We start from the raw sequence: 114595 nt of genomic DNA, 5'->3' as shown, positions 1-114595 counted from the left end.
CAGGATCAGTCCGAAGACGGTGTTCGTGAACACCCCGGCCGCCGTGGCCGTCCGGTACGTGGCGAACCTCCGGAACCCGCTCACCGCGACGGCCATGTACAACCGTCCAGTCCCCATTCGCCGGCCCTCTCACCGTGACCGTGTCCGTCCGGACACGCCGCCGAAGCCTTTCCGGGCGGAAGCGCAGGAGCCTAGTACCGGCGCGGGGTGGTCTGCCACGCATTTTTCCCCTCGGAAGCGTGCCGGGACCGGGAACGGATCGCATGGTGCGAGAGTCTTCAATTGAGGGGCGCCACAGGCGTACGAGGTCATACAGGTCGTACCGGGATGTACGACGCGAAACAGGAGTCCGGCACCAACATGAGCGACGAGCCGAAGCGGCACGACAGCAGCCAGGGCGAGCCGCCCGGAGAGCCGGGCCCGGCCTCCGCGGCGACACCGGACCCGGGCGCGGCTCCCGCGACGGCGTCCGGGGAGCCGGGTACGGCCGCGACGGCGTCCGGCGAGCCGGGTACGGCCGCGACGGCGTCCGGCGAGCCGGGTACGGCTGCCGCCGCGGCGCCCGGCAAGAAGGCCGGGCGGCCCCGGCGCACCGGCTGGCGCCGGCTGATCCCGACCTGGCGGACGGTGCTCGGCACGTTCGTCATCGGCATCCTGCTGGTGGTCGGCCTCTTCGTGCTCGGCTACTACCTGGTCCAGATCCCGCCCGCGAACGCCGCGGCGACGAAACAGAGCAACGTCTACCTGTACGCGGACGGCAGCCAGCTCGCCCGCGACGGCGAGGTCAACCGGGAGAACGTCTCCCTCACGGAGATCTCCAAGGACGCCCAGCACGCGGTGCTCGCCGCCGAGGACCGCGACTTCTACACCGAGTCGGCCGTCGACCCGCAGGCCATGCTCCGCGCGGCCTGGAACACCGTCACGGGCAAAGGCAAGCAGTCCGGTTCGACCATCACCCAGCAGTACGTGAAGAACTACTACCTGGCGCAGGAGCAGACGGTCACCCGGAAGGTGAAGGAGTTCTTCATCTCCATCAAGCTGGACCGCGAGAAGAGCAAGGACGACATCCTCGAGGGCTACCTCAACACCAGCTACTTCGGCCGCAACGCCTACGGTATCCAGGCCGCCTCCCAGGCGTACTACGGAGTGGACGCGACGGACCTGACGGCCGAGCAGGGCGCCTACCTGGCGGCCCTGCTGAACGCGCCCAGCGAGTACGACGTCGTCGCGCACCCCGAGAACAAGTCCGCCGCCAAGGCCCGCTGGAACTACGTCCTGGACGGCATGGTCGACAAGAAGTGGATGACCGCCGCGGACCGCGCGGAGGCGAAGTTCCCGACGCCGAAGCAGGCCAAGGGCGCGGCCGGCATGTCCGGTCAGCGCGGCTACCTCGTGCAGGCCGTCCGCGACTACCTGACCGCCAACGAGATCATCGACGAGGACACCCTCGCCACCGGCGGCTACCGCATCACCACGACGCTCCAGAAGAAGAAGCAGGACGCCTTCGTCGAGGCCGTGGACGACCAGGTGATGGACAACCTCGACAAGAAGAACCGCAAGGTCGACAAGTACGTCCGCGCGGGCGGCGTCTCCATCGACCCGGACACCGGCAAGGTCGTCGCCATGTACGGCGGCATCGACTACACCAAGCAGTACGTCAACAACGCCACCCGCCGCGACTACCAGGTCGGCTCCACCTTCAAGCCGTTCGTGTTCACCTCGGCCGTGCAGAACGCCTCCGAGACCCAGGACGGCCGCCGGATCACCCCGAACACGGTGTACGACGGCACCGACAAGCGCCCGGTGCAGGGCTGGAGCGGCGACTACTACGCCCCCGAGAACGAGGACAACGTCTCCTACGGCCCGATCACCGTGCGCACCGCCACCGACAAGTCGGTGAACGCGGTGTACGCGCAGATGGCGGTGGACGTCGGCTCCGACAAGGTCAAGGAGACCGCCGTCGACCTCGGCATCCCCAAGAGCACCCCCGACCTGACCGCCAGTCCCTCGATCGCGCTCGGCCCGGCCACCGCCAGCGTCCTGGACATGGCGCAGGCGTACGCGACGCTCGCCAACCACGGCAGCCACGGCACGTACACCCTGGTCACGAAGATCACCAAGGACGGCGCCGACGACGTCGAGCTGCCGGATCGCCACGTGCAGCGGGCCGTCAGCCGGCAGGCCGCCGACACCACCACGGCCGTCCTCCAGAGCGTCGTCGAAGGCGGCACCGCCACCGCGGCACAGGCCGCCGGGCGCCCCGCCGCGGGCAAGACCGGCACCGCGGAGGAGGACCAGGCGGCCTGGTTCGCCGGCTACACGCCCGACCTCGCCACCGTGGTCGCCGTGATGGGCCAGGACCCGGAGTCCGGCACCCACGAGTCGCTGTACGGCGCGATGGGCCTTGCGCGCATCAACGGCGGCGGCGCCCCGGCGGAGATCTGGGCCCAGTACACCAAGACCGCGCTGGCGGGCTCCCCGGTGAAGGACTTCGACCTGGACCTCCAGTCGGGCGCGTCCGAGACCGAGGAGCCGTCGACCGGGCCGAGCGACGAAAGCACCGGCACCGGCGAGGACGACGGCGGCACCGAGACCCCGGGCGACACCCCCTCCACCGGCGACACCCCCTCCGACAGCGCTCCCCCGACGGGCGACGACTCCGGCGGCACGCCCACGACGGGCGGCACCGCGACGGACGGCGGCACGACCGACGGCGGCGGCACCACGAACGGCGGTACGGGCGACAACGGCAGCGGCGGCGGGATCGGCGGGGGCGGCACCACCCCGACCACGGGCGGCATGACCGACGGCGGCGCGGCGGACGGCGGCGTCACCGAGGGCACGGCGGCGGGTGCGCTGAACCGCCGCAGCTACAGCTACTGGGTGCCCTAGAGGCTTCGGGGCTCAGTGACCGGAGGTCGCCTTCAGCCCCACCACGGCCACCAGCAGCAGACAGATGAAGAAGATCCGGGCGGCGGTCACCGGCTCGCCGAGCACCACGATGCCGAGCACCGCCGCCCCGGCGGCCCCGATCCCGACCCAGACGCCGTAGGCGGTCCCGATCGGCAGGGTCCTGGCGGCGTACGACAGCAGCGCCATGCTCGCCACGATTCCGGCGGCGGTCAGCACGCTCGGCAGCGGACGCGTGAAGCCGTCCGTGTACTTCATCCCGATCGACCAGCCCACCTCGAGCAGTCCGGCGACGACCAGCAGAACCCAGGCCATGACAGGCACCTCCGTGTACGGAACAACAGGGGTGCGTCGTCTTTGCGGATCCCGGTACGGCGCGTCTCGTCGGGTGTCTCCAACGTAACACCGGGCACGGTGAAGGGGCTGGTGACCATGGTCACCAGCCCCTTCGCCGTACGTCCCGGCCGGTCTACAGATACAGGCCGGTGGTGTCCTCGGAGCCCTCGAAGCGGTCCGCGGCCACCGCGTGCAGGTCGCGCTCGCGCATCAGCACGTACGCGGTGCCGCGCACCTCCACCTCGGCGCGGTCCTCCGGGTCGTACAGCACCCGGTCGCCGGGCTCCACGGTCCGTACGTTCTGCCCGACCGCCACGACCTCGGCCCAGGCGAGACGCCGGCCCACGGCCGCGGTCGCGGGGATCAGGATGCCTCCGCCCGAGCGGCGCTCGCCCTCGGTCGTGTCCTGCCGCACCAGGACGCGGTCGTGCAGCATCCGGATGGGCAGCTTGTCGTGGTGGGTCTTCTCGCTCACACCCAGAACCTACCTGGCTCCGCCCGCCCCGCAATCCATCGGGGCGGCCACAGCACCGAGTCGGTCAGAGGTTCGAGTCAGCGCCGGCGGCGGCGCGGGGCCAGGGTGAGCAGGCCCACGACCCCGACGACGACCAGCGCGACCGGCACGATGCGCTCCAGGCGGGGCGCGCCGTCCTCCGTGACGAACTGGCCCTTCACCTCGCCGACGGCCCGGTTCACGCCGACGTAGGCGCGGCCGAGCGTGTGGTCGATGTTGGAGACGACCTTCGCCTTCGCGTCCCCGACGATCGTCTTCGGATGGACCCGCACGCCGATCTCGTCGAGCGTGTCGGCGAGGACCTCACGGCGGCGCTTGATGTCCGCCTCGATCTGCGCCGGAGTCCTGGTATCCGGCGTACTCGACGTATCCGACACCGCGCTGCCTCCGTGGTCGTTGCGACGTAACCGAAATCTCCGGTTCTTGTGTGACCGACAGTCTGTCAGCTCCGGGCCGAGCGCACCCCACGGCACCCCACTCGGGCGTGTGGGGCCCCGTTAGGCTCGAGACCTGTGTCCGACCCCCTGCCACGTGAGGTACCGATGAGCGAGCGACTCCAGACCGGCGACACCGCCCCCGCCTTCACCCTGCCGGACGCCGACGGCAACGAGGTGTCCCTGGCCGACCACAAGGGCCGCAAGGTCATCGTCTACTTCTACCCGGCAGCTCTTACCCCGGGCTGCACCAAGCAGGCGTGCGACTTCACGGACAACCTCGACGTGCTGGCCCAGGCCGGGTACGACGTCATCGGCGTCTCCCCCGACAAGCCGGAGAAGCTCGCCAGGTTCCGCGAGCAGGAGAGCCTGAAGGTCACGCTGGTCGGCGACCCGGAGAAGAAGGTCCTGGAGGCGTACGGCGCCTTCGGCGAGAAGAAGCTGTACGGCAAGACCGTCACCGGTGTCATCCGCTCCACGGTCGTCGTGGACGAGGAGGGCAAGGTCGAGCGCGCGCTGTACAACGTCAAGGCCACCGGCCACGTAGCCAAGATCATCAAGGATCTGGGCATCTGAATAGCCGGGGAGCCGGGGAGCCGGGGAGCCGGGGAGCCGGGGAGCCGGGGAGCCGGCGGGCGACCGGAACCCGCCGGAAGCTGTGACGAAAGTATCTTCCGGCGAAGACTTTCGTTTGCAGTCGCCATCGCGGAGCAAGTGATCCTCTGGGACTCTGTTCTTTGCGAGGCGAAAGGAACCCTCCATGGCGGCCACCGGGCCTGAACCCGTCGGGGTCGCTGCCGACCCCGAGGCAGTGAAACGTCACCGCGCGCTCTTCCGGGCGGTCAGGCGACGCCAGAACCCGCCCCTGAGACGCACCGACATCACCGTCACCGACGAGGCGGCGGTCAAGCGGGCGGTGAAGGCGGCCTCTCTCGGCAATGCCATGGAGTGGTTCGACTTCGGCATCTACAGCTATCTCGCTGTCACGATCGGACATGTCTTCTTCCCGTCCGGGAACGACACCGTCCAGCTCATCTCCTCGTTCGCGACCTTCGCGGTCTCCTTCCTGGTGCGGCCCATCGGCGGCATGGTGTTCGGGCCGATGGGCGACAAGATCGGCCGCAAGAAGGTGCTGGCCGTCACCATGATCATGATGGCGATCGGCACCTTCGCCATCGGCCTCATCCCGTCCTACGCCACGATCGGCTTCTGGGCGCCGGTCCTGCTGATCCTCTTCCGGCTGGTCCAGGGCTTCTCCACCGGCGGCGAGTACGGCGGCGCGTCCACCTTCATCGCCGAGTACGCGCCCGACAAGAAGCGCGGCTTCTTCGGCAGCTTCCTGGAGATGGGCACGCTCGCCGGGTACGTCGGCGCGGCGGGGCTCGTCACGATCCTGACCGCCGTCCTCGGCAGCGACGGCATGGAGTCCTGGGGCTGGCGGATCCCGTTCCTGGTCGCCGGGCCCATCGGCTTCGTCGGCCTCTACCTGCGGCTGAAGCTCGACGAGACGCCCGCGTTCCAGAAGCTGGACGACGACTCGCAGCATCGGGCGTCCGACGCCGCCACCGCCGTCGAGACGACCGCCAAGGGCGACCTCGCCAAGATCTTCCGGGACCACTGGCCGACGCTCATCCTCTGCGTCTGCCTGGTCGGCGCGTACAACATCACCGACTACATGCTGCTGTCGTACATGCCGACGTACCTGTCCGACGAGATGGACTACAGCGAGACGCACGGCCTGCTGATCCTGATCGCCACCATGGTCGTCCTCATGCTGATCATCAACCAGGTCGGCCGGCTCTCCGACCGCTACGGCCGCAAGCCGCTGCTGATGGCCGGCATGCTCGGCTTCTTCGTCCTCACCGCCCCGGCCTTCCTGCTGGTCCAGCAGGGCAGCCTGCTCGCGGTCTCGGCCGGCATGCTGCTGCTCGGCCTGTCCCTGGTCTGCCTGCTCGGCACCATGTCCGCGGCGCTGCCCGCGCTCTTCCCGACCCAGGTCCGCTACGGCTCCTTGTCGGTCGGCTACAACCTCTCGACCTCGATCTTCGGCGGCACCACGCCCCTGGTGATAACCGCCCTGATCAGCGCCACCGGCAGCGACATGATGCCCGCGTACTACTCGATGGCCGCGGCCCTCGTCGGCGTCATCGCGGTCGCCTGCATGAAGGAGACGGCCCAGCAGCCGCTGGCCGGCTCCCCACCGTCGGTCGCCAGCCGGGAGGAGGCGGCGGAGCTGGTGGAGAGCCAGGCCCCGAGCCCGCGCTTCTGACTCCCGCCCTCACCCGCCCCACGAAGGCCCGCCCGGACACCCTCCGGCGCGGGCCTTCCGCATACCGGGCGTGACTGTCCGAAGATCGGTTCGTTACTCCGTACGAGGCCGCGAACACGCGACCGGAAAAGGGGGAACCGTGGGGGCCAGTCCGTACACCGCAGAGCGACTGCGAGAAGCGGCCGCTGCGTCACGAACGCTGACGGAGGCGCTGGAGAGGCTGGGGGTGGATCCGAGGAGCTCGACGCGGGAATACGTCCGGGTGCGCATGAAGAGACTCGGAGTGGACACGTCCCATTTCGTACGCGAGGGCTCACGATGGACGATCGAGATTCTTGAGCCGGTAGTCGCCGAGGCGACGAGCGTCTATGAGGTTCTGCGGCGGCTCGGGCTCGATCCCGTGGGCGGTCACCACACCAACATCACCCGGCGCATCAGGGCGTACGGCCTCAGCACCTCGCACTTCACCCCGGTGGACCGTGCGGGGAACCAGCGATACGGCCGACGCCGCAGGACAGCCGGGGAAATCCTCGTTGAGGATCTCTCGGCGCAGGCCGTACGGACCCCCGGCAGCCGGCTCAAGAAAGCGATGAACGAGCTCGGCGTCGCGTCGCGGTGCGCCCTGTGCGGGATCGACCCGGTATGGCTCGGCGAACCGCTGCCGCTGGAGGTGGATCACATCGACGGCAACTGGCGGAACAACCGCATCGAGAATCTGCGCCTGCTCTGCCCCAACTGTCACTCGACCACGGACACCTATCGGGGCCGGGCCAAGCAGCACAAGCGGAGCGCGGCGCCGTGAGCGACACCCGGTACACCCGCCGCCGCTCCGGACTGCGGCCGCGTCCCTCCGGCGTCGCGCTTCGGGCGGCCGTCGCGGATTCGGTCTCGCTCGCCGAAGTGCTCCGCCGTCTCGATCGACCCAACAACGACTACCAGCGCCGAACCGTACGCCGATGGATCACCGAGGAGGGCATCACCACCGCGCATCTCCTGGGCCAGCGGCACGGCCGCGGAAAGCCCGGCACGAACCCCTCGCAACCGCCGGAAGCCGTCCTGGTCGAGCGCGACAGAAAAAGCCGGACTCCGACCAGACAACTTCGCCGCGCCCTGCGCGAGATCGGCACACCCGAGCAGTGCGCCCGGTGCGGGACCAGTGCGGTGTGGCGGGGCAAGCCGATGACGTTGGAGATCGATCACATCAACGGGGACTGGAGCGACAACCGGCGCGAGAATCTGCGCTTTCTCTGCCCCAATTGCCATGCCATCACCAGGACCTGGTGTCGTGGCGGTCGGCGACGACGCACGTGAGGGTTCCGGCCCAGGCGATCCGCGACGCCCAGTAGAGTAGGCGCAGCGCCACGGGCCCGTATCCCAGCTGGCCAAGAGGATGCCGGTTTAGATCCGGTATGTCGTGGGTTCGAGTCCCACCGGGCCCACGCTTCGAAGGGCGCCATCCGTGAAGATGGCGCCCTTCTTGCTGCTTCCTCAGCCCAGCAACTCCCGTACCACCGGTGCCAGCGCTCTGAACGCCTTGCCGCGGTGGCTGATCGCGTTCTTCTCCTCCGGGGACAGCTCCGCGCAGGTGCGTGCCTCGCCATCGGGCTGAAGGATCGGGTCGTAGCCGAAGCCGCCCGTGCCCGCGGGGGCGTGGCGGAGGGTGCCGTCGAGGCGGCCCTCCACAACACGCTCCCGGCCGTCCGGGAGGGCGAGCGCGGCGGCGCAGGCGAAGTGGGCGGCGCGGTGTTCGTCGGCGATGTCGCCGAGCTGGGCGAGGAGCAGGTTGAGGTTGCCCTGGTCGTCGCCGTGCCGGCCGGCCCAGCGGGCGGAGAAGATGCCGGGGGCGCCGCCGAGGACGTCGACGCAGAGCCCCGAGTCGTCGGCGACGGCGGGCAGTCCGGTGGCCTTGGCCAGGGCGTGCGCCTTGAGCAGGGCGTTCTCGGCGAAGGTGACGCCGGTTTCCTTGACGTCGGGGATGTCGGGGTAGGCGTCCGCGCCTACGAGGTCGTGGGTGAGTCCGGCGTCGGCGAGGATCGCCTTCAGCTCGGTGATCTTTCCGGCGTTGCGGGTGGCGAGGATCAGGCGGGTCATGCGCACCAGTATCCAGGGACGGTTGTCCAGGGGTGCGCATGACGTCCGCTCGCGCCGGGCCGCCCGTTACCGCGCACCGCCAGGCCGCCGGGCCGCCGGTCACCGCGCACCGCCCGGTCACCGTGTGCCTCCGGTTACGGCGTGCAGACCTTCGTCAGTTCGCCCGCCGCGTCGGTGACGGGGCTGATGTCCGGGGTCTCGTCGCCGTTCTGGATGGCGGTGCGGACGTTGTCCACGGCCTTGCCGAGGTCGTCCACGGCCTTGTTGACGTCGGCGTTGTCGGTCTTGTCGCCGATCTTGTCGAGGTTCTTCTCTATGGAGCTCAGGCTTTCGTCCGTCTGCGTCGGGTCGTCCGCCGCGTTCTCCACGGCCTGCTGGAGGTCGGTGACGCTGTCGGCTATGGCGTCGGCGGTCTGGACGCAGTCCAGGGCCTTGCCGACGGCGTCGCAGCCGACGGCCGCCGGTACGGCGACGAGTGCGGCGACGGCGGCGAATGCGGCGGTGCGGCGGCGATGACGCGCGGCCATGGAACGGTCCCTCCCCGTGGGCGAACAGCGGTCTGCGGGCGTACGGCTGGACCGTACGCCCGTACCTTCTAGAACGCTCGCGGCTACCGCGTGGTTGCCTCGAGGGCGGTGCGCTGGATCGCGGCGAGTTCGTCGCAGCCGGCGACGGCGAGGTCGAGCAGGGCGTTCAGTTCCTTGCGGTCGAAGGGCTCGGCCTCGGCGGTGCCCTGGACCTCGACGAAGCGGCCGTCGCCGGTGCAGACGACGTTCATGTCGGTCTCGGCCCTGACGTCTTCCTCGTAGCAGAGGTCGAGGAGGGGTACGCCGTCGACGATACCGACGGAGACCGCGGAGACCGTACCGGTGAGGGGCCGCCGGCCGGCCTTGACCAGCTTCTTGCCCTGGGCCCAGGCGACGGCGTCGGCGAGGGCGACGTACGCGCCGGTGATGGCGGCGGTGCGGGTGCCCCCGTCGGCCTGGAGGACGTCGCAGTCCAGCACGATGGTGTTCTCGCCGAGCGCCTTGTAGTCGATGACGGCGCGCAGCGAGCGGCCGATGAGGCGGCTGATCTCGTGGGTGCGGCCGCCGATCCGGCCGCGGACGGACTCGCGGTCGCCGCGGGTGTTGGTGGAGCGGGGCAGCATGGAGTACTCGGCGGTGACCCAGCCCTCTCCGCTGCCCTTGCGCCAGCGCGGGACGCCCTCGGTGACGGAGGCGGTGCAGAACACCTTGGTGTCACCGAAGGAGACGAGGACGGAGCCCTCGGCGTGCTTGCTCCAGCCGCGTTCGATGGTGACGGGGCGGAGCTGGTCGGGCGTGCGGCCGTCGATTCGATCCATGCGGACGAGCCTAGCCCCCCATGCGTGAGGGGCCGCTCCGGGTGACGGAAGCGGCCCCTCACGGGTGAGCGGCGGCGCGTGAGCGCGCCAAGGATCAGCTCACATCATGTCTTCGATGTCGGCGGCGATCGGGTCGGCGTCGGTGCCGATGACGACCTGGATGGCCGTGCCCATCTTGACGACGCCGTGGGCGCCGGCGGCCTTGAGGGCGGCCTCGTCGACCAGCGCGGGGTCCTTGACCTCGGTGCGGAGGCGGGTGATGCAGCCCTCGACCTCTTCGATGTTGTCGATGCCGCCGAGCCCGGCGACGATCTTCTCTGCCTTGCTGGCCATGTCGTTCTCCCTGATCCGAACCGCTTTGTCGCAGTAACCCACAGTTGGCCCATCTTCGCGAGCGGCCGGACCGTGTGTGCCGAATGATGACGATCACGCGGCCCCACTGCTCGTCGACTGGTCTACACCAGTTTTGGACGGCCGCCAAACCCGGTTCCGCTCGCACAGGTCGCCCGGAGGACGCCCATGAGTGCCGACAGCGCGGCCAGCACGGCCGGTTCCGTCCGCGCCCGTTGGAACAACCTGTTCCAGGGGTTGCAGAAGATGGGCCGCAGCCTCCAGCTTCCCATCGCCGTACTGCCGGCCGCGGGCATCCTCAACCGGCTCGGGCAGCCGGACGTGTTCGGGGACGAGGGGCTCGGCTGGACGAAGGTGTCCAAGGTGCTGATGGGGGCGGGCGGTGCGCTGCTCGACGGGTCGCTCGGGCTGCCGCTGCTGTTCTGCGTGGGTGTCGCCATCGGGATGGCGAAGAAGGCGGACGGGTCGACGGCGCTCGCGGCGGTCGTGGGCTTCCTCGTCTACTACACGGTGCTGCACCAGTTCCCGGAGGACTGCGGGGCAGGGGCCACGGCCCTGCCGAACATCGGCTGCCAGGCGGCGGACCACACCGTCGCGGCGTACACGTACCAGAATCCGGGTGTCTTCGGCGGCATCGTGATGGGGCTGACGGCCGCCTGGCTCTGGCAGCGGTTCCACCGGACGCGGCTGGTCGACTGGCTGGGGTTCTTCAACGGGCGGCGGCTCGTGCCGATCCTCATGGCGTTCGTGGCGATCGTGTTCGCCGCGCTGTGCCTGTGGGTGTGGCCGCCGATCGGGAACGCCCTGGAGAGCTTCAGCGACTGGCTGGTGAGCCTGGGCGCGTGGGGTGCGGGCGTGTTCGGCCTGGCCAACCGGGCGCTGCTGGTGATCGGGCTGCACCAGTTCCTGAACGTGCCGCTGTGGTTCCAGTTCGGCAGCTACACCAGGCCGGACGGCACGGTGGTGCACGGCGACATCAATATGTTCCTGGCCGGGGATCCGGACGCGGGCCTGTTCACCTCGGGCTTCTTCCCGATCATGATGTTCGCGCTGCCGGCCGCGTGCCTGGCGATGACGCACTGCGCGAAGCCGCACCGGCGCAAGGAGATCGGCGGTCTGATGCTGTCGGTGGCGCTGACGTCGTTCGTCACCGGCATCACCGAGCCGATCGAGTACTCCTTCGTCTTCATCGCGCCCGTCCTGTACGCCGTGCATGCCCTGCTCACCGGTGTCTCGATGGCGGTGACCTGGGCGCTGGGCGTGCACGACGGCTTCAGCTTCTCGGCGGGCCTGATCGACTACGTCATCAACTGGAACCTGGCGACCAGGCCGTGGGCGATCATCCCGATCGGCCTGTGTTTCGCCGTCGTCTACTACGCGGTGTTCCGGTTCGCGATCACGAGATTCGACCTCAGGACGCCCGGACGGGAGCCGGAGGACGAGGTCGAGGACATCACCAAGGCGTGACGCGCGAGCGTCCCCCGGCGGGGCTCCGACGAGCCCCACCGGCGGGGCTCTAACGAATCGGAATCGGCGATTCCTTATCTCACCTTCATCGTGCTACAACAGGTCTACACCACTGCGTGGTGTAGACCACCCCCGTGATGGAGGACGAGTAATGAGCACCGCCACCGCCTCGGCGGCCCCCGCGAAGAAGCGGGGATCGGGCCTGTTCCAGGGCTTGCAGAAGGTCGGCCGCAGCCTTCAGCTGCCGATCGCCGTGCTGCCGGCGGCGGGCATCATGGTCCGCCTCGGTCAGGACGACATCTTCGGCAAGGACGGCCTGGGCTGGGACAAGGTCGCCGCCGTGTTCAACAACGCGGGCAGCGCCCTGACCGGATCCCTGCCGATCCTGTTCTGCATCGGCGTGGCCATCGGCTTCGCCAAGAAGGCGGACGGCTCCACCGCGCTGGCCGCCGTGGTCGGCTTCCTCGTCTACAGCAAGGTACTCCAGGCCTTCCCCGTCACCGAGGCCCAGGTCAAGGCCGGCGAGGACATAGCTGCCACCTACAATGACCCCGGCGTGCTCGGCGGCATCATCATGGGCCTGCTGGCCGCCGTACTGTGGCAGCGCTTCCACCGCACCAGGCTGGTGGACTGGCTCGGCTTCTTCAACGGCCGCCGCCTCGTGCCGATCATCATGGCGTTCGTCGGCATCGTCGCGGGCGTCTTCTTCGGCCTCGTCTGGGAGCCCATCGGCGACGGCATCTCGAACTTCGGCGAGTGGATGACCGGCCTCGGCTCGGGCGGCGCGGCCCTGTTCGGCGGCGTGAACCGCGCGCTGATCCCGGTCGGCATGCACCAGTTCGTCAACACGGTGGCCTGGTTCCAGCTCGGTGACTTCACCAACTCCGCCGGTGACGTCGTGCACGGTGACATCACTCGCTTCCTGGCCGGTGACCCGTCCGCCGGTCTGTTCCAATCGGGCTTCTTCCCGATCATGATGTTCGGTCTGCCGGCCGCCGCCCTGGCCATGGCGCACACCGCCCGTCCGGAGCGCCGCAAGGCCGTCCTCGGCATGATGGTGTCCCTCGCCCTGACCTCGTTCGTCACCGGCGTCACCGAGCCCATCGAGTTCTCGTTCATGTTCATCGCGCCGCTGCTGTACGTGCTGCACGCCGTGCTGACCGCCGCGTCGATGGCGGTGACCTGGGGCCTGGGTGTGCACGACGGCTTCAACTTCTCGGCCGGTGCCATCGACTACGCGCTCAACTGGCACCTGGCGACCAAGCCCTGGCTGATCATCCCGATCGGCCTGGTCTTCGCGGTGATCTACTACGTGACGTTCCGCTTCGCGATCGTCAAGTTCGACCTGAAGACCCCGGGCCGCGAGCCCGAGGAGGAGGTCGAGGACCTCACCAAGGCGTGAGTCCCACGGCGCAGGACCACCAGCACCGAGGCCGAGGGCCCGGAACCCTCCCGGTTCCGGGCCCTCGGCCTGTCCGCGTACGGAGCCTGCGGACCTAGACCTGGTACGACACCCCGGGCATCGCCAGCTCCACCGCACCGGCGTACGCCGCCCGCGCGTCCGCCAGGTTGACCTGCGGGTCCGTCCAGGGCGGGATGTGGGTGAGGATCAGCCGGCGGGCGCCCGCGCGGGCCGCCGTCTCCCCCGCCTCGCGCCCGTTGAGGTGGAGGTCGGGGATGTTCTCCTTGCCGTCGGTGAACGCGGCCTCGCACAGGAACAGGTCGCTGTCCCGGGCCAGTTCGTCCAGCGACTCGCTCACTCCGGTGTCACCGGAGTACGTCAGCGTGCGGCCGCCGTGCTCGACGCGGATGCCGTACGCCTCGACGGGGTGGCGGACCTTCTCGGTGTGCACGGTGAACGGGCCGATCTGGTACGAGCCCGGCTTGACCGTGTGGAAGTCGAACACCTCGCTCATCGAGGAGGCGGTGGGGGTGTCCGCGTACGCGGTGGTCAGGCGCTGTTCCGTGCCCTCGGGTCCGTAGACGGGGATCGGATCGCAGCGGCCGCCGTCGTGGCGGTAGAAGCGCGCGACGAAGTACGCGCACATGTCGATGCAGTGGTCGGCGTGCAGATGGCTGAGGAAGATCGCGTCGAGGTCGTAGAGACCGCAGTGGCGCTGCAACTCGCCGAGGGCACCGTTGCCCATGTCGAGAAGCAGCCGGAAGCCGTCGGCCTCTACGAGGTAGCTCGAACAGGCCGATTCCGCGGACGGGAACGACCCCGAGCAGCCGACGACGGTGAGCTTCATAAGAGCTGGAACCTCCGCGCTGGCAGGAAAGCTGCACAAGGCAGAAACGGACGGGAACGGGGGTCGTGCGGTCCGTCGAGCGTAAGGCGCAAAAGGTCCGGTCGCTCCACCGCCAGGGGCCGTTGTGGGCGAACTCACCTGTGGTGTCACCGGTTCGGATGGACGTGGGGCGGGCGGGCCCCGGACACGGGGCGGTGACACACACGACCCGCCGGTACCGTCTTGGTATGGACACGTCGTGGTGGCTCGCCCTCGCGGCCGTCGTGCTGCTCGCGCTGGTCGCGTCGGTGGTCGACGGCTGGGGGCGCCGCGGGCACAGACCGCCGGGCCGCACCCGGCCGCTGGGCCGTCCGGGACCGCGCCGGCGCACGCCGCGGCCGCGGCCCGCCGAGATCTGGTGGGCGGACGTCCCCTTCGAGGACGGTCCCGGGACGAAGGACCGGCCCTGTCTGGTGCTGTCCGTGCGGGGCGGCCGGGCCACGGTCGCGAAGATCACCAGCAAGTTCCACGAGGAGCGGGCGGGCGTGATCCCGCTGCCGCCGGGCGCGGTGGGCGACGCGCGGGGCCGGCCCAGCTTCCTGGAGACGGACGAGCTGCGTGTCGTGCCCGTACGGGACTTCCGGCGGCGGGTGGGCGTCGTGGACCCGGCCCTCTGGGACCAGGTGCGCTACCTGGCCTAGTGACGGATACGACGGCGCACTCGCCGCCGTGACGGGTACGACGGCGCACTCGCCGCCGTGACGGGTACGACGGCGGCACTCGCCACCGTCGTACCCCCGGCTCCCGCCGAACGCGCCGGTGCTACGCCCAGAGCTGGCCGTGCAGGGTCTCGATGGCCTCTTCGGTGGTCGCGGCCGTGTAGACGCCGGTCGACAGGTACTTCCAGCCGCCGTCGGCGACGACGAAAACGATGTCGGCGCTCTCGCCCGCCTTGACCGCCTTGTTGCCCACGCCGATCGCGGCGTGCAGCGCCGCGCCCGTGGAGACGCCCGCGAAGATGCCCTCCTGCTGGAGCAGTTCACGGGTGCGGGTGACGGCGTCGGCCGAGCCGACGGAGAAGCGGGTGGTCAGGACCGAGGCGTCGTACAGCTCGGGCACGAAGCCCTCGTCCAGGTTGCGCAGGCCGTAGACCAGGTCGTCGTAGCGGGGCTCCGCGGCGACGATCCTGACGTCCGGCTTCTGCTCGCGCAGGTAGCGGCCGACGCCCATCAGGGTGCCGGTGGTCCCGAGGCCCGCGACGAAGTGGGTGACGGAGGGGAGGTCGGCGAGGATCTCCGGGCCGGTGGTCGCGTAGTGCGCGCCCGCGTTGTCCGGGTTGCCGTACTGGTAGAGCATCACCCAGTCCGGGTGCTCGGCCGAGAGCTCCTTGGCGACCCGCACGGCGGTGTTGGAGCCGCCGGCCGCCGGGGAGGAGATGATCTCGGCGCCCCACATGCCGAGCAGGTCGCGCCGCTCCTGCGAGGTGTTCTCGGGCATCACGCACACCATGCGGTAGCCCTTGAGCTTGGCGGCCATGGCCAGCGAGATGCCGGTGTTGCCCGAGGTCGGCTCCAGGATCGTGCAGCCGGGGGTGAGCCGGCCGTCCTTCTCCGCCTGCTCGATCATGTGCAGGGCGGGGCGGTCCTTGACCGAGCCGGTCGGATTGCGGTCCTCCAGCTTGGCCCAGATCCGCACGTCCTCGGACGGCGACAGCCGCGGCAGGCGCACCAGGGGGGTGTTGCCCACCGCGGCCAGCGGGGAGTCGTAGCGCATCCCGGATCAGGCCATTCCCGCCCGTCGCCCGGCCGCCACCCCGACCGGACGCGGCTCCGCCGCGGCTGAACCTCCTGCCACGGCCGGCAGGATCGTGACGTTGTCGCCGTCGTTCAGCTTGGAGTTGATGCCCTCGACGAAGCGGACGTCCTCGTCGTTGAGGTAGACGTTGACAAAGCGGCGCAGCTCGCCCCCGTCCACGATGCGTGCCTGGATGCCCGGGTGGCGGGTCTCAAGGTCGGCGAAGAGCTCGGCGAGGGTCTCCCCGTTGCCCTCGACGGCCTTCTGGCCGTCGGTGTAGGTGCGGAGGATGGTCGGGATGCGGACCTCGATGGCCATGATTGCGGGCTCCTGTCGGGAGGAAGTCAGAGTCGGACGGCGCGTGGCGGCGCGGGAACGCGTGGACGGTACGCGGTGGGACGCCGCGGCTCTACGGCCGTACGGCGGCAGGGGTCAGCACGGACAGAGGGCGCTGTTCAGCCTGCACAGGTCGACGTGCAGCCGCGCCACGAGCAGCGTGCCCGGCGTCTTCTCGCTCACGTCGTGGAAAACCATGCGCTCATCGTATCGATTCCCGGCCCTGGTCCCGGAATGCCGTCTCGTATGGTGGATGAATTCTGACCGCTATACGGAACCAGTCGTTATCGGCCGCGGAAACTCGGGGGATCAGTAGCTCTCCACCACCGTGACCTCCTCCTCCGTCACGACCCCGTCCACGATCCGGTAGGAGCGGAACTGGAAGGGGCCCGCGTCGTCGGTGTCGGCGGTGGAGACCAGCACGTAGTGGGCGCCGGGCTCGTTCGCGTACGAGATGTCGGTGCGCGAGGGGTAGGCCTCGGTCGCCGTGTGGGAGTGATAGATCACGACCGGTTCCTCGTCGCGGTCGTCCAGCTCGCGGTAGAGCTTGAGCAGATCGCCGGAGTCGAACTCGTAGAACGTGGGCGAGCGGGCGGCGTTCAGCATCGGGACGAAGCGCTCGGGGCGGTCGGTGCCCTCCGGGCCCGCGACGACGCCGCACGCCTCGTCGGGGTGGTCCTGGCGCGCGTGCGCGACGATCCGGTCCACCAGGTCCTGGGTGATGGTCAGCATGCCGGCCAGCATAAGCAGAAGGGCCGTCCCGTACCGAGGAGTGGTACGGGGCGGCCCGTATGCCGGACGCCGGGGCGGCGCCGGTGATCGCGCTAGCGCTTGAGGAAGGCCGCGCCCTGCGGGTTGCGGCTCCTGAGGACCAGGTAGGCGATGCCCAGCAGGAGCGCCCACAGGGGGGCGCAGTAGAGCGAGATGCGGGCGTCCTTGTCGATGCCCATGAAGACGATCACCATGGCGATGAAGGCCAGGGAGAAGATGCTGGCCCAGATGCCACCGGGGGCCCTGAAGGACGACTGGGGCAGCTCGCCGCGGTCGGCCTTGAGGCGGTAGCGGATCTGGCAGATCAGGATGACGATCCAGGCCCACATGCCGGAGATGGTGGCGAAGGAGACGACGTAGTTGAAGGCGTCGCCGGGCCACTGGTAGTTGATCCAGACGCCGACCATCATCAGCGCGGCCGAGACCGTGGTGCCGACCAGCGGGGTGCCGCTCTTGGTCAGCTTGGTGAAGAACTTGGGGCCCTGGCCGTTGAGCGCGAGGTCGCGCAGCATCCGGCCGGTGGAGTACATGCCGGAGTTGCAGGAGGACAGCGCCGCGGTCAGCACGACGAAGTTGACGATGCCCGCGCCGGCGGCGAGGCCCATCTTCTCGAAGGCCTCCACGAAGGGGCTGACGCCGGGCTGGAAGTTCGTCCACGGCACGACCGACAGGATCATGATCAGCGCGCCGACGTAGAAGACGGCGATGCGCCAGGGCACGGTGTTGATCGCCTTCGGCAGGACCGTCTTCGGGTCCTTGGACTCACCCGCGGTGACACCGACCAGCTCGACGGCGAGGAAGGCGAACATGACCATCTGGAGGGTCATCAGGGTGTTGCCGACGCCGTGCGGGAAGAAGCCGCCGTCGCTCCACAGATGGCTGACCGAGGCCGTGTCACCGGCGTCGGAGAAGCCCAGGGTGAGGATGCCGGCGCAGATCAGGATCATGCCGACGATCGCGGTGACCTTGACCATCGAGAACCAGAACTCGAGCTCGCCGAAGAGCTTCACCGAGATCAGGTTCACGCCGTACAGGATGACCGTGAAGACCAGCGCGGAGACCCACTGCGGGATGTCCCACCAGTACGTCATGTAGGTGGCGGCCGCGGTCACCTCGGTGATGCCGGTGACCACCCAGAAGAGCCAGTACGTCCAGCCGGTCACGAAGCCCGCGAAGGGGCCGATGAACTCGCGCGCGTACTCCGAGAAGGAGCCCGACACCGGGCGGTACATCAGCAGTTCGCCGAGCGCCCGCATGATGAAGAAGATCACCACGCCCGCGATCGCGTACGCGAGGATCAGACTGGGTCCGGCCTTGGCGATGCCCTTGCCCGCGCCGAGGAACAGGCCGGTGCCGATGGCGCCGCCGATGGCGATCATCTGGATCTGCCGGGCGCCGAGTCCGCGCTGGTAGCCCTCGCCGTCGTTCTCCGCCGCCGCGGTCTGCACGGCCCCATTGCCGTCGTAACTCTGGTCGACCTGCGGTGAGGTCATGGTGGTGCGCCTTTCTCCATGCCGATCCGTGCCGTCTCGTCGCGGCCTCGGATCGGGTCCCGATCCCCCCGGAAATGCTGGAGCTGTGCCTGGCCGGCGGTCCGCCGGCTCGGTGGCGCACCCGGTGCGACATGGATGGTGTCCCACCGGGCGGTCGTGAAGATTTATCACGGCCGTGACAATGATCCATCCGCTTGCACGTGACACATCACACAGACGAAGGTGGACAAAAGGCGAACCGCACCCCGAAGGGTGCGGTCGCGGTGACGCATTCGTTATTCGGAATTGAGCGTCCGCTGAGCGAACATCACGGCATCAGCGTCTCGACCAGGGTCTCCTGGAGTCCGCCCAGCCACAGATAGGCCAGCACCATCGGCTTGCGCGGGTCCTCGTCGGGGAGCCGGTAGAGCAGCTCGGTGTCCTCCTCGTCGACCAGGTCGAGCCGGGCGCCGATCGCGAGCCGCAGGTCGTTCAGGGCGCGCAGCCACTGCCCGGACTCCGCCGGGGACAGCTTGAGGACGGCGCCGCCGTCGCCGCCCGGGGTGAGCGCGTCCAGCGAGCGGATCACCGTCAGGGCGTTCTCGCGCTTGCCCGCGCGCAGGTCGTTCTCGGTGAAGCGGCGGAACTCGGCGGAGGACGAGCGCTGTTCGTCGGCCTGCTCGGGCGAGCCGGGGTCGTCGCCGGGGCCGCCGTAGGCGTCCGGGAAGAGACGCTGGAGCACCGGGTCGGTGGGCGGCTCGCTGGGCCCCTCGGCGAACAGCTCGGCGAGCGGGTCGTCGGGTGCGTCCTCGGCGGGTCCGGGACCGATGAGCTCCAGGAGCTGGACGGCGAGGGAGCGGATGATCGAGATCTCTACGTCGTCGAGGGCGACGGCCGCGCCGCCGCCCGGGAGCGGTTCGAAGTGTCCTGGCATCAGGTTGCGTCGCTACTTCCGGTCCTGCTGAAGGGTGGCCCACAGACCGTAGCCGTGCATGGCCTGGACATCGCGTTCCATCTCCTCGCGCGTCCCGCTGGAGACCACGGCCCGGCCCTTGTGGTGGACGTCCAGCATGAGCTTGGTGGCCTTGTCCTTGGAGTAGCCGAAGTACGTCTGGAAGACATACGTCACATAGCTCATGAGGTTGACCGGGTCGTTGTGGACGATCGTCACCCAAGGGACGTCGGGCTCGGGTACGGCGAAGACCTCCTCCGCCGACTCGGTCTTTTCGATCTCTAGGGGTGCGGGAGCCGTCACACCGACCATGCTGCCACCACGGAGGGGTACCCGGCCAAACGGACCCACAAATCGTCAGAGTGACGAGATGCGGGTACGATCCGGTGCCAAGCCGCAATCGTTCGTGAGGAGAGAGAGCAAGTGGACACAGCGGACCTCGGGCTGCCGGTGGACGTTCCCTCGACGGCACTCTTCACCGACCAGTACGAGCTGACCATGCTCCAGGCGGCCCTGGCGGGCGGTACGGCCGAGCGGCGCTCGGTCTTCGAGGTGTTCACCCGGCGGCTGCCGGACGGCCGGCGGTACGGCGTGGTGGCGGGCACCGGGCGGGTCCTGGACGCCGTCGAGAACTTCCGCTTCGACGCGGGCGTCCTGGGCTTCCTGCGGGCGAACAAGATCGTGGACGAGCCGACCCTCGAGTGGCTCGCCGGGTACCGCTTCGGCGGGGACATCTGGGGCTACCCCGAGGGCGAGGTGTACTTCCCGGGCTCGCCGGTGCTGCGGGTGGAGGGGTCCTTCGCGGAGTGCGTGCTCCTGGAGACCGTGATCCTGTCCATCCTCAACCACGACTCGGCGATCGCGGCGGCGGCGAGCCGGATGGCCGCCGCGGCGGGCGACCGGCCGCTGATCGAGATGGGCGCCCGGCGCACCCACGAGCTGGCCGCGGTGGCCGCCTCGCGCGCCGCGTACATCGGCGGCTTCGCGACCACCTCCGACCTGGCCGCGGGTTTCCGCTACGGCATCCCGACCGTGGGCACCTCCGCGCACGCCTTCACGCTGCTGCACGACCGGGAGCGCGATGCCTTCCGGGCCCAGGTCGACTCCCTCGGCCGGGGCACGACGCTGCTGGTGGACACGTACGACGTGGCCGAGGCGGTCCGCGCGGCGGTCGAGGTCGCCGGGCCCGAGCTGGGCGCGGTGCGCATCGACTCCGGCGACCTGCTGCTGGTCGCGCACCGGGTGCGGCAGCAGCTCGACGAGCTGGGCGCGACCGAGACGAAGATCGTGGTCACCTCCGATCTGGACGAGTACGCGATCGCCTCGCTGGCGGCGGCGCCGGTCGACGCGTACGGCGTCGGCACCCAGCTCGTGACCGGCTCGGGGCACCCGACCTCGTCGATGGTCTACAAGCTGGTCGCGCGGGCCGGGTCCGCCGACCCGAAGGCCCCGCTGGAGCCGGTCGCCAAGAAGTCCTCCGGCGGCAAGATGTCCGTGGGCGGCCGCAAGTGGGCGGCGCGGCGGCTGGACGAGTACGGCATCGCGGAGGCCGAGGTGATCGGCACCGGGGCGGTGCCGCCGGAGCTCGCCGAGCGCCGGCTCCTGGTCGAGTTGGTCAAGGGCGGCCAGGTCATAGCCCGCGAGTCCCTGGACGTCGTCCGCGACCGGCACGCCGCCGCCCGCGCGAGCCTGCCGCTGTCCGCCACCCAGCTCTCCCGCGGCGAACCGGTCCTGCCGACCGAGTACGTCTGAGAGCCTGTGTCATCTCCCCGGCCCGGGCGCCGGTCCGGCCACACGAGTGTGCGGTGCGTGGGGCACGTGTGACGCGGCGGGCGGGAATGAACCGGCGGGGGCGGGGAATGCAGGCGGCAGCGCCACCGCGCACCCGTCGCAGAAGCCGGAGCCGAATGCACCCTCCCGGACCGCACCCGAAGTCCCTAGGCTCGATGCAGTGACCTGCGCCCGCAGGACCGCCCCACGACGCCCGCGCCGCACCCCTGGCGGCGGGCCCGCCGGGGCGGGCCGCGGTGCAGCACCGGCCGGGCCCCGCACCCTTTCCACGAATCCCTGCCAGATCGAAGGACACCGACCATGCGCCGCGCCTTGATCGTCGTAGACGTGCAGAACGACTTCTGCGAAGGCGGCAGCCTCGCGGTGGCCGGGGGTGCCGACGTGGCCGCCGCGATCACCGAGCTGATCGGCCAGGCACCCGCCGGCTACCGCCACGTCGTCGCCACCCGTGACCTCCACATCGCACCCGGCGGCCACTTCGCCGACAACCCCGACTACGTCCGCTCCTGGCCCGCGCACTGCGTGGCGGGCACCGAGGGCGTGGGCTTCCACCCGAACTTCGCACCGGCCGTCGCCTCCGGCGCCGTGGAGGCGGTGTTCGACAAGGGCGCCTACGCCGCCGCGTACAGCGGCTTCGAGGGCGCCGACGAGAACGGCGTCGCGCTGGGCGACTGGCTCAGGTCCCGCGAGATCGACGAGGTCGACATCGTGGGCATCGCCACCGACCACTGCGTGCGGGCCACCGCCCTGGACGCGGTCCGGGAGGGCTTCCGCACGCACGTGCTGCTCGACCTCACCGCCGGGGTGGCCGAGGAGACCACCCAGCGGGCGCTGGAGGAGCTGGTCGAGGCCGGCGTGGAGACCACGGGCAAGCCCGTGGTCTGACGGACGGACGGCGCCCGGGAGCGCCTGGAACAGCGCCTAGGAGGTCGCCGGGCGTCTGAGCAGGGCGCGGATCGGCTGCCACAGCTCCAGGGCCAGCTCGGGTCCGCGTACGCCGCCATCGGGCGCCGTGCGCCATATCAGGCCGTCGGGATGGTGCAGGACCGCGGTGATCTCGTCCGGGGTCGGCGGCGCGCTGTTGCCGCGCAGGTACACCGCGCGCATCCCCAGGTTGCGCAGCCGGGTCAGGGCCCGGGCGCGGTTGTGGGCGAGCACCAGGACGCGTACGCCCCCGCCGCTCGAGCCCGCCGGACCCGTCGGGCTGGGCAGATTGAGCGCCACCACGACGCTGCCGTTCGGCAGCTTGCAGAAACCTCCCGCGGCCATGTGATCACACCTCCGCAGAAACGAGTGTCAATAAGTAAGCCACAGGTGGCACCTAAACACGATCGGCCGCGACCCGCCAGGGGGTCACGGCCGATCATGCTTTGACCTGCGTAAACGCTATTTACTTCTTCGAAGCGCCGACCTCGACCGTGATCGTCGAGCCGTCCTTGGGCTCCTTGAGGATCGTGATCTTGGTGTTGGTGTCAGTTACCTGGACGCTGCCGAGCGGGTTCGCCGGGTCGTAGTACGAGCCCTTGCGGTCGTCGAAGACGGAGACGCCCTTCTGCGACTTGATCTTCAGGGCGACGTCCGCGTTGTGCAGCGTGAACGCGTCGGTCGGCCGGGTGCTGAAGGTCGAGTCGAAGGTCTGGATCTTGTTGCGGATCACCGTGCCGTCGGCCCACTTCAGCGCCTTGGCGTGCGCGTCGACCGGCAGGATCAGACCCGTGCCCGGGTGGACGCTGGTGTTGTTGTCCGCCTGCGAGGTGTCCCACTTCCAGATCAGCAGACCGTTCTGGTACGGGTAGTGCTCCACCCAGTTGGGACGGGTCGTCGAGAACCCGAAGTTGTACGGGCCGACCTTCAGGGTCTTGTCGTACGACACGTACTGGCGGTTCTCGGCGAGGTAGTACTGCGCGTAGTCCTTGGTGAAGGACGCGCCGATGCGGGAGAAGCCGGTGGCCGTCCAGGCGGTGTCCGCGCTCTCCGCGTCGTCGGCGAAGACGGCGGAGCCGTCCGCGGTCACCGTGATCTCGTCGGCCGCGAAGCCCTTCTGCGCCACGCCGCCGTCGGTGGAGTAGCGGAAGCGCAGGTCGATCTTCTGGCCCGCGTAGGCGTCGAGCGGGAACGACAGCTTCTCGTACGCGTCCACGGTGCCGGTCAGCGCGGGCTTGTCGCTGCCGTCGCGCGGGATGGCGGCGCCGTCGGCGGTACCGTCCACGGCGGTCCAGGTGGACCCGCCGTCGGTGGAGACCTCGGTGTAGAGGTAGTCGTAGCCGTCCTCGATGTCCCACCAGCCGTCGAGGCTGAGGGTCGCCGCGGACTTGCCGGTCAGGTCGACGGACCGGGTCAGGGTGTTCCTGAGGTCGTCACCGCTGCCGCTCCACCACTGGGTGGAGCCCTGCGCCGGGGTGACCACCTCGGTGGTGACCTCCTTGTCGGGCAGCGAGACCACCAGCGCCTGCTTGTCCTTGGTGTTGTACTCGGCGACGCCCAGCTTGTGCTTGGACCTGGTGGCCGCCTCGGCCGTGTCGTAGTTCAGCCAGCCGAGCTGGAGCTTGTCCCAGGCGTTCATGTCGCCCGGCAGGTCGCCGATGGCCTCCTTGCCGGTGCCGAGCCAGGAACCGGCCGACATCAGCGTCCAGAAGCCGGTGCCGTTCTCGCCGCCGCCGGAGGTGTCGTACTCGTCCGGCAGGCCCAGGTCGTGGCCGTACTCGTGGGCGAAGACGCCGAGTCCGCCGTTCTCCGGCTGGATGGTGTAGTCGCCGACCCAGATGCCGGTGTCGCCGATCTGGGTGCCGCCGAGCAGGTTGCCCGCCGGGCCCGTGGCGCCCGCGTCGGTGCCGAAGGCGTACCAGCGGTGCGCCCAGATCGCGTCCTCGCCCTGGGCGCCGCCGCCCGCGGACTCGTCCTCGCCGGCGTGCACGATCTGGAAGTGGTCGATGTAGCCGTCGGGCTCGTTGAAGTCGCCGTCGCCGTCGTAGTCGTAGCGGTCCCACTGGTCGTACTGGGCCAGGTCCGCCTTGATGTCGGCGTCGGACGCGCCGCCCGCCTTCCGGTCGGCGACCCACGCGGTCACGCCGTCGGCGACGGCGTTCCAGGCGCAGGTGTCGGGCACGCACTTGTTGGAGCCGTAACGGGCCTCGTTGTAGGGCACCTTGACCCAGTCCGAGACCTCGCCCTCGACCGAGTAGCGGCCCGAGGACTGCTTCTCGTAGTACTTCTTCAGCGACTCGGTGTTCTTGCCGGTGCCGAAGTACAGGTCCTGGAAATGCGCCTGGTTGTAGTCGGCCTGCCAGGCGGTGCTGTTGTCCGTCTTCCGGTCGGGCGCGGCTATCTCGTTGTGCAGCGGGCCCGCGGTGCCGCCGTACCGGCTGTCCACCTGGTCACCGAACTCGACCAGGATGGTGAAGATTTTGTCCGTCTTCTCCCGGCCCAGTTCCACGTACTTGCTCTTGTTGAGCTTCACGACCTGGGAGCCGTCGCGGTCCTTGACCGACGCCTTGCCCGACAGGACGCGGTCCAGCGCTTCCTTGCGCTGCGCCTCCTGGGTCTTGCTCAGCGGGCCGTCGAGGTCGTGTTCGACCTTCGTCCTGGCCGGCTGCGGGTCGTGGCGGTCCACGGACGCGGACGACGGTGTGTCGGCGGCCTGTGCCACGGCGAACGTAGAGAACGTGGCGGTGGCCGCCGCGAGGGCGACGCCCACCGCGGCCGCTCTGAACGTCCAGGGTCTGCTGGTCACTTGAGGTTCCTCCCCAGCGCGCGTGCGCGCGGAGAGGTCGGGGGTCCTGGCCATGGGAGGTCCGCGCGCCGTGTACGCGTTGCAAGTGACGACATTCGACCGGAGTTGCCAGCGAAAAGACAGACCTTGACTTGAACACACCAAGTGCATTATGCGAAGTGAACGTCCGGTATACGGACGGCGGCAGGGGCGGCTCCGGGTCGCCCAACGGGCGCAGCGCACCGTCCAGTTGGCGGACTCCATGACTCCGTGCGCCCCTCATGCACCTGCACCGTGGGTGAGGTCACGCTTACCGGACGTTCCCCTCGGGCATCCAGCGGAATAGAGTTGATTGGCAGAACGCCGGTGGGTCGGCGGAAAGCCAAGCCGACACCGTTGTCTCACCCCCAAATCTTCATCCGCAACCTCCCCCATGCGAGAGGCACCGGGGGGAGACCCCCATCCGAGGACACGATTGCCATGCCTCGTCCGACTGCCAGGCCACGTCCGACCGCACTGCACCGTCCGACCGCCGCACAGTTCGCCTACGGCTCCTGCACCGTGATCTTCTCGACGCTCGCCATGCTGCTGCTCTCCGAGACGACCTCGGGCCTGGGCGTCGTGGTGATCGTCCTCGCCGCACTGCTGCTGGGGCTGCTCGTCGCGCTGACCGTTCCGCTGCCGAAGCCGGAGCCCGTCGCCGCGGAGTCCCCGGAGCCGGAGCGGGTCCCGGCGCACCGGGCGACGGCGTCCGTGGGCTCAGCCGAGCCGGCCCGCGGACCGGCGGGCCGGTAGGAGCAACGGGACCCCGCCTCGGGTCCCGGCCCGCCGCCGCCGGGAGACGGCCTCAGCGGGTCTCGACCACCACCGTCCTGGCCGCCTTGTCGTGCAGGCCCTGCTTGTAGGGCCGGTCGAAGAAGCTCCAGCCGCCCGAGACCGCCGTCCAGATGCAGGCGCAGCAGAAGGCGAACGGGACCCAGAGCACGGCCGCGCGCACCAGCGCCGTCTGCACGGAGGGCGTCGACCCGTTGTCGAGGTTGGCCACCCGCTGGTGGAACAGCCTCTTGCCGAGGGTCTGCCCGGTCCTGCTGATCATGACGGTGTCGTACGCGATGTAGAGCACGGCGGCCAGGATCTCCTGTCCGAAGGACTTGCCGTACTCGATGTCCGCGGTGTCCACCGTGTACTGCATGAACCCGAACGCCCAGGACAGCAGCCAGGTCACCACGCCCACGACGACCATGTCGACGATCCGGGCGAGCACCCGCCGGCCACTGCGGCCCAGCGGCGGCATCCCCGCCGGCGGGCCGTTCCCACCACCCCCGAACGGATCACCGCCGTACGGACCGCCGCCGTACGGAGCCCCGCCGTACGGATTCCCGCCGTACGGGCCGCCCGGCGGGGGTGTCCCGTACGGGGAGCCCGGCGGGGGATCGTACGGCGAGCCGCCGCCCTGACCGGGCGGGGGCTGCTGCTTCCTGAACGGATCGTCGTCCGGGGACCGACCGGAGCCGGCGGGCGGTTCGGTGCTCATGGCCCGAGTCGACCCCGAACCCCCCGCGCGCGCATGTCACGCGGGGCCGTCCGGGCGACGACGAGGGCTACGCGGCGACGAAGGTGTGCGCCGCCTTGTCGTGCCAGCACTGGTGCCACGGGCGGTCGAACAGGCACCAGGCGACGCCGACGATCCCGATGACCAGGACGCCGGGGATGCTGTAGACGAGCCAGCGGCGCAGGGCCAGCGAGAAGGCGGGCGGTTCGTGGCCCTCGATGTCGCGCACCTGGATGCCGCAGAGCTTCTTGCCCAGGGTGCGGCCCCACTTGGAGGTCGGCAGCGCCTCGTACAGGACGCCGAAGAGCAGCAGGACGGCGAGGACGATGCCGAGGCAGGTGGCGGTGGTGCCGTCCAGCAGCCAGACGGTGACGGTCTCACCGGACAGCTTCGCCGCGTCGATCTTGTCCTGGACGTGGCCGATCGCCTTGGTGCCCAGCGGTACGGCGGCGGCGCCGGTGACGGCGGCCAGCACGACCGTGTCCACCAGCCGCGCGGCCAGCCGCCTGCCGAGACCGGCGGGGCGCGCCGCCGCCTGGGCCCGTGCGGCGGCCTGGAAGACGTCGTCGACGGGCGGCTTCCAGGGCGCGACGGGCTGACCCTCGCCCGCTGCGGCTCCCGCTCCCGCTCCCGCTCCCGCGAGCTGGTGCACCTGCTGGGCCCAGGACGGCTGGCCGCCGCCCGCGCCCGAACTCATCGGCATCGGCAGCGGGGCACCGGCCACCGGCGGGACCGGGGCGGACGGCTGCTGCGGGACCGGGGCGGGGGCAGGGGCCGACCCGGCGACGGGGCCCGGCTGCGGGGCCGGGGCGGGCGCGGGCGGAGGAGCGGGCGCGGGCTGAGGGGCGGGGACGGGTGCGGACCGGGGAGCGGTTGCGGGCTGCGGGGCGGCGGCCGGGGTCGCCGTGCCCGCCGCCCGGGCCTCGCCCTGCCGCGGCGTGCGCTGGGCCGGCGTACGGAAGGTCATGGTGCCCTCGGCGGCCGGGCCGCGGCTGCCGGGGACGCCGGGGGAGCCGTCGGCGGCGGGACCCGCGGAGGGCGCCGCCGCTGCCGCTGCCTGCGCCTGGGCCTGCGCCTGGGCCGAAGATGCCGCCGGTGCCGACGATGCCGCCGCGCCCGTGCCCGCCCCGCTCCGCCCGTCCGCGCGGTCGTCCCTGGAGCCGGGGGTGCCCGTGGCGCCGGACGCCGGCGAACCGGCCCCCGCGGGACCGGACTTCGGGGCGTCCGTCACCGGGCGCCGGAACACGACCGTGCCGCCCGGGGCGGGGGGCTCGGCCGGGTCGGCGGGCGGGATCGGCGTGGTGCCGTCCGTACGGGCGGACCTGCCGTCGGGCCGGGCGGGCGCGTCGCCGGGCTCCGCCGCGTGCGGCACCCGCGGGTCCGCGCCCTGCGGCGCGCCCCACGAGATCCGGCGGTCCTGGTCGCCGCCGAAGCCGCCCTGCCGTGACCGGTCGGCGCCCCAGGCGGAAGCGGGCTCGGGCCTGCTGCCGTGCTGGGCCTCGGCCGGGTCCACCGGGCGTGCGCCGGCGGCCGGTTCGGGGTCCTCGTCGAAGAAGTGCGGGCCGGTCTCCTCGGCGGGAGCGGGTGCCGGGGCGGGCACGGACGCGGGGCGTGCGCCGGGCGGCGGTGCGAGGGGGACGCCGTCGGTCGGCGCCGGGCGGCTCGTACCCGGTACCCAGGAGGCACCGTTCCAGTACCGGACATATCCAGGAATGGAGGGGTCCGGGTAATACCCTTCGCGGGGCCTGTCGTCACCGGGGGCCGGGGTTGGGGCGCTCATGTCCGTCTGCCCGTATCTGCTCGGGGGTCTTTTTAGGGCTCCACATCTATCAGACCGGCGCGTGCGTCACTGGCGCTCCCGCCGTACCCACCCCTTCGGGGCGGGGTTCCCTCACCATTCCCGACCGTCCCGGGACACCTATGGCGACCGTCGCGGGAGCGGCCGGGAAGAAAAAGCGCCGGATCCGCGTAATGCCCGCGGCGCCACGCGCTCTCCACCCGTACGGGCCCGTCCGCAGGGCCCGTACGGGAGAGGAAAGGGCATCGACATGCACACCGTGGTGGAACGCGAACTGGAAGTGAATCTCGTCCTGTCGCCCGAGCGCAGCGTCCCGGTCCCGGCCCGGCTGACCTATCGCACCGACGATCCGTACGCCGTCCGTGTCACCTTCCACGTCGGTTCCGACCACCCCGTCGACTGGACGTTCGCCCGCGAGCTGCTCGTGGAGGGGGTGTTCAGGCCGTGCGGGCACGGGGACGTACGGGTGTGGCCGACGAAGGTCGGGGGGCGCGCCGTCGTGCTGATGGCGCTGAGTTCGCCCGACGGGGACGCCCTCCTGGAAGCACCGGCGGCGCAGGTGTCCGCCTGGCTGGAGCGCACCCTGCGGGCGGTGCCGCCGGGTGCCGAGGCCGAACAGCTCGGCATCGACGACGGTCTCGCCGATCTGCTGGCCCGGTCTCCGGGCCCCTCGCCGAAACGATCGGCCTCTCCCCCGGGCACCCGGCTCCGCACCCACCCGAGCGAGTCCCAGAAGAACCGGAGGGACCAGAAGAACCGGAGGGACCAGGAGGGCCGGAGGGACCAGGAGGGCCGGGACGGCGGCGCCGTCCCGGCCCCCGACGACCTGTGGCTGAACGACCCCTGGCCGTCGGACGAGTCGGAGGGCGGGGACGGGGGCGAGGAACAGGAGTAGGAAGGGGAGTGCGGGGCGGGCGGTCCGGGTCAGAAGAGTTTGCCGGGGTTGAGGATGCCCAGTGGGTCGAACGCCGCCTTGATCGCCTGCTGCATCTCCAGGCCGACCGGACCGAGTTCGCGGGCCAGCCACTCCTTCTTCAGGACGCCCACCCCGTGCTCGCCGGTGATGGTGCCGCCGAGTTCCAGGCCGAGGGCCATGATCTCGTCGAAGGACTCGCGGGCCCGCCGGGACTCGTCGGGGTCGGCGGCGTCGAAGCAGACGGTGGGGTGGGTGTTGCCGTCGCCCGCGTGCGCGCAGACGCCGATGGTCAGGTCGTACTTTGCGGCGATGCGGTCGATCCCGCCGAGCATCTCGCCGAGCTTCGAGCGCGGCACGCAGACGTCGTCGATCATCGTCGTGCCCTTGACCGCCTCCAAGGCGGTGAGCGACAACCGACGCGCCTGGAGCAGCAGTTCGGACTCGGCGGCGTCGTCGGCCGGGACGACCTGGGTGGCTCCGGCGGCCTCGCACAGCGCGCCCACGGCGGCGAGGTCGGCGGCCGGGTCCGGGGTGTCGAAGGCCGCGAGCAGCAGCGCCTCGGTGGTCTCGGGCAGGCCCATGTGGGCAAGGTCGTTGACGGCCTTGACCGTCGTACGGTCCATCAGTTCGAGCAGGGACGGCACGTGGCCGCGCTCCATGATCCGGCAGACGGCGTCGCAGGCGGCGGAGGCGGAGGCGAACTCGGCGGCCAGCACGAGCTGTTGCGGCGGCTGCGGGCGCAGGCCGAGGACCGCGCGGACGACGACGCCGAGCGAGCCCTCGGAGCCGACGAAGAGCCGGGTGAGGTCGTAGCCCGCGACGCCCTTGGCGGTCCGGCGGCCGGTGCTCATCAGCCGACCGTCGGCGAGGACGACGTCCAGACCGAGGACGTACTCGGCCGTCACCCCGTACTTGACGCAGCACAGGCCGCCCGAGGCGGTGCCGATGTTCCCGCCGATGGTGCACATCTCCCAGCTGGAGGGGTCCGGCGGGTAGTAGAGGCCGTGTTCGTTGACCGCACGGGAGAGCGCGGCGTTGACGACGCCCGGTTCGACGACCGCGATCCGGTCGACGGGGCTGATCTCCAGGATGCGGTCCATCTTGACGAGCGAGAGGACGACGCAGCCCTCGGAGGCGTTGGCGGCGCCGGACAGGCCGGTGCGGGCGCCCTGCGGGACGACGGGGACGCGCAGCCGGGTCGCGGTGCGCATGACGTGCTGGACGTGGGCGACGGTGCGGGGCAGGACGACGACGGCGGGGGTGCCCGCGGCACAGAAGCTCGCCATGTCGTTGGCGTACGCGGAGGTGACGTCCGGATCGGTGAGGACCGCCTCGGCGGGCAGCCCGGCCAGCAGAAGATCGACGAGGTTCCCGGTGACGGCGGTGTCCTCACCCCGTCGGGCTTCGATACGGCTCATGATCACAGCGTGGCACTCGGGGCCATCGGTGTGAACCCCGTCTGCGGCACCTGTCCGTGCCCGGGAGCGCCGGGCACGGTGGCGCATGGTGTGCGGCATGGACTTCGAACAGTGGCGGCCGTTCCCCCGGCGCGGGAGCCGCGCCCGTGTCCTGCGCCGGGTGCTGGCCGGGACGGCCGTGGCCGGTGCCGTCCTCGGCGGGGTGCTGTCGCTGCTGCCGGCCGGGGCGGACCGGCCCCCGGCGCCCGCACCGGGTCCGGTGGCCCGTGCGGCGAATGCGGTGGGCACGGGGGTGCCCGTGGCGCTGCCCGAGCTGGCGGCGCTGATCGGACAGCGCGAGGCACGGGTACGGGCCCGGCCGCGCGACGGCGTGTCGTGGGCGGTGCTCGGCGCGGCCTATGTCGAACAGGCCCGCAGGACCGCCGCCCCGTCCTACTACCCGAAGGCCGAGGACGCGCTGCTCACCTCCCTCAAGGCGGGAGGCAAGGCACGGCTGCCCGCGCTGGAGGGGCTTGCCGCGCTGGCCAACGCGCGCGGTGACTTCCGTACCGCGAAGAAGTGGGGCGGGACGGCGGCGGCCGAGGCGCCGAAGCGGTGGGCGGCCTACCCGCAGCTCGTCGAGGCGTACGAGGGGCTCGGTGACTACAAGGCGGCCGGGAAGGCGGTCGACAGGCTGCTCGATCTGCGTCCCGGGCCCGCGGCCATGGCGCGGGCCGCCGGGTTCTACCGGGACCGCGGCCGGCGCGAGGACGCCGCCGCCGCGCTCTCGGACGCGGCGGCCGGTGCCCGCACCCGCGCCGAACGGGCCGCCTACCTGACCCGCGCGGGCGACCTCGCCTGGGAGCGCGGCGAACCCGCGGAGGCGCTGCGCCGGTACACGGCCGCGCTGGGCACCGACCCCGACGAGCACGGCGCGCTCGCCGGGCAGGGGCGGACACTGACCGCGCTGAGCCGTACCTCGGAGGGCCTGAGCGCCTACCGGACCGCGCTCACCAAGCAGCCGTCGCCCCAGTACGCCCTGGAGCTGGGCGAGTTGTACGAGGCGCTGGGGCTGCCCGGGGCGGCCAGGGTCCAGTACGACCTGCTGCGGGACCGGGTGCGCCGGGAGAGCGCCGCGGGCGTGGACGACGAGCTGGTGCTCGGCGCGTTCGAGGCGGACCACGGGGACGCGCGGTCCGCGGTGCGGCGGCTGCGCGCCGAGTGGCGGCGGCAGCCGGGCATCGCCGTCGCGGACGCGCTGGGCTGGGCGCTGCACCGGGCCGGGGACGACGCGGAGGCGGTGAAGTTCGCGGCGCGGGCCACGGACGCGGAGCACGGCGGCGGGGTGCGCAGCGCGCAGTACGCCTACCACCGGGGCGCGATCGAGCGCGCCCTCGGCCTTGACGGCCCGGCCCGCCGCCATCTCGCCGAGGCGCTGCGCGTCAACCCGTACTTCTCCCCGCTGCACGTCCCGCGCGCCAGAAAGGCACTCGCGGCCCTCGGCGATCCGCCCGCGGAGGGGCTGCCCGAGGACGGGCGGTCCGCCGGGAGCCGGCGCTGAGACCACGGGCTCTCAGAGCGCCGCCGTGCCGATCATGGCGTTGCGGGTGACCAGGCGGGCGAGCGCCTCCTCGTCGAGGCCGTCGGTGCCGGACGGGCGGCGCGGCAGCACCAGGTAGCGGGTCTCCGCGCTGGAGTCCCACACCGTGATCTGGGTGGCGGCCGGCAGGTCGAGCCCGAACTCGGCGAGCACCGCCCGGGGTTCGCGCACCACCCGCGAGCGGTACGCCTCCGACTTGTACCAGCTCGGGGACGGGCCGAGCAGCCGCAGCGGGTAGCAGGAGCAGAGCGTGCACACGATCACGTTGTGCACCGACTCGGTGTTCTCCACGACCCGCAGCCGCTGGTAGGAGCCCTCCGGGCCGTCCATGAAGCCGAGTTCGCGGACGGCCGCCGTACCGTCCGCGAGGAGGCGGGCCCGGTAACCGGGGTCCGTCCAGGCGCGGGCGACGACCCGGGCGCCGTGCGCGGGTGACGCGCCGGACAGGAAGGCGTCGATCGCCTCGTCCAGGGCCCCGCCCGAGAGCACGCCCCGCTCCTCCAGCAGGGTCTCCAGGCGCCGGACCTTCCGGGAGATCGCCGCGTCGTCGTGGTGGCCGGTCTCACCGCTCGTCATCGGCGGCCTCCTCCAGGTAGCTCTCCCACAGGTCCAGTACGACGTGGTGGTCGCCCTCGCCCCACAGGTCGCGGGCCGCGAACCGGACGGCGTAGATCTGCTCCACGGGGGCGTCGCCGCGGCCCGCCGCGTTCACGTCGGCGAGCGGCGCGCGGCCCTCCGGCTCGACCACCACGCCGTGCTTGCCGCGCGCGTACCGGGGCAGCCGGGTGTGGTGCGGCGGGTCGTGGCGGTAGGTGCGCACCCGCGCGCCCGGCCGGAAGCGGTCGTCAGCCATCGGACGCACCCGCCGTCCCGGACGCACCCGCCGTCCCGGACGCACCCGCTGTCCCGGGCTCGCCGGTCTCGTCCAGTTCGCCGGGCGCGATGACCCCTTTGCGTTCCAGCAGCAGGCAGACCGCCCGGAACCACCGCTCGTAGTACGAGGCGCCCAGGTACTCCCCCGGCTCCATCGACTCGATGGCGTCGCGGAACTCGTCGGTGTTGAACACGCCCTGGGCGCGCAGGGCGTTCATCAGCCCGAAGACCCGGGCCTCCCAGTCGGCGTGGAAGGGTTCGGTGTCGTCGGTGGTGTCGAGGACACCGAACCCCTGCATGCCGCCCACGTCGTTGATCCTGGCCATGCCCGTCAGCGTACGTGCGGGCGCCCGGAGAAGGACCGCCGTTACGGGGATCTACAGGTTGCCGCGCTTGTCCTGCTCGCGCTCGATCGCCTCGAACAGCGCCTTGAAGTTGCCCTTGCCGAAGCCCATCGAGCCATGGCGTTCGATGATCTCGAAGAACACGGTCGGCCGGTCCTGGACCGGCTTGGTGAAGATCTGGAGCAGATAGCCGTCCTCGTCGCGGTCGGCGAGGATCTTCAGCTCGCGCAGGGTGTCGACGGGCACGCGGGTGTCGCCGACCCACTCGCCGAGGGTGTCGTAGTACGAGTCGGGGGTGTCCAGGAACCGCACGCCCGAGGCGCGCATCGTGCGGACCGTCTCCACGATGTCGTTGGTGTTGAGGGCGATGTGCTGGACGCCGGCGCCGCCGTAGAACTCCAGGTACTCGTCGATCTGGGACTTCTTCTTCGCGACGGCCGGCTCGTTGATCGGAAACTTGACCTTCAGGGTGCCGTCCGCGACCACCTTGGACATCAGGGCGCTGTACTCGGTGGCGATGTCGTCGCCCACGAACTCCTTCATGTTCGTGAAGCCGAGGACCTTGTTGTAGAACTCGACCCATTCGTTCATCCGGCCCAGTTCGACGTTGCCGACGCAGTGGTCCACGGCCTGGAAGGTGCGGCGGGCCGGGGGCGCGACGAGCGGCTCGGCGGCGGTGTAGCCGGGCAGGTAGGGGCCGGTGTAGCCGGTGCGCTCGACCAGGGTGTGCCGGGTCTTGCCGTAGGTGGCGATGGCGGCGAGCACGACCGTGCCGTGCTCGTCCTTCAGCTCGTACGGTTCGGCGACCGAGCGGGCGCCGTGCCCGACGGCGTAGGCGTGGGCGGCGCGCGCGTCCGGGACCTCGATGGCGAGGTCGACGACGCCGTCCCCGTGCTCGGCGACGTGGTCGGCGAGGAAACGGCCGTGGTCGGTGGCGGGCTTGATGACGGAGGTGAGGACGAAGCGTGCCGAGCCGTTGGTGAGGACGTACGACGCTGTCTCGCGGCTGCCGTTCTCCGGTCCGGAGTACGCGACGAGCTGCATGCCGAAGGCGGTGGAGTAGTAGTGCGCGGCCTGCTTGGCGTTGCCGACGGCGAAGACGACCGCGTCCATTCCCTTGACCGGGAAGGGGTCGGCCTCGCGCGCGGTGCTGGGGGTGTGGTGGGTGGTCTCAGTCATGGCGGCAGCGTGGCTCCGTTCCACAAGCTGCGCAATAGTTTGCGTTTCGGCTGGGCAATGTGACCAGTGACAGGCCCGTTCGACCGGGCGTTGTGTACATGATGACCACTGCGGCGGTAGTGATGGCGATCGATCGGCTGGACGGCAGACTCATCGTGCTGCTCGCGAGAGAGCCGCGCATCGGGGTGCTGGAGATGTCCCGGCGGCTGGGGGTGGCGCGCGGCACCGTGCAGGCCCGGCTCGACCGGCTTCAGTCGAATGGAGTCATCCGCGGCTTCGGTCCGGAGGTGGACCCGGCGGCGCTCGGATACCCGGTGACGGCGTTCGCCACTCTGGAGATCCGGCAGGGCCAAGGCGCCGACGTACGGGCGCACTTGGCGACCGTCCCGGAGGTCCTGGAGCTGCACACCACGACCGGTGGCGGCGACATGCTGTGCCGGCTCGTGGCCCGCTCGAACGCCGATCTCCAGCGGGTGATCGACCTGGTCGTCGGTTTTGATGGCATCGTCCGGGCCTCCACGGCGATCGTCATGGAGAACCCCGTTCCGCTGCGGATCATCCCGCTGGTGGAGCAGGCGTCCGAGGACGTCTGACGGAGCAGGCGTCGCGGGACGCCTGACACGGGGGCCGAGCGGCCGCGCCCGGCGGTACGCCGTCGTGAGGTGAGGCCGGGTGAACTTCTGGGAGTACCTGGGCAGCCGCCACCAGCAGCTGCTCACCGACGCGTATCAGCACGCCAGCGCGGTCTTCCAGTGCATGGTCGTGGCGACCGTCATCGGCGTGGTCATCGGCGTCGTCACCTACCGCAGCGACTGGGCGGGCAGCCTCGCCACGACCACCACCTCGACCGTCCTGACCATCCCCTCGCTCGCCATGATCGGCCTGCTCATCCCGCTGGTCGGCCTGGGCGTCCCGCCGACGGTCATCGCGCTGACGCTCTACGGGCTGCTGCCGATCGTGCGCAACGCGATCGTGGGGCTGCGCGGGGTCGACCCGTCCCTTGTGGAGGCGGCCCGGGGCATCGGCATGTCCCGCGTGGCCCGGCTGCTGCGGGTGGAACTGCCGCTCGCCTGGCCGCCGATCCTCACCGGCATCCGGGTCTCCACGCAGATGCTGATGGGCATCGCGGCGATCGCCGCGTACGCCTCGGGCCCCGGTCTCGGCAACGAGATCTTCCGCGGCATCGGCTCGCTGGGCAGCAAGAACGCGCTGAACCAGGTCCTCGCGGGCACGCTCGGCATCATCGTCCTGGCGCTGCTCTTCGACGCCGTGTACGTCCTCGTCGGACGGCTGACCATCCCGAGGGGGATCCGTGTCTGAGACCACCAGCGGCAGCACGACCGTCGACGACTCCCCCGATGGCGGCGCGGGTCCGGCGACCGGCGCCACCATCGAGCTGGAGAACCTCACCAAGCGCTACCCGGGCAGCAAGGACCCCGCGGTGGACTGCGTGAACATGCAGATCCAGGCGGGCGAGCTGGTGGTCTTCGTCGGCCCCTCCGGGTGCGGCAAGTCGACCACCCTGAAGATGATCAACCGGCTGATCGAGCCGACCGGCGGGCGCATCCGCATCGGCGGCGAGGACGTCACCGACATGGACCCGGTCAAGCTCCGCCGCAAGATCGGTTACGCGATCCAGTCCTCGGGCCTGTTCCCGCACCTGACCGTCGCGCAGAACATCGCCCTCGTCCCGCGGATGACCGGCTGGTCGAAGCAGCGGACCAGGGAGCGGGTGACGGAGATGCTCGACCTCGTCGGACTCGACCCTGGCGAGTTCCGCGGCCGGTACCCGCGCCAGCTCTCCGGCGGCCAGCAGCAGCGCGTGGGGGTGGCCAGGGCGCTCGCCGCCGACCCGCCCGTCCTGCTGATGGACGAGCCCTTCGGCGCCGTCGACCCGATCACCCGCGACCACCTCCAGGACGAGCTGATCCGGCTCCAGCACGAACTGCACAAGACGATCGTCTTCGTCACCCACGACTTCGACGAGGCGATCAAGCTGGGCGACCGGATCGTGGTGCTGCGCGAGCGCTCGCAGATCGTGCAGTTCGACACCCCGGAGGCGATCCTCACCAACCCGGCCGACGACTTCGTCTCCGGGTTCGTCGGCGCGGGCGCCGCGCTGAAGCGGCTCAACCTCACCCGCGTACGGGACGTCGAGGTCAACGACGCCCCGACGGTCACCGTCGACGAACCGCTCCAGGAGATCATGAACAAGCTCCGCTCCAGCGGTACGAACGAGATCCTGGTGCTCGACAAACGGGACCGCCCCTACAAATGGCTGCGCCGCGGCGATCTGATGCGCGCCCAGGGTTCGCTGGCCAGGGCCGGCACCCTCGTCCAGGACACGGTGTCCCGCGACGCCACCCTGCGGGACGCCCTGGAAGCCGTCCTCGTGGACAGCGCGGGCCGCGTCGCGGTAACCGGACGGCGCCGCGAGTACATCGGCGTCGTGGACCTGGAGACGCTGATGAACTCCGTGCACGAACTCCTCGAGGCCGACCGGCTCGACGCGATGGAACACCAGCAGGAGCTGGAGGAGGCCCGCACCGAGAAGACCCATCACGACCAGGAGGGCATCGAGGGCGGGGAGGCGAAGGCGTGAGCGGCTCCAGCATGCGTCCGGGACCGCCGTCGCACGGCCGTACGGGCGACGGCCCGTCCGGTCACCCGGACGGCGGAAGCGGCGAAGGCGCCGGCGGAGCCGGGGCTGCCGGTGACGGCGGTGCTGTCGCTGGCGGCGGTGCTGTCGCTGGCGGTGGTGGTGCCATCGGTGACGGCGGTGCTGTCGGTGACGGCGGTGCTGTCGCTGGCGGTGGTGCCGTCGGTGACGGCGGTGGTGCCGTCGGTGGCGGTGGCGGAGGCCCGCGTGTCGGTGAGGGCGCGGTGGGTGACGGCGGCGCGAGCGGGACGCCGCCCTCGCCCGGGGCCACCCGCCGCCGGGTGACCTGGCAGAAGCTGGCCCTCCTGCCTGCGGTCGTGGTGCTCGTACTCCTCGCCACCTGGCTGTGGTTCCGGCAGGCAGACCTCGACCAGGTCTCCGAGAACGCGCTGTCGAACGGCCAGGTGTGGAAGGCGGTGCGCCAGCACATCCGGCTGACGGTGATCTCCACCTTCTTCGTCCTGATCATCGCGATCCCGCTGGGGATCCTGCTGACCCGCCGGGCCCTGCGCAAGGCCGCCCCCGTCGCGCTGGCCGTCGCCAACATGGGCCAGGCCACCCCGGCGATCGGCCTCCTCGCCCTGCTGGTCATCTGGCTCGGCACCGGACAGAAGGCCGCCCTCATCGGCATCATCATCTACGCCGTCCTGCCGGTCCTGTCCAACACGATCGCGGGCCTGCGCGCGAACGACCCGACGCTCCTGGAGGCCGCCCGCGGCATCGGCATGTCGCCCCTGGGCATCCTGCTGCGCGTCGAACTCCCGCTGGCCGTACCGCTGATCCTCGCGGGCGTACGGACGGCCCTCGTCCTGAACGTCGGTACGGCGACCCTCGCCACGTTCGGCGGCGGGGGCGGCCTCGGCGTCCTGATCACGGCGGGCATCACCAACCAGCGCATGCCCGTCCTCGTTCTCGGCTCGGTCCTCACGGTGGCGCTCGCCCTGCTCGTGGACTGGCTGGCCTCCCTGGCGGAACTGCTGCTGCGGCCGCGGGGTCTGGAGGTGCGGGCATGAGGCGTACGCGTGCGCTGTCGGCCGGGGTGCTCGTCCTGGTCACCGCCGCCCCCGGGCTGACTGCCGGCTGCGGGCTGACCAGCGGCTCCCCCATGGTCGACGACGTCCGGCCGGGCACGATCGGGCGGGGAGAACCGCTCGCGGGCGCCCATCTGACGGTGACCTCGAAGGCGTTCACCGAGCAGCTCATCCTCGGCGCGATCATGGGCATCGCCTTCGAAGCGGCCGGCGCGGACGTCCTGGACCGCACCGGCGTACAGGGGTCCATCGGCTCGCGCGAGGCGGTCAAGAAGGGCGAGGTCGACGCCGGTTACGAGTACACGGGCACCGCCTGGATCACGTACCTCGGGCACAGCCGGCCCATCACCGACCCGCACGAGCAGTGGAAGGCGGTCCGGGACGCGGACGCCAAGAACGGCGTCACCTGGCTGTCGCCCTCCGAGCTGAACAACACCTACGCCCTCGCCATGAACCAGGCCAACTTCAAGAAGCACGGCACGAAGACGCTGTCGGACGTCGCCGCGCTCGCCAAGTCGGACCCGGGAGCGGTGACGGTCTGCGTGGAGAGCGAGTTCGCCAACCGCGCCGACGGTCTGCCAGGCATGGAGAAGAAGTACGGGATGCGCCTGCCCGCCGGGAACATCACCCAGATGGACACCGGGATCGTCTACACCCAGGTGAAGAAGGGCAGTTGCACGTACGGCGAGGTCTTCACCACCGACGGGCGGATCAGGTCGATGAGCCTGGAGGTGATGGAGGACGACAAGAAGTTCTTCCCCAACTACAACGTCGCCCCGATGGTCAACTCCGCGTCGCTGCGCGAGCATCCGGCGATCGCCGAGGTCCTGGACCCGGTCACGAAGAGGCTGAACAACACGGTGGCCCAGACCCTGAACGCCAAGGTCGACGTCGACGGCGAGGACCCGCACCAGGTCGCCCTGGACTGGATGAGGCGGGAAGGGTTCGTGAGGGACAGCGACAGCGACAGCGACAGCGACTGAAGATCGCGGTGGCTCAGCAGCCCGGTCGGGCCGGCCCCTCGGCTCAGCAGCTCGGGACCGAGCCCTTGTCCTTTTCCAGGGCCACCAGCGCGTCGACCGCACCCTTGAGCGTGGTCACCGGGACGAGCCGCAGCCCCTTCGGCAGCTCGGCCTGGGCGTCCGAGCACTCGGCCTTCGGTACGAGGAAGACGGTCGCGCCGTCGCGCCGGGCGGCCTGGGTCTTCAGGGCCACCCCGCCGACCGCGCCCACCTTGCCGTCGCCGTCGATCGTCCCCGTACCCGCGATGGTGCGGCCGCCCGTGAGGTCGCCGCCGCTGCCGTCGCCGTCCAGCTTGTCGACGATGCCGAGCGAGAACAGCAGCCCGGCGCTGGGCCCGCCCACGTCCGCCAGCTTCAGTTCGACCTTGACGTCCTTGCGGTCCAGGTAGGACAGCGCGGCCTCGGTGGCGGAGTCCTGGGAGTCCTTCATCTGCGCGACGTTGTGCTTCTCGATCTCCTCGACGCTGTCGCCGCTCGGGTAGACCGCGTCGCGCGGCATCACCGCCCGGTCCGTACGGAACCAGTTGCCGACCACGTCACCGAGGTCCACGTGCGTGTCGGGCCCGGTGGCCTCGATCGTCGTCATCCGCAGCTCGCCGCTCGTCTCGCGCGTGGCCGCCCCCGTGATCGTGATCACCGGGTCGCCCTTGTGCTTGCCCAGCACGTTCGCCGTCGAGCCCGGCTGCGCCAGGGAGAACGGCAGCGGTGCGAACGCCGCGGTGGCGAGCAGCGCCACGACGGGCACGGCACAGACGACGAGGGCCTTGGGACGCGGGAGACGAGAGAGCACGAGGTCAATCTAACGTGCGGGCGGGTGGCCGCCCGCGGGGGCGGGGGCCTGCGGGGCGGGGGCCTGCGGGGCGGCGGCCTGCGGGGCGGGGGCCCGGCCGTCCGGTGCTTATCGCGGCGCGTGCGGTGCTCACGGCGGCGCGTGCGGTGCTCACGGCGGCACGTCCGGTGCTCACGGCGGCACGTCCGGTGCTCACGGCGGCACGTCCGGTACTCACCGCGGCACGTCCGGTACTCACCGCGGCACGTCCGGTACTCACCGCGGCACGTCCGGTACTCACCGCGGCACGTCCGGTACTCACCGCAGCGCCTCCGCCACCTCCCGGGCCGCGTCGACCACGCGCGGGCCCACCCGCTCCGGTACGGCGTCCGCGAGCATGACGACGCCGACGCTGCCCTCGACCCCGGTCACGCCGACGAGGGGGGCCGCGGCCCCGCTCGCCCCCGCCTCCAGTTCACCGTGGGTCAGCGTGTAGCCGGGGTCGCACACGGGCGTCTTGCGGGCGGCGAGTATCGCCCGGCCCGCGGCACCCCGGTCCAGCGGGTGCCGGAACCCGGCGCGGTACGCCACGTGGTAGTCGGTCCAGGACGGCTCGACGACGGCGACGGCGAGCGCCTCGGCCCCGTCGACCAGGGTGAGGTGCGCGGTGGCGCCGATGTCCTCGGCGAGCGCCCGCAGCGCGGGCAGCGCGGCTTCCCGTACCAGCGGGTGCACCTGGCGGCCCAGGCGCAGCACGCCGAGTCCGACCCGGGCGCGGCCGCCCAGGTCACGGCGGACCAGAGCGTGCTGCTCCAGCGTGGCGAGCAACCGGTACACGACGGTCCGGTTCACGCCGAGTTTGTTCGAGAGCTCGGTGACGGTCAGCCCGTGATCCGTGTCGGCGAGCAGCTTGAGGACACGCAGTCCCCGGTCGAGCGTCTGGGAGGTCTCCGCGGTCACGACGCCCACTCCTTAGTGGTGAGGGTCGGCGGCCCCCTCCGCGGCGGTTGCGTGGCCGAGTCCCGTCGGCGACGCGCTTCAGTGGCCGCCGGTCGGCAAGCGGCCCGGGTCTCCCCGGGGCGAGGTCGCTTCACGGCTGCGCTCCGCGGCGGCGCTGCCACGGGGCGTGTGCGTAGCGGGGACAGTAGCGAGCCGGTCCGCTCAGCGGAAGGCTCCGTCCAGAATCCGGGCAGGTCCGGACACGCGCCGTTTTCTTTTGCCCCAAAACATTCCGAGTGCCCGCATAGAGAACGCACATCGGGCTCACATACGACGCGCGGGCGGCGGGCCGCGCTCGGTGAAGCGGTGGGCCCGCGCTCGGTGAGCCGGTGGGCGCGCCCGATGAACCGGTGACCGTGCGGATGTGGTGGGCTGCCGGGAACGTCGGTCCGCGGCTGACGTCGCCGGCCCGCCGCAGCCGCCGCCACGCCGCCGGCACCGGCTCACCGCATCCGCGTGGCCCACTCCTGCACCTTGGCGATCCGCTGCCGCAACTGCCCCGCCGTGGCCTCCGCGCTCGGCGGCCCGCCGCACACCCGCCGCAGCTCCGTGTGGATCACTCCGTGCGGCTTGCCGCTCTGGTGGACGTAGGCGCCGACCATCGTGTTCAGCTTCTTGCGCAGCTCCAGCAGCTCCTTGTGGGTGACCACGGGCCGCCGCTCGGCGGGCAGTTCGACGAGATCGGCCTCGCTGTCGGGCTTCTTGCGGCTGTGCGCGATCTGCCGGGCCTGCCGCTTCTGGAGCAGCATCTGCACCTGGTCGGGTTCGAGGAGACCCGGGATGCCGAGGTAGTCCTGCTCCTCCTCGCTGCCCGGGTGGGCCTGCATGCCGAACTCGGCGCCGTCGTAGAGGACCCGGTCGAAGACGGCGTCGGACTCCAGCGCCTCGAAGGGCAGCTCGTCCTGTTCGCCGGTGTCCTCGTCCTGCTGCTTCTCGGCCTCCGCCAGGAGCTTCTCCTCCTCGGCGTACGGGTCCTCCTCGCCCTCCTTCTTCGGCTTGTCCAGGACGTGGTCGCGCTCGACCTCCATCTCGTTGGCGAAGCCGAGCAGGTCGGGGATGGTCGGCAGGAAGACGGAGGCCGTCTCGCCGCGCCGCCTGGACCGTACGAAACGCCCGACGGCCTGCGCGAAGAACAGCGGCGTGGAGATCGTCGTGGCGTACACCCCGACCGCGAGCCGGGGCACGTCGACGCCCTCGGACACCATGCGGACGGCGACCATCCACCGGTCGTCGTTGTGGCTGAAGGTGTCGATGTTGCCGGACGCGCCCGCGTCGTCGGAGAGGACGAGCGTCGCCTTCGTACCCGTTATCTCGCGGATCAGCTTGGCGTAGGCGCGCGCCGAGTCCTGGTCGGAGGCGATGACGAGACCACCGGCGTCCGGAATACCCTTCCTGACCTCGGTGAGCCGGGAGTCGGCGGCGCGCAGCACGCTCGGCATCCACTCGCCGCGCGGGTCGAGCGCGGTGCGCCACGCCTGGCTGACCGCGTCCTTGGTCATCGGCTCGCCGAGCCGCGCGGCGATCTCGTCGCCCGCCTTCGTACGCCAGCGCATGTTGCCGCTGTAGGAGAGGAAGATGACGGGCCGCACGACATGGTCGGCCAGCGCGTTGCCGTAGCCGTACGTGTAGTCGGCGGAGGACCGCCGGATCCCGTCGTTCCCCTCCTCGTACGTCACGAAGGGGATGGGATTGGTGTCGGACCGGAAGGGCGTACCGGTGAGCGCGAGCCGCCGGGTGGCGGGCTCGAAGGCTTCGAGGCAGGCCTCGCCCCAGGACTTGGAGTCACCGGCGTGGTGGATCTCGTCGAGGATCACGAGCGTCTTGCGCTGCTCGGCGCGGTTGCGGTGCAGCATCGGCCGCACCCCGACGCCCGCGTACGTGACGGCGACGCCCTGGTACTCCTTGCTGAGCGGGCCCGCGCTGTACTCCGGGTCCAGCTTGATCCCGATCCGCGCCGCCGCCTCCGCCCACTGCTTCTTCAGGTGCTCGGTCGGCGCGACCACGGTCACCTGCTGCACGACGTGGTGGTGCAGCAGCCAGGACGCGAGCGTCAGCGCGAAGGTCGTCTTGCCGGCGCCGGGGGTGGCGACGGCGAGGAAGTCGCGCGGCTGCTCCTGGATGTACTTCTCCATCGCCCCCTGCTGCCACGCCCGGAGCCTGTTGGCGGTGCCCCAGGGGGCACGGCCGGGGAACGCGGGCGAGAGGTGGTGCGAGGACGACGCGGCCGCGGAGGCCGCGGCGGAGGAGGCGGAGGTGGCGGCGGTGGTAGTCACGGTCTCCGTGGGGGTGGTCTGATCGGCTACGTATGACAACCGGGCCACCCTACCGGCGCGGCACCCGCGCCCATGCCCGTACGACGCGGGGGCGGGGGCGGATGGGAGTTACGTCACAGGGCAGCCGCCCGGCGTACGGATCACCGCTCCCGGAGCCTCGTCGTCACCCAGGCCCCCACCAGCGCCACCCCGGCCATCGGCAGGAAGACGGCGGCGAACGCGGCCGGGTGGGAGTGGTGGCCGGCGGCGGAGGTGGCGGTGTGCCCGACCGCACCGCCGCCCAGCGCGGCGAACGCGGCACCGCCGGCGGCGAGCAGGATCGCATTGGAGAGCCCGTCGGAGATCTGGAGCGCGGCGGAGTTGGCGCCGGTCTCCTCGGGCGCGGAGAGCTTGAGCAGCAGCACGCTGGTGGCGGCGATGGTCAGCCCCATCCCGAAGCAGCCGAAGGCCCAGGCGACGGCGACGGTCCAGACCGGTACGGAGGGCAGGAGCACGCTGGGCGCGGCGGCGATCGCGGCGGCGACCAGCACCATCCCGCCGGTCGTCAGCCGCTCCTTGTACGGCTCCAGGCGCGGCCTGGACTGCACGTAGGAGCCCAGCGCCCAGGTCGCGCCACCGGCCGCGAGCGAGAACCCGGCGAGCGTCGGCGACAGCCCGCGCTGGGTGACGAGCATCAGCGGTACGAAGGACTCGGCGGCGACGAAGGACCCGGCGGCGACGCCGCGCAGCAGCACGACGGAGGGCAGCCCGCGGGCGGCCCGGTAGGTACCGCGGGGCAGCAGCCGGAGCGCGGACGGGACGAGCAGCGCGGCCCCGGCGACGGCGGCGGGCAGCGCGACCCACCGCAGGGAACTGCCGGAGCCGTCACTCACCCCCTGGGCGGCGTACTGAATGAGCCCGGCGCCCGCCGAGATGCCGAGCGCGAGCCGGATGCGGCGCCGGTCGAAGCGGGCGGGGGCGGTCCCGCCGACAGAATCCGCGGGTCCGGCGGGGGTGGCGGGCCCGGACGCCCGCCGCCGTATCTGCGGCAGGGCGAGCGCGAGCGGAAAGACGACGAGGACCGGAATGCCGACGAACACGTACCGCCACCCCAGATGTTCGGTGACGGCACCGGCGGCGAGCGGCCCGACGACGGAGGGCACGACCCAACTCGCGGCGAAAGCCGCCATGATGGCGGGCCGCAACGACTCCGGATAAGCGCGCCCCACGACCACGTACAGCGCGACGATGACGAGCCCGCCGCCGAGCCCCTGCACCGCCCGCCCGAGCACGAAGACCCACATGCTCCCGGCGCTCCCGGCGAGCAGCAGCCCGAGCACGAAGGTCCCGATCCCGGCCGCGAGCGCCCCGAGGGGCCCGGACCGGTCGGCCCACTGCCCCGCGGACACCATCCCGAAGAGGCTGGTCGTGAAGTACGCGGAGAACGCGAAGGCGTAGAGCGAGAGCCCGTGCAGCTCGCGCGCCGCGACGGGCATGGCCGTGCCGACGGCGGTCGCCTCGAAGGCGATGAGGAACACGACGGAGACGATGCCGACGCTGAGCGCGCGGTAGTCGCGACCGAGCACGCCGCCCTCGACCGCAGTCGCCGCTTCGGCTGTCTTCGTGGGCTCGTTCCCGGCGAGCTTCGTGGGCTCGGTCCCGGCGAGCTTCGTGGGCTCGGTCCCGGCGAGATCGGCGACGCCGCTGTCGCCCGGCTCAAAGGCTGTCATGAGGGCCAGCGTAAGAGGCGTGATCGCCTTTGACCCCTGTCGCGAGCCGGTGCTCGCCTCGGACCTTGGTCGTACGACTGCACATGACGACCGCGTACGACTGTGAACGCGGTGTGGCAGTCGCGTTGCGGGGTCGGCGCATTCCTTGAGCCCGGCCCCGGCCCCCGCCTACGGTCAGTGCACCGAGTCCGGAACACACGAAGTCTCGTGAGGTTCCCGACCTGGCCGTGTGCCCGAGTGGTTCAGGGACTCGCCTGCAAAGCGAGTTACGCGGGTTCGATTCCCGCCACGGCCTCTGGCGCCGTGAACAGACGGACCGAGAGGGCGGCACCCCGAAGAGGGGCGCCGCCCTCTCGGTCGTCCGTCCCGGTTGAATTGATATATTGGATCAGGCATGCTGATATACGCCTTGTCGCACACACCGGGAGTCGCCATGAGCCGAACTGTCATCGACCTCGACGACGAGGCACTGGAGGCAGCCGCCAGGGAACTCGGCACCACCACCAAGCGCGAGACGATCAACACCGCCTTGCGCGAGGTCACCGCCCGCTACCGACGCCTGCGCGCACTCGAAGACGCCCGGCAGCTGGTGGCCGACGGAGCCCTGGACATCGACATCCTCCTGGACAAGAGCCAGTACCGGCCGTGACCGTCGCCGACTACCTCATCGACACCTCCGCCCTCGCCCGCGTCCTTCTCGCGCAGAACACGGCCGAGTGGGACGACAAAATCGCCGCCGGCCTCGTCGCTATCTGCGACATCACGGAACTTGAGGTCCTCTACTCCGCCCGCTCTTCCGCGGACCGCGCACGACTGAAGGCGTCACTCGACGCCCACTACGCGTGGTGTCCGATGCCGGACGGCATCTATCGCCGCTCCCGCGTGCTCCAGGAGCAGCTCACCGCGAAGGGCGAACACCGCAGCGCGGGCCCGGTCGACCTCCTCGTCGCAGCCGCCGCCGAAGAAGCGGGCCTCACCCTGCTCCACTACGACCGCGACTTCGAGACCATCGCCCGGACCACGGGCCAGCCGGTACGCACGATCGACCTCCGGCGGTGATCCTTTTCCAGCCTGGCCCGCCAGACTCCGCCCAGCCTCAGCCCTTGGAAACGAACGAGCCCTGGCCGAGCACGGTGTAGAGCCGGCCCTCTTCCCTGAGGGCCACTACTGCCTTCTGGACGGTGGAGGGGGCCACGTCCAACTCGGCGGCGAGGTCATTGACGGCAGGGAACCTCTCCCCCGCCGGGTACTGGCCGGCGTCCAGCCGTCGACGCAGCTCGGCAGCTACTTGAGGCCATACCGGCTTACTGCGGTCAAGATCCATGCAACCGAGAATGCGCGCGTTCTCGGGTTCCCGCGACCGCGTATACCCATATACGCGTATGCTCGGCTCCATGAGGCCCCCGCGACCGGGCGAACGGTCCGGGGGTATGGCCGTTCACCCTTGGAGTGACCGACAGTGCGAAGCCTACTTACCCTTCTCCTCTCATGGCTCCTGCCCGGCCAGGGCAAGCGACGAGCCGGCCCGCGGCTACCGCCTGCCCGGCGCACGGCACGGCGGCTGATCATCACGCACAGCGCCGTTCTCTGCTCGCGGCACCCCCAGGGCTACCTGCGAGGAGAAGACGCGGCGCTCGTCCGCCCCTACCTCCTCGCCCACCAGCGAACCCACGGCATCTACCACTGGGAGGCGGCCGCATGACCTCCACCTCCCCTCCTTCCCAGGTCCGTCTCCTGCCGTGGAGCGGGCCCGACGGCAAGGCGGCGCTTCTCGTCACGGACGGCCGCGCGACCCCGATGGCGCTCCTCGCCGACAGCATCGAGGCCGACCAGCTCAGCGATGGCGCAGCCGTGCTGAAGCTGTCGCGGGACATACTGATCACCGTCGGCCAACCGACCGCCGACGAGGCCCTGTTCCTGATCCGGCGTCTCACCGAGTGTCTGACGGACTCCCTGCGGATCTGTGAGAGCCGGGGGCACCGCATCCCGCCGTACGCGGACGACGGTCTCTTTACAGAGAGCTCGATCATGGCTGAAACTGACGAAGATCCAGCCTCGTGAGACGGTGCCCCACCCCGGCTCCACCAGCCCGGTGAGGACGCTCATGCGACGCTCGACCCTGTTCACCCGTGGATTCGGCAGTGTCGGTCTGGCCTGCGCTGCCGTCGCGCTGGCCCTGGTCTTCGTGCGGTACGACGCGCCCGCCCCGCGCTGGGACATCCTGGCGGCGCTCGGGGCCGCCGCCGTCAGCGGTGCGGCGTGGGCGCTGGCCTGCCGGGCGGCGCCCCGGCTCGGGGCGCCGCCTTCCACTGTCAGCCAGCCGCCTCCGCCACCGCGTCGGCTGCCGGCGCCCGCCCGGGACGTGGGGCGGGCGACAGGTGCCGCGCTGCTCATCCTGACGCCGCTCGTGCTCGCCCGGCTGGCGGGCGGTACGGGCGGGGTGCTCAGCGGAGTGGTCATCCTCATCACCTTCGTGGTGACGCTGAAGGCGCTGCAGTTCGCCCGCCGCCAGGCGAGCCAGGCCAAGCCGCGCGGCAAGCAGCGCGTACTGGCCGAGGACGCCGGGCGGGGCGAACTGCACGCCGTGCGGGTGCGGGTCGGGGCACCCTTCCGGATGCGCTACCACGAGCGCGGCGACAAGCCGGGGGAACAGCGCACCACGCAGTTCCACTGGCTGGTCCTCCACGAGGAGGCGGGCGGCGGGCGTGAGTTCAGGGTGTCCGGTCCGCCGGAGGAGGTGGGCCGGGCGGCCCTGCGCCTCGGCGGTCAGGCGGGCTGGCTCTGCTGGCCCGAGCGGTGGAAGCTGATCGAGGAGGAGCTGCCCGCGGCGTTCGTCTCCGACAGCGGTGAGGTCTACATGGGCCTCGCCGACCCGGACGAGGCGCGCCCGTACCTCGGCGGCGGCAACCGGGCCATGGTCGCCGACCGCACCGTCCGGCGCGTCCCCCGCACCGCCAAGTTCTCCGCGCCCGTGCACGGCCGGATCCTCGGCGGAGCCCTGCTCGCGGCGGTGGTCGCCTCCCCCGTGCTCTACATCGGGCCCGACGAACTGCACTGGGCCATCACCTGGCTGCTGTGCGCCCTGGCCGCGACCGCCGTCGTCGTGCTGCCGGGGCGCGGTATGGGGGAGGCGTCGCGGGCCCTTCCCGAAGGGCCGTCCTGGACCGTCCAGGACGAGTCGGACCCGTCGATCGCCTGAGCCGGGAACGCACGGCCTGCCGGGTGCTGCGCGAACGCCCGGCGGCCGTGCAGCAGCCAGGCGGTGAGCGCGAGGGTGGAGACGTCGGCGTGCATCGGGCGCAGCGTGCCGTCGGGCTCGCTCCAGGCCAGCACCGCGCCCGTCGCGCCGTCGAGGACGAGGTCCACGTCCGGCACCTCCGCCAAGGGGCCGAGGCGTATCAGGCGGTCCGCGTGCGCCGGGAGCCGGCCGCCGGGGCGCTCGTGCTCCCCGTACGCCCCGTAGCCCTGATCATCCGCGTACTCCGTCAGCGTCGGCAGCGGCACCTCCATGTCACACGCGTCGAGGCGGAACAGGTCGCCGTCCTCCGGCAGGCCCGTGTCCCTGAGGAAGCGGCGGGTCGGCTCGTGGGTCAGTGCCGACGGGAAGTCGATCTCCTCGAAGCGCATGATCCCGGCGGAGCCGCATCTCTCGTCCAGCAGGCGCGGCGGCAGGTCGAGCACGAGGCCCGCGCCGGGGCCGGTGATCCTGGCGAGCGGGCGGATCAGCGCGGCCGTCTTCCAGTACGGCGGGGCCCCTGTCCCCACTCCCTCGAAGAAGGCGGCCAGTTGTGCCGTCGCCTCCGCGTCGGCCTTCGGCCCGAAGCGGCCGTCGAGCGACGCGGACCGGCCGCGCGCCGCCGCCAGTTCCTCCGCCGCCGCGGCGAAGCACAGCAGCTTCCTCAGCCGGGGGGACGGCGGGGTGAGCTCCGGGTGGTCCGGGGCGGCGGCCCGGTCACGGTCGCGGCAGCCGTACGTGGTGGAGATCCGTGCCGCCGCCGGGGCCGGGCGCTCCCGGAGCTTCAGCGCCAGTCGGTGCACGTCGCCGAAGGGCCCGGCCGTCGCAGTCGCCATCGCAGTCACTGTCGCCGTCGCAGTCGCTGTCGCGCGGGGTCCCGTTTCCCGCAGCCCTTCGACGGCGAACCGGCTCGTGGTGAACAGGTGCCAGGTCTCCGCGCGCGTGGCGTACGGGTCCAGCGCGGCGTCGGTCAGGAAGAGTCCGCCGCCTATGGTGATTCCGGTCGTGCTCAGCGTGCCTCCGACAGCGATGTCAGTCGTGCTCATGGCTTCCCCCGCGCCCCCTGGCGCATGTGAACGCGTACGTGCTTCCCCCGCGGGAACTCCCCGCCGTCCGGCGGCACTTCCCACTGACCGAAACCATACGCCGCGCCACTGACAATGCCCGCACAGTCCGCGGGCGAGCCGCCGGACCGGCCCGTGACTTAGAACACCGCGGCCGACCGGTAACACCGCGGCCGGTCACGAACGCCGTGGCCGGTCATGAACACCGTGGCCGGGTGTCAGGCTCCCGTGACCACCGCGGCCTGCGGCCTTATCGGCAGCCGGTTCACGGGGCGGCCCGTCGCGGCGCGGACGGCGGAGGCGATCGCGGCCGGGGACGTCACGACCGGTACCGCGCTGGCCGCCTTGGCGCCGAAGGGGGCCACGACGTCCCGCTCCTCGACCAGCTTGACGATGCGGATGTCCGGGGTGTCCAGGGCGGTCGGCAGCGCGTACCCGGTGAGGTCGGGGTGGCGCACGAGGCCGCGGGCGGTGCGCAGGTTCTCGGTGAGGGCCGCGCCGACGCCCTGCGTGACGCCCGCCTCGATCCGGGATCTGAGCTGGGCGGGGTTGAGGATGCGGCCGACGTCCTGGGCGAGCGCGAGTTCCACGACGCGGACCGAGCCGAGTTCGACGTCGACGTCCACCACGGCGCGGATCGCGCAGAAGGCGAGGCCCACGAACGCGTCGCCCTGTCCGGCGCCGTCGAGCGGCTCCGTGGGGTGCGGGCGGCACTGCGCGGTGGCCCACAGCTCCTTGCCGTCCATGGCCTCGGTGACGGTCGTCGAGAGCACACCGTCGTACGAGGTGATCTTGCCGTCGGTGATCTGCAACAGCTCGGTGGACATGCCGAACTTGTGGGCCAGCGGTTGCAGGAGCTGGGTGCGGACCATCTTCGCGGCGCGTTCGACCGCGCCGCCCGAGACCCAGGTGTGCCGGCCGTGGCAGCTCGGGCCCGCCGGGGGCTGGTCGGTGTCGACCGGTGCCACGTGCACCTCGTCGATGCCCAGCGTCTCCTGGACGATCTGCCGGGCGAGCGTGGTGAAGCCCTGGCCGGTCTCCACGGCCGCGCAGAGCACCGTGGCGACACCGTCGTGGACCTTCACGGTGGCCGTCGAGACCTCGTCGGCGCCCTCGGCGCCGAGCATGTGCACCATGCCGACGCCGTAGCCGACGCCCCGGCGCACCGCGCCCGGTTCGCCCGCGCCCTCGGGGCCTCCGGGCAGCAGCCACTCGTCCTCGGGGGTGTCCTTGGGGAGGGCGGGCAGCGGAAACTCGCGGACGGCCTGGAGGAGTTCGGCGACCGGGGCCGGGCAGGTCACCGTCTGGCCCGTGGGGAGTACGTCACCGGTGGCCAGTACGTTGCGCAGGCGCAGCTCCGCCGGGTCGGCGCCGAGCTTCTTCGCCAGCTTGTCCATCTGCGCCTCGTAGGCGGCGCAGACCTGCATGGCGCCCTCGCCGCGCACGTGCCCCGAGGGCGGGTTGTTGGTGCGTACGGCCCAGCCCTCGATGAAGGCGTTCGGGACGACGTAGGGGCCGCAGGCGAAGGAGACGGCGGCGGCAAGCGCGTCGGAGGACGTGTCGGCGTACGCGCCCGCGTCGAGGAGGATCTGCGCCTCGACCTTGACCAGGCGGCCCTCGGCGTCGGCGTGGTGGCGGTAGCGCAGCAGCGTCGGGTGCCGGTGGGCGTGGCCGAGGAAGGACTCCTCGCGGGTCGCGGTGAGCTTCACCGGGCAGCCGGTCTTCAGCGCGAGCAGGCCGAGCGGGAGCTGGATGCCCTGGTCCTCGCGGTCGGCGGTGGCCCCGGGGACGCCGGTGACGACGACCTTGACGCGGTCGGGCTCCAGGCCGTAGCAGGCGGCGGCGGCGTCGCGGTCGGTGTGCGGGTCGGTGGAGGCCACGTAGAGCTCGACGCCGCCGTCGGGCCGGGGCACGGCGAGTCCGGCCTCGGCTCCGATCGGGGCGGGGTCCTGGCGGCCGATGCGGTACAGGCCCTCGACGACGATCTCGCCCGCCGCGTCCGGGTCGCCGTGGCGCAGCGGGATGTGCCGGATCAGGTTGCCGTCGGGGTGCAGCGGTTCGGCCTCGAACGCCTGCTCGGGGTCGGTCACCGGGTCGAGTACTTCGTACTCGACGATGACGGCGGCGGCGGCCATCCGCGCGGTGTCCGGGTGGTCGGCGGCGACGGCGGCGATGGGCTCCCCGTGGTGGCGTACGACCTCGGAGGCGAAGACGGGCCGGTCGGCCTTGCCGCGGCCGTGCAGCGCGGTCCCCGGGACGTCCTCGTGGGTGACGACGGCCTGTACGCCGGGCATCTCGCGCGCGTGGGTGGTGTCGATCGACACGATGCGCGCGTGCGGGTGCGGGGACCGCAGGACGGCCGCCCAGAGCAGGCCCTCGGCCCACAGGTCGGCCGCGTACGGGAAGGTGCCCTCGGTCTTGGCGCGGGCCTCCGCGGAGGTCAGGGACGCGCCGAGGCCGTGCGGCAGGGGTTCGGGGGCGGGCGGGGCGGCGGGGGTGGTCGCGGTGGCGCCTTCGTTGCTCACGCCTGGCCTCCGTCCTGGCCGTGCTGCTGCTGGTCAGGGGGGATCGGGGGGTTCTGGGAGTCGAACGCCGACGGGTTGACGCCGCCCGATCCGGGGCCCGCCTGGTGCGGGATGCGCGGCTCGTCGGTGTCCGCCGCGGCCTCGGCGGCGGCCGACTCGGCGGCGGCAGCGGAGTGCGCCTCGCGTTCGGCGACGACCTCGCGCACGGCGTCCAGGACACCGCGGTAGCCGGAGCAGCGGCACAGGTTGCCGCACAGCGCCTGGCGGGTCTCCAGGTCGGTGGGCGCGGGGTTGCCCTCGAGCAGGTCGTGCACGGTCATGGCCATGCCCGGTACGCAGAAGCCGCACTGGACCGCGCCGCACTTGGCGAGCGCCCGCTGCACGTCGGAGGGCTGCCCGTCGGTGGCCAGGCCCTCGACGGTGCGCACCTCGCTGCCGGCCGCGGTGACGGCGGGCACCAGGCAGGACGCCACGAGCCGCCCGTCCACCTGGACGTTGCAGGCGCCGCACTCGCCCTGTGAGCAGCCGTCCTTGGCGCCCGCGAGGCCCAGGCGCTCGCGCAGCACGTAGAGCAGCGACTCGCCGATCCAGGCGTCGGTGACCGGGCGGTCGACACCGTTCACCCGCAGGACGTACGCGGCCAGGGGGTGTTCGTCGTGCGGGGCCGTGGCGGGCTCCCGCGCGGGCTGCTCCTCGGGGACGTCGGCGGGGGCCTCGGCGGGGGCCTCGGCGGGGGCCTCGGCGACGGGCTCGGGCGACCGGCCCGTCTCCCCCGGCTCACCCGGTGCGTCCGGCTCGACCAGAGCGCCTGGCTGGCCCGCGTCGCCTTCGGCGGCGGCCTCGGCGGACGCGGCCGGTTCGCCGTCGGCCGCCTCGGTCCCGGCCTCGGATTCCGTCGGTCCGGCCGCCCCGGCCTCGTACGCGGGCGTGCCGTGAGCGGGAGTCCCATGGGCGGGAGTCCCATGGGCGGGAGTCTCGTACGCGGACCCCTCGGAGCCCGCAGGACCCTCGACCGGATCCGTCCCGTGGTCCTCAGGCGCCGCTCCCGGCCCCTGAGGCGCCGTCTCGTGGCTCTGGGGCGGCGCGAGGTGTCCGTGGGCCGCCCGCTCGCGGGCGATGGCCTCAGCGGCCTCCTGGACGCGTTCGGCCGCCTCCCGGGCGGCCTGCGCCGACGTCTCGGCGTAGGCGTCGCCGCCCGTGCTCCCGGGTGCCTCGGTGTGCGGGGCCGCCGTCTGCCCGGGAGGGGCCGCGGACCACGGCTGGCCGATGGACTCGGTGGCCCAGGGGGCGGACGCGCCGCCCGGGAGCGTGGCCGGCGGGGTGCCGCCCCACTGCTCGACCAGGGACGACGTGGTGAACTCGCCCGACTCGTCCGGGAGATCGCCCCCGGCGACGGGAATCGACCACTGCCCGGTGACGTCGTGCCCCGCGTCATGGCCGCTCCCGTGCCCGCCGCCGTGTCCGTCGTGCCCGCCGCCGTGACCGTAGACGTCGGTCCCGTGCGCGCCCGCGTGTGTGTCCCCGTGCGCGTTCGGGTCCTCGGTGCCGTGCGAGCCCTCGGCGTCCGGGAAGGTCCAGTGCCCGGTGGCCGCCTGGCTCTGGTAGCCCTGCTGGTTGCGGAGCCCGGGCTGCTGCGGGTCGTGGGCCTGCTGCCGGCCGTAGGGCTGCTGCTGGTCGTGCGGGTAGGCGTAGCCGTCGGAGTAGTCGGGATAGCCGTCGTAGCCGTCGTGCGCGGGCTCCCGGGGCGTGGCGTTGGGGTCCGGCCAGTGGACGCCCTCGGCCGGTGCGGCCCAGCTTCCGGTGGCCGCCGGGTCGGTGCCCGCGCCGGTGGCGGGCGCGACCGTTATCTGCGGCGGTACGTAGCCGTGGCCGGGCGCCGCGAGGGGGCTGTCGTGCTCGGCGAGGAGGGCGTCGATGCCGCCCTCGGGCAGCTTGACGAAGGCCGTGGCGCCGTCGTCGTAGTCCCCTTGGGGCAGCCGTTCCCAGGACCCCTGGGTGCCCCCTTGGGAAGCGCCCTCCCCGTGCTGGTCGTCGGTCACGACAGTGCCCTCCCCAGTGCTCGTCGGGCCAACGCGGCCACGGTGCGCCGCAGATGCAGTACGGCCGGCGGAAGCTGCTGCACGGAGCCGTCCTCGGCCGGTACGGGATCGGGGATGCAGGCCGCGGCCACGTAGTCCCCGAAGGCGGCCAGCGCCTCGGGCACCAGGGCGCGGTTGTTGTCCCAGTCGATGAGCGAGGCGACCCACTGCTCGGCGTCCAGGGGACGCAGCGGCATCGGCGCTATGGCGCCGACGGCGCACCGCACACCGCGCCTGGCGGGGTCGAGGACGAGGGCCACGGAGGCGATCGCCCGGCCGGGGCCCGTGCGTCCGGTGGCCTTGAGGAAGACCTGCGGGGCGTGCAGCAGCGGCACGCGCACGTAGCCGATGAGTTCGCCGCCGCGGAGCATGTCGACGCCCGCGAGCAGGTGCGAGACGGGGATCTCCCGGCGGGCCCCGCCGGTGCCCGCGATGATCAGCGTGGCTTCCAGGGCGGCCAGTACGGGAAGCGCGTCCCCGGTGGGCGCGGCCGAGGCGATGTTGCCGCCCAGGGTGCCCGCGTTGCGGATCTGCGGGGGTCCCGCGGCGCGCGCGGCGGCGGCGAGGGCGGGGATGAGGGCCGCGAAGTCGGGGCGTCCCATGCGGGCGTGGGTGAGTCCGGCGCCGAGGAGGGCGTGGCCGTCCTGGTACTGCCAGCCGCGGATCTCGCTGATGCGGCCGAGACCGACGAGCGCGGCGGGCCTGAGCTGCCCGGAGTTCACGGCGGCCATGAGGTCGGTGCCGCCCGCGACGGGGACGGCGGCGGGCATCGCGGCCAGGGCCGCCACGGCCTCGTCCAGCGAGCCCGGCAGCGTCACGGCCTGCGCCGCCTGCGGTGCGTGCGTGGTCAAACCGGCTGCCCCTTTCCCGCTGCCCCAGCTGGTCCCGCCTGTGTTGCCGTACGGTACGTGCTGACAGGGCGGACGTGGCAACTCTGGCACATCTTCACGGGGCCCCGACGCGGGGGTCCGCTAGGAGGCATTCGCCCCTCTCACCTGGGAGATGGTCTGTTTTGGCATGCCATCACCAGTGAGCGCGAATTGGCACCCTTCGTTGACCCTTGGGCGGTTTGAGCCGGATCTTCGGACGCCCCCGGGGCGCGATCCCGGGAGCGTCACCGTCCGCCCGCTCACGCCTGGGGCGGCTCACCTTCGCGCGGGCGGCCGAGGATTCCGGGCCGGCGCTGCCACGGCAGTGGTCCCGTGGGCGGCCGGTAGGCCACGCCCAGGGCGTCGAGCCGCGCGTAGTGCGTGGTCATCCGGCGCTCGAAGTCCGCGAAGTCCCGTTCGGCGGGGGCGGGCAGGGCGCTCCAGGCGACCTCGGCGAAGGCGGCGAGCCGGGGGAAGGCCTGGTAGTCCACGCGTGCGGGGCTGTCCATCACCTCGGTCCACAGGTTGGCCTGGGTGCCGAGCACGTGCCGGGCCTCCTCGGGCGTCAACTCGGCCGGTACGGGCTCGAACCGGTAGACGTCCCGCAAAGTACGTACATACCCGATGGGTACCGGCTCGTCCGGGCCGCCGTCCTGGCGATGGTCCAAGTACACGTGCTGCTCGGGACACATGACGACGTCGTGGCCCGCGCGCGCGGCCGTGACGCCGCCCCGGTAGCCGCGCCAGGACGCCACGGCCGCCCCGGGCGCGAGGCCGCCCTCCAGGATCTCGTCCCAGCCGATCAGCCGGCGCCCGCGCGCCGTCAGCCAGCGGTCGAAGTGGGCGATGAACCACGCCTGGAGTTCGTCCTCGTCGGCGAGGCCGAGTTCGTTGAGCCGGGCTTTCGCGGTCCCGGACCGGCGCCACTGCTCTTTCGGGCACTCGTCGCCGCCGACGTGAATGAACGTCGAGGGGAAGAGCTCGAGGATCTCCTCGAAGACCCCTTCGTAGAAGCGCAGGGTGTTGTCAGTGGGGGCGAGTACGTTTTCGGTGATGCCCCAGGTGTCCCAGACCCCGAGGGAGGCGGTGTCGATGACGTCGGTGTTGCCGAGTTCCGGATACGCGGCGATGGCTGCCTGCGAGTGCCCGGGCATGTCGATCTCCGGGACGACGGTGATATGCCGCTCGGCGGCGTACGCGACGATCTCGCGGATGTCGTCCTGCGTGTAGAAACCGCCGTGCGGTTTCTCCTCCCACAGCGGCGAGGCACGGTGGCCGGATTTCGTGCGGGAGCGCCAGGCTCCGGTCGCGGTCAGCTTCGGGTGGCGCTTGATCTCCACGCGCCAGCCCTGGTCGTCGGTGAGGTGGAAGTGGAAGACGTTGAGTTTGTGCGCGGCCATCAGGTCGAGATAGCGCAGCACGCCGTCCTTGGGCATGAAGTGCCGCGAGACGTCGAGCATGAGTCCGCGCCAGCCGAATCGCGGTGCGTCCTCGACGACTTGGGCCGCGATCTCGTACCGGGCGCCCGGACGGACGGGTGCGCGGCGGAAGGCGTCGGGGCCGATCAGCTGGCGCAGGGTCTGCGCGCCCCAGAAGACGCCGGCGGCGTCACCGCCCCGGATCCCGACGCCGCCCGCGGCGGTGACGGCGAGCCGGTACGCCTCGGGCGGCAGCTCCGCGTCGAGCCGCAACGACACCGCCGCCGGCCCGTCCTCCGGCCCGTCCTCCGGTCCGGGCGGCAGCGGCAGGCCGAGCGCCGCGCCGAGGTGGGAGCGCAGCCAGCGCTCCGCGGTGCCGGTGCCGGGCCCGGCCCACAGGGTGGTCCGCGGGCCGAGGACGACAGGGCCGCCTCCCGGGCTTTCGGGGGAGTTCTCCGCCGCGGCGCGCGGTGCGGGGATCAGATCCATCACTTCAGTCCTTCACTGCTCCGCCGAGGCCCGAGACGAGCCTCCGCTGGACGAGTACGAAAAAGATCAACACCGGGACGGTCATGACCGTGGAGGCCGCCATCACACCGCCCCAGTCGGGTTCGTCGGGCTTGTAGAAGACGAGCAGCGCCATGGGCAGCGTGGACTGCGAGGTGTCGCTGATGATGAACGACTTGGCGAACAGGAAGTCGTTCCAGGCGGAGATGAACGAAAAGACGCTGGTGGCCACCAGACCCGGGAAGACCAGCGGGAGAAGGATCTGCCAGAGGAATCGCGTCCGGCTCGCCCCGTCGATGTACGCGGCCTCCTCCAGGGCGTCCGGGACCGCCTTCACGAAACCCCGCAGCATCCAGATCGCGAAGGGCAGCGAGAAGGCGATGTGGGGCAGGATCAGCGACCCCAGGGTGTTGAGCTGACCGAAGTCCCGCATGAGGAAGAACAGGGGGATCGTCAGGGCTTCCACGGGCACCATCTGGGCGATCAGAAACATGATCAGCAGGGTGGTCCGGAAACGGAAGCGGAATCGGGTGACGGCGGTCGCCGCGAGAAACGCGATCAGTGCCGAGACGACGACCACGGAGCAGGCGACGACCAGACTGTTGGCGAAGTACCGGCCGAATTCCTGTTGTCCGAATACCCGCCGGAAGGAATCCAGGGAGGGCGCGAGAGTCCAGGGCCTGGGCTCGTCGGACTCGATCTCCCCGGCCGGTCTGAAGGCGCTGAGCACCATCCAGTAGAGGGGGAAGGCGACGATCACCGCGATCAGCAGGGCGGCCGACTCGGCGGCCAGCCGCCAGGGCCGCCGCACCAGCCGGGTGCGGCCCGGCAGCCGGGTGCGGCCCGGCAGCCGGGTGCGGCGTGCGGGGCGCGGGGCGTTCTCCCGCCCTCCCGGAGCGGCCGTCGTGGCGGGTCGTACGAGACTCACAGTTCCTCCCCCTGCCTGCGCAGCAGCCGGAGATATACGAGGGTGACGGCGAGCAGGATCAGCAGCATCACCACGCCGATGGCGGAGCCGAGGCTGTACTCGGACGACGCGAACGCTTTTTGGTAGGCGTACACGTTCAGCACGAGGTTCTGCTGCGCGATGCCGCCGCCGCCCGTCATCACGTAGATCTGCGTGAAGATCTTGAAGTCCCAGATGACCGACTGGATGGTGACGACCACCAGGATCGGCCGGAGCATCGGGGCGAGCACGGAGCGCCAGACGCGCCACTGGGAGGCGCCGTCGAGGGCCGCCGCCTCCAGGACCTCGCCCGGTACGGCCTTGATGCCCGCGTACACCGTCACCATCACGAACGGGAAGGAGCACCAGACCACTTCGAGCAGTACGAGCGCGAAGGCGCTGTAGCGCCCGTACGTCCAGGAGTGGTCGCCGAGTCCGAGGACGCGGTTGACCGGGCCGAAGTCGGGGTCGAAGAGGAGCAGCCAGACCGTGGAGCCGGTGACGGCGGGCGTGGCCCAGGCGCCGAGCGCGGCCAGCATCAGCGCGAGCCGGGGCAGCGCGCGGACGCGGGTGAGCAGCACGGCCAGCGCGCAGCCGACGGCGAGGGTGGAGACGACGCACGCGGCGGCGAAGAGGACGGTGGCGAGCAGGACCCGCCAGAACTGGCCGTCGGCGAAGAGCGCGGTGTAGTTGGCGAAGCCCTTGAAGGTGGTCGGCTCGCCGCCGCTGACCTGGGCCTGGGTGTATTCGAGGAACGAGATCAGGCCGAGCTGGTAGACGGGGTAGACGAGCAGCCCGGCGAGGACGGCGAGGGCGGGGGCGAGATAGAGCCAGGGGGTCCACCGGCCCCCGCGGCGCCGGTCCCGGGCCCCGGCGGACGCGACGGCATGGGCAGAACCGGCAGAACCCGCAGCGTCGGCAGGCCCCGCGGCAGCGGGCGGTCCCGCAGGGCCGGCAGAACCCGCAGACCCCCCGGCGGCAGCCCGTCCCGTGCCCCCGGTGACGGGAGACGTGGCGTCGTGTGCTGGCATCCGGCGGTCAGCCCGCGGAGCCGAACGCGTCGTTCATCTTCTTCGCCGCGTCCTTCGCGGCGCCCGGCACGTCCTTCTTGCCGCTGACGACCTCCTGGAACATGGTCGGCAGGACGAGCGAGGCGTCGATCTGCGCCCAGGCCGGGGAGGCCGGCACGAACTTGGCGCCCGCGGCGAGCGTCTCGACGAAGGGCTTCACGAAGGGCTCCTTCTTCGCGACGTCGTCGCGCACGTCGGTGTACGTCGGCAGGAAGCCCATGGCGTCGAAGAGTTCGCCCTGCGTCTTCTTGGCGGTGAGCTGCCGCAGCAGGTCGACGGCGAGCGTGCGGTGCGAGGTGCTCCTGAGGACGCCGAGGTTGTTGCCGCCCGCGAAGGCGGGGGCGATCGAACCCTCCTTGACCCCCGGCAGCGGGACGACGGCGTACTCGCCCTTGACCTTCCCGGCCTCGACCGCCGCGTGGCTGAAGTCGCCGCCGATGGCCATGCCCGCCTTGCCGGAGGCGAACGCGGTGACCGTGTCGTTGCCGCCCATGCCCGCGCACTTGGCGGCGGGACAGTTGGCGCCGCCGAAGAGCGAGGTGTACGCCTCGATGCCCTTCTGCGCCTCGGGGCTGTCGACGGCGGAGACGTAGGAGCCGCCCTTGCCCTCGGCAAGTTCGCCGCCGTTGGCCCAGATGAAGGGCATCGCGCCGTACGTGTAGGCGCCGCCGACGGCGAGTCCGTACAGGTCGGGCTGCTCGGCGTGGATCTTCTCGGCGGTCTCGATCAGCTCGTCCTGTGTCTTGGGTACCTTCAGGCCGAGGTCGTCGAAGACGTCGGTGCGGTAGTACAGGGCGCGGACGCCGACGAAGAGGGGGGCGCCGTAGATCTTGCCGTCGACCGTCACGGACTGCTTGGCGGTCGGGTCGGTGTCCTTCGCCTCCGCCCAGCCGGTGAACGCCTCGGTGATGTCGGCGAGTCCGCCGTCCTTGACGTATCCGGCGGTGTCGGTGTTGCCGTACTCGATGACGTCCGGGGCGCTCGCCGGGTCGTTGAAGGCGGCCTTGATGCGCTGGGCCCGGGTCTCGACGGGGATGTACTCCACCTTCACGTCGGCACCGTCGTGGTCCTTTTCGAAGGCGGCGACCGCGGCGTCGACGACCTTCTCCTTCGGTGCGTTGCCGACCTCCTGGAAGAGCCAGACGCGCAGCGTGCCCCGTTTCTCGTCCTTGCCGGAGGAGTCGCCGGACGTCTGGGGGGCGCAGGCGGTGGCCGTCAGCGCGGCGGCCACCAGGGCGGCCAGCGAGGCGGCCGTACGGGCAGAGATTCTCGTGAACATCCTGAGCATCCTCCGAGCGGGAGTGCGTTGCAAGGCATGCAATGATGGTTTCGCTCTGCACAACACGTCGGAGGCTATGAAGAAGACGCACCGGCCACAAGAGGTCTGAACCAGTCGGTTGCGATCGGGCACGACAAAGCCGCGGCACCCCGCAGGGGGATGCCGCGGCCGTGCGCGGTCGCCGCGGCGCGCTCAGGCGCCGCGGGACGCGGACGCGTTACTTCTTGTCGCCGTCCTTGCCCTTGTCGCCGCCGGCGCCCATGGACTCGTAGATCTCCTTGCACATGGGGCACACGGGGTACTTCTTCGGGTCGCGGCCCGGGACCCACACCTTGCCGCACAGGGCGACCACCGGCGTGCCGTCCAGCGCGCTCGCCATGATCTTGTCCTTCTGGACGTAGTGGGCGAAGCGCTCGTGGTCACCGTCGCCGTGCGACGTCTGCGGCGTCGGCTCTACGAGGGTCCCCGTCCCAGTACCTCGCTGGGGCTGGGTCTCAGGCTCAAGAGTGCTCATAACCGCAAGGGTACTGAAGGTCACAGGCATCAGTTGAGCGAAGGGTCGTCCGGATACGTGGCCACCATCGCCAGCTCGTTGCGCTGGCGGCGCAGCACCTCGCGCCACAGCCGCTCGGGGACCGGCGAGGAGACGTCGCCCGGCTCGGACTCCACCACGTACCAGGCGCCCTCGACCAGCTCGTCCTCCAGTTGACCCGGGCCCCAGCCCGCGTACCCGGCGAAGATTCTCAGCGAGCCGAGCGCCGCGGCGAGCAGCTCGGGCGGGGCCTCCAGGTCGACGAGCCCGATCGCGCCGTGCACCCGGCGCCAGCCGAGCGGCGCCAGGTCGCCGGAGGCGTCGCCGGGGATGACCGCGACACCCAGGGCCGAGTCGAGCGAGACCGGGCCGCCCTGGAACACGACCCCCGGGTCACCCGCCAGATCCGCCCAGGCCTCCAGGATGTCGCCGACGTCCACCGGCGTGGGCCGGTTGAGCACGACGCCCAGGGAGCCCTTCTCGTCGTGGTCGAGAAGGAGCACCACCGCGCGGTCGAAGTTCGGGTCCGCCAGGGCGGGCGTGGCCACGAGCAGCCGCCCTGTGAGCGAGGACACCTCGGTCATGCCAGACATGATCTCGCATCTTCCCGCCGCGCGGGGAGGCAATGCCCGTATGCGAGTGAACGCAGCTCAGGACACCCGCGAGGGGATCCCCGCGGACCAGGGGGGCGGTGACCCCGTGTGCCCGATTCGCCACGGTTCGTGTTGTGGCAAACCTATGACGTAGCTGGGAGGTACTTGGGCTTACTGGAGGGGGGTGGGGGGCCATTACGCTTACGTCTTCGGCCCACCACCACTCACCGGAACGCGAGATTCATGACCGTCAACGGCTCTGATGACGTATTGCTTGTCCACGGCGGAACCCCGCTCGAGGGCGAAATCCGTGTCCGCGGTGCGAAGAACCTCGTACCGAAGGCCATGGTCGCGGCCCTGCTGGGCAGCGCTCCGAGCCGGCTGCGCAATGTCCCGGACATCCGCGACGTGCGGGTCGTACGCGGACTGCTCCAGCTGCACGGGGTGACGGTCCGTCCGGGAGAGGAGCCGGGCGAGCTGGTGCTCGACCCGTCGCACGTCGAGAGCGCCAACGTCGCCGACATCGACGCCCACGCCGGCTCGTCGCGCATCCCGATCCTCTTCTGCGGCCCGCTGCTGCACCGTCTCGGGCACGCCTTCATCCCCGGCCTCGGCGGCTGCGACATCGGCGGCCGGCCCATCGACTTCCACTTCGAGGTGCTGCGGCAGTTCGGCGCGAAGATCGAGAAGCGGGCGGACGGCCAGTACCTGGAGGCGCCGCAGCGGCTGCGCGGCACCAAGATCCAGCTGCCGTACCCGTCCGTCGGCGCGACCGAGCAGGTGCTGCTGACCGCCGTCCTGGCGGAGGGCGTCACCGAGCTGTCCAACGCGGCCGTGGAGCCGGAGATCGAGGACCTGATCTGCGTCCTGCAGAAAATGGGCGCGATCATCGCGATGGACACCGACCGCACCATCCGCATCACGGGCGTCGACTCGCTCGGCGGCTACACCCACGCGGCCCTCCCGGACCGTCTGGAGGCCGCCTCCTGGGCGTCCGCGGCGCTCGCGACCGAGGGCAACATCTACGTGCGCGGCGCCCAGCAGCGCTCGATGATGACCTTCCTCAACACCTACCGCAAGGTCGGCGGCGCCTTCGAGATCGACGACGAGGGCATCCGCTTCTGGCACCCCGGCAGCCAGCTCAAGTCGATCGCCCTGGAGACGGACGTCCACCCGGGCTTCCAGACCGACTGGCAGCAGCCGCTGGTCGTCGCCCTCACCCAGGCCACGGGCCTGTCGATCATCCACGAGACGGTGTACGAGTCCCGGCTCGGCTTCACCTCCGCGCTGAACCAGATGGGCGCGCACATCCAGCTCTACCGCGAGTGCCTGGGCGGCTCGGACTGCCGCTTCGGCCAGCGCAACTTCCTGCACTCGGCGGTCGTCTCGGGCCCGACCAAGCTCCAGGGCGCCGACCTGGTCATCCCCGACCTGCGCGGCGGCTTCTCGTACCTGATCGCCGCGCTCGCGGCCCAGGGCACCTCCCGGGTCCACGGCATCGACCTGATCAACCGCGGCTACGAGAACTTCATGGAAAAGCTCGTGGAACTCGGCGCGAAGGTGGAACTGCCGGGCAAGGCGCTGGGCTAGGCGACAGGGGCCCAGGGAGGCGCCCTGAAGGGGCGCGGGGAACTGCGCGACCAGCCTCGACGGCGCCGCGGCCGCCCAACGACGGACCGTGGCACCCCCGGACAACCACGAAGGGGCGGCACCCGAACCGGGTGCCGCCCCTTCGCCGTACTGCACTGCCGCGCGCCGCGCCTCGCGGCGCGAACGGCGGGGCTTACTTGCCCTTGGCGGCTTCCTTGAGCTTCGAGCCCGCGGAGACCTTCACGCTGTAGCCGGCCGGGATCTGGATGGGGTCGCCGGTCTGCGGGTTGCGAGCGGTGCGAGCGGCACGGTGGGTGCGCTCGAAGGTCAGGAAGCCGGGGATGGTGACCTTCTCGTCGCCCTTGGCGACGATCTCGCCGACGGTCTCGGCGAACGCGGCCAGAACGGCGTCGGCGTCCTTGCGGGTCACCTCGGCGCGGTCGGCCAGCGCGGCCACCAGCTCACTGCGGTTCATGTTCTTACTCCCGTGTTCTTCTTGCCGTTGAGGCGTGCCACGCGGCGGAGCCGCATTCGCTGCGGCGGTGCCGATGCTGCCAGGGCCCTCGGTCGGTCCCCGGACCGGGGTCCGTAGCCGAACCTTCGCGCCCGAAGAGGCATCCTGCCCCCACCTGCGGCGGGAAAGCCAATCCGGCACCCCTGGGAGTCACACGGACACCCTTGGGAGTCACACGAAAAGCGCCACTGCCTCAGTGTGGTGACGCCCCGCCGCTCCCGGCAGCCGGCCGCCGAGTGCGCGACCCGGGCCCCGGCCGCCACCCTAAAGGCGGCCGGAGGCTCCGTGATCCACGACGCGCCGGTCCGGAGGCGGTCGTGGTACCCGTCACAGGGGTGCTCACACCTCTGTGTTGCCCTGCTCACAGGGCCGGGCGGCCCGGTCAGGGGCCGTCCGGCCGGCCGGTCTCAGGCCGGCCGGCCGTCCGTCTCGGTCACCCCGGCGGCCTTCGCGGCGTCGCGGACCGCGCCGGCGACCGCGCCCGCGACCTTGTCGTTGAAGACGGACGGGATGATGTAGTTCGGGTTCAGCTCGTCCTCGGTGACGACGTCCGCCAGGGCCTTGGCGGCGGCCAGCATCATCTCGGTGTTGACCGTGCGCGACTGGGCGTCGAGGAGGCCGCGGAAGACGCCCGGGAAGACCAGCACGTTGTTGATCTGGTTCGGGAAGTCGGAGCGGCCGGTGGCCACGACGGCGGCCGTCTGGCGGGCGATCGCCGGGTCGACCTCGGGGTCCGGGTTCGCGAGCGCGAACACGATCGCGCCGTCGGCCATGGCGGCCACGTCGGTGCCGTCCAGCACGTTCGGGGCGGAGACGCCGATGAAGACGTCGGCTCCGCGAACGGCTTCCTTGAGGGTGCCGGTGAGGCCCTCGGGGTTGGTGTTGTCGGCGATCCAGCACAGCGGCGAGTCCGGGTCGGCGGCCTTGAGGTCCTCGCGGTCCGAGTGCACCACGCCGTGGATGTCGGCGACGACCGCGTTCTTCACGCCCGCGGCCAGCAGCAGCTTCAGGATCGCGGTGCCGGCCGCGCCCGCGCCGGACATGACGACGCGGATGTCGCCGATGGCCTTGCCCGCCACGCGCAGGGCGTTGGTCAGGGCGGCGAGGACGACGATCGCGGTGCCGTGCTGGTCGTCGTGGAAGACGGGGATGTCCAGGGCCTCGCGCAGCCGGGCCTCGATCTCGAAGCAGCGGGGCGCGGAGATGTCCTCCAGGTTGATGCCCGCGAAGCCGGGGGCGATGGCCTTGACGATCTCCACGATCGCGTCGGTGTCCTGGGTGTCCAGGCACAGCGGCCAGGCGTCGATGCCCGCGAACCGCTTGAACAGGGCCGCCTTGCCCTCCATCACGGGGAGGGCGGCCTTGGGCCCGATGTTGCCGAGGCCCAGCACCGCCGAGCCGTCCGTCACGACCGCGACGGAGTTGCGCTTGATGGTCAGGCGGCGGGCGTCCTCGGGGTTCTCGGCGATCGCCATGCAGACGCGGGCCACGCCGGGCGTGTAGACCATGGAGAGGTCGTCACGATTGCGGATGGGGTGCTTCGACGCCATCTCGATCTTGCCGCCGAGGTGCATCAGGAACGTACGGTCGGAGACCTTGCCGAGGATGACGCCCTCGATGGTGCGCAGCTTGCCCACGATCTCGTCGGCGTGCGAGGTCGAGCTGGCCGCGATCGTGACGTCGATCCGGAGCTTCTCGTGCCCGGACGCGGTCACGTCGAGGCCGGTCACCGAGCCTCCGGAGGACTCGACGGCCGTGGTGAGCTGGGAGACCGCGGTGCCGCTCGCGGGTACCTCCAGCCGGACCGTCATCGAGTAGGAGACGCTGGGCGCCGTTGCCATGGCCGACTTCCTCTGCTTTCACCTGGTTCGCTGCGTACGCCGCGCGGGCGCTGTCGCCCCGGCGGCGTCATCCGATCGTCGCACCTACCGCGGAGTACGTGGTAGCCGCCCCGGGTTGCGAACGTTTTGTTCGCAACTACCGAGCCGTTTCGAGCAATTCCGGAAAACGGATTCCACCATACGAGAAGACGGGGAACGACGGAAGGATGGCCCAGGGCGGTCCGACACCGGCCCGGCGTGGATCCGGCGTCGCCCACATGAACTCTCGGGACGGGAATTGCCTTGCGGGGATCGTTTGTTACCTTGGATGTGGCACCGGCCCGATCCAAGCCCCCGGGCCCAACCTTCGTCGCTACGAGCGACCACTTGCCGCGAGGCGAGCATGGCGGGTCGGTGTCATGACCGTGGGAGAGGCCCGCACCACCGAGTGGTGCGGGCCTCTTCGCGTCTCCCGCCGCCCGTGTCAGTCCCGCAGCAGGTCCGGCAGCCCCGTCCCGTCCGGCTCGTCGCGGTCCGTGGAGACGACCGTGAGCTGCTGCGTCGCCCGGGTCAGCGCCACGTACAGCACCCGCAGGCCCGCCGGGGACTCGTCGGCGATCTCGGCGGGCGAGACGACGACCGTCGCGTCGTACTCCAGGCCCTTGGCCTCCAGGCTGCCGAGCGCCACCACTCGGTCGCCGAGTCCGGCCAGCCAGCGGGCGGCCTCCCCGCGCCGGTTCATCGCGACGACGACGCCCACCGTGCCGTCGACCCGGTCGAGCAGCCGGGCGGCCTCGGCGCGGACGGTGTCGGCGAGGGAGTCCCGTACGACGGCGAAGCGCGGCTCGACGCCGGTGGAGCGGACGGCGGACGGGGACGTGGAGCCCGGCATGGCCAGGGCCAGCACCTTCGCCGCCAGCTCGGCGATCTCGGCGGGGTTGCGGTAGTTCACCGTCAGGGTGAAGCGGCGCCGGGGGCGGGTGCCCAGGGCCTCGTCGCGGGCCTCGGCCGCCTCGTCCGGGTCGGACCAGGAGGACTGGGCGGGGTCGCCGACGACCGTCCAGGTGGCGTGCCGGCCCCGGCGGCCGACCATGCGCCACTGCATCGGGGTGAGGTCCTGCGCCTCGTCCACGATGACGTGCGCGTACTCGGTGCGCTCCTGGGCCAGCCGCTCGGCGCGCTCGCGCTGCGACTCCTCGCGCACCGGCATCAGCTCCTCGAGGCCGGTGAGCTGGTCCAGCGGGTCCGCCTCGCGCCTCTTGCGGGGCCGGGCGGGCGTGCCGAGCAGCGCCTGGAGCTCGTCGAGGAGGGCGACGTCGTGCACGGAGAGCCCGTCCCGGCGCAGCGACCGGGCAACCCGGCGGACCTCGCCCGGGTTGAGGATCCGCCGGGCCCACCGGCCGAGCCGCTTCTCGTCGGCCATGGCGGCGAGCACGCCCCGCGGGGTCAGCTCGGGCCACCAGGCGTCGAAGAACCCGGTGAAGCTGTCCTCGGAGGTGACGTCCTCGTCGAAGGACGAGCGCAGTTCGGCGGCCAGCTCGGGGTCCGTGTGCCTCCCCGCGGAGCCCGACTCGGCCCACAGGGCGTCGAGCAGCAGCCTGCGGGCGCGGGGGCGCAGCAGGTTGACGGGCGCGGTGCCGGAGAGCGCGCTGTGCCGGATGCGGCGCAGTGCGTCCGCCTCCAGCTCGATCCGCCGGCCGAAGGCGACGACCCGCAGCCGGGTGGGCGTACCGGCGGGTGCTTCGCTGTCGCCGAAGGCCAGTTGCCCGGTGTCGGCGGCGGGCGGGGCGCCGGGTGTCTCCAGGGCGCCGCGCGCGGCCTTCCGCAACACCTTGAGCATGCGGTACGAGCCCTTGGCGCGGGCCACCGACGGGGAGTCGTACAGGGTGGCCTCGGCGCCGTCGACCAGGGAGCCGATGGCGCGGATGGCGACCTGGCCCTCCTCGCCGAGGGACGGCAGGACGCCCTCGGTGTAGGCGACGAGCAGCGGGGTCGGGGAGACGATCAGGATGCCGCCCGCGTAGCGGCGGCGGTCCTGGTAGAGGAGGTAGGCGGCGCGGTGCAGCGCCACCGCCGTCTTGCCGGTGCCGGGGCCGCCCTCCACGTACGTCACGGAGGCGGCGGGGGCCCGGATGACCAGGTCCTGTTCCGCCTGGATGGACGCCACGATGTCGCGCATGGAGTGGCTGCGGGCCTGGCCGAGGGCGGCCATCAGGGCGCCGTCGCCGACGACGGAGAGCGGGCGGCCGTCCAGGGCGGCCGTCAGCTCCGGGCGCATCAGGTCGTCCTCGACGCCGAGGACCCGGCGGCCCTTGGAGCGGATGACCCGGCGGCGCACCACGCGGCCGGGGTCGACCGGGGTGGAGCGGTAGAACGGCGCGGCGGCGGGCGCCCGCCAGTCGATGACCAGCGGCGCGTACTCGGCGTCGAGGACGCCGATCCGCCCGATGTGCAGCGTCTCGGCGATGTCGGCGGTGTTGTCCTCACGGATGGCGCCGTCGGCCGGCTCGACCGCGGTGTACGCGCCGTCCGGGCCCTTCTTGCCGTCCCTGCCGAGGAGCAGGTCGATCCGGCCGAAGAGGAAGTCCTCGAACTCGTTGTTCAGGCGGTTGAGGTGGATCCCCGCCCGGAACACCTGGGCGTCGCGCTCGGCGAGCGCGCCCGGGGTGCCGACCTGACCGCGCTGGGCGGCGTCGTTCATCAGGAACTCCGCCTCGTCGATCTTCTCCTCGAGACGGCGGTACACCCGGTCCAGGTGTTCCTGTTCGACGCTGATCTCCCGGTCCCGGCCGGAATCTCCGACCGAGTCGAGCGCGGCATCCTGCTGAACCTGAGCGGCCACCGGGCCCCCTTCTGACGTGCTGGGCAGCCGTCAACCGTACGCGAAAGGGGGCCGGGGAGGCCACGTGTCCTCCCCGGTTCGGTCACACACCGCTCATCAGCGGTCAGGCGTCGACCTCAACGAGCCGCTTTCCGTCGAACGTCATGACCTCGAAGTGGTCGATCTGGTTCGGCGTGAAGGCGGCGCCGCCGTGCACGTAGAGCGGGTTCCTGGCCTCCTCGGTCTTGGCGCCCTCGATGCCGTAGCCCCAGTTCGGGACGGACCAGGAGGTCACCGTCTCGCGCTCGCCGTTCTTGCCGACGGCGATCAGGGAGCACTTGAGCGGGCCCTTGACGTTCTTGAGCTGGAGGACCGCGTGCGTGCCCCAGTCCTTCTTCTCGGTGGCGACGACGGCGTTCACGTGCGTACTCGTGTCCGTGGCCTCGACCTTGTCGGTCATCACCTCGAAGGCGGCCTTGGCGGGGCTGGTGGTGGCGTGCGCCTCGGGCGCCGATCCGCCGCCGTCGCTCGTGTTGACCGCGACCGCGGTCAGCGGGCCGCCGACGATCAGCGCGGCCGCGGCCGCCACCAGGTACATGCCGCGCCTGCGCTTGCGGGCCCGGCGCTCGGAGACCTCGCCGACCAGCCGCTCGGCGAGCCGTGGGCTCGGGCGGGCGGACAGCGACTCGGCGATGGCCGGGCTGCCCTGGGAGCTCGGCAGGTCGGCGAGGGCGGCGAGCATCGGTTCCATCCCGGCGAGCTCTTCGAGCTGCTGGGCGCACCACTCGCAGGTCGCGAGATGGGCCTCGAACGCGGTGGCCTCGGCATTGTCGAGAATGCCGAGGGCGTACGCCCCGACCGCCTCGTGCACGTTGTCCTGCCCCTGTGCTCCTGACGCGGAACCAGAACTACCGGTTCCGTATCCCCCGTACATGCTCATGCCGTCACCCCCCGCTCCTCCAGTGCCAGCTTCATCGACCGCAGGGCGTAGAACACCCTGGAGCGCACCGTGCCGCTGGGGATGCCGAGCGTTTCGGCCGCCTCATTGACCGTACGCCCTTTGAAGTACGTTTCGACCAAGACCTCCCTGTGAGCAGGGGTCAGGTCGTCCAGCGCGTCCGACAGTGTCATCAGCCACAACGCCTTGTCGATCTCGTCCTCCGCGGGAATGACCTCCAGCGGCGACGGGTCGACCTCCTGCGGCCGGGCCTGCCGGCTGCGGTGGCCGTCAATGACGATGCGCCGGGCGACCGTCACCAGCCAGGGGCGTACCGAACCAGTCGCACGATTGAGCTGACCGGCGTTCTTCCAGGCACGGATGAGCGTCTCCTGTACGACGTCCTCGGCCCGTTGCCGATCGCCCGCGACCAGGCGCAGTACATAGGCGAGCAGGGGACCCGCGTGTTCGCGGTACAGCGCACGCATCAGCTCCTCGTCGGGTTCCGACGGCTGGGACGCTCGATGTCGTGCCCTGGGCGGGCGTTCATCAGCCACGGCGGAATCCTTGCGCACGCCTACCTCCGGTGTCCCCGATTCGACCGGGCTGCCCCAGTCGGTCGCTCACCTCGGAACTACGCACGCGGACAGGGCCGTGTTCAAAGAGATCGCACATATTTCTTGAGAGTTCTGTGACGGCAGCGTTTTGACCGTCTTGTGACCGAGTTGAGTCAACTCCCGTGACATAGACGGGTCATGCGCGTGCCAGGGCCGCCCTGCGACGGTGGCGGGCCACCCGTTCCCGGTTGCCGCACACCTCGCTGGAGCACCAGCGGCGCCGTCTGCCCCGTGAGGTGTCCAGGTAGACGATGGGGCAGTTGTCGCCCTCGCACCGGCGCAGGCAGGCGCGGGCGACGGGGTCGGTGAGCAGCTCCACCGCGTCGCGGGCCACCGCGGCCAGCAGGTCGGCGCAGCGCAGCGGGCCGTGCAGCCGGCGCAGCAGCGTGCCGTCCTCGGTGCGGACCGCCCACGGCGCGGGCGGCGCGTGCGCCGCGACCGCGTTGACCCGCTCCAGGTCCGCGTCGGCGGGCCGCCCGTCGAGCTCGCCGCCCACCAAGCGGCCGATGTGGACGCGCAGTTCACGGAAGGCGACCAGCCAGGACGCGTCGACCGCGACCGGCGGGCTGCCCGCGGGCACCAGGCCCGAACCGGCGATCCAGGCCCGCAGCCGCTCGGCCGAGCCGAGCCGTTCCTCGGGATGGGTGGTCGCCACGAGGTCCAGGCAGATCCGCCCGGAGTCGAACCGCAGCTCGTACGAGGCCGTGGCCGTGCCCGATGCCATGTGCCTGTCACCGCCTTGGGTTACCGCCATGAGGGGTCGGTACGGGGTCCGTACCCCCTACAGTGCCGTTCCTCACCCATGGCGGGAAGTCCCGCGTCCGACGGTTCGCCGCGCCCCGCGGGGCGAAGGCGCTCAGGAGTCGGCGTACTTGGAGTCCGCCGCCGGGTCGAGCGCGAGCCGGTAGCCGCGCTTGACCACCGTCTGGATCAGCTTCGGCGCGCCGAGCGCGGTGCGCAGCCGGGCCATCGCCGTCTCCACCGCGTGCTCGTCGCGGCCCGCGCCGGGCAGCGCCCGCAGCAGTTCGGCACGGGCGACCACCCAGCCGGGCCGCTGCGCCAGCGCGCGCAGCAGCGACATCCCGGCGGGCGGCACCGGCCGCAGCACGTCGTCGACCAGGACGGCGTGGCCGCGGATCTGCACCCGGTGGCCGGCGACCGGCAGCGTACGCGCCCGGGTGGGCAGTTCCTGGCACAGGAGCTGGACGAGGGGCCCGAGCCGGAAGCGGACCGGCTGGACGGTGTCGATGCCGCGGGCCTGCAAGGGCACCGCGGTGACCGGGCCGACGCAGGCGGGCAGCACGTCGTGGTGGAGCGCGGCGAGCAGTTCGGGCAGCAGGCCGCGGTCCTCGGCGCGGGAGAGCAGGGAGGCGGCGGCGGGCGCGCTGGTGAAGGTCAGGGCGTCCACGCCGCGCGACACGGTCGCGTCCAGGAGCCGGTCGACGGGCCCGATGTCCTCCGGCGGCATCCACCGGTAGACGGGCACGCCGACGACCTCGGCCCCGCCCTCGCGCAGCGCCTCCACGAACCCGGGCAGCGGCTCGCCGTGCAGCTGTACGGCGATCCGGCGGCCCTCGACGCCCTCCTCCAGGAGCCGGTCGAGGACCTCGGCCATCGAGTCCGACGACGGGGACCACTCCTCGGTGAGCCCCGCGGCCCGCACGGCCCCTTTGACCTTGGGGCCACGGGCCAGCAGCTCCACACTCCGCAGCCGCCCGAGCAGGTCCTCGCCCAGCCCCCAGCCGTCGGCGGCCTCCAGCCAGCCGCGGAAGCCGATGGCGGTGGTGGCGATCACGACGTCCGGCGCCTGCTCGATCAGCTCCTTGGTCGCCGCCAGCAGTTCGCTGTCGTCGGCCAGCGGCACGATCCGCAGGGCGGGCGCGTGCATCACCTCGGCACCCCGGCGCTTCAGCAGCGCGCCCAGTTCGTCGGCCCGGCGCGCCGCGGTCACCCCGACGGTGAAACCCGCGAGGGGACCGTGCTCGGCTCCGGCCGGTCGCTGTTCTTCGTCGTACATGGCTCTCGTCTCGTACTCGAGTCCTCGGGCACCTGCGGCTGGTCCGAGCCTGTCAACGCCCCGTGACGGGCCCGGATCAGCCGCGTATCACCCGTGTTACGTCACACCTCGGCGTAGCTGAGCTGCGGATTCACCTCCGAGGCCGCCTCGTCGCGCTCCGCCGCGCCGACCGGCCGGCGAAGGTATACGGCCCAGGTGACCGCGAAGCACACAGCGTAGAAGGCGAGGAAGGCGACGAAGGCGCCGGTACCCGAGCCGTAGGAGAGGAAGGACTGCCGGAAGGCCAGGTTGATGGCGACGCCGCCGAGTGCGCCCACCGCGCCGATCAGCCCCATGGAGGCGCCGGACAGCCGCCGCCCGTGCGCCGCCGCGGCCTCGCCGCGCAGCCCCATGGCGACCGCCTTGGCCTGGAAGATCCCGGGGATCATCTTGTACGTCGAGCCGTTGCCGAGCCCGGTCAGGACGAACAGCGCGACGAACGCGACGGTGAACAGCGGCAGCGACTTCTGCACGGAGGCGAGGACGACTACGCCGGTCGCGGCGGCCATCGCGACGAAGTTCCACAGGGTGATCCGGGCGCCGCCGTACCGGTCGGCGAGCCAGCCGCCGACGGGCCGGATCAGCGAGCCGAGCAGCGGGCCGATGAAGGTGAGGTACGCGGCCTGGAGCGGGGTCCGCCCGAACTGGTTCTGGAGCACCTGTCCGAAGGCGAAGCTGTAGCCGATGAACGAGCCGAAGGTGCCGACGTAGAGGAACGACATGATCCAGGTGTGCGCGTCCTTGGCGGCGTCGATCGCCGCCCCGGTGTCGTTCTTCACCTTGGACAGGTTGTCCATATAGAGCGCGCCGAGAGTGGCGGCGACGACGATGAGCGGGATGTAGATGCCGAGCAGCACCCGCGGCCCGCCGCTCGCGCCGATGATCGCCAGGGCCACGAGCTGGATGACGGGCACGCCGATGTTGCCGCCGCCCGCGTTCAGGCCGAGCGCCCAGCCCTTCTTCCTGAGCGGGAAGAAGGCGTTGATGTTGGTCATGGAGGAGGCGAAGTTGCCGCCGCCGATCCCGGCGAGCATGCCGACCAGCAGGAAGGTGGAGAAGGAGGTCCCCGGCTCCATCACCACGAACGCGGCGACGGACGGCACGAGTAGCAGCCCCGCCGAGACGATCGTCCAGTTCCGCCCGCCGAAGAGGGCGACGGCGAAGGTGTAGGGCACCCGCACGACCGCGCCGACCAGCGTCACCATGGACGTGAGCAGGAACTTGTCGGCCGGGGTGAGCCCGTACTCGGGCCCCATGAAGAGCACCAGCACCGACCACAGGGTCCAGATCGAGAACCCGATGTGCTCGGACAGCACGGAGAAGAACAGATTCCGGTTGGCGATCTCCTCGCCGGTCTCCCGCCAGAACGTCTCGTCCTCGGGATCCCACTCGTCGATCCAGCGGCCTCCCCTGCCGGCTGCGGGGGATGTGCTCGGGGCTGTCATGACGCCTCCACGGTTTCGTACGGGGCCGGGTCACGAAGGTAGGGAGGCGGCGTTTCCGGTCTGTGGCTGTGGGTGACCAGAAAGGAACGTTGCTCTCACCTGGGGGCGGAAGGCGTGGTGAGGGAGCGGGCGGGGCGAGTAGGGGTGTACCGGAACGCGAACCGGCGCGGCCCGGTCCGCTTCGGGCGCGGTCCGGGCGTTCCCGCCGGAGTCCGGACGGCCCTGCCGGACCGGAGTAGCGTGGGAGAGCCGGTACGGCCCGGGGGGGGCCACACGGGCGGCCGGCGGATCGGAGGCGGTCGTGTCCGCTCCCAGTGCGTTGCTGCCGGTCGACGACTTCCCCGTCACGCACCCCGGCCTGGCACAGGGGGCCGGCCGGCCGCGGTTCACCGGACCGCCGGAGGTCGTCGCCGCTCCCTGCCCCCCGCTCGCTCCTCGGTTCCGTGCCCGGTGGCCGGTGGTACGGCACCACCCGGACGCGGTGCACGACCATGGCGGCCGTCAGCGGACAAGGAAAGGAGCGCCGTCGGAACACCGGCGCCTTTGCCCGGCGGCAGTCGCACGAGCACCACCGCGTAGCGACAGCCGCCGCGCGCCCGGACGGTGCACCCGCTCGCCTCCCTCACGCTCGTCACCTGTCCCGCCATCGCCACGACCACCGGCTGCCGTCCCGCCCCCGGACGCCGGGCCGGCGGTGCCGCGCCACCCGGGCATCACCCCGCTGAACCACCTGCGCCGACTCCGGCCGGAGTACGCCCACCAGGAGCCGCTCCGGCCCGCCACGACGCCGCCATCACCGCGATCGGCCGCCGACGGGGATCCGCCGGGCCCGGCCGGTTCGCCGCCGTCCGCCGCCGTCCACCGCCGGGCGTACGGGCAGCCGCTCCCGCCGTGCCCTGTGCGACCGGCCGATCCACGGGAACCACGATGGAAACTCTCGTCTTCGACAGCAACGACCTGGAACTGACCGAGGAGTTCCTCAGCAAGGCCTACACGAGGATGCGGATCGGCGGCGACACCGAGCGCACCCGGGCACACGTCGCCCGCGACGTCATGGGATCGGTCAGCGTGGACACGCTCGAGTTCAACTACGACATGAGCCACGACGCCGAACCGCTGGGCAACCGGATCTGCCTGGGCAGCGTGTACTCCGGCAGCATCGTCCGGCAGTGCTTCCCCGACGCCTCGGAAAGCTCCTTCGGTCCCGGGGACGTGTTCGTGTACGCCCCGCACGACCTGCCCTACAACGGCGTCATCCAGCGTGCCCGCTACAACCTCGTCATGTTCGACCCGCATCTGCTGACCCGGGTGGCCGCCACCCTGCCCGGCCGGACGCCCGAACCGGTGCGGCTGACCGGCGACCGGCCCGTCTCGGCGGCCGCCGGGCGGCACCTGACGCAGACGATCGCCTACCTGCGCGATCACGTGCTGGCCGACCCGGACCTGCGGGTCCAGCCGCTGATCGTCTCCAGCGCCTCCCAGTACCTGGCGGCCGGTGTACTGAACACCTTCCCCAGCACCGCGCTCACCGACCCGACCATCGAGGACCGGCACGACGCGCACGCCGCCACCGTGCGCCGCGCCGTCGCCTTCATCGACGACCACGTCGACCGTGACCTCGGCGTGGCCGACATCGCGGCGGCCGCCTACGTCAGCGTCCGTACCGTGCAGTACGCCTTCCGCCGCCATCTCGGCACCACCCCCATGGGCTATCTGCGCCAAGCCCGGCTCGCCCGCGTCCACGCCGACCTCCTCGCCGCCGACCCCGCCACGGGCGTCACCGTCACCGCCGTCGCCGCGCGGTGGGGCTTCTTCCACCCCGGCCGGTTCGCCGCCGCCTACCGCGGTGCCTACGGCCGCTCCCCGTACCTGACCCTGCTCCAGGACACGCCCTGACCGCACGCACGGCGGACGCCGCGACGTTGCGTTTTCCGGATGCCCGACGGCGCCCGTTGCGTTTTCGGTATGTCAAGGCCGTCCGGGGCGGGGCTTTACTGAGCGGTGTTCCCCACCCTTGAGGACCGAAGGCACCCTCGATGTACACCACGGAACGAGAAACGCTGGTCGCCGACGCGGTACTCGACCTGGCCACCCGCTCGGACGGCTTCGACATCCTGGACCTGCTGCACGACCTGACGGACCACATCGTCACTCTGCTGACCGTGCGCGCGGCAGGGGTCACCATCCTGAGCGAGGACGGACACGTGGACTACCTCACCGCCTCCGACGAGAGCTGCCGGCTCCTGGAGGAGGACCAGATCGATCTGGACGAGGGCCCCTGCGTGGACTGCACCCGCTCCGGCACCGTCCTGTTCCCCGTCGCGCTGGGCCCGTTCGGCGCCGGTGCCCGGCGCTGGCCCCGCTTCACCCCGCGGGCACTGCGCGCCGGCGTCCTCACCGTCTCCGCGGTGCCGCTGCGCACCCCCGAGCACACGCTCGGCGCCCTGAACCTGATGTCCGCCACCGCCCCCGCGAGCTCCAGGGACCTGCGTCTGACCCAGGTACTGGCCGACGCCACCGTCGCCTCCATGCGGCACCGGCAGACCATGCTCACCAAGAACGAGCTCATCGGCCAGCTCGAGATCGCCCTGGACAGCCGCATAGTGATCGAACAGGCCAAGGGCGTCCTGGCGTCACGCCAGAACATCAGCGTGGAGGAGGCGTTCGTCCGGCTGCGCAGTCATGCGCGCTCCCGGCGGCAGAAGCTCAGCGACCTGGCCGACCAGGTCGCCCGGGGTGAGATCCCGGGCCCGCTCGACCCTGCGACGTGAGATGCCCACCCCCGACCGGGGCGCCGGCTCCGGCGCCGCACCATCGCCCCGCGACGGCCTGGCGGACTGGCTGGCCCGGGCCGGCCGCGCCGTCCAGAACGGGAAGAGCCTGGACACGGCCCTCCCCGCAGGCGCCGCCGGTCTGCTCGGCCTGGACGTCCTCTGTCTGGCGGCCGTCGCCCGCGGCGGTTCCCTGGAACTGCTGTGGTGCGATCCGACCGCAGGGCTCGGACCCGAGCTCGACAACCTCCAGTACAGCCTCGGTGACGGCCCCACCTGGGAGGCCGCGTACGAGAGCCGCCTGCTGATCGAGCCGGACCTGGCCGCGGCCGACCCCGCCCGCTGGCCCGCCTTCCTGCCGGCCGCCGTGCACACCGCTGCCCGCGCCGTCATCGCGGCCCCGCTGCAACTCGGCGTCGCCGCCATCGGCGTCCTGACCGGCTACCGCAGCGCCCCCGGCTCCCTGACGAAGGATCAGCTGGTCGACTTCCACCGCCTGCGCCGGGCCCTGCTGCTTCTGCTGCTGCGGACCGCACTCGGTGACCCGGTCCGGAGCAACGGCGCGGGGGCGGGCCTGCGGCTGTACCGCGCCGACGTGCACCAGGCCACGGGCTTCCTCTCCGCCGAACTCGGCATCCCCGCGAGCCGCGCGCTCCTGCTGCTCCGTGCCCACGCCACCGCCCATGACCAGGACCTGTCCGACCTGGCCCACGCCCTGCTCAGCCGCCGTATGCCCCCCGACACCCTCGACCTGTGACGTCGCGGCGTCCCTGAGCGCCCCTGGGACCGGGCGGTCAGCTGCTGGAGTCCCCCACCCACGGCAGGGTGTCGGTCCCGCCGTCGTCCCACTTGACCTTGACCGAGTCGCCGGAGCGGGTCAGGGTCGCGGCGAGGTAGTCCTCCTCCTCGGCGTCGTCGCCGAAGGGCTTGAGCGCTATGCGGAAGCCGCCGCCGCTGGTCTCGGCGCCGATGCCGGAGAGGATGCCCTCGCCGCCCGGGTCGATGTAGGAAACCGCGTACTTGCCCTTGAGCTCGCCCGACGTGTACTTGGTCCCGATGGTCAAGGTCTTGTTCTCGTCGTTCTGCCACTGGCCCTGGAAGCCCGTCGCGTCGGGCGGCGAACCGGTGTCGTCGCCCGTGTCGTCGCCGTAGTCACCGGTGTCGGACCCGTCGTCGGTCGGGTCGGTGGCCGGGTCGTCGGATTCCTCGGCGCTCTCGGACGCGCTCGGCGAGGCGGACGTGCTCTTGTCCGCCTTCACCTTGTCGTCCTCATCGTCCCCGCCGCTCGTCGCGAGGAAGACCCCGCCGCCGATCAGGACGACGGCCGCGACGACGGCCCCGATGACGAGGGCGAGCCGCTTTTTCGAGCCCCCGCCGCTCCCGGGCCCGCCGGGCGGCGGGTAACCCCCGTAGGGGGCCCCGGGTCCGGGCGGCTGCATCCCGTACGGGGGCTGCCCGTAGGGCGCCTGCGGCGGCGGACCGGGCTGCCCGCCGTACGGCGGCTGCTGCGGAGGCTGCTGGGGCTGGGCGTACGGATTGGACGTCTGCCCGGGCGGCCCGGGCGGCCCCGGCGGCTGCTGCGGCGGCGGTGAGTACGGCCCCGGATAGGGCTGCTGCGGATTCCCGTAACCGCCCTGCTGGGGGTTGCCGTAACCGCCGCCTCCCTGCTGGGAGTTGCCATGACCGCCGCCCTGCTGCGGGTGGCCGTAGCCGCCCTGCTGGGGGTGGCCGGCACCGTCCTGCGGCGGCTGCCCGGAGGGGTACGTCATCGGGGGCTGCTCTCCTCGGTTCGCGACGGGACAGGCGACGCCCGCCTCACCCGACTCAAACACTCCCCCACCCGGCAATTCCTCCGCAAGAGCATTTCGTACTCAAGTACCCACCACTACCTGGCCCTTCGCGGCGGCCCCGCATCTTCCGCACGGTTCGCCCACATCCGGTCCCGGCCGGATCAGGTGCGGCTCGCCCTGCCGCAGGCCTCGTCGGTGTCCCGCGTCCGTTCCGTCATCGACGTGTCGCGGTCGTAGGGGTCGACCTCGGGGCCGGCTCCCGGCCCTGTGGTCGCGAGATCGGCGCCGAACTCGGGGGTGAGGTAGCCGGTGAAGGTGTCGCAGCCGCCGTTGGCGCTGTGCATCCTGTAGGAGACGAGGGAGAACGTGCCCGGATCGGTGATCACCTTCTTGGGGTCGTCCCAGCTCAGCACCACCTCACGGCGGACGATGGTGCGCGCCACCTCGTCGCTGCCCTGCTCGGCCCGCACGAGCGGGTAGACGTACGTGACGTCGGTGGTCACCTCGACCGCGCCGCGCTCACCCTCCTCGTACGTGACCCGCCCCTGCGTCTTGATCACGTCCCCGGCCGGCCGGACCTCGTCCTTCCGGAACCGGCTGAACAGCATCAGCGGGTCGTTCTCCTCGCTCGGGGCGCTGAACGCGGTCGTGAGATAGTCCTGGACGTCCTCCTGGTGCGGGTTGATCAGCGCGATGGCCGCCTTCGGGCGCTCCCCGCGCAGCACACCGGGGTCGAGACTGGAGTCGAAGAGGAAGTCACGGGTGCGGTCGAGCGCCTGCGCGACCTCCTTCTCGTCCATCCAGCCGGTCGCCCGCGCCGACGGCATGCTGATCCCGGCCGTCCCGTTCCCCCAGGCGACCGCGGGCGACCCCCGGAACGGCTCGTCCAGCGTGGGCAGTTGGCCCGCCCCGCCCGACGACCGCGCGGCGGACGACGTGTCCCCGCCGTCCTCGCCGTCCCCGAGACCGACCCACCCGGCCACCCGCTGCGGGGCCAGCGCCACCACCAGCAGGGCCGCCGCGGCCAGCACACCGACCGCGTACCAGGCCTTGCGGCCGCGCCGCCGGGGCGGCTGGTGGCTCCGCCACGGCGCCGGCGGACCGGTCTCCTCGCGCAGCCGTCTGGTCACCATCCGGGCCCGTGCGGAGGGTTCCTTCGGCGCGTCCCCCGCTCCGGCCTCGGCGTCCCGCAGGAAACGCTCCCACTCCTCGTCCGAAACGGACCCCTGGTCTCTGCCCGTGCCCACGGCCGAGCTCCCTCCCCTGTGCACGCTCCTGGACCCCCCAGGCGCGTCGGTGTCGCGCACGACATCATGCCGTGTGCCTCCGACACCGGCCGTCCGGCCACAGACGGGGCCGGCGCTTCGCCGCCAGGTCCTCGACCCAGCCGAAGCAGAGGACGCAGGCGCCGACCAGCAGCCAGACGGCGGCGAGCACCGGCCAGGAACTCTCCAGCAGCCACGGGACATGGACTTCGAGCGCCTCGACGCCCCAGAGCCGGTCCCACATCGCCGCCGCGAAGACGATGCACACGTTGTGCCAGAGATAGACCGTCACCGCACGGGAGTTGAGCAGCGTGATCAGTCCGCCCCAGCGGCGCAGCAGCCGGGGCCACTCCCGCCAGGAGGGGCTGACGTGGAGCAGCAACAGCACCGCCGCGAAGGACCACAGCGCCTGCCCCAGGGGCATGTCGTCCAGGTCGTGCCCCGGGGAGAGATCGTGCCGCACGGCCCACCAGAGGCCGAGGGCGGCGACGGCAGGGGCCACCGAGGGGACGACGTAGCGCGGGACGCGCTGGAGGATGCCCTGCTGGTGGGCCATGCCGAGGATCCAGCACGCGCCGTAGGTGGCGAAGTCCAGCAGGGCGGAGTCGATCCGCGCGCTGGGCACCGTCACGTACCCCAGCTCCAGCGCCAGGCACAGGGCGATCGGCGACAGGACCGTCGCCAGGGGCAGCGCGCGCAGCGCCCGCAGCAGGAACGGCGACAGCAGCACGAACCAGATGTACGCCCGCAGGTACCACAGCGGTCCCGCCAGCTCCGTCCCCCAGTCCTCCAGGAGGAACCCGTGGACGCCGGGCAGCCCCTCGGGGTACGGCGGTTCGCTGAGCGGCAGGATCCAGAAGCCCAGGTGCAGCCACCACCAGCCGGGGTGCCCCTCGGAGTCGGGCCCCCACCCCTGGAGCACCATGCCGGTGACACCGACCGCGCCCAGCAGCCACAGCGGCGGCAGCAGCCGCCGCAGCCGGCCCCTGATCACCTGCGCGGCCGGCCGCTTGAGCGAGCGGGCCATCAGGCTGCCGGCCAGCGCGAACATCACGCCCATGGAGGGGAAGACGAGCGGCAGCCAGGCCCAGCCCATCAGGTGGTAGAGCACGACCCGGAAGAGCGCGAGGGCGCGGAGGAGATCGAAGTACCGGTCGCGCCCAGCGGGCGAGGCCTGCTCGGTGGCCGTGACCGTGACCGCGTCTCCGGCGCCCGGCCCCGCGAATCCCGGAGGCGGCGCGGTCGAGACCGGAAGCGGCGCCTCACGTCCGGCACCCGGCAGCGACCCGGGCTCACCGCCGCCGGTGCCTGGCCAGACGGCGTCCTGTGGTGTCGTACTCATGCCACGGGCCTCCGGTCCCTCGTGTGGTCACGGCCGCCGGGTGCGGCGCCGGGAAGGCGTACGTCACCGGTCCGTCTGAGCTTCTGCCAGCGCAGCCGGCCCCCGGTGATCGCGGTGATCCAGGACTGGAGCAGGACGACGTACATGAGCTGGCGGTACAGGAGCTGCTGGATCGGGAGCGCGACGAGAGGCCCCGCCTTCTCGCGGTCGAGGCCGAACGCGTAGGCGGCGCAGACACCTTGGACGGCCGCCATGGCCAGCCAGGCCAGGACCGTCTTCCCGGTCGGCCCGAACACCACCCCGTACAGCAGGAAGACGTCGATCAGCGGGGCGAGCAGCGGCGCCACCACCATGAACAGCGCCACCAGCGGCAGCCCCACCCGCCCGAACCGGCCCGAGGGGCCCCGCTCGACCAGCGCCCGCCGGTGCTTCCAGATCGCCTGCATGGTGCCGTACGACCAGCGGTAGCGCTGGGACCAGAGCTGCTGGACCGAGCCCGGGGCCTCGGTCCAGGCCCGCGCCTTCTCCGCGTAGACGACCCGCCAGCCGTCCCGGTGCAGGGCCATGGTGATGTCGGTGTCCTCGGCGAGCGTGTCGTCGCTCAGGCCGCCGACCCGTTCGAGGGCGGAGCGGCGGAACGCGCCGATCGCGCCGGGGATGGTCGGCATGCAGCGCAGTACGTCGTACATCCGGCGGTCGAGGTTGAAGCCCATCACGTACTCGATGTGCTGCCAGGCGCCGATCAGCGAGTCGCGGTTGCCGACCTTGGCGTTGCCCGCGACGGCGCCGACGCGGGGGTCGGCGAACGGCTGCACGAGCTGCCGCACGGTGTCCTGCTCGAAGACGGTGTCGCCGTCCATCATCACGACGAGGTCGTACCGGGCGTTGGCCAGCGCGCGGTTGAGCGCGGCGGGCTTGCCCGCGTTGAGCTGCCGCACGACGCGGACGTCCGGCAGCCGCAGCTTCTCGACGATCCGGGCCGTGCCGTCCGTCGAACCGTCGTCGACGACCACGACCTCGACCGGATGCTCGCCGCGCACCAGCGAACGCACGGTGTTCTCGATGCACTTGGCCTCGTTGTACGCGGGGACGAGCACCGACACCGGTTCGGTGACCGGCTCCGGACCCCAGCGGAACCCCTTGCGGCGCACCCGGCGCGCGTGCACGGCCGACAGCACCAGCATCATCCCGAAGCGCACGACGACCAGGACACCGACGACGGCAAGGCCCACCACCAGCACGCCGGTGGTCTTCTCGGACGCCTGCACGGCGAGCACCCAGGCCCTGCCCTTCCAGCGGTCGGCGCCGGTGACCGGGGTGTGCGCGCTGCGGGCGTCCAGCGCCTCGGTGAGGTTGGCGAACCGGTACCCCTCGGCCTGGAGCCGGGGCAGCAGCGTGTCCAGCGCCCGGACGGTCTGGTGCCGGTCGCCGCCCGAGTCGTGCATCAGGACGACGGCGCCCGCGCCGCCCCGCGGGGTGGCGCGCCGGACGATCTCCGCGACGCCGGGCCTGCGCCAGTCCTCGCTGTCGAGGTCGTTGACGACCGTGATGTAGCCGCGACTGCCGACGTACTGGGTCACGGGCCAGGACTTGTTGTCCATCGCGTCGGCGAACGACGAGTACGGCGGCCGGAACAGGGACGTACGGATCCCGGCCGCGCCCGCGAGCGCGAGCTGGCTCTGCGACAGCTCCCAGTCGATGCGCCGCTTCGACTGGTACGACAGATCGGGGTGGTTGAAGGTGTGCAGCCCCACCTCGTGCCCTTCGTCCACCATGCGGCGTACGAGGCCCGGGTAGCGTGAGGCCATGGTGCCGGTGACGAAGAAGACGGCGTGCGCGTGATGTTCGCGCAGGACGTCCAAGACCTTGGGGGTCCACGTCGGATCGGGACCGTCGTCGAAGGTGAGGACGAGCCGGTGGCCGGGAACGCGCAGGCTGGCGGTCCCTCCCCCGCGGGCGTCGATGACCGGCCCGCCCGCGAGGATCCTCTCCGGCACCCGGTCGGTGGCCGCCTCGGGCCTGACCCGGTGGTCGGCGAGGATCTCGCTGTGCACGAAGCCGCGCAGCATCAGCATCACGATCAGCGCGACGAGCACGAGCATGGGCAGCAGCAGCCGCATGGGCAGCCGGCGACGACGGGCGGGGGAGCCCATCAGAGAACGGTTCCCGTCTGCGACGAGTCGCCGGTCGTAGCGGCAGGCGAGGGCGCGTCCCCGGCCACGTCGGACCCGTCCCCGCCCGCGGCCGGTGACTGCGGCGGGTCCGTCGCCGGGGCGTCGGGCGAGGGACTGCTGACCGGCGGTTCGGAGGCGGGACCCGAGGTGGCGGGGTCCGGAACCTGGGGACTGGTGGTCGGCCTCACCGACGCGCCACCCCCAGTGGCACCGGGAACGGACGACGCCCCCGGAGCCGAGGCACTGCCCGAGAAGACCGGCGAGGTGCCGGCCGCCGGTAACCGGCTCGTACCGCCGCCGTCGGGAACCCCGCTCGTCTCCCCCGCCGACGGACCGCCGGTGGCCGACGGCCCCGCCGGCTCCACGGGCACCGGCGACGTGTCGACCTTCCCCGCCGGGTTGTCCACGTGCTGGCCCGGCACCGGCAGCCAGGGCGCGTTGGAGTTCCCGGAGACGACCGTGACGCCGATGAGGACGGCGTACACGGCGCAGGCGAGCCCGACCATGGCCCCCAGCCGCCGGACGGTACGGCTGCGGCGCCCCGACTCGTCCACGAAGACCGGCCTGACCGACCCCCCGGCACCGGTACCCGACAACTGGACGAGCCGGTCCATCATGCGCCGCCCGGTGCCGTCGAGCTGGACCGTCACTTCATGCGGATCGTGGGTGATCGGCACCTCGAACGGCTCCGGGACGCCCGCCTCACCCCCGTAAGAGGGCGGCGCCGTCCCACTCTTCGCGGAAGGCGGAGCCGGAGACCCGCCTTCGAGCATGGCCGTGGACCCGCCTTCGAGCATGGCCGTGGGCCCACCCTCAAGCATGGCCGTGGGCCCACCCTCAAGCATGGCCGTGGGCCCGCCCTCGACCGTGGCCGGTGGGCCGACCTCGGCCCAGGAGCCGGTATGGGCGGCGTCGGGCCAGACCACCGGATCGGGCACCGCGGCCCCGCCGCCCTCCGCGGGCCGCCCTCGACCGGTTCGAACGCCTCCGTGACCACCGCCGCCCGCTTCTGCACCCCGAGCGGTTTTCCGTTGATCGAGTTGGGCGTCTTTCCGCCACTTATTCGTGTGCACGCGCATCCCCCCAGGGACTGGTCAGAGGCGCGTGACGACTACCGGGCACGTCGTACTTGTCGGTACATGTCAGGCCGGACCGAGCCCCCACCCGGTCCGAGCGCCCCCCATTTGTCACACTGCGCCCGGGCCAAGAATGTAGCGCACACCGGTGACACGCGTCTCTTTATGCAAATTCGCGCCCCGACATCACGAGTTCGCCCGTGGCCGGAATCCATCCATCGGCGGGCCGCCGCGACCACCCTCCGGCGACGGCAAGGAAGACCGCGACCCGGCGAAGGGCGTCGAGCCCCGGGCACACCAGTCCTTTTCACCGGACCAGCGAGACCGGTGAAAGCGGGACGGGATGGACGAGGGGCCGCGGCGCGACGCCAGACATGGCCGGAAAATCCACCACGACCCGCAGCCGCCGACGCACGGAAGGGGACGTGCCGGTACATCAAATGCCCGTCGATTGCGTGGTCGTACCGGAACGGGAGCCCAGCAGGAAGGTCAGGCGACCGCGCAAGCGACGGGCGGATGTACCGGCGCGGCCCCGACCCACGACTCGCCAGGGCGCGCACGCCGCACCCGCCGCGCACGCCGCACCCGCCGAACCCGCCGCGCACGCCGCCCCCACCGCCCCACCCCGGCCCGCACAACAGAAAACCCCGGCCCTGTAACCAGGACCGGGGTCAATATGGAGCGCCGGGCAGGCCTTGCACCTGCATCTCCCCGCAGGAAGCGGGACGTCTTTCCTTGGACCACCAACGCATCGAGTTCCGCCGCCTGTTCGGCGACTCGCTCAAGAAAATAGTACCGCACCGCAGGCCCCGGCCAGGACAGCCGGGGCCGACCCGCCGGGGCTCAGAGCTTGCCGAGCTGGGTGTCCACGATGTGCGTCGGGAACTCGAAGTCCTTGCCCGAGGCCGCGGCGGCGAGGTTGAGCACGCTGAAGGACGCGACGGTCGCTCCCTTGCGGGCCACGACGGCCTTCATCAGCCACGTGTCGCTGCCGTCGCCCTTGATCGTCAGGGTCATCGCGACCGCCTCGTCGGCACCCTCGGGTGCCTTGGTCGAGACCACCTTCAGGGTCTCGGCCTTCTCGCCGGCGGCAGTGAAGGTGAAGCCGCCCGCGCACTTCTCCACGGCCGTGCGGGTGTCCTCGAGAACCGTCTCGGCGCCGCCGTCCTCGTAGGACGCGAGGGTCACGAAGACCTTGTCCAGGTCGAGGGACTCCAGCATCGCCTCCTCGGACATGGCGTCGGACTCGGACGCCTTCTTGCCCTCCTCCGTCCACATCCGCTTGACCGTGGCCGCCGGGTCCCCCTGGGCGGCGCTGGTCTGGACGAGAGCGAGCGGCGTGCAGGCCGCGTCCTCCGCCTTGACCTGGCCCTTCTTGATGTCGTCCGCCCCGGTGATCTTGTCGACCCTGCCGTTGTCGACGTCCTTCTCGGTGAGCGCGGCCTTCTCCAGCTCGGCGGCGCTCAGCGCCTCCGCGGCGGCGGGCTCGGCGGACGCGGTCGCGCCGGCCGCCCCCTTGTCACCACCCTTGTCCCCGTCGTCCGAGGACCCACCGCAGGCGGTGGCGAGGAGCACGAGGGTCGCGGCGGAGGCGGCGAGGGCGGCACGGCGAACAGCGGTGGATCTCAACTCAGTGATTCTCTCTGCTTCTGCTCAACCACGGCCGATCCGGGGAGCTTTGCCACCACTTTACCCACAGCGGCTCCACAGATGATCACCAATTTCGCCACTCGATACCCGACCGTGACAGCGCGACGCACCCCCGCCCCCCGGACATACGCGCCCCCGCTCCCCGGAACCAATATCGCCGCACCCCATTGACGCACCCGGAGCCCCCACATACCTTCCCCCGTCGAAGCGCTTCGACATCAAGCATCGAACCGATTCGACGACCCTCCTCCGACGCCCCTGGAGGCACTGGATGTTGGCACGAAGGCGAGTGGTGGCGACGGCCGCGGCGTCCCTGGCGGGAGCGCTGTTACTGGCCTCCTGCGGCAGTTCGGACAGCGGCGGCTCCGACGGCAAGACACTGAGACTGTGGCACTACGAGACCCAGGACAGCGCGATGGGCGCCGCCTGGAACGCGGCGATCGAGGAGTTCGAGAAGACGCACCCGGGCGTCAAGGTGAAGTTCGAGGAGAAGGGCTTCGAACAGATCCAGAAGACCGCCCCGATGGTCCTCAACTCCGGTGACGCCCCGGACCTGATGGAGTACAACAAGGGCAACGCGACGGCGGGGGCCCTGTCCAAGCAGGGCCTGCTGACCGACCTCTCCGCCGAGGTCACCGAGCGCGGCTGGGACAAGAAGCTCAAGCCGGGCGTGCGGACGACCAGCCAGTACTCCACCGACGGCGTCATGGGCTCGGGCAACTGGTACGGCATCCCGAACTACGCCGAGTACACGATGATCTATTACAACAAGGACCTGTTCGCGAAGTACGGCGTCAAGGAGCCCGCGACCTTCGCCGAACTGACCGCCGCCCTGGACACGTTCGTGGACAAGGGCGTCACCCCGCTCGCCACCGGCGGCGCTGAGTACCCGGCGCAGCAGTACCTCTACCAACTGGCGCTCTCCAAGGCGGACCGCGCCTGGGTGAACAGCTACGAGCTGTACAAGGGCAGGACGGACTTCCACGACGCGGCCTGGACCTACGCCGCCGAGACCTTCGCGGACTGGGTGAAGAAGGGCTACTTCGGCAAGGACTCGACCGGCAAGAAGGCGGAGGACGCGGGCCTGTCCTTCATCCAGGGCAAGAGCCCGCTCTTCTTCTCGGGCAGTTGGTGGTACGGCCGCTTCAAGTCGGAGAACAAGTTCGACTGGGGTTCGTTCACGTGGCCGGACTCGAACCTCACCCTCGGCAGCGGCGGCAACCTCTGGGTGGTCCCCAAGGGTGCCAAGAACAAGGACCTCGCCTACGACTTCATAGACATCACCATGTCGAAGAAGATCCAGAACATCCTGGGCAACAAGGGCGGCGTCCCGGTGGCGGCCGACACCGCCGCCATCACGGACCCCCAGGCCAAGGAGCTGATCGGCGACTTCAACACGCTCTCGGACAACGACGGCCTCGCCTTCTACCCGGACTGGCCGGTGGCCGGCTTCTACGACGTCCTCGTCTCCGAGACACAGAAGCTGATCACCGGCAGCGAGAAGCCGGACGCCTACCTGGACGCGTTGCAGGAGGCGTACGACAAGGGCGTACCGGACGCATGACGGTCACCGTCGAAAAGCGCGGGCGGACCACGCACCGGCACCCCGGAGCGTCCCGCCCGCGCCGCCCGCGCCGCACCCGCGACTCGTACGCGCTCTACCTGCTCCCGGGCGCGCTCGCCTTCACCGCGGTCGTGGTCGTGCCGTTCCTGATGAACACCGGCACGAGCTTCACGGAATGGCAGGGCGTCGGCTCACCGGAATGGACCGGCCTGGCCAACTACCGCGAGCTGCTGCACGACTCGGAGTTCTGGGCCTCGTTCCGCCACAGCCTCTTCATGGTCGTCGCGATGGCACTGCTGCCGACCGCGATCGGTCTGGTCCTGGCCGCGGCCCTCTTCGACTACGTCGGCAAGCACTTCGGCTCACGGACGGTGGCCGTCCTGCGCGCCTGCTACTACCTCCCGCAGGTCCTGCCCATCGCCGTGGCGGGCATCGTCTGGAGCTGGATCCTGGCGCCCGACAACGGCTCCCTCAACGAACTGCTCGCCGCCGTCGGCCTCGACTCGTGGCAGCAGGACTGGCTGGGCGACCCGGACCTCGCGCTCTACAGCGTGATGGGCGTGATGGTGTGGGTGCAGCTCGGCTTCCCGCTGGTGGTGTTCATGGCGGGCCTGCAACGCGTCGACCCGCAGCTGCACGAGGCGGCGGAGCTGGACGGGGCGGGCTGGTGGCGCCGGTTCTGGCACGTCACGCTGCCGCAGATCCGCCCGGAGATCCACGTCGTGCTGCTGTGGTGCACGATCGCCGCGCTCAAGGTGTTCGGCGCGGTCTACGTGCTCACCAAGGGCGGCCCCGGCGGCGCCACGAACGTGCCGTCGTACTTCTCGTTCGCCACGTTCTTCGAGAAGACGCAGGTCGGCTACGGCGCCGCGATCTCGACCGTGCTGACGGTACTGATCCTGGCGCTCGCGGTGGTGGGCCTCGTCTTCCAGACCCGCGCCGAGAACAACGCGGAAGGAACCGCCGGATGACGACCCCGAAAGGACAGGTCCGATGACAGCCGTCCGCCGTTACCCCGTACTCGCCGCCCTCGTCCTCGGCGCCCTCTTCATGGTGCTCCCGTTCGCGGTGGTGGCGGTCAACGCGGTGAAGTCCCCCGCCGAGTACGCGGCGAACGGCCCGCTGAGCCTCCCCGACGGCGTCTACCTGGACGGTCTCAAAGACTTCTGGACCCGGGTCGACTACGGACAGAAGCTGCTGAACTCGGTCCTGATCAGCGGATCCGTGGCCCTCGGAGCCGTCGTCCTCTCCATCCTCAACGCGTACGCCATCGGCATCGGCCGCATCAAGGGCCGCGCCTGGGTCCTGGCGTTCTTCGTGCTGGCCAACACGCTGCCGCAGGAGGCGCTGGTCTACCCGGTGTACTACCTGTGCAAGGAGCTCGGGATCTACGACACCCGGCTGAGCGTGATCATCGTCTTCACCGTCATCCAGACCGCGTTCGGCACGTACCTGCTCTCCGCCGTCCTCGGGAGCTTCCCGCGCGAAATCATCGAAGCGGCCCGGATCGACGGGGCGAGCCGGTGGCAGGTGCTGTGGCGGATCGTGGTCCCGGTCAGCCGGCCCACCCTCGGGGTGCTGCTCGTCTTCTTCTTCATCTGGACCTGGAACGAGTTCCTGCTGCCGCTGGTGATGCTGATCTCCAACGACAACCAGACGGTGTCGGTGGCGCTCGGCGTGCTCCAGGGGCAGAAGCTGATGGACGCCACGATGACCAACGCGGCAGCCCTGCTCGGCGTGCTCCCGGCCATCGTCTTCTTCCTGGTCTTCCAGCGGACCCTCACCCGCGGCATCGCCGTGGGCGCCGTCAAGTAAGGGGTGTGGATTGAAGTTCACCGACGGGTACTGGCTGCTGCGCGAGGGCGTCACCGCCGCCCACCCGGTCGAGGCCCTGGACGTGACCTCGGGCCCCGGCACCCTCCAGATCCACGCGCCGACCCAGCCCATCCGCCACCGCGGCGACCTGCTGAAGGGACCGGTCGTGACGATCAGCGCGCACGCCCCGCTGCCCGACGTCATCGGCGTGACGTTCACGCACTTCGAGGGCGGCGAACCGCAGCGGCCGGAGTTCGAGGTGAGCGACGAAGCCGAAGGAGCGGCCCAGTCCTCCTACGACGAGGACCACGCGGTCCTCACCTCGGGCGACCTCTCCCTGCGCGTGGCCCGTACGGGCCCCTGGCGCCTGGACTTCCTCGCGCACGGCCGGACGCTCACGACCAGCGGCCCCAAGGGCATGGGCATCATGCGGGACGCGTCCGGCGCCCACTACCTGCGCGAACAGCTCGGCCTCGGCGTCGGTACGCACGTCTTCGGGCTCGGCGAGCGCTTCGGGCCGCTGGTGAAGAACGGCCAGTCCGTGGACATGTGGAACGCCGACGGCGGCACGGCCACCGAGCAGGCGTACAAGAACGTGCCGTTCTACCTCACCGACGCGGGCTACGGCGTCTTCGTCGACCATCCAGGGCGGGTGTCCTTCGAGGTCGGCTCGGAAGCCGTGTCCCGAGTCCAGTTCAGCGCGGAGACCCAGCAGCTCACGTACTACGTCATCCACGGGCCCACCCCCAAGGAGATCCTGCGCAAGTTCACCGCGCTGACCGGCCGCCCGGCGCTGCCGCCGGCCTGGTCGTTCGGACTGTGGCTGTCGACGTCGTTCACGACTTCCTACGACGAGGCCACCGTCACGTCCTTCATCGACGGCATGCGGACACGCGAACTGCCGCTCAGCGTCTTCCACTTCGACTGTTTCTGGATGCGCGAGTTCAACTGGTGCGACTTCGAGTGGGACCCGCGGGTCTTCCCCGACCCTGCCGGGATGCTGGCCCGGCTGAAGGAGAAGGGCCTGCGGATCAGCGTATGGATCAACCCGTACATCGCCCAGCGCTCGCCCCTGTTCGCCGAGGGCAAGGCACTCGGGCACCTGCTGCGGCGGCCCGACGGCAGCGTGTGGCAGTGGGACCTGTGGCAGCCGGGCATGGCGCTGGTCGACTTCACCAGCCAGGCCGCCCGCGAGTGGTACGCCGGGAAACTGGAGGCGCTGCTCGCCCAGGGCGTCGACTGTTTCAAGACGGACTTCGGCGAACGCGTCCCGGTGGACGTCGCGTACGCGGACGGCTCCGACCCGGAACGCATGCACAATTACTACGCGTACCTCTACAACCGGACCGTCTTCGACGTGCTGCGCAAACACCGCGGCGAGGGCGAGGCCGTCGTCTTCGCCCGGTCCGCGACCACCGGCAGCCAGAAGTTCCCGGTGCACTGGGGCGGCGACTGCGAGGCCACGTACGAGTCGATGGCCGAGTCGCTGCGCGGCGGGCTGAGCCTCGGGATGTCGGGCTTCGGCTTCTGGAGCCACGACATCGGCGGCTTCGAGGGCACGCCCTCGCCCGCGCTGTTCAAGCGGTGGATCGCCTTCGGCCTGCTGTCCTCGCACAGCAGGCTGCACGGCTCGTCCTCGTACCGCGTGCCATGGCTCTTCGACGACGAGGCGGTGGACGTGCTGCGGCTGTTCACCAACCTCAAACTGCGGCTCATGCCCTACCTGTACGAGGCCGCCCGTGCCGCCCACACTGAGGGGGTGCCGATGATGCGGGCGATGACGCTGGAGTTCCCGGACGACCCCGGATGCGCGCATCTGGAGCGGCAGTACATGCTCGGGCCCGATCTGCTGGTGGCCCCGGTCTTCAGCGACGAGGGCGAGGTCGCCTACTACGTGCCCGAGGGGACGTGGACGCACTTCCTCAGCGGGCGCACCGTCACCGGACCGCGCTGGGTGCGCGAACGGCACGGCTTCCTGAGTGTCCCGCTGCTGGTCAGACCGGGTGCGGTGATCCCGGTGGGTGCGGTCGACGACCGGCCGGACTACGCGTACGCCGACGGGGTCACCCTGCGCGCGTACGGCCTGGAGCGCGGCGCGCAGGTCACGGTCCAGGCGGGAGACGTGACGTTCACGGTCGTCCGGGAGGGCGACACGCTGCGCGCCTCGTGCGGCGACCCGGCGGCGCCGTGGGGTCTGGCGGCGGGCGGCAGGGAGGTACGGGCCAGAGCGGGCACGGGGTTCCTGTCCCTGGACCTCGGAGCACCCGGCCCCGGCTCCCCCGCCCCCGGACCGGAGTCCGCCTGATGGTCAAGATCACCGATGTGGCGCGGCACGCCGGGGTCTCCCCGAGCACCGTCTCGTACGCGCTGAGCGGCAAGCGCCCGATCTCCGAGGAGACCCGGCAGCGCATCGAGGAGAGCATCCGCCAGCTCGGCTACCGGCCGCACGCCGGGGCCAGGGCGCTCGCCAGCAGCCGGTCCAACGTCCTGGCCCTGGTGGTGCCGCTGCGCACCGGCATCCACGTACCGGTGGTGATGCAGTTCGCGGTGTCGGTGGTGACGGCGGCGCGCCGGCACGACCACGACGTACTGCTGCTGACGCAGGAGGAGGGCGAGGAGGGGCTCAGGCGGGTCGCGGACACCGCGCTCGTGGACGCCCTGATCGTGATGGACGTCCAGCTCCACGACGCCCGGCTGCCGCTGCTGCGGGCCCTGGACCGGCCCTCGGTGCTCATCGGCTTCCCGGCCGCCGCCGAGGGGCTGACCTGCATCGACCTGGACTTCGAGGCGGCGGGCGAGGTGTGCGTGGAGCATCTGGCGGCGCTGGGCCACCGGGTCGTCGCGCTGGTCGGCTCACCGCCCGAGGTGTACGTGCGGGAGACCGGCTTCGCGCAGCGCGTCGTCCGCGGGTTCACCGCCGCGTCCGCCCGGCACGGTCTGTCCTCCTCGGTGCACCCGTGCGAGGCGACGCCCGCCGCGGCGCGGGTGGTCGCCGAGCAGTTACTGAGGGAGCGGCCCGCCCTCACCGGCGTCGTGGTGCACAACGAACCGATCCTGGAGCCGCTGGTCGACGCGTTCGAGTCGCTCGGCCTGCGGGTGCCGGGCGACCTCTCCGTGACCGCGATCTGCCCGGAGGGACTGGCGGACGGCGTACGGGTGCCGGTCACCTCCGTCGCCATCCCGTCGGCCGAGGTGGGCGCGGGCGCCGTGGACCTGCTGATGAAGAAGCTCGGCGGCGCCGCCGTACCGGAGGCGACACTGCTGGCACCCCGGCTGACGCGGCGGGCGAGTACGACGCGGCGGGCGGCGCCGTGAGCAAGCGGTGCCGCGGACACCCGCGGCACCGCATCACCCTGCCGAAGCCCTCAGCACTGGACGGGCTTGCGCCACGAGCACTCGAGCCCGGAGCCCTCGTCCCTCGTGACCACCGCGGCCTTCCTCGGAGTGGCCGTTTCCGTCCCCCCGGCGTCCGACCCCGCGAGGGTCACCACGATGGCGTCCTCCAGTGGCTTCACCGAGTCGACCAGGAAATTGTTCAGCACGACGCTGTAGACGAGTTCGCGGCCGCCCGCGTCCGTGACGTACCCGGAGAGCGCGGACGCGCCGGTCAACGAGCCGGTCTTGCCGCGGGCGTTGAGCGCCGCGGGCGTGCCGCACATCCGGCTGCGCAGGGTCCCGCCCACGAAGCGGTCGGGGTCGCAGGCGACCGGCAGCGACCGGTACCAGTCCGCGTACCAGGGCTCCGCGCGCACCGCGAGCAGCAGATCGGCGAGCTGTCCGGCGGGGAAGTTGTCCATCCGGGAGAGCCCGGAGCCGTCGACCTGGCGGATGGTGTCCGTCTCGACGCCGACGCCCTTGAGGTAGCCGGCGATCGCGGCGAGCCCGGCGTCCCAGGTGCCCTTGCCCGCCGTCTCGTACCCCATGGCCTTGGTCAGCACCTCGGCGTGCATGTTGTTCGACAGCTTCATGAACGGGACGAGCAGGTCGCTGAGGGTCATGGAGTCGTGGGCGGCGAGCGGGCGGGCACCGGCCGGGACGGCACGGCCGAGCCGGGTCGCCCCTGTGACCTGCACACCGTGCGCGGCGAGGGCGTCGCGGAAGACGGCGGCGGCGTACCCGGTGGGCTCCCAGACGGTCACCCACTCCTTGGCGCCGGAGCCCCCGACGGGCACGGTGCCGGTGATGTCGATCGTGTTGGTGCCGTGCCGCCGTTCGACGGTGAGGGCGTTCGCGCCGCCGGCCGCCACGGTGGTGGCGCGCACGTCGAGCTTCACATAGCCGGTCCTCGGCGTGACGGTCACGACCGGTTCGTCCCCGGCGCGGGCGCCCGGCGCGACCTGGACGATGACGGTGCCGGTGTCGTAGTCGGTGTCCGGGGCCACGCTGAGCGCGCTGATCTGTGCCTCGTAGTACGAGGACTCGTCGTCGGCGGCCCAGGACCGGCCGAGCCGGACGCTGTCGAACCGGGTGTCGTCGGCGACCAGCCGGCCGCTGACCTTCTTCACCCCGCTCGCGGCGACCCCGGCGGCGAGCCGGTCGAAGTCGGCGGCCAGCAGCGTCGGATCACCGGTTCCGCGCAGATACAGGTCGCCGTCCAGGACGGAGCCGTGCCGCCGCCCGTCGGCGAGGACGTCGGTGGTGAAGCGGTGGCCGGGGCCGAGGATCTCCATCGCGGCGGCGGAGGTGGCCAGCTTGGTGTTGGAGGCGGGCATCAGGCGCAGGTCGGGCTGGTGCGCGTACAGCACATCGCCGCTGTCGGCGTCGGCGACGACGACGCTCGCGGCCCCGCCCGCCATCCGCGCGTCGCCGAGCACGGTGTCGATGGCCTCGGGCAGACCGGTGCGGTCGGCGTCGGCCCCGGCGGGGGCGCTCCAGCTGAGGGTGGCCGCCGCAAGTCCCAGGGCGGCCGCCCAGGTCCAGTGGCGCATACGGTGAGTCACGCGTCTCACGGGTGCCTTCATGCCTCAGCAGCATCCCGGAAGATCGGGCCGCCCGACAGAGCGCTTTCGGGACGCGAGGCATCCGCGGGTACGGGCCCGGCACGCGCGAAGGCCCCGCTGCCTGGACAGCGGGGCCTTCGCCCACATGGGATGAGTGGAGATGGCGGGAATCGAACCCGCGTCCAACGGTGCAAAAACAGGGCTTCTCCGTGTGCAGTTCGCTGCGCTTTTCTCGGCCCCGGCGATCACGCGAACAAGTCGCCGACAGGCCCAGTCACTGTTTGATTTCCTCCTAGGCCCCGCGACCGGGTCTAGAAGTTTAGTTCCCTAGCTGATGCCAGGATCCGGGTCGGGAACAGCCCCGGGCTGACACTTCGCAAGTCGCTACTTAGGCAGCGAGGGCGAAGGAATCGCGCTTGGTATTGGCGATTATTTTTTGCGACATATGGTTTACGAGATCATTGCCGCTTCCTCGACACGCTTCCCCTGCTTCAACAGCCGCTGTCGAAACCGATCATCCCCATGTTGATTTTTCAAACCGCGACTTCGCGGTGACCGTCCGGTCGCCGATCAGCCTCCGCACCCGCTGTGAGGTGCAGGTGCCATCGTACGTGACCAACGCGCACGGGTGCCAGCCTATTCCGGCCCGCCGGGAGCGGCCCCGCCGAGCGGGTCCGTCACACGCCCCGCTGCCGCCGCTTGGCCGCCGCGATCGCGCGGTCCGACTCGCGCCGGTCCTGCTGTTCCCGCAGCGTCTGGCGCTTGTCGTACTCCTTCTTGCCGCGGGCGAGCGCGATCTCCGCCTTGGCCCGGCCGTCCTTGAAGTACAGCGCGAGGGGCACGATCGTGTGGCCCGTCTCCTGGGACTTCGACTCCAGCTTGTCGATCTCCTCGCGGTGCAGCAGGAGCTTGCGCTTGCGGCGCACCGAGTGGTTGGTCCAGGTCCCCTGCGCGTACTCCGGGATGTGGGCGTTGTGCAGCCACGCCTCGTTCCCGTCGATCTGGACGAAGCCGTCGGCCAGCGAGGCCCGCCCCTGACGCAGCGACTTCACCTCGGTGCCGGTGAGCACGATCCCGGCCTCGTAGGTGTCGATGATCGCGTAGTCGTGCCGCGCCTTCTTGTTCTGCGCGACGATCTTGCGCTTGCCGTCCTTCTTGCCCGAGCCGGACTGACCGCCCTGCTTCGGCTGGGACTCTTTTGGTACGTACATTCCCTTGGCCATAGTGCGGCCATTTTCGCACTACGAGGGGTCCCCGAGGCCACTCAATACCGTCTCCGCCCGCTGCACGGCCTCGTCGTCCGCCTCCAGGTCGGGCGTGATGCCCCGGCCGTCGACGCTGCGGCCCGACGGAGTGCGGTAGTGCCCGACGGTCAGCTCGGCGACGGAGCCGTCGGGCAGCCGGCTCGGCATCTGGACCGAGCCCTTGCCGAAGGTCCGGGAGCCCACGACGACCGCGCGGCCGCGGTCCTGGAGGGCGCCCGTGAGAAGCTCGGCCGCGCTCATCGTGCCGCCGTCGACGAGCGCGACCAGGGGTCTGTCGGTGTCCCCGCCGGACTCGGCGTGCAGCGCGCGCTGACTGCCCCGTACGTCGTACGTGGCGACCAGGCCGCCGTCGAGAAAGGCGGAGGCGGCCGTGACGGCCTCGGTGACCAGGCCGCCGGAGTTGCCCCTCAGGTCGAGGACGAGGCCGGCGTCCCGGGGGGCCGCGGCGACCGCGGCGCGCACCCGCTCGCCCGACCCCTTGGTGAAGGCGGCGACCTTGATCACGGTGACCCCGCCGGCCGGCCGCTGCACGGTCACCGGGTCCGTCGAGAGTCTGGCCCGGCGCAGCGTCTCCTGCCACGCGCGCGTGCCGCGCTCCAGGCCGACGGAGACCTCCGTACCGGCGGTGGCGCCCTCGGCGTCCCCGCGCAGCAGCGAGACGACCTCCGTCACCGGGCGGCCGTCGACGGAGCTGCCGTCCACGGTGCGCAGCCGGTCGCCCTTGCGGATGCCGGCCTGCGCGGCGGGCGAGCCGGCGCGCACCTTGGACACCTCGATACGGCCGTCACGCTCGCGCCTGGCCCACAGCCCGACGCCGGTGTACTCGCCGTCGAGGGCGTCCTCGAACTCCTCGTACTCGCCCTGGGAGTAGACCGCGTCCCAGCGCTCGCCGCTGCGGCTGACGGCGCGCTCGGCCGCCTCCATGGGGGACTTGCCGTCGGCCGCGGCCTCGGCGGCGGCCCGGGTGACGTCCTCGTGGTGGGCCGCCGAGGTCGAACGCGAGGGTGCGGGCCGGGTCTCGCGCTCCGGGTCGGGCAGCGAGCCGGTGGCGGCGCCCGCGGCGAGGACGCCGGCGAAGACCAATGTCAGGGCGGCCCCGCGGCCGATGCGGCGGGGCTGACACAACAGGTCTCGGCCTGACATGCGGGTGAGTCTAGGACAACGGATGGGGCCGTACCGCCGGTTGGCGGTACGGCCCCTGTTGGCATGCGTCACACCTTGAGGTACTTGCGCAACGCGAAGAACGCGGCAAGCGCCGGCATCAGCAGACTGACCGCGAGGATCAGCGGGAGCTTGGTGAACACGGCGTCCCAGCCGATGAAGTTGATCAGGTTCAGCTTCTCGGAGAGGGCCAGTCCGTGGTCGATGATGAAGTAGCGGGCGACGAGCAGGAAGCCGCACGCCACGCCGCCGCCGATGAGCCCGGCGACCGCCGCCTCCATGATGAACGGCGCCTGGATGTAGAAGCCGGAGGCGCCCACCAGGCGCATGATCCCGGTCTCCCGGCGCCGGCTGAACGCCGAGACGCGGACCGTGTTGACGATCAGCATCAGCGCGACGACCAGCATCATCGCCATCACCGCGCGGGCCGCCCAGTTCATGCCGTTCAGGAGCTCGAAGAGGTTGTCCAGGATGCCCTTCTGGTCCTGCACCGACTGCACGCCGTCACGCCCGTCGAAGGCGGTCGCGATGACCTGGTACTTCTCCGGGTCCTTCAGCTTGATGCGGTACGACTCCTGCATCTGGTCCGGAGTCAGTGAGCTGGCCAGCGGAGAGTCGCCGAACTGCTCCTTGTAGTGCTTGTACGCCTGGTCCGAGGACTCGTACTCCACCTTCTCGACGACGGTCATCTTGTTGAGGTCCGTCTTGATCTGGTCCTTCTGCTCGGAGGTGACCGCCCCCTTGGCGCAGTTGGGGTCGGACTCCGCGTCGCTCTTGTTGCAGAGGAAGATCGAGACGTTGACCTTGTCGTACCAGTAGCCCTTCATCGTGTTCACCTGGTCGCTCATCAGGAGCGAGCCGCCGAACAGGGCGAGGGAGAGGGCGACCGAGACGACGACCGCGAAGGTCATCGTCAGATTGCGACGGAGACCGACACCGATCTCCGACAGAACGAACTGGGCGCGCATGGCGTCTGCTTAAGCCTTTCCGTGGAGCCTTGGGGCCGTCAGTGCTGGTAGCCGTAGACGCCGCGTGCCTGGTCGCGGACGAGACGGCCCTTCTCCAGCTCGATGACGCGCTTGCGCATCTGGTCCACGATGTTCTGGTCGTGGGTCGCCATCACGACGGTCGTGCCCGTCCGGTTGATGCGGTCGAGCAGCTTCATGATGCCGACGGAGGTCTGCGGGTCGAGGTTGCCGGTCGGCTCGTCGGCGATGAGGAGCTTCGGCCGGTTGACGAAGGCGCGCGCGATGGCGACGCGCTGCTGCTCACCGCCGGAGAGCTCGCCCGGCATCCGGTCCTCCTTGCCGCCGAGACCGACGAGGTCGAGGACCTGGGGGACGGACTTGCGGATCTCGCCGCGCGACTTGCCGATCACCTCCTGCGCGAAGGCGACGTTCTCGCCGACCGTCTTGTTGGGCAGGAGACGGAAGTCCTGGAACACGGTCCCCAGCTGGCGGCGCATCTGCGGCACCTTCCAGTTGGAGATGCGCGCGAGGTCTTTGCCCAGAACGTGCACCTGACCGTGGCTGCACCGCTCCTCGCGGAGGATCAGCCGCAGGAAGGTGGACTTTCCGGAGCCGGAGGACCCCACCAGGAACACGAACTCGCCGCGCTCGACCTCCAGGGAGACATCCCTGAGAGCGGGGCGGGTCTGCTTGGGATAGACCTTGGAGACGTTGTCGAATCGGATCACGGGTGCACCACGGGTCGCCGGGGGTAGGTGAGCGTGACCATACGCGAACCGGCAGCGGGCGCGCAGTCGGCGTACGGGGTTGCGCGAGGCTTGCGCGTTTTGTCGCGGATCTGAGGGTCTTCTTCGAGCCTGTTCCCGTCCGGTACCGGGCAGGAGAGGGGGAGCCGCGCCGAATTCCCCGGAACCTGGCACAGTGGAAGGGGAACGGACGCGTTCCCCGCAGCGTTGTACACGGGGAGACACGGCGCAAGGAGGGCCAGCGCATGACGTACGACCGATTGGTGTGCGCGAACTGCGCGGCGCCCGTGAGCGAGGGCCGCTGCCCCGTCTGCCGCGCCAGCCGCGAGCGCCTCCAGCAGGAGAGCCCCTTCGCGGGCCTGAACCCGATGGCGCTGATCGCCCTGCTCGCGGTGCTCGTCGCGGCCGTGGCGCTGCTGGCACACCAGACGGCCTGAGCGGCCCGCCGGGCGGTCTGCACCGGGAGGCGCGCCGGATACGGGATGCGGCCCGACGGCCTGGGAGGCGCGCCGGGTACGTCCCAGGGTCCGGGAGGCAGGGTCCGGGAGGCAGGGTCCGCGAGACGCGCGCCGGGCGGCCCGGCAGCCGATCCGAGCGGCCCGAGCGCCGCTCACAGGCACCGTGAGGCCCATGCGGCCCGTCGCCCCGCACACAGCCCCACAAACATGAAGAAGGGCCCGGAGCGCGGTGCTCCGGGCCCTTCTCACGCGCGTGGCGCGGGTGCCGTCCGTCAGGCGGCGGCACCGCCGCGGCCGCTCACGAGGCGCGGCAGCATCCGGAAGCCGATGCCGCCGGCGATCATCGTGGCGGCGCCGACCAGCAGGAACGTGGTCTCGGCCGCACCGGTCTCGGCGAGCTCACCGTCGTTGGTGCCCTGCGCCGAGGTGCCGGAGCCGGTGTCCGAGCCGGTGTCGGTCAGCGCCGAGGTGCCCTCGTTCTGCTCGACGGGCTTGGAGCCGCCGCTGTCGGTGTCCTTGCCGCCGCCGTTGTCGCTGCCGCCGTTGTCACCGCCGCCGTTACCGCCACCGCCGTTGCCGTTGCCCGGGTCGGTCGGGTCCTCGGTGGGCTCGGTCGGCTCGTCGGTGGGCTCAGTCGGGTCGTCGGTCGGGTCCTCGGTGACCGGCGGGGTCGACGGCTGCTCAGTGGGCTCCTCGGTCGGGATGCCCGTCTCGGTCGGAGTCGGCGTCGGCGTGTCGTCGCCCTCGCCCGCGACCGTGACACCGACCTCGATGCCGCCCGCGTTGGCGCTGACATCGAGCGCCGAAGCGACACCCGCGGCGGTCAGCGAAGCACCGGCGGCGATCACCGCGCCGGCGGCTATCCGCGCCACACGGATCCGCGTCTTCTTCGTCATCTGGCTGCTACCCCCAGTAGCTGATCGTCAATGGAGCAGCGTCCGGGGCCACGGCGTCACAGGCGGCTTGAGTGGAGCCCCCCGGTTCACATGCGCCCCAGAAATACGCATGCCGCGCGTCAGCCTTCCCACTTTTCCCAGCAACGTCAAGGTCGTTGCGTACGCGATGTCCCAATGGATGTCATTTGCCCGCCGTGAGGACATGTGACTGTGATGTAAAACCCAGACTTCCCACACACAAAAGGCAACTGCCGTTCACTGAACGGCAGTTGCCTTGTCGACAAAGCGGCGGGAATTCCCTCGCCCCTCCGTGCGTGTCCTCGCTTGTACGCGCCTACTTCTCCTGCTGCTTGCGCCAGCGAATTCCGGCTTCGAGGAAACCGTCGATCTCGCCGTTGAAGACGGACTCGGGGTTGCCCACTTCGAACTCGGTACGCAGGTCCTTGACCATCTGGTACGGGTGCAGGACGTACGAACGCATCTGGTTGCCCCAGGAATTGCCGCCGTCGCCCTTGAGGGCGTCCATCTTGGCCTGCTCCTCCTGGCGGCGCCGCTCGAGCAGCTTGGCCTGGAGCACGTTCATGGCGGTCGCCTTGTTCTGGATCTGCGAGCGCTCATTCTGGCAGGAGACGACGATGCCGGTGGGCAGGTGGGTCAGCCGGACCGCGGAGTCCGTGGTGTTGACGCCCTGGCCGCCGGGGCCCGAGGAGCGGTAGACGTCCACGCGCAGCTCGGACTCGTCGATCTCGATGTGGTCGGTCTGCTCGACGACCGGCAGGATCTCGACACCGGCGAAGGAGGTCTGCCGGCGGCCCTGATTGTCGAACGGCGAGATCCGCACCAGCCGGTGGGTGCCCTGCTCCACGGAGAGCGTCCCGTAGGCGTACGGCGACTGGACGGAGAAGGTGGTCGACTTGATGCCGGCCTCTTCCGCGTACGACGTCTCGTACAGCTCGGTCTTGTAGCCGTGGCGCTCCGCCCAGCGCAGGTACATGCGCTGGAGCTTCTCGGCGAAGTCGGAGGCGTCGACGCCGCCGGCCTCGGCACGGATGGTGACGACGGCCTCACGGGAGTCGTACTCGCCGGACAGGAGGGTGCGGACCTCCATCTCGTCCAGCGCCTTCTTGACGGCCGTGAGCTCGGTCTCGGCCTCGGCGCGGGTGTCCGGGTCGTCCTCCTCCTCGGCCATCTCGAAGAGCACACCGAGGTCGTCGATCCTGCCGCGCAGGGCCTCCGCCTTGCGGACCTCGGCCTGGAGGTGGCTCAGCTTGCTGGTGATCTTCTGCGCCGCCTCCGGGTCGTCCCACAGCGACGGCGCGGCCGCCTGCTCCTCGAGCACGGCGACATCTGCCCTCATCCTGTCGAGGTCCAGGACGGCCTCGATCGACTCCATGGTCGAGGAGAGGGACTTGAGCTCTTCGGATACATCGACGACTGCCACGCCTCCAGCGTAACGGCTGCGGCAACCGAGCCGGCCCGGCCCGCCCCGCCGACCGGGGGCCGGGCGCTCAGGGGGAGGCGGGGGCCGAGTTGCGGGTGTCGTCCGGGGAGGTGTCTCCGTCGTCGCCCGACGTGGCGGCCCAGGCGCCTATGCCCACGGCCGCGACCAGGAGCACGCCCGCCACGCCCAGGGTGATCCGGCGGCGTCTGGCGGAGGCGCGGTGGCGGGCCGAGCCGGGGCGCGGCGCGCCCGCGGCCCGCGGCGCCCGCGCCGTGCCGCGCGCCCCGCCCGCCAGCTCGTCCGGCGCCGGGACCCGCATCGAGGTGTGGGTGTCCCGGTTGGAGTCGGGCTTGGCGCCGGGCACCAGCGGGACCGCGCCCCGGCGCACCCGCTCCCGCGGCGCGGCCGGCTCGGCGCTCTCCTCGTACGGGTCCTCCGCCGGTTCCGCGTCGGGCTCGTCGACGTCCAGCGGCCCCATCCCGGCCAGCAGCGGGAGCTGCTCGCGGAGCCGGGCGCCGAGCTCGGAGGCGCGCAGCCGGGAGGCGGGCGCCTTGGCCAGGCACTGCACGAGGAGCTGCCAGAGCTCCTCGGGGATGCCGGGCAGGGGCACCACGGTCTCCGTGACGTGCCGGCGCAGGATCGCGCCCGGGTGTCCACCGCCGAAGGGCGTGAACCCGGCCAGCAGCTCGTAGAGCACCGTCGCCAGGGCGTAGATGTCGACGGCGGCCCGCGGCGGCAGGCCCTCGATGATCTCGGGGGCCAGGTAGTCCGGGGTACCGATGATCTTCGTGGCGCGGGTCCGCTTGGGCGAGTCGATGAGCTTGGCCACCCCGAAGTCCGTCAGCAGGGCGGGGTGGGAGCCGCCGGGGCCGAGCGGGCCCTGCATGTCGAGCAGGACGTTCTCGGGCTTGACGTCCCGGTGGACGACGCCCGCGGCGTGCGCGGCGGCGAGTCCGTCGGCGACGTCGGCGACGATCGCGACGGCGGCCTCGGGGGCGAGGCGCCGCTCGCGGTCGAGCCGGGTGCGCAGGTCCGTGCCGCGGACCAGGTCCATGACGAGCGCCAGGTCGTTGCCGTCGACGACCAGGTCCCGCACCGCGACCACATGGGGGTGGTCGAGACCGAGCAGCGCCGTGCGCTCCTGGACGAAGCGGCCCACCAGCTCCTGGTCGGACGCCAGGTCCTCGCGCAGCAGCTTGATGGCGACGGGCCCCTCGGGCCCCTCGCCCAGCCACACCGTGCCGGCGCTGCCCCGCCCCAGGATCTGGTGGGCGGTGTACCGGCTCCCGATCTTGCGTGCCAAGAGTGCTCCTACAGACGCGTGTTGTCGCTAAAACTACGCGTCGCGGGAGCCAACCTTCACCGCCGAGGCGGAAATCACCCGTCAGATGTCGACAAATACCCAAGGCCGAGCCCCGGGGATCGCCGTTACGAGCTCCGGGTCACGCCTCTAGTTGGTGCCGCTGTCGCTGCCGCCGAGGTCGCCGATCCAGCCGCTGACCGTGCTGAACCAGTCGCTGAGCTGGGCCCAGTACCCCTTGGTGGTGCCGATCCACTCCTGGAGCGGGCTCAGCTCCCAGACCAGCCAGCCGGCCACGAAGAGGATGACGATCGTGAACAGGCACCCCTTGAGGCAGCCGAGTCCGGGAATCTTCATCGGGTTGGCGCTGCGCTGCCGCGGCTGCCGGGGCTCGCGCTGCGGCCGGGAGGGCTGCTGCGGCGCCTGGGGCTGCTGCGGCTGGGGGGTCGCGTAGCGGTGCTGCGGCTGCTGCTGCGGCGCGTACTGCTGGGGCTGCTGCTGCGGATACCCGTACTGGGGCGGCTGCTGCGGCTGCCTGCGCTGCTGGGGCCGCTGCTGCGGGCGGGCCACCTGCCGCTGGGGGCGGCGGCGCAGCGGGTCCTCGTTCGGGTCGAGGTACGACTGGACCTGCGTCTGCTCGTTGCGGTCGCGGGCCTGGCGGAGCTGGTTCTGCCAGGGGTGCGGGTCCTGCGGGCCGCCGGGCTGCCCGCCCGGCTGGTTCTGCGGCACCGGCGGCATGACGGCGGTCGGGTCGGCCGCGCCCCGGTTCGGCAGTACGGAGGTGGCGTCGGCGTCGCCGCCGGTGTGCGGCAGCACGCTGGTCGCGGCGTTCGGGTCGTACCCGCCCGCGCCGTGGGGCAGGACCTGCGTCGGGTCGGCCGAGCCGGGGACGCCGGAGCCGGGGACCGTGGCGGGGTCAGGGTCCGGCGCGAGCAGCGCGGCGACGCCCTCGGCGGCGGCGATCTGCGCGGAGTTCGCGTGCACGCCGATGCCCTCGGCGACCGTGCGCAGCGCGCGGGCCAGGTTCTCGGCGCTGGGGCGTTCGTCCGGGTTCTTGCGCAGGCAGCGCTCGATGACGGTCCACAGCGGGTCCGGGACGGTCGACGGGCGGCGCGGTTCGGCGCTCAGGTGCTGGTGCAGCACTTCGAGGGCGGACCCGCCGCCGAACGGCGGACGGCCGGTGACCAGCTCGTAGAGCATGATGCCCGCGCCGTAGATGTCCACGGCGGAGGTCTGCGGGCGGCCCTCGGCGGACTCGGGCGCGACGTACGCGGGGGTGCCGACGAACTCGTGCGTGCGGGTCAGGCCCGGCGAATCGGCGAGCCGGGCGATCCCGAAGTCCGTGAGCATCGGGTGCATGCCGCCGTCGTCCTGCTTGAGCAGCACGTTCGCGGGCTTGAGGTCGCGGTGCACCACGCCGTCGGCGTGGCTGGCGGCGAGCGCGTCGGCCACCTGGGCGGTCAGCAGGGCGGCGGCCACGGGCGTGAAGGGCCCGTTCTGGCGCAGGTAGCGGTGCAGGTCGGGGCCGTCGACGAGGTCCATGACCAGCGCCAGCAGGTCGCCCTCGACGACGAGGTCGCGGACCCGGACGATGTTCGGGTGGGTCAGACGCAGCAGGACGGAGCGCTCCCGCAGGAAGCGCATCACGATGTCCGCGTCGTTGGCCAGCTCCTCCTTGAGGACCTTGATGGCCACGGTCTCGCCGGGCTGCCCCGGGACGGCCGCCTCGGCGCCCGCGGTCTCCCTCTGGCGGGCTCGCCAGACGGTGCCTGTGGCGCCGCGTCCCAGCGGCTCCTCAAGGAGGTACTTGCTCCCTACCGGCCGCACGTCATGCGCTCCCTGCTGCTTGCTGCCCTGGTCGGTCCACCGTCGGCACCGTGCTTCGGGTGTTCCGCCCCACTGTAGTGCCGTCGAACGGAGGACCGGGCTGTCGTCTTGCTGTGCCTGTTCTTGTACGTGTTCCCGTACCGATGCGTTCCCGTCCGCGTTCGCTTGTGCGTTCCCGTACGTGTTCAAAGAGAAGACGCTCGCTTCGGACCGTTGGTTGCCGAAGCGTGAACGTGACCGATCTCAAGCGGACACCGGTCGTGCATTGGTCAGGCACTTTTGCGGGCAGAGCCGACCAATCAAGATCACTTACCGGTGGGGGGCGGGAAAGTTGTCAGTGGCAGGTGCGAGGATGCCCCCTGTACTGGCCGACGTGCCCGGTGCGGTGGGGGAGGCTGCGGTGGGGGACCGCGGCGCAGTCTCGTCCGCGTCGTCACCGGGCGCCCGCGCGGAAGGGACCGCTGACGGCGATGCAGATCCGGCTGACCGTCGTAGACCCGCTGGGCCCGCCCACGGAGCCCCGGGGGCACGCCGCCGCCCGCGGAGTGGATGTCCTGGTCACCGCGCCCGCCGGTACGGCGCTCGCCGCGGTGGCGTCCGCACTGGTCTCGGCGGTCGCAGGCGGCGACGGCCCCGCGGTGCTGTACGCGGGCGCGGAGCGGCTCGACGCCCAGCGCTGCACGCTCGGCGAGCCGCCGCTGACGGACGGCGCCGTGCTGTCCCTGGGCGCCCCCGCCGAGCACGGCCCCGACGAGAGCGACGTCGCCGCCCAGCTCCACGTGGTCGCGGGCCCGGACGCGGGCGGCGTCCACCTGCTGCACGGCGGGCAGATCCGCCTCGGCCGCTCCGCCGACGCGGACGTCCCGCTGGACGACCCGGACGTCTCCCGCCTGCACTGCGCGGTGACGGTCGCCCCGGACGGCCGGATCTCGGTCGCCGACCTCGGCTCGACGAACGGCACGGTCCTCGACGGCACGCGCGTGGGCGAGCGCCCCGTCCGCTTCGCACCCGGCGCGCTGCTGCGGGTCGGCGAATCCGCCCTGCGCCTGGCACCGCCCACCGGCGTGGGCACGGTGCCGACGGCGCCGGACGGAGAGGGACACGTGCGGCTGACCGACGAGGCCGGCCACCGCGACGGACCTTCCGGCACGGACCGCGCGGGCACGGCACCGTCCCCCTCCGCAGCCGCGTCGAACCCCGGGGGTACGGGGTTCCCCGGGGGACCGCGGCAGACGGCGGCCGTCCCCCACGCGCGCGTGAGCGGCGGCGCGGCGGGCGGAACGCGTACGGGCGGGGAACCCGGCGGTCGTACGACCGCACCCACCGCACCGTCCGACCCCTCTTCCCCCTCCCCCTCCCCCTCCCCCTCCGTCCCCTCCGCCGACACGCATCACGCCTACGGTCCGGGCGGGTGGGGTGCCGCCGGGGGCGTGCCCGGTGACACGCATGTCGTGCCCGGACAGAGCCGCGCACCCAGGATCGAGAGCACCCATGGGACCGGAAGCGCGCACGGCCCGGCGGCGAGTGCGCACGGGGAGGAGCCGGGTCCGTACGGCGATCCGGGGGGCACGCGGAAGGGGACGCCCACCCGGGGCACAGAGGTACCGCCCGGTGTGCGCAGGCGCGGGGGCCTGACCGCGTGGGCGCGCCGCCTGGCCGGTGGCCGGGCCGAGCAGCCGGACGCGGAGGGGACGGCGTACGAGACGGCGGGCGCGGCGGAGCTCCCGGCCACCGCGGCGCACCTGCCGGAGACCTGGCCCGACCCCGCGACGCTGCTGCTGACCGCGCTCGGCCCGGGCCCGCGGCTGTGGGAGCGCGGACCGCGCCACCCCGAGGCGCTCACGGTCCGGCTCGGGACGGCCGACCGTACGGCCTCCGACGGCTCGGGGCTGGTGCCCGCGGTGCCGGTGACGGCCGGACTGCGGGAGGCAGGGGCGCTGGGCCTGGCCGGACCCCGGGAGCGGCTGACGGGGCTGGCCCGCGCGGTCGTCGCCCAGCTCGCCGCGCTGCACTCCCCCGACATCCTGGAGCTCGTGCTGATCAGCACGGACCGCGCGCGTTCCGTCGGGGAGCGCACGGCCGAGTGGGCCTGGCTCGGCTGGCTGCCGCACCTGCGGCCCGCCCACGGCCAGGACTGCCGTCTGCTGCTCGCCTACGACCGCGACCAGGCGACGGCCCGCGCGGACGAGCTGCTGCGCCGCCTGGAGGACCAGGCGGCGGACGCGGCGCACGCGGCCGGTGCACCGTCGGCCGAAGCCGGGCCGTACACCGTGCTCGTCGTGGACGGCGACCCGGGCTGCGCGGCGCTGCGCGACGCCGTAGCACGGCTGGCCCGGGAGGGCGCCCGCGCCGGCATCCATGTGGTGTGCCTCGCCGAGACGGCGGCCGCGTCACCCGCCTCGCCGGTGACGGAGACGTACGAGGCGGCGTGCGCGGTGGCGCCCGGGTTCCGGGAGTGCGGAGCCGTCGCACTGCTGAGCGGTGACGTGGCCACGGCTCTGAGACTGATCCGGGTCGCCCGAGGCGGCCTCCCGGGGCAGGGCCGAGGGCAGATGCCGGAGCAGGGGGCCCTCGATGACGGCCCGGACGGTGCCCTGGTCGGGCACGGGACCGTCGCCGCGGTGGACGCCGTGTCCGCGGCGTGGGCCGAGCGGTTCGCGCGGGCGCTGGCGCCGCTGCGCACGGACGGCACCGGCGACCGGCACGCGCGCGTGTCCGCGCCGCTGCCCCAGGCAGCCCGGCTACTGGACGAACTGGGCCTCGCCCGGGCCACCCCGGCGTCGCTGCTGGCGCGCTGGGCCGACGCGGCCGACGACACGGAGGTGCCGGGCGGCCGGGCGCGCGCCGTCCTCGGGGCGGGCCCGCGCGGACCGGTCTGCACGGACCTGGCCGCCGAGGGACCGCATCTGCTGGTCGAGGGGCCCCCGGGCAGCGGCCGCACCGAACTGCTGCGTTCGATCGCCGCGTCACTCGCCGCCGCGGACCGCCCCGACCGGCTCGGGATCATCCTGATAGACGGGCGGGACCGTACCGGGGGCAACGACGTCTCCCCGTCCGACGGCCTCGGCTCCTGTACGGACCTGCCGCACGTGTCCACCCACCTGACCGCCAACGACCCGGTCAGGATGCGGGAGTTCGCCCAGGCGCTGAGCGCGGAGCTCAAACGGCGGGCCGAGCTGCTCGGCCGGCTGGACTTCACCGAGTGGCACACCGGGCGCGAGGTGTCGGGCCGGATGGTCACCCAGCGCTCGGCACGCGGCGCACACCCCGCACCCAACCCCTCAGGGTCCGGTGACCTCGACACCCCGACCAGTTCGACGATACGGCTGCGGCCTGCGGCGGCCGGACAGCGCCCGGAGCCGGGGCCGCCGCTGGCCCGGCTCGTGGTGGTGGTCGACGACCTGGACGCGCTGCTGTCGCCGGCGCTCGGCTCGCCGGGCCGGCCCTCGGCAGGCTCGGTCGTCAGAGCCCTGGAGGCCGTCGCCCGGGAGGGCGAGCGGCTCGGGGTGCACCTGGTGGCGGCGATCGGGACCGGCGGGCGCGCAGCGGAGTCGGAGCCGGCCCGCTCGACCACACTGCGCGTCACCCTGGAGACACCGACTCCGGGACCGGACGAACCGGCGCCCGGACGCGGCCGGCTGACCGGCGCGGACGGCCGGGTCACGCCGTTCCAGGGCGGCCGGGTCACCGGCCGGATCCCGCGTACGGCGACGCTGCGCCCCACTGTCGTCCCCCTGGAGTGGCACCGCATGGGCGACCCCCCGGCCCGCCGCCCCGTACGGGAACTGGGCAACGGCCCGACCGACCTGGCCCTCCTGGCCAGCGCCCTGGAACGAGCAGCACGCTCAGTCGCAGCAACACAGGTCCCGTCACTGCCGTAACCGAAGAGCCCCCGGCCTGAAGGGGCCGTTCTGGCGTCAGCCGAGGCGCTTCCCGCAGCCGCCCGCGGACGAAGTGGCCGTGCCGAACGCCCCGCTGCCGGCAGCCGCAATCCGGCGGAAGTGGCCGTGCCGAACGCCTCACGACCGACAGCCGCAATCCGGCGGAAGGGGCCGTGCCGGTACATCAGATGCCCGTCGATCACGTGGTCGCACACCAAGTCGGTCATCTGAACCCCCTCGGTGACCACGGGAGCGACGGGCGGATGTACCGGCACGGCCCCGGCCCCCCCCCCCACCCCCCCCCGCCCCCCCCCCCCCCCCCCCCCCCCCCCCCCCCCCCCCCCCCCCCCCCCCCCCCCGCCCCCCCCCCCCCCCCCCCACTCCCGGCGCCCCACACAACCCCTGAACGCTCCCCCCCCGCGCTCCCCCCGGGCGCGGGGGGGGCTGGCCCCGCCACGGCCCCGACCCACCCCGACACGGCCGGCGCCACGGCGCCACCCGCGCCACCCGCCCCACCCGGCCCCACCCGGCCCCTGCCGGAGCCCCGCCAGAGACCCGCACGTCACGACGCGGTCACGATCGGTCACTTGACACCGCAGGCGCTCTTGCCGCCCCCGACCGCGCGGGCTAGACCAGAGCGGACGGGACTCCCCTCGGACGTTCGACGAGGAACGAAGAACGGGGCACTGATGCGCAGCACTCTCCGTACACGCACCACCCCACAGGCCGCACGATCCCCACAGGCCGCACGGACCGCACGATCCGCGCAGGCCGCACGAGCCACCGCGGCAGCCGTCGTGGCCGGCGCACTCGCGCTGGCGCTCACCGCATGCGGCGGTGACGACGACAAGAACTCGACAGGCAGCGGCAAGGAGACCGGCGGGACCTCCGAGCCGAGCGTCCAGCTGCCGAACCTCAAAGGCCAGACCCTCGAAGTCGCGGCCGTGTGGACCGGCGCGGAGCAGAAGAACTTCATGAAGGTCATGGACGAGTTCGAGAAGCGCACCGGCGCCGAGATCGGCTTCGTGCCCACCGGCAACAACACGTCCACCTTCCTCGGTACCAAGATCCAGGGCGGCAAGCCGCCGGACGTCGCCTTCCTCCCCCAGGTCGGCGTGTTGCACCAGTTCGCCGAGAAGGGCTGGGTCAAGCCGCTGGGCGCCGAGGCCCAGGCTCAGGTCGACAAGAACTTCTCGCAGGGCTGGAAGGACCTCGGCGCCTACAAGGGCAAGCAGTACGGCGCGTACGTGAAGGCCGCCAACAAGTCCCTCGTCTGGTACAACACCGCGAACTTCGAGGCAGCGGGCCTCAGCGACACCCCGAAGACCTGGAAGGACTTCCTGTCCACCGCGCAGACGCTCTCGGACGCCGGCTCCCCCGCCGTGTCCATCGGCGGTGCGGACGGCTGGACGCTGACCGACTGGTTCGAGAACGTCTACCTCTCCCAGGCGGGCCCGGAGAAGTACGACCAGCTCGCCGCGCACAAGATCAAGTGGACGGACCCGTCGGTCAAGAAGGCCCTGACCACGCTCGCCGAGCTGTGGGGCAAGGACGAGCTGATCGCGGGCGGCAGAAAGGGCGCGCTCAACACGGAGTTCCCGAAGTCGGTCACGCAGACCTTCAGCGGTGACACCCCGGCCGGCATGGTCTTCGAGGGCGACTTCGTGACGGCGAACATCAACGCCGACACCAAGGCCGAGGTCGGCACGGACGCCAAGGTCTTCTCCTTCCCGGCGGTCGGCGACGCCTCGCCGGTGGTCAGCGGCGGCGACGCCGCGGTGATCCTGAAGGACGGCGAGGGCGCCCAGGCGCTGCTGACCTTCCTCGCCTCCACGGACGCGGCCGAGATCTGGGCGGCGCAGGGCGGCTTCCTCTCCCCCAGCAAGACGATGGACCAGGCCACGTACAAGGACGCGGTGACCCGGCAGATCGCCAAGGCGCTGGTCGAGGCAGGCGACGACTTCCGGTTCGACATGTCCGACCAGGCGCCGGCGGCCTTCGGCGGCACCCAGGGCGTCGGCGAGTGGAAGGACCTCCAGGACTTCCTGAGCAACCCGAAGGACGTGGCGGGCACGCAGCAGAAGCTCGAGGCGGACGCCGCCAAGGCGTACGCGGACCAGTGACGGCGCCGGCATGTCCTCCGTAACGAAGACGGCGGAAGGCACCGGCGCGCTGCCGCCGGTGCCCGCCGCCAAGTCGCGCAAGAGCGTGACGCGGACCCGGCTGTGGGTGGCGGTGCTGTTCCTGCTGCCCGCGCTGGTGCTGCTCGGCGCGCTCGTGGTCTACCCGATCGGTTACTCGGTCTGGCGCAGTCTCTACGACGCCGACGGCTCCGGCTTCGTCGGCCTGGAGAACTACGGCGACATCTTCACGAACGACGCCACGCTGACGGCGGTCCGCAACACCGCGATCTGGGTCGCCGTCGCCCCCGCGCTCGTCACGGTGCTCGGCCTGATCTTCGCCGTGCTGACCGAACGGGTGCGCTGGGGCACGGCGTTCAAACTGATCGTCTTCATGCCGATGGCGATCTCCATGCTCGCCGCGGGCATCATCTTCCGCCTGGTCTACGAGCAGGACCCGGACCAGGGCGTGGCCAACGCGGTCGTCACCTCGGTGCACGACGCGTTCACCGACTCCTCGGTCTACCCCAAAGCCCGCCCGAACGCCCAGGTCAGCGATCTGAAAGCGTCCGGCGGCGGTTCGTTCACCACGGCCTCAGCGGTACAACCGGGCACTCCGGCGCTGCTCCCCCTCGTCGGTATCGCGCCGAACCGGCTGCCCGGCGACCCGCGGGACGCCAAGGCGGCCGCCCCCGCCGAGGACGCGGTCACCGGGACCGTCTGGCTGGACTTCAAGCTCGGCGGCGGCGGTGAGAAGGGCGCCGTCGACGCGGGCGAGAAGGCGCTGGAGGGCGTGCAGGTGGAGGCCGTCAAGGGCAGCGAGGTGGTCGCCTCGGCGACCAGCGGCGCCGACGGCACGTTCCGGCTGCCGCGGGAGGCGGACGGGGCGCGACTGCGCCTGCCGGGCTCGAACTTCGCCGCCCCGTACAACGGTGTCGACTGGCTCGGCCCGACGCTGGTGACCCCGTCCATCATCGCCTCGTACGTCTGGATGTGGGCCGGGTTCGCCATGGTGCTGATCGCGGCCGGGCTCGCGGGAGTCGACCGCAATCTCCTGGAGGCGGCCCGGGTGGACGGTGCCAACGAGTGGCAGGTGTTCCGCCGGGTCACCGTGCCGCTGCTGGCGCCGGTCCTGATCGTGGTCCTGGTCACGCTGATGATCAACGTGATGAAGATCTTCGACCTCGTCTACATCATCGCGCCGCAGCCCAGCCAGGACGACGCCAACGTCCTCGCCCTCCAGTTGTTCCTGTCGTCCTTCGGCGGCGGCGGCAACTACGGCGTGGGCAGCGCGATCGGCGTGCTCCTGCTGCTGCTCGTCCTGCCGATGATGTTCGTCAACATCCGCCGTCTGCGGAAGGAGCGCGAGCGGTGACCGCGTCCGACACGTCCGTGCGCGCCAAGCGCTCCGTAGCCGCCCGGGTCGCCAGTGGTGCCGCCGGCGGCGCGCTGCGCGTCTTCCTGCTGCTGGTGGCGGTGTTCTGGCTGGTGCCCGCCTTCGGCCTGCTGGTGTCGTCGTTCCGCGAACCGACCGACATCGCCTCCTCGGGCTGGTGGAAGGTCTTCTCGGCGCCCGCCCAGCTCACCACCGCGAGCTACAAGTCGCTCCTGGAGAACGACGACATCACCAGCTCGCTGCTGAACACGGTCTGGATCACGGTCCCGGCGACCCTGCTCGTGGTCTTCATCGGCGCGATGGCCGGGTACGCCTTCGCGTGGATGGACTTCAAGGGCCGCGACTGGTGGTTCATGGCCGTGGTGGCGCTGCTCGTGGTGCCGGTGCAGGTGGCGCTGATCCCGCTGTCCGACCTCTTCGGCAAGATCGGCATCTTCGGCGACATCATCGGGGTGGTGCTGTTCCACGTCGGCTTCGGACTGCCCTTCGCGATCTTCCTGTTGCGCAACTTCTTCGCGGAGATCCCCCGGGAACTCCTGGAGGCGGCGCGGCTGGACGGCGCCGGTGAGGCCCGGCTGTTCCTGACGGTCGTCCTGCCGCTCGGCGCGCCGGCGATCGCGTCCCTGGGCATCTTCCAGTTCCTGTGGGTGTGGAACGACATGCTCGTCGCCCTGGTCTTCTCCGACCACGGCTCGCAGCCGCTGACCGTCGCCCTGCAACAGCAGGTGCGGCAGTTCGGCGCCAACATCGACGTACTGGCGCCGGGCGCCTTCATCTCGATGGTGATCCCGCTGGCGGTGTTCTTCGCCTTCCAGCGGCAGTTCGTGTCCGGTGTGATGGCGGGCGCGGTCAAGTAGCGGTACGGCACACCGGTCGGAGGGGCGGGCCCGCGAGGTCCGCCCCTCCGACGGCGTAACCCCGTCCCTTTCACGCCGTGACCTCGGGCGGGAGGGCGTCCCCCGGATGCCGCGTCTGGCGTAACCAGATCATCCCTTCGGCCGTTTCAGGGCAGTATGCCCGTGCCGACCCATGGATGTGCCTTGCCCAGGTTCAGTGTCATCGTCCCCGCGTACAGGGTTCAGGCGTACCTTCCGGAATGCCTCGAATCGGTGCTGGAGCAGTCCTGTACCGATCTTGAACTGATCGCGGTCGACGACTGCTCGCCGGACGCCTGCGGTGCGGTCATCGACGAGTTCGCGGCCCGCGACGCGCGCGTCCGCCCGGTGCACCTGACCGAGAACGTGGGCCTGGGCCGCGCCCGCAACGCCGGGCTCGACCGCGCGCGAGGCGACTACCTGCTCTTCCTGGACGGCGACGACAGCCTCACCCCGCACGCGCTGCGGGCGATCGCCGACCGGCTGAAGGAGACCGGCGATCCGGACGTCCTGGTCTACGACTACGCGCGCACCTTCTGCTCGGGCCGGAGCACCCGCAACCAGCTCGCCGACCGGCTGACCGAACAGGGCCCCGCCCCGTTCCGGCTCGCCGACCGGCCCGGCCTGCTCGACGTGCTGATGGTGGTCTGGAACAAGGCGTACCGGCGCGAGTACGTCGAGCGGGCGGCCTTCACCTTCCCGCCCGGCTACTACGAGGACACCCCGTGGACGTACCCGGTGCTGATGTCCGCGGAGACCGTCGCCACCCTCGACCGGGTCTGCGTGCACTACCGCCAGCGCCGCCGCGGCTCCATCCTCGGCACGACCAGCCGCAAGCACTTCGATGTCTTCGAGCAGTACGACCGGGTCTTCGCCCATCTCGCCGCCCACCCGGAGCTGGCGCGCTGGCACCCGGTGCTGTTCCGGCGGATGGTCGACCACCTGGCCACGGTGTTCGTCCGGCGCGGGCGGCTGCCGCGCGGCACCCGCGCCGAGTTCCTGCGCCGGGCCCGGCTCCACTGCGCCCGCCACCGGCCGGGCGGCGGCGCGGCGCGCGGCCGGCGGCTGCCCGCCGGGGCGCGGCCGGAGCACTGGGGCGGCGCGCGGCTGCGGCACGCGCTGGTCCGGCTCGGCGGCCACCGCACGTACCGGCTGCTGTCGCTGGGGTCGCGCTTCTCCAGACGGGTGCTGCGGCTGACCGGCGGGGTGCTGCGCCGGACCCGGCGCGCGGTCCTGCGCGTCCACTACCGCGTCCAGCTCCTCCTGCCGCTGCGCGCCGACCGCGCCGTCTTCACCGGCCACCGGGGGCGCGGCTACGGCTGCAACCCGGGCGCCCTTGAGGCCGCCTTCCGCGAGTTCGCCCCGCACATCCGTACGACCTGGATCGCGGCCCCCGAGCACCACCACACGGTGCCGGCCGCGACCCGCCGGGTGCGTCCCGGGTCGGCCGCGTACTGGACGGCGCTGGCCCGCTCGGCGTACCTGGTCGGCAGCACCGGCTTCGACCCCCGGCTGGTCAAGCGGGCCGGGCAGACCGTGGTCCAGACACAGGCCGGCACCCCGCTCAAGCGGATGGGCCTCGATCTCCAGGACCGTCCGGCCGCCGCCCGCGACACCGACTTCGCGGCGCTGCTGCGCGACGCGGACGCCTGGGACTACTGCCTGTCCGCCAACCGGCACTCCACCCTGACCTGGGAGCGCGTCCACCCCGCCGCGTACGCGACGCTGGAGTACGGGCAGCCGCGCACCGACGTCTTCCACCGGGCGACCCCGGCGGACGTGGCCCGGCTGCGCGCGTCCCTCGGCATCCCCGAGTCCGCCGTCGCCGTGCTGTACGCGCCGACGTACCGCGACTACCGGCGCACCCAGCACCGGCCGCTCGACCTGGCCCGGCTGCTGCGGCTGCTGGGCCCCGGCTTCGTACTCCTCACCCGCGCCCACCCCTCCTACGGCGCCCCGCTGGCGGAGCCCGGCGGCGGCCCGGACCGGCTCATCGACGTGACCGCCCACCCGAGCGTGGAATCGCTCTGCCTGGCGTCGGACGCGCTGATCACGGACTACTCGTCGCTGCTGTTCGACTACGCGGGCCTGGACCGGCCGATCGTGGTGTACGCCGACGACCGCGAGGCGTACGAGGCGGCCCGCGGCACCTACTTCGACCTGCGGTCCTTTCCGCCGGGCGCGGTCGCGCGCAGCGAGGACGAGCTGATCGACGTCTTCGTCACCGGCCACTGGTGCGGCTCCCGCTCCACGCAGCTCCGCGCCGCGTTCCGCGAACGCTTCTGCCCGCACGACGACGGCCACGCCGCAGAACGGGTGGTCCGCCATGTCGTCCTCGGCGAGGAGCCGGGCCTGCCACCGGTGATCCCCTTGACGGACCGCACCCCTGTGCCGTCGGCGACGGCACCCCGGCCCCGTACGACGACCGCGCCCGCCACACCGGCCCGCCCCACCGTGCCCGGCGGCGCGACCGTACCGGCCCGCCCCACGACCCCCGGCGCACCGGTCCCGGCGACGGACGCGAAGGCGCCGCCCGCCGAGGCCCCCCACGCGGCGTCGCCCGCCGAGCCCCCGCCGACCAGCGCACGGCCCCGCACGGAACCACCGCCCGGCCCAACCGCTCCCGCACCCACCACAGCTCCGCCCGCACCGGCCCCAGCACCCGCACCCACCCCGGCCGCGCCCGTCACACCTGAGCCCCCGCCCACCAGCACACGGCCCCGCACGGAACCACCGCCCGGCCCCACCGCTCCCGCACCCACCACAGCGCCCACCGCACCGGCCCCAGCACCCGCACCCACCCCGGCCGCGCCCGTCACACCTGAGCCCCCACCCACCAGCGCACGGCCCCGCACAGAACCACCGCCCGGCCCCACCGCTCCCGCACCCACCACAACGCCCACCGCACCGGCCCCAGCACCCGCACCCACCCCGGCCGCGCCCGTCACACCTGAGCCCCCACCCACCAGCGCACGGCCCCGCACGGAACCACCGCCCGGCCCCACCGCTCCCGCACCCACCACAGCGCCCACCGCACCGGCCCCAGCACCCGCACCCACCCCGGCCG

At 71.7% G+C, this 114595-nt stretch carries 98 protein-coding genes, 2 tRNA genes, 1 other RNA gene, 2 pseudogenes and 1 riboswitch (1 of these 104 only partly in view); of the genes and pseudogenes, 39 read left to right on the top strand and 64 right to left on the bottom strand.

The genetic code is table 11. The features are described from left to right. On the bottom strand, window positions 1-117 hold the 5' end (the start) of the coding sequence (locus tag ACFV6E_RS09735) for an ABC transporter permease (protein WP_385460279.1). Its footprint begins 696 nt before the window's first position; only the first 117 of its 813 coding nucleotides appear in the window; the start codon lies at window positions 115-117; the stop codon falls past the left edge of the window. A 243-nt stretch (window positions 118-360) separates the two neighbouring features. Here ACFV6E_RS09735 and ACFV6E_RS09730 point away from each other — a divergent pair, with 243 nt between their 5' ends. After that, window positions 361-2892 carry a transglycosylase domain-containing protein gene (locus ACFV6E_RS09730; RefSeq protein ID WP_385460325.1) on the top strand — a complete coding sequence of 844 codons (2532 nt, stop codon included), beginning with the start codon at window positions 361-363 and terminating at the stop codon, window positions 2890-2892. 12 nt (window positions 2893-2904) lie between these two features. Here ACFV6E_RS09730 and ACFV6E_RS09725 read toward each other — a convergent pair whose 3' ends face one another. From ACFV6E_RS09725 to ACFV6E_RS09715, 3 genes are all read right to left on the bottom strand, one after another. Next, a complete protein-coding gene (locus tag ACFV6E_RS09725) occupies window positions 2905-3225 on the bottom strand; it encodes a DMT family transporter (protein ID WP_385163705.1) in 321 nt (106 codons plus the stop codon). Between the two features lie 30 nt (window positions 3226-3255). Then, a riboswitch (guanidine-III (ykkC-III) riboswitch) is annotated at window positions 3256-3319 on the bottom strand. Between the two features lie 60 nt (window positions 3320-3379). Further along, window positions 3380-3721 (bottom strand): GroES family chaperonin, encoded by a 342-nt coding sequence (locus ACFV6E_RS09720; RefSeq protein WP_385163707.1) that lies wholly within the window; start codon window positions 3719-3721, stop codon window positions 3380-3382. 77 nt (window positions 3722-3798) lie between these two features. Next, window positions 3799-4137, bottom strand: a complete 339-nt coding sequence (locus ACFV6E_RS09715) for a DUF3618 domain-containing protein (RefSeq protein ID WP_385163710.1) — start codon at window positions 4135-4137, stop codon at window positions 3799-3801. A 165-nt stretch (window positions 4138-4302) separates the two neighbouring features. Here ACFV6E_RS09715 and bcp point away from each other — a divergent pair, with 165 nt between their 5' ends. The 5 genes from bcp to ACFV6E_RS09690 all read left to right on the top strand — a co-directional run bounded on the left by bcp (window position 4303) and on the right by ACFV6E_RS09690 (window position 7902). After that, complete coding sequence (gene bcp, locus ACFV6E_RS09710; RefSeq protein ID WP_385163712.1) at window positions 4303-4770, top strand: thioredoxin-dependent thiol peroxidase; 468 nt, start codon at window positions 4303-4305, stop codon at window positions 4768-4770. A gap of 184 nt (window positions 4771-4954) precedes the next feature. Continuing rightward, the gene (proP, locus tag ACFV6E_RS09705) at window positions 4955-6463 is read left to right on the top strand and encodes a glycine betaine/L-proline transporter ProP (RefSeq protein ID WP_385460277.1); all 1509 of its coding nucleotides are present in this window, start codon (window positions 4955-4957) and stop codon (window positions 6461-6463) included. A gap of 139 nt (window positions 6464-6602) precedes the next feature. Next, window positions 6603-7265 (top strand): HNH endonuclease signature motif containing protein, encoded by a 663-nt coding sequence (locus tag ACFV6E_RS09700; RefSeq protein WP_385460275.1) that lies wholly within the window; start codon window positions 6603-6605, stop codon window positions 7263-7265. After that, complete coding sequence (locus ACFV6E_RS09695) at window positions 7262-7774, top strand: HNH endonuclease signature motif containing protein (protein ID WP_385460273.1); 513 nt, start codon at window positions 7262-7264, stop codon at window positions 7772-7774. The genes ACFV6E_RS09700 and ACFV6E_RS09695 overlap by 4 nt, the downstream gene beginning before the upstream one ends. 52 nt (window positions 7775-7826) lie before the next feature. Next, a tRNA-Leu gene (locus ACFV6E_RS09690) sits at window positions 7827-7902 on the top strand. A 49-nt stretch (window positions 7903-7951) separates the two neighbouring features. On the opposite strand, the gene rdgB is transcribed toward ACFV6E_RS09690, so the two are convergent. From rdgB to ACFV6E_RS09670, 4 genes are all read right to left on the bottom strand, one after another. Further along, the gene (gene rdgB / locus ACFV6E_RS09685; protein WP_385460271.1) at window positions 7952-8554 is read right to left on the bottom strand and encodes an RdgB/HAM1 family non-canonical purine NTP pyrophosphatase; all 603 of its coding nucleotides are present in this window, start codon (window positions 8552-8554) and stop codon (window positions 7952-7954) included. Between the two features lie 134 nt (window positions 8555-8688). Next, the gene (locus tag ACFV6E_RS09680; protein WP_385163725.1) at window positions 8689-9081 is read right to left on the bottom strand and encodes a hypothetical protein; all 393 of its coding nucleotides are present in this window, start codon (window positions 9079-9081) and stop codon (window positions 8689-8691) included. 83 nt (window positions 9082-9164) lie between these two features. Next, the gene (gene rph / locus ACFV6E_RS09675) at window positions 9165-9899 is read right to left on the bottom strand and encodes a ribonuclease PH (protein WP_385460269.1); all 735 of its coding nucleotides are present in this window, start codon (window positions 9897-9899) and stop codon (window positions 9165-9167) included. Window positions 9900-9998: 99 nt separating this feature from the next. After that, window positions 9999-10247, bottom strand: a complete 249-nt coding sequence (locus ACFV6E_RS09670) for a glucose PTS transporter subunit EIIB (protein ID WP_385163792.1) — start codon at window positions 10245-10247, stop codon at window positions 9999-10001. Window positions 10248-10418: 171 nt separating this feature from the next. On the opposite strand from ACFV6E_RS09670, the gene ACFV6E_RS09665 reads away from it, so the two are divergent. Continuing rightward, the gene (locus ACFV6E_RS09665) at window positions 10419-11717 is read left to right on the top strand and encodes a PTS transporter subunit EIIC (protein ID WP_385460267.1); all 1299 of its coding nucleotides are present in this window, start codon (window positions 10419-10421) and stop codon (window positions 11715-11717) included. Between the two features lie 151 nt (window positions 11718-11868). Further along, window positions 11869-13119, top strand: a complete 1251-nt coding sequence (locus ACFV6E_RS09660) for a PTS transporter subunit EIIC (RefSeq protein ID WP_385460265.1) — start codon at window positions 11869-11871, stop codon at window positions 13117-13119. 94 nt (window positions 13120-13213) lie between these two features. Here ACFV6E_RS09660 and ACFV6E_RS09655 read toward each other — a convergent pair whose 3' ends face one another. Beyond that, window positions 13214-13966: an MBL fold metallo-hydrolase gene (locus tag ACFV6E_RS09655; protein ID WP_385163735.1), complete on the bottom strand. Its 753-nt coding sequence runs from the start codon at window positions 13964-13966 to the stop codon at window positions 13214-13216. 227 nt (window positions 13967-14193) lie between these two features. Between ACFV6E_RS09655 and ACFV6E_RS09650 the strand changes: the two genes are divergently transcribed. Continuing rightward, complete coding sequence (locus ACFV6E_RS09650; protein WP_385163738.1) at window positions 14194-14646, top strand: type II toxin-antitoxin system PemK/MazF family toxin; 453 nt, start codon at window positions 14194-14196, stop codon at window positions 14644-14646. 121 nt (window positions 14647-14767) lie between these two features. Here the strand turns inward: ACFV6E_RS09650 and ACFV6E_RS09645 are convergent, their stop codons facing one another. The 7 genes from ACFV6E_RS09645 to clpS all read right to left on the bottom strand — a co-directional run bounded on the left by ACFV6E_RS09645 (window position 14768) and on the right by clpS (window position 19582). Next, the gene (locus ACFV6E_RS09645; protein WP_385163740.1) at window positions 14768-15718 is read right to left on the bottom strand and encodes a PLP-dependent cysteine synthase family protein; all 951 of its coding nucleotides are present in this window, start codon (window positions 15716-15718) and stop codon (window positions 14768-14770) included. Between the two features lie 6 nt (window positions 15719-15724). Further along, a complete protein-coding gene (locus tag ACFV6E_RS09640; RefSeq protein WP_385163743.1) occupies window positions 15725-16057 on the bottom strand; it encodes a MoaD/ThiS family protein in 333 nt (110 codons plus the stop codon). Window positions 16058-16171: 114 nt separating this feature from the next. Next, the gene (locus ACFV6E_RS09635) at window positions 16172-16273 is read right to left on the bottom strand and encodes a putative leader peptide (RefSeq protein ID WP_385163746.1); all 102 of its coding nucleotides are present in this window, start codon (window positions 16271-16273) and stop codon (window positions 16172-16174) included. A 111-nt stretch (window positions 16274-16384) separates the two neighbouring features. Further along, entirely contained in the window at window positions 16385-16807 is a 423-nt protein-coding gene (locus ACFV6E_RS09630) for a Mov34/MPN/PAD-1 family protein (protein ID WP_385163749.1), read from the bottom strand. A gap of 92 nt (window positions 16808-16899) precedes the next feature. Then, the gene (locus tag ACFV6E_RS09625) at window positions 16900-18339 is read right to left on the bottom strand and encodes an amino acid permease (RefSeq protein WP_385163751.1); all 1440 of its coding nucleotides are present in this window, start codon (window positions 18337-18339) and stop codon (window positions 16900-16902) included. Window positions 18340-18646: 307 nt separating this feature from the next. Then, a complete protein-coding gene (locus tag ACFV6E_RS09620) occupies window positions 18647-19252 on the bottom strand; it encodes a DUF2017 domain-containing protein (RefSeq protein ID WP_385163753.1) in 606 nt (201 codons plus the stop codon). A gap of 12 nt (window positions 19253-19264) precedes the next feature. Next, window positions 19265-19582, bottom strand: a complete 318-nt coding sequence (gene clpS, locus ACFV6E_RS09615) for an ATP-dependent Clp protease adapter ClpS (RefSeq protein WP_385163756.1) — start codon at window positions 19580-19582, stop codon at window positions 19265-19267. A gap of 111 nt (window positions 19583-19693) precedes the next feature. On the opposite strand from clpS, the gene ACFV6E_RS09610 reads away from it, so the two are divergent. Together ACFV6E_RS09610 and ACFV6E_RS09605 are read left to right on the top strand one after the other, a co-directional pair. Continuing rightward, window positions 19694-21022: a nicotinate phosphoribosyltransferase gene (locus ACFV6E_RS09610; protein ID WP_385460263.1), complete on the top strand. Its 1329-nt coding sequence runs from the start codon at window positions 19694-19696 to the stop codon at window positions 21020-21022. Window positions 21023-21361: 339 nt separating this feature from the next. Further along, a complete protein-coding gene (locus ACFV6E_RS09605; protein ID WP_385163762.1) occupies window positions 21362-21946 on the top strand; it encodes an isochorismatase family protein in 585 nt (194 codons plus the stop codon). Between the two features lie 36 nt (window positions 21947-21982). Here the strand turns inward: ACFV6E_RS09605 and ACFV6E_RS09600 are convergent, their stop codons facing one another. Together ACFV6E_RS09600 and ACFV6E_RS09595 are read right to left on the bottom strand one after the other, a co-directional pair. Next, the gene (locus ACFV6E_RS09600; protein ID WP_385163764.1) at window positions 21983-22330 is read right to left on the bottom strand and encodes a hypothetical protein; all 348 of its coding nucleotides are present in this window, start codon (window positions 22328-22330) and stop codon (window positions 21983-21985) included. A gap of 121 nt (window positions 22331-22451) precedes the next feature. Further along, on the bottom strand, window positions 22452-24791 hold the full coding sequence (locus tag ACFV6E_RS09595; protein ID WP_385460261.1) for an immune inhibitor A domain-containing protein: 2340 nt from the start codon (window positions 24789-24791) through the stop codon (window positions 22452-22454). A gap of 459 nt (window positions 24792-25250) precedes the next feature. Here ACFV6E_RS09595 and ACFV6E_RS09590 point away from each other — a divergent pair, with 459 nt between their 5' ends. Next, entirely contained in the window at window positions 25251-25565 is a 315-nt protein-coding gene (locus tag ACFV6E_RS09590; protein ID WP_385163769.1) for a hypothetical protein, read from the top strand. Window positions 25566-25617: 52 nt separating this feature from the next. Here the strand turns inward: ACFV6E_RS09590 and ACFV6E_RS09585 are convergent, their stop codons facing one another. Both ACFV6E_RS09585 and ACFV6E_RS09580 read right to left on the bottom strand, forming a co-directional pair. Beyond that, complete coding sequence (locus ACFV6E_RS09585; RefSeq protein ID WP_385163772.1) at window positions 25618-26304, bottom strand: RDD family protein; 687 nt, start codon at window positions 26302-26304, stop codon at window positions 25618-25620. A 67-nt stretch (window positions 26305-26371) separates the two neighbouring features. Continuing rightward, window positions 26372-28102: an RDD family protein gene (locus tag ACFV6E_RS09580; RefSeq protein ID WP_385163775.1), complete on the bottom strand. Its 1731-nt coding sequence runs from the start codon at window positions 28100-28102 to the stop codon at window positions 26372-26374. Window positions 28103-28370: 268 nt separating this feature from the next. Here ACFV6E_RS09580 and ACFV6E_RS09575 point away from each other — a divergent pair. Next, window positions 28371-28787: pseudogene (locus ACFV6E_RS09575) on the top strand (SsgA family sporulation/cell division regulator); the annotation flags it as partial. A gap of 257 nt (window positions 28788-29044) precedes the next feature. On the opposite strand, the gene ACFV6E_RS09570 reads toward ACFV6E_RS09575, so the two are convergent. After that, window positions 29045-30460 (bottom strand): FAD-binding oxidoreductase, encoded by a 1416-nt coding sequence (locus ACFV6E_RS09570; protein ID WP_385176617.1) that lies wholly within the window; start codon window positions 30458-30460, stop codon window positions 29045-29047. Between the two features lie 91 nt (window positions 30461-30551). Between ACFV6E_RS09570 and ACFV6E_RS09565 the strand changes: the two genes are divergently transcribed. Continuing rightward, a complete protein-coding gene (locus ACFV6E_RS09565; RefSeq protein WP_385460259.1) occupies window positions 30552-31994 on the top strand; it encodes a hypothetical protein in 1443 nt (480 codons plus the stop codon). A 12-nt stretch (window positions 31995-32006) separates the two neighbouring features. On the opposite strand, the gene nthA is transcribed toward ACFV6E_RS09565, so the two are convergent. The 4 genes from nthA to hppD are packed head-to-tail and all read right to left on the bottom strand — an operon-like array spanning window position 32007 to window position 34429. Next, the gene (nthA, locus tag ACFV6E_RS09560; protein ID WP_385460257.1) at window positions 32007-32609 is read right to left on the bottom strand and encodes a nitrile hydratase subunit alpha; all 603 of its coding nucleotides are present in this window, start codon (window positions 32607-32609) and stop codon (window positions 32007-32009) included. Then, the gene (locus ACFV6E_RS09555) at window positions 32596-32886 is read right to left on the bottom strand and encodes an SH3-like domain-containing protein (RefSeq protein ID WP_385176608.1); all 291 of its coding nucleotides are present in this window, start codon (window positions 32884-32886) and stop codon (window positions 32596-32598) included. Before ACFV6E_RS09555 ends, nthA begins: the two co-directional genes overlap by 14 nt. Continuing rightward, window positions 32879-33232 carry a hypothetical protein gene (locus tag ACFV6E_RS09550; RefSeq protein ID WP_385460255.1) on the bottom strand — a complete coding sequence of 118 codons (354 nt, stop codon included), beginning with the start codon at window positions 33230-33232 and terminating at the stop codon, window positions 32879-32881. The genes ACFV6E_RS09555 and ACFV6E_RS09550 overlap by 8 nt, the downstream gene beginning before the upstream one ends. Window positions 33233-33283: 51 nt before the next feature. Beyond that, complete coding sequence (gene hppD, locus ACFV6E_RS09545) at window positions 33284-34429, bottom strand: 4-hydroxyphenylpyruvate dioxygenase (protein ID WP_385176602.1); 1146 nt, start codon at window positions 34427-34429, stop codon at window positions 33284-33286. 122 nt (window positions 34430-34551) lie between these two features. Between hppD and ACFV6E_RS09540 the strand changes: the two genes are divergently transcribed. From ACFV6E_RS09540 to ACFV6E_RS09515, 6 genes are all read left to right on the top strand, one after another. After that, window positions 34552-35022: an Lrp/AsnC family transcriptional regulator gene (locus ACFV6E_RS09540; protein ID WP_385176600.1), complete on the top strand. Its 471-nt coding sequence runs from the start codon at window positions 34552-34554 to the stop codon at window positions 35020-35022. Window positions 35023-35101: 79 nt separating this feature from the next. Then, the gene (locus tag ACFV6E_RS09535) at window positions 35102-35749 is read left to right on the top strand and encodes an ABC transporter permease (RefSeq protein WP_385176597.1); all 648 of its coding nucleotides are present in this window, start codon (window positions 35102-35104) and stop codon (window positions 35747-35749) included. After that, window positions 35742-37031: a betaine/proline/choline family ABC transporter ATP-binding protein gene (locus tag ACFV6E_RS09530; RefSeq protein ID WP_385176594.1), complete on the top strand. Its 1290-nt coding sequence runs from the start codon at window positions 35742-35744 to the stop codon at window positions 37029-37031. The genes ACFV6E_RS09535 and ACFV6E_RS09530 overlap by 8 nt, the downstream gene beginning before the upstream one ends. A 111-nt stretch (window positions 37032-37142) precedes the next feature. Further along, window positions 37143-37373, top strand: coding sequence for a hypothetical protein (locus tag ACFV6E_RS09525; protein WP_385460253.1), 231 nt, complete (start codon window positions 37143-37145; stop codon window positions 37371-37373). Continuing rightward, window positions 37313-38101 carry an ABC transporter permease gene (locus tag ACFV6E_RS09520; RefSeq protein WP_385460251.1) on the top strand — a complete coding sequence of 263 codons (789 nt, stop codon included), beginning with the start codon at window positions 37313-37315 and terminating at the stop codon, window positions 38099-38101. Before ACFV6E_RS09525 ends, ACFV6E_RS09520 begins: the two co-directional genes overlap by 61 nt. Continuing rightward, a complete protein-coding gene (locus ACFV6E_RS09515; protein ID WP_385176591.1) occupies window positions 38098-39102 on the top strand; it encodes a glycine betaine ABC transporter substrate-binding protein in 1005 nt (334 codons plus the stop codon). Before ACFV6E_RS09520 ends, ACFV6E_RS09515 begins: the two co-directional genes overlap by 4 nt. 43 nt (window positions 39103-39145) lie before the next feature. Here the strand turns inward: ACFV6E_RS09515 and ACFV6E_RS09510 are convergent, their stop codons facing one another. The 4 genes from ACFV6E_RS09510 to ACFV6E_RS09495 all read right to left on the bottom strand — a co-directional run bounded on the left by ACFV6E_RS09510 (window position 39146) and on the right by ACFV6E_RS09495 (window position 44891). Next, window positions 39146-39931 carry a S16 family serine protease gene (locus tag ACFV6E_RS09510; protein ID WP_385176588.1) on the bottom strand — a complete coding sequence of 262 codons (786 nt, stop codon included), beginning with the start codon at window positions 39929-39931 and terminating at the stop codon, window positions 39146-39148. Window positions 39932-40228: 297 nt separating this feature from the next. Then, on the bottom strand, window positions 40229-40870 hold the full coding sequence (locus tag ACFV6E_RS09505) for an IclR family transcriptional regulator (protein WP_385163976.1): 642 nt from the start codon (window positions 40868-40870) through the stop codon (window positions 40229-40231). 482 nt (window positions 40871-41352) lie between these two features. Next, window positions 41353-43182, bottom strand: coding sequence for a DEAD/DEAH box helicase (locus ACFV6E_RS09500; RefSeq protein WP_385163979.1), 1830 nt, complete (start codon window positions 43180-43182; stop codon window positions 41353-41355). Window positions 43183-43322: 140 nt separating this feature from the next. After that, complete coding sequence (locus tag ACFV6E_RS09495; protein ID WP_385163981.1) at window positions 43323-44891, bottom strand: MFS transporter; 1569 nt, start codon at window positions 44889-44891, stop codon at window positions 43323-43325. A 223-nt stretch (window positions 44892-45114) separates the two neighbouring features. Here ACFV6E_RS09495 and ACFV6E_RS09490 point away from each other — a divergent pair. The 3 genes from ACFV6E_RS09490 to ACFV6E_RS09480 all read left to right on the top strand — a co-directional run bounded on the left by ACFV6E_RS09490 (window position 45115) and on the right by ACFV6E_RS09480 (window position 45950). Next, window positions 45115-45186 (top strand) — tRNA-Cys (locus tag ACFV6E_RS09490). 138 nt (window positions 45187-45324) lie between these two features. After that, a complete protein-coding gene (locus ACFV6E_RS09485) occupies window positions 45325-45540 on the top strand; it encodes a type II toxin-antitoxin system VapB family antitoxin (RefSeq protein ID WP_385163984.1) in 216 nt (71 codons plus the stop codon). Beyond that, on the top strand, window positions 45537-45950 hold the full coding sequence (locus ACFV6E_RS09480) for a PIN domain nuclease (RefSeq protein WP_385163986.1): 414 nt from the start codon (window positions 45537-45539) through the stop codon (window positions 45948-45950). The genes ACFV6E_RS09485 and ACFV6E_RS09480 overlap by 4 nt, the downstream gene beginning before the upstream one ends. 37 nt (window positions 45951-45987) lie before the next feature. Here ACFV6E_RS09480 and ACFV6E_RS09475 read toward each other — a convergent pair whose 3' ends face one another. Then, a complete protein-coding gene (locus ACFV6E_RS09475; protein ID WP_385163989.1) occupies window positions 45988-46215 on the bottom strand; it encodes a GntR family transcriptional regulator in 228 nt (75 codons plus the stop codon). A gap of 374 nt (window positions 46216-46589) precedes the next feature. Between ACFV6E_RS09475 and ACFV6E_RS09470 the strand changes: the two genes are divergently transcribed. Then, a complete protein-coding gene (locus ACFV6E_RS09470; RefSeq protein WP_385163992.1) occupies window positions 46590-46952 on the top strand; it encodes a hypothetical protein in 363 nt (120 codons plus the stop codon). 969 nt (window positions 46953-47921) lie between these two features. Here ACFV6E_RS09470 and ACFV6E_RS09465 read toward each other — a convergent pair. The 10 genes from ACFV6E_RS09465 to ACFV6E_RS09420 form a co-directional block, all read right to left on the bottom strand. Continuing rightward, the gene (locus tag ACFV6E_RS09465; protein ID WP_385163995.1) at window positions 47922-49172 is read right to left on the bottom strand and encodes an SUKH-4 family immunity protein; all 1251 of its coding nucleotides are present in this window, start codon (window positions 49170-49172) and stop codon (window positions 47922-47924) included. Between the two features lie 236 nt (window positions 49173-49408). Further along, complete coding sequence (locus ACFV6E_RS09460) at window positions 49409-51715, bottom strand: xanthine dehydrogenase family protein molybdopterin-binding subunit (protein ID WP_385163998.1); 2307 nt, start codon at window positions 51713-51715, stop codon at window positions 49409-49411. Continuing rightward, the gene (locus ACFV6E_RS09455; RefSeq protein ID WP_385460249.1) at window positions 51712-53754 is read right to left on the bottom strand and encodes a 2Fe-2S iron-sulfur cluster-binding protein; all 2043 of its coding nucleotides are present in this window, start codon (window positions 53752-53754) and stop codon (window positions 51712-51714) included. Before ACFV6E_RS09455 ends, ACFV6E_RS09460 begins: the two co-directional genes overlap by 4 nt. Next, the gene (locus tag ACFV6E_RS09450) at window positions 53751-54644 is read right to left on the bottom strand and encodes an FAD binding domain-containing protein (RefSeq protein WP_385164004.1); all 894 of its coding nucleotides are present in this window, start codon (window positions 54642-54644) and stop codon (window positions 53751-53753) included. The genes ACFV6E_RS09455 and ACFV6E_RS09450 overlap by 4 nt, the downstream gene beginning before the upstream one ends. Before the next feature lie 278 nt (window positions 54645-54922). Next, entirely contained in the window at window positions 54923-56569 is a 1647-nt protein-coding gene (locus tag ACFV6E_RS09445; protein WP_385460247.1) for a beta-N-acetylhexosaminidase, read from the bottom strand. A gap of 4 nt (window positions 56570-56573) precedes the next feature. After that, complete coding sequence (locus ACFV6E_RS09440) at window positions 56574-57437, bottom strand: carbohydrate ABC transporter permease (RefSeq protein WP_385460323.1); 864 nt, start codon at window positions 57435-57437, stop codon at window positions 56574-56576. A gap of 74 nt (window positions 57438-57511) precedes the next feature. Next, window positions 57512-58564, bottom strand: a complete 1053-nt coding sequence (locus tag ACFV6E_RS09435; RefSeq protein ID WP_385164010.1) for a carbohydrate ABC transporter permease — start codon at window positions 58562-58564, stop codon at window positions 57512-57514. A 7-nt stretch (window positions 58565-58571) separates the two neighbouring features. Continuing rightward, window positions 58572-59882 (bottom strand): extracellular solute-binding protein, encoded by a 1311-nt coding sequence (locus tag ACFV6E_RS09430; RefSeq protein WP_385164013.1) that lies wholly within the window; start codon window positions 59880-59882, stop codon window positions 58572-58574. A 217-nt stretch (window positions 59883-60099) separates the two neighbouring features. Continuing rightward, a complete protein-coding gene (locus ACFV6E_RS09425) occupies window positions 60100-60396 on the bottom strand; it encodes a DUF3039 domain-containing protein (protein WP_385164015.1) in 297 nt (98 codons plus the stop codon). Window positions 60397-60425: 29 nt separating this feature from the next. Next, window positions 60426-60998: a YqgE/AlgH family protein gene (locus tag ACFV6E_RS09420; protein ID WP_385164017.1), complete on the bottom strand. Its 573-nt coding sequence runs from the start codon at window positions 60996-60998 to the stop codon at window positions 60426-60428. A 252-nt stretch (window positions 60999-61250) separates the two neighbouring features. Here ACFV6E_RS09420 and murA point away from each other — a divergent pair, with 252 nt between their 5' ends. Then, on the top strand, window positions 61251-62597 hold the full coding sequence (gene murA, locus ACFV6E_RS09415) for a UDP-N-acetylglucosamine 1-carboxyvinyltransferase (RefSeq protein ID WP_385164019.1): 1347 nt from the start codon (window positions 61251-61253) through the stop codon (window positions 62595-62597). Between the two features lie 193 nt (window positions 62598-62790). On the opposite strand, the gene ACFV6E_RS09410 is transcribed toward murA, so the two are convergent. From ACFV6E_RS09410 to ACFV6E_RS09375, 8 genes are all read right to left on the bottom strand, one after another. After that, window positions 62791-63072, bottom strand: coding sequence for an HU family DNA-binding protein (locus ACFV6E_RS09410; protein WP_007382399.1), 282 nt, complete (start codon window positions 63070-63072; stop codon window positions 62791-62793). A gap of 446 nt (window positions 63073-63518) precedes the next feature. Then, window positions 63519-64952 (bottom strand): NAD-dependent malic enzyme, encoded by a 1434-nt coding sequence (locus ACFV6E_RS09405; RefSeq protein ID WP_385460245.1) that lies wholly within the window; start codon window positions 64950-64952, stop codon window positions 63519-63521. Between the two features lie 463 nt (window positions 64953-65415). Continuing rightward, window positions 65416-67773 carry a HelD family protein gene (locus ACFV6E_RS09400; protein WP_385460243.1) on the bottom strand — a complete coding sequence of 786 codons (2358 nt, stop codon included), beginning with the start codon at window positions 67771-67773 and terminating at the stop codon, window positions 65416-65418. A 103-nt stretch (window positions 67774-67876) separates the two neighbouring features. After that, on the bottom strand, window positions 67877-68692 hold the full coding sequence (locus ACFV6E_RS09395) for an anti-sigma factor family protein (protein WP_385164030.1): 816 nt from the start codon (window positions 68690-68692) through the stop codon (window positions 67877-67879). Next, complete coding sequence (locus ACFV6E_RS09390; RefSeq protein WP_121402637.1) at window positions 68689-69264, bottom strand: sigma-70 family RNA polymerase sigma factor; 576 nt, start codon at window positions 69262-69264, stop codon at window positions 68689-68691. The genes ACFV6E_RS09395 and ACFV6E_RS09390 overlap by 4 nt, the downstream gene beginning before the upstream one ends. A 178-nt stretch (window positions 69265-69442) precedes the next feature. Then, window positions 69443-70030 carry a CGNR zinc finger domain-containing protein gene (locus tag ACFV6E_RS09385; RefSeq protein WP_385164033.1) on the bottom strand — a complete coding sequence of 196 codons (588 nt, stop codon included), beginning with the start codon at window positions 70028-70030 and terminating at the stop codon, window positions 69443-69445. A gap of 132 nt (window positions 70031-70162) precedes the next feature. Beyond that, a complete protein-coding gene (locus tag ACFV6E_RS09380; RefSeq protein WP_385164036.1) occupies window positions 70163-71323 on the bottom strand; it encodes a uroporphyrinogen-III synthase in 1161 nt (386 codons plus the stop codon). Between the two features lie 101 nt (window positions 71324-71424). Then, window positions 71425-72807 carry a nitrate/nitrite transporter gene (locus tag ACFV6E_RS09375; RefSeq protein WP_385460241.1) on the bottom strand — a complete coding sequence of 461 codons (1383 nt, stop codon included), beginning with the start codon at window positions 72805-72807 and terminating at the stop codon, window positions 71425-71427. 927 nt (window positions 72808-73734) lie between these two features. On the opposite strand from ACFV6E_RS09375, the gene ACFV6E_RS09370 reads away from it, so the two are divergent. The 3 genes from ACFV6E_RS09370 to ACFV6E_RS09360 all read left to right on the top strand — a co-directional run bounded on the left by ACFV6E_RS09370 (window position 73735) and on the right by ACFV6E_RS09360 (window position 76335). Next, window positions 73735-74703: a helix-turn-helix transcriptional regulator gene (locus ACFV6E_RS09370; protein WP_385460239.1), complete on the top strand. Its 969-nt coding sequence runs from the start codon at window positions 73735-73737 to the stop codon at window positions 74701-74703. Between the two features lie 140 nt (window positions 74704-74843). Further along, window positions 74844-75578: an ANTAR domain-containing protein gene (locus ACFV6E_RS09365; protein WP_385164045.1), complete on the top strand. Its 735-nt coding sequence runs from the start codon at window positions 74844-74846 to the stop codon at window positions 75576-75578. Window position 75579: 1 nt separating this feature from the next. Further along, window positions 75580-76335, top strand: coding sequence for an ANTAR domain-containing protein (locus ACFV6E_RS09360; protein ID WP_385460237.1), 756 nt, complete (start codon window positions 75580-75582; stop codon window positions 76333-76335). 37 nt (window positions 76336-76372) lie between these two features. On the opposite strand, the gene ACFV6E_RS09355 is transcribed toward ACFV6E_RS09360, so the two are convergent. The 6 genes from ACFV6E_RS09355 to ACFV6E_RS09330 form a co-directional block, all read right to left on the bottom strand. Next, a complete protein-coding gene (locus ACFV6E_RS09355) occupies window positions 76373-77347 on the bottom strand; it encodes a hypothetical protein (protein ID WP_385460234.1) in 975 nt (324 codons plus the stop codon). A 182-nt stretch (window positions 77348-77529) separates the two neighbouring features. Then, window positions 77530-78615, bottom strand: coding sequence for a hypothetical protein (locus ACFV6E_RS09350; RefSeq protein ID WP_385460232.1), 1086 nt, complete (start codon window positions 78613-78615; stop codon window positions 77530-77532). A gap of 64 nt (window positions 78616-78679) precedes the next feature. Beyond that, window positions 78680-79975: an acyltransferase family protein gene (locus tag ACFV6E_RS09345; RefSeq protein WP_385164056.1), complete on the bottom strand. Its 1296-nt coding sequence runs from the start codon at window positions 79973-79975 to the stop codon at window positions 78680-78682. Then, complete coding sequence (locus ACFV6E_RS09340) at window positions 79972-82128, bottom strand: glycosyltransferase (RefSeq protein WP_385164059.1); 2157 nt, start codon at window positions 82126-82128, stop codon at window positions 79972-79974. Before ACFV6E_RS09340 ends, ACFV6E_RS09345 begins: the two co-directional genes overlap by 4 nt. Continuing rightward, window positions 82128-82826, bottom strand: coding sequence for a hypothetical protein (locus ACFV6E_RS09335; protein ID WP_385460230.1), 699 nt, complete (start codon window positions 82824-82826; stop codon window positions 82128-82130). Before ACFV6E_RS09335 ends, ACFV6E_RS09340 begins: the two co-directional genes overlap by 1 nt. Window positions 82827-84068: 1242 nt before the next feature. After that, window positions 84069-84854: a hypothetical protein gene (locus ACFV6E_RS09330; RefSeq protein ID WP_385460229.1), complete on the bottom strand. Its 786-nt coding sequence runs from the start codon at window positions 84852-84854 to the stop codon at window positions 84069-84071. A 292-nt stretch (window positions 84855-85146) separates the two neighbouring features. Between ACFV6E_RS09330 and ACFV6E_RS09325 the strand changes: the two genes are divergently transcribed. The 5 genes from ACFV6E_RS09325 to ACFV6E_RS09305 are packed head-to-tail and all read left to right on the top strand — an operon-like array spanning window position 85147 to window position 91569. Continuing rightward, complete coding sequence (locus tag ACFV6E_RS09325) at window positions 85147-86439, top strand: ABC transporter substrate-binding protein (RefSeq protein ID WP_385460227.1); 1293 nt, start codon at window positions 85147-85149, stop codon at window positions 86437-86439. After that, the gene (locus tag ACFV6E_RS09320; RefSeq protein WP_385164070.1) at window positions 86436-87410 is read left to right on the top strand and encodes a carbohydrate ABC transporter permease; all 975 of its coding nucleotides are present in this window, start codon (window positions 86436-86438) and stop codon (window positions 87408-87410) included. Before ACFV6E_RS09325 ends, ACFV6E_RS09320 begins: the two co-directional genes overlap by 4 nt. Window positions 87411-87432: 22 nt before the next feature. Further along, window positions 87433-88254 (top strand): carbohydrate ABC transporter permease, encoded by an 822-nt coding sequence (locus ACFV6E_RS09315; RefSeq protein WP_385164073.1) that lies wholly within the window; start codon window positions 87433-87435, stop codon window positions 88252-88254. A 10-nt stretch (window positions 88255-88264) separates the two neighbouring features. Next, on the top strand, window positions 88265-90559 hold the full coding sequence (gene yicI, locus ACFV6E_RS09310) for an alpha-xylosidase (protein WP_385460225.1): 2295 nt from the start codon (window positions 88265-88267) through the stop codon (window positions 90557-90559). Then, window positions 90559-91569, top strand: coding sequence for a LacI family DNA-binding transcriptional regulator (locus tag ACFV6E_RS09305; RefSeq protein WP_385164079.1), 1011 nt, complete (start codon window positions 90559-90561; stop codon window positions 91567-91569). The genes yicI and ACFV6E_RS09305 overlap by 1 nt, the downstream gene beginning before the upstream one ends. Before the next feature lie 50 nt (window positions 91570-91619). Here the strand turns inward: ACFV6E_RS09305 and dacB are convergent, their stop codons facing one another. The 6 genes from dacB to ftsE all read right to left on the bottom strand — a co-directional run bounded on the left by dacB (window position 91620) and on the right by ftsE (window position 97316). Next, the gene (dacB, locus tag ACFV6E_RS09300; protein ID WP_385460321.1) at window positions 91620-93182 is read right to left on the bottom strand and encodes a D-alanyl-D-alanine carboxypeptidase/D-alanyl-D-alanine-endopeptidase; all 1563 of its coding nucleotides are present in this window, start codon (window positions 93180-93182) and stop codon (window positions 91620-91622) included. A 164-nt stretch (window positions 93183-93346) separates the two neighbouring features. Continuing rightward, window positions 93347-93716, bottom strand: a transfer-messenger RNA (tmRNA) gene (gene ssrA, locus ACFV6E_RS09295). 155 nt (window positions 93717-93871) lie between these two features. Next, complete coding sequence (smpB, locus tag ACFV6E_RS09290; RefSeq protein WP_385164116.1) at window positions 93872-94405, bottom strand: SsrA-binding protein SmpB; 534 nt, start codon at window positions 94403-94405, stop codon at window positions 93872-93874. 30 nt (window positions 94406-94435) lie between these two features. Further along, complete coding sequence (locus ACFV6E_RS09285) at window positions 94436-95602, bottom strand: S41 family peptidase (protein ID WP_385164083.1); 1167 nt, start codon at window positions 95600-95602, stop codon at window positions 94436-94438. 68 nt (window positions 95603-95670) lie between these two features. Then, entirely contained in the window at window positions 95671-96588 is a 918-nt protein-coding gene (ftsX, locus tag ACFV6E_RS09280; protein ID WP_385164086.1) for a permease-like cell division protein FtsX, read from the bottom strand. 38 nt (window positions 96589-96626) lie between these two features. After that, window positions 96627-97316, bottom strand: coding sequence for a cell division ATP-binding protein FtsE (gene ftsE / locus ACFV6E_RS09275; protein WP_385164089.1), 690 nt, complete (start codon window positions 97314-97316; stop codon window positions 96627-96629). 263 nt (window positions 97317-97579) lie between these two features. Between ftsE and ACFV6E_RS09270 the strand changes: the two genes are divergently transcribed. Then, the gene (locus tag ACFV6E_RS09270; protein ID WP_385164092.1) at window positions 97580-97771 is read left to right on the top strand and encodes a hypothetical protein; all 192 of its coding nucleotides are present in this window, start codon (window positions 97580-97582) and stop codon (window positions 97769-97771) included. 293 nt (window positions 97772-98064) lie between these two features. Here the strand turns inward: ACFV6E_RS09270 and ACFV6E_RS09265 are convergent, their stop codons facing one another. The 4 genes from ACFV6E_RS09265 to ACFV6E_RS09250 all read right to left on the bottom strand — a co-directional run bounded on the left by ACFV6E_RS09265 (window position 98065) and on the right by ACFV6E_RS09250 (window position 103256). Further along, window positions 98065-98688 (bottom strand): hypothetical protein, encoded by a 624-nt coding sequence (locus ACFV6E_RS09265; protein ID WP_385164094.1) that lies wholly within the window; start codon window positions 98686-98688, stop codon window positions 98065-98067. 334 nt (window positions 98689-99022) lie between these two features. Next, on the bottom strand, window positions 99023-100129 hold the full coding sequence (prfB, locus tag ACFV6E_RS09260) for a peptide chain release factor 2 (RefSeq protein WP_385164098.1): 1107 nt from the start codon (window positions 100127-100129) through the stop codon (window positions 99023-99025). A gap of 67 nt (window positions 100130-100196) precedes the next feature. Then, window positions 100197-101432 (bottom strand): serine/threonine-protein kinase, encoded by a 1236-nt coding sequence (locus ACFV6E_RS09255; protein ID WP_385460223.1) that lies wholly within the window; start codon window positions 101430-101432, stop codon window positions 100197-100199. Window positions 101433-101579: 147 nt separating this feature from the next. Next, window positions 101580-103256: a serine/threonine-protein kinase gene (locus ACFV6E_RS09250; RefSeq protein WP_385164104.1), complete on the bottom strand. Its 1677-nt coding sequence runs from the start codon at window positions 103254-103256 to the stop codon at window positions 101580-101582. Window positions 103257-103726: 470 nt separating this feature from the next. On the opposite strand from ACFV6E_RS09250, the gene ACFV6E_RS09245 reads away from it, so the two are divergent. The 5 genes and pseudogenes from ACFV6E_RS09245 to ACFV6E_RS09225 all read left to right on the top strand — a co-directional run. Continuing rightward, window positions 103727-107137: an FHA domain-containing protein gene (locus tag ACFV6E_RS09245; RefSeq protein WP_385460221.1), complete on the top strand. Its 3411-nt coding sequence runs from the start codon at window positions 103727-103729 to the stop codon at window positions 107135-107137. A 689-nt stretch (window positions 107138-107826) separates the two neighbouring features. Continuing rightward, window positions 107827-109260 carry an ABC transporter substrate-binding protein gene (locus tag ACFV6E_RS09240; protein ID WP_385460219.1) on the top strand — a complete coding sequence of 478 codons (1434 nt, stop codon included), beginning with the start codon at window positions 107827-107829 and terminating at the stop codon, window positions 109258-109260. Window positions 109261-109270: 10 nt separating this feature from the next. Further along, window positions 109271-110632, top strand: coding sequence for a carbohydrate ABC transporter permease (locus ACFV6E_RS09235; RefSeq protein WP_385460217.1), 1362 nt, complete (start codon window positions 109271-109273; stop codon window positions 110630-110632). Further along, window positions 110629-111510: a carbohydrate ABC transporter permease gene (locus tag ACFV6E_RS09230; RefSeq protein ID WP_385165845.1), complete on the top strand. Its 882-nt coding sequence runs from the start codon at window positions 110629-110631 to the stop codon at window positions 111508-111510. Before ACFV6E_RS09235 ends, ACFV6E_RS09230 begins: the two co-directional genes overlap by 4 nt. Window positions 111511-111693: 183 nt before the next feature. Next, window positions 111694-113988, top strand: a pseudogene (locus ACFV6E_RS09225) (CDP-glycerol glycerophosphotransferase family protein); the annotation flags it as partial. Between the last annotated feature and the right edge of the window lie 607 nt (window positions 113989-114595).

Source organism: Streptomyces sp. NPDC059785, from assembly GCF_042732375.1.
Lineage (GTDB): Bacteria > Actinomycetota > Actinomycetes > Streptomycetales > Streptomycetaceae > Streptomyces.
This window is presented reverse-complemented; position numbering and strand designations above follow the sequence as displayed.

Excerpts from the sequence above, each read along its gene's own strand:
- ACFV6E_RS09730 (WP_385460325.1), top strand. The coding sequence starts at position 361 with ATGAGCGACGAGCCGAAGCGGCACGACAGCAGCCAGGGCGAGCCGCCC.
- ACFV6E_RS09725 (WP_385163705.1), bottom strand. The coding sequence starts at position 3,225 with ATGGCCTGGGTTCTGCTGGTCGTCGCCGGACTGCTCGAGGTGGGCTGG.
- bcp (WP_385163712.1), top strand. The coding sequence starts at position 4,303 with ATGAGCGAGCGACTCCAGACCGGCGACACCGCCCCCGCCTTCACCCTG.
- proP (WP_385460277.1), top strand. The coding sequence starts at position 4,955 with ATGGCGGCCACCGGGCCTGAACCCGTCGGGGTCGCTGCCGACCCCGAG.
- rdgB (WP_385460271.1), bottom strand. The coding sequence starts at position 8,554 with ATGACCCGCCTGATCCTCGCCACCCGCAACGCCGGAAAGATCACCGAG.
- ACFV6E_RS09680 (WP_385163725.1), bottom strand. The coding sequence starts at position 9,081 with ATGGCCGCGCGTCATCGCCGCCGCACCGCCGCATTCGCCGCCGTCGCC.
- rph (WP_385460269.1), bottom strand. The coding sequence starts at position 9,899 with ATGGATCGAATCGACGGCCGCACGCCCGACCAGCTCCGCCCCGTCACC.
- ACFV6E_RS09665 (WP_385460267.1), top strand. The coding sequence starts at position 10,419 with ATGAGTGCCGACAGCGCGGCCAGCACGGCCGGTTCCGTCCGCGCCCGT.
- ACFV6E_RS09660 (WP_385460265.1), top strand. The coding sequence starts at position 11,869 with ATGAGCACCGCCACCGCCTCGGCGGCCCCCGCGAAGAAGCGGGGATCG.
- ACFV6E_RS09655 (WP_385163735.1), bottom strand. The coding sequence starts at position 13,966 with ATGAAGCTCACCGTCGTCGGCTGCTCGGGGTCGTTCCCGTCCGCGGAA.
- ACFV6E_RS09650 (WP_385163738.1), top strand. The coding sequence starts at position 14,194 with ATGGACACGTCGTGGTGGCTCGCCCTCGCGGCCGTCGTGCTGCTCGCG.
- ACFV6E_RS09645 (WP_385163740.1), bottom strand. The coding sequence starts at position 15,718 with ATGCGCTACGACTCCCCGCTGGCCGCGGTGGGCAACACCCCCCTGGTG.
- ACFV6E_RS09640 (WP_385163743.1), bottom strand. The coding sequence starts at position 16,057 with ATGGCCATCGAGGTCCGCATCCCGACCATCCTCCGCACCTACACCGAC.
- ACFV6E_RS09635 (WP_385163746.1), bottom strand. The coding sequence starts at position 16,273 with ATGGTTTTCCACGACGTGAGCGAGAAGACGCCGGGCACGCTGCTCGTG.
- ACFV6E_RS09630 (WP_385163749.1), bottom strand. The coding sequence starts at position 16,807 with ATGCTGACCATCACCCAGGACCTGGTGGACCGGATCGTCGCGCACGCG.
- ACFV6E_RS09625 (WP_385163751.1), bottom strand. The coding sequence starts at position 18,339 with ATGACCTCACCGCAGGTCGACCAGAGTTACGACGGCAATGGGGCCGTG.
- ACFV6E_RS09620 (WP_385163753.1), bottom strand. The coding sequence starts at position 19,252 with ATGCCAGGACACTTCGAACCGCTCCCGGGCGGCGGCGCGGCCGTCGCC.
- clpS (WP_385163756.1), bottom strand. The coding sequence starts at position 19,582 with ATGGTCGGTGTGACGGCTCCCGCACCCCTAGAGATCGAAAAGACCGAG.
- ACFV6E_RS09605 (WP_385163762.1), top strand. The coding sequence starts at position 21,362 with ATGCGCCGCGCCTTGATCGTCGTAGACGTGCAGAACGACTTCTGCGAA.
- ACFV6E_RS09600 (WP_385163764.1), bottom strand. The coding sequence starts at position 22,330 with ATGGCCGCGGGAGGTTTCTGCAAGCTGCCGAACGGCAGCGTCGTGGTG.
- ACFV6E_RS09590 (WP_385163769.1), top strand. The coding sequence starts at position 25,251 with ATGCCTCGTCCGACTGCCAGGCCACGTCCGACCGCACTGCACCGTCCG.
- ACFV6E_RS09585 (WP_385163772.1), bottom strand. The coding sequence starts at position 26,304 with ATGAGCACCGAACCGCCCGCCGGCTCCGGTCGGTCCCCGGACGACGAT.
- ACFV6E_RS09580 (WP_385163775.1), bottom strand. The coding sequence starts at position 28,102 with ATGAGCGCCCCAACCCCGGCCCCCGGTGACGACAGGCCCCGCGAAGGG.
- ACFV6E_RS09565 (WP_385460259.1), top strand. The coding sequence starts at position 30,552 with ATGGACTTCGAACAGTGGCGGCCGTTCCCCCGGCGCGGGAGCCGCGCC.
- nthA (WP_385460257.1), bottom strand. The coding sequence starts at position 32,609 with ATGACGAGCGGTGAGACCGGCCACCACGACGACGCGGCGATCTCCCGG.
- ACFV6E_RS09555 (WP_385176608.1), bottom strand. The coding sequence starts at position 32,886 with ATGGCTGACGACCGCTTCCGGCCGGGCGCGCGGGTGCGCACCTACCGC.
- ACFV6E_RS09550 (WP_385460255.1), bottom strand. The coding sequence starts at position 33,232 with ATGGCCAGGATCAACGACGTGGGCGGCATGCAGGGGTTCGGTGTCCTC.
- hppD (WP_385176602.1), bottom strand. The coding sequence starts at position 34,429 with ATGACTGAGACCACCCACCACACCCCCAGCACCGCGCGCGAGGCCGAC.
- ACFV6E_RS09540 (WP_385176600.1), top strand. The coding sequence starts at position 34,552 with ATGGCGATCGATCGGCTGGACGGCAGACTCATCGTGCTGCTCGCGAGA.
- ACFV6E_RS09515 (WP_385176591.1), top strand. The coding sequence starts at position 38,098 with ATGAGGCGTACGCGTGCGCTGTCGGCCGGGGTGCTCGTCCTGGTCACC.
- ACFV6E_RS09495 (WP_385163981.1), bottom strand. The coding sequence starts at position 44,891 with ATGACAGCCTTTGAGCCGGGCGACAGCGGCGTCGCCGATCTCGCCGGG.
- ACFV6E_RS09485 (WP_385163984.1), top strand. The coding sequence starts at position 45,325 with ATGAGCCGAACTGTCATCGACCTCGACGACGAGGCACTGGAGGCAGCC.
- ACFV6E_RS09475 (WP_385163989.1), bottom strand. The coding sequence starts at position 46,215 with ATGGATCTTGACCGCAGTAAGCCGGTATGGCCTCAAGTAGCTGCCGAG.
- ACFV6E_RS09470 (WP_385163992.1), top strand. The coding sequence starts at position 46,590 with ATGACCTCCACCTCCCCTCCTTCCCAGGTCCGTCTCCTGCCGTGGAGC.
- ACFV6E_RS09465 (WP_385163995.1), bottom strand. The coding sequence starts at position 49,172 with ATGAGCACGACTGACATCGCTGTCGGAGGCACGCTGAGCACGACCGGA.
- ACFV6E_RS09445 (WP_385460247.1), bottom strand. The coding sequence starts at position 56,569 with ATGGATCTGATCCCCGCACCGCGCGCCGCGGCGGAGAACTCCCCCGAA.
- ACFV6E_RS09435 (WP_385164010.1), bottom strand. The coding sequence starts at position 58,564 with ATGCCAGCACACGACGCCACGTCTCCCGTCACCGGGGGCACGGGACGG.
- ACFV6E_RS09430 (WP_385164013.1), bottom strand. The coding sequence starts at position 59,882 with ATGTTCACGAGAATCTCTGCCCGTACGGCCGCCTCGCTGGCCGCCCTG.
- ACFV6E_RS09425 (WP_385164015.1), bottom strand. The coding sequence starts at position 60,396 with ATGAGCACTCTTGAGCCTGAGACCCAGCCCCAGCGAGGTACTGGGACG.
- ACFV6E_RS09420 (WP_385164017.1), bottom strand. The coding sequence starts at position 60,998 with ATGACCGAGGTGTCCTCGCTCACAGGGCGGCTGCTCGTGGCCACGCCC.
- murA (WP_385164019.1), top strand. The coding sequence starts at position 61,251 with ATGACCGTCAACGGCTCTGATGACGTATTGCTTGTCCACGGCGGAACC.
- ACFV6E_RS09410 (WP_007382399.1), bottom strand. The coding sequence starts at position 63,072 with ATGAACCGCAGTGAGCTGGTGGCCGCGCTGGCCGACCGCGCCGAGGTG.
- ACFV6E_RS09405 (WP_385460245.1), bottom strand. The coding sequence starts at position 64,952 with ATGGCAACGGCGCCCAGCGTCTCCTACTCGATGACGGTCCGGCTGGAG.
- ACFV6E_RS09395 (WP_385164030.1), bottom strand. The coding sequence starts at position 68,692 with ATGAGCATGTACGGGGGATACGGAACCGGTAGTTCTGGTTCCGCGTCA.
- ACFV6E_RS09385 (WP_385164033.1), bottom strand. The coding sequence starts at position 70,030 with ATGGCATCGGGCACGGCCACGGCCTCGTACGAGCTGCGGTTCGACTCC.
- ACFV6E_RS09380 (WP_385164036.1), bottom strand. The coding sequence starts at position 71,323 with ATGTACGACGAAGAACAGCGACCGGCCGGAGCCGAGCACGGTCCCCTC.
- ACFV6E_RS09375 (WP_385460241.1), bottom strand. The coding sequence starts at position 72,807 with ATGACAGCCCCGAGCACATCCCCCGCAGCCGGCAGGGGAGGCCGCTGG.
- ACFV6E_RS09370 (WP_385460239.1), top strand. The coding sequence starts at position 73,735 with ATGGAAACTCTCGTCTTCGACAGCAACGACCTGGAACTGACCGAGGAG.
- ACFV6E_RS09365 (WP_385164045.1), top strand. The coding sequence starts at position 74,844 with ATGTACACCACGGAACGAGAAACGCTGGTCGCCGACGCGGTACTCGAC.
- ACFV6E_RS09360 (WP_385460237.1), top strand. The coding sequence starts at position 75,580 with ATGCCCACCCCCGACCGGGGCGCCGGCTCCGGCGCCGCACCATCGCCC.
- ACFV6E_RS09355 (WP_385460234.1), bottom strand. The coding sequence starts at position 77,347 with ATGACGTACCCCTCCGGGCAGCCGCCGCAGGACGGTGCCGGCCACCCC.
- ACFV6E_RS09345 (WP_385164056.1), bottom strand. The coding sequence starts at position 79,975 with ATGAGTACGACACCACAGGACGCCGTCTGGCCAGGCACCGGCGGCGGT.
- ACFV6E_RS09340 (WP_385164059.1), bottom strand. The coding sequence starts at position 82,128 with ATGGGCTCCCCCGCCCGTCGTCGCCGGCTGCCCATGCGGCTGCTGCTG.
- ACFV6E_RS09325 (WP_385460227.1), top strand. The coding sequence starts at position 85,147 with ATGTTGGCACGAAGGCGAGTGGTGGCGACGGCCGCGGCGTCCCTGGCG.
- ACFV6E_RS09320 (WP_385164070.1), top strand. The coding sequence starts at position 86,436 with ATGACGGTCACCGTCGAAAAGCGCGGGCGGACCACGCACCGGCACCCC.
- ACFV6E_RS09315 (WP_385164073.1), top strand. The coding sequence starts at position 87,433 with ATGACAGCCGTCCGCCGTTACCCCGTACTCGCCGCCCTCGTCCTCGGC.
- ACFV6E_RS09305 (WP_385164079.1), top strand. The coding sequence starts at position 90,559 with ATGGTCAAGATCACCGATGTGGCGCGGCACGCCGGGGTCTCCCCGAGC.
- dacB (WP_385460321.1), bottom strand. The coding sequence starts at position 93,182 with ATGCGCCACTGGACCTGGGCGGCCGCCCTGGGACTTGCGGCGGCCACC.
- smpB (WP_385164116.1), bottom strand. The coding sequence starts at position 94,405 with ATGTACGTACCAAAAGAGTCCCAGCCGAAGCAGGGCGGTCAGTCCGGC.
- ACFV6E_RS09285 (WP_385164083.1), bottom strand. The coding sequence starts at position 95,602 with ATGTCAGGCCGAGACCTGTTGTGTCAGCCCCGCCGCATCGGCCGCGGG.
- ftsX (WP_385164086.1), bottom strand. The coding sequence starts at position 96,588 with ATGCGCGCCCAGTTCGTTCTGTCGGAGATCGGTGTCGGTCTCCGTCGC.
- ACFV6E_RS09270 (WP_385164092.1), top strand. The coding sequence starts at position 97,580 with ATGACGTACGACCGATTGGTGTGCGCGAACTGCGCGGCGCCCGTGAGC.
- ACFV6E_RS09265 (WP_385164094.1), bottom strand. The coding sequence starts at position 98,688 with ATGACGAAGAAGACGCGGATCCGTGTGGCGCGGATAGCCGCCGGCGCG.
- ACFV6E_RS09245 (WP_385460221.1), top strand. The coding sequence starts at position 103,727 with ATGCAGATCCGGCTGACCGTCGTAGACCCGCTGGGCCCGCCCACGGAG.
- ACFV6E_RS09240 (WP_385460219.1), top strand. The coding sequence starts at position 107,827 with ATGCGCAGCACTCTCCGTACACGCACCACCCCACAGGCCGCACGATCC.
- ACFV6E_RS09235 (WP_385460217.1), top strand. The coding sequence starts at position 109,271 with ATGTCCTCCGTAACGAAGACGGCGGAAGGCACCGGCGCGCTGCCGCCG.